At 68.0% G+C, this 109,509-nt stretch carries 110 protein-coding genes and 2 tRNA genes (1 of these 112 only partly in view); 58 read left to right on the top strand and 54 right to left on the bottom strand.

Annotated elements, in window-relative coordinates; all coding sequences use genetic code 11:
- Positions 1–236: 236 nt before the first annotated feature.
- The 9 genes from FL625_RS05860 (at position 237) to FL625_RS05900 (ending at position 10,274) form a co-directional block, all read left to right on the top strand.
- Complete coding sequence (locus FL625_RS05860) at positions 237–1,619, top strand: trypsin-like peptidase domain-containing protein (RefSeq protein ID WP_149587718.1); 1,383 nt, start codon at positions 237–239, stop codon at positions 1,617–1,619.
- Positions 1,620–1,649: 30 nt separating this feature from the next.
- Positions 1,650–2,960 carry a replication-associated recombination protein A gene (locus tag FL625_RS05865; protein WP_149587719.1) on the top strand — a complete coding sequence of 437 codons (1,311 nt, stop codon included), beginning with the start codon at positions 1,650–1,652 and terminating at the stop codon, positions 2,958–2,960.
- 299 nt (positions 2,961–3,259) lie between these two features.
- A complete protein-coding gene (gene crcB / locus FL625_RS05870; RefSeq protein ID WP_149587720.1) occupies positions 3,260–3,634 on the top strand; it encodes a fluoride efflux transporter CrcB in 375 nt (124 codons plus the stop codon).
- Positions 3,631–4,674 carry an RluA family pseudouridine synthase gene (locus FL625_RS05875; protein ID WP_149587721.1) on the top strand — a complete coding sequence of 348 codons (1,044 nt, stop codon included), beginning with the start codon at positions 3,631–3,633 and terminating at the stop codon, positions 4,672–4,674. The genes crcB and FL625_RS05875 overlap by 4 nt, the downstream gene beginning before the upstream one ends.
- Positions 4,671–5,378, top strand: coding sequence for an ATP12 family chaperone protein (locus tag FL625_RS05880; RefSeq protein WP_149587722.1), 708 nt, complete (start codon positions 4,671–4,673; stop codon positions 5,376–5,378). Before FL625_RS05875 ends, FL625_RS05880 begins: the two co-directional genes overlap by 4 nt.
- Before the next feature lie 234 nt (positions 5,379–5,612).
- Positions 5,613–6,629, top strand: a complete 1,017-nt coding sequence (locus FL625_RS05885) for an amino acid ABC transporter substrate-binding protein (protein ID WP_149587723.1) — start codon at positions 5,613–5,615, stop codon at positions 6,627–6,629.
- 131 nt (positions 6,630–6,760) lie between these two features.
- On the top strand, positions 6,761–8,038 hold the full coding sequence (locus FL625_RS05890; protein WP_149587724.1) for an amino acid ABC transporter permease: 1,278 nt from the start codon (positions 6,761–6,763) through the stop codon (positions 8,036–8,038).
- A 1-nt stretch (position 8,039) separates the two neighbouring features.
- Positions 8,040–9,497 carry an amino acid ABC transporter permease gene (locus tag FL625_RS05895; protein WP_149587725.1) on the top strand — a complete coding sequence of 486 codons (1,458 nt, stop codon included), beginning with the start codon at positions 8,040–8,042 and terminating at the stop codon, positions 9,495–9,497.
- A gap of 9 nt (positions 9,498–9,506) precedes the next feature.
- Complete coding sequence (locus FL625_RS05900) at positions 9,507–10,274, top strand: amino acid ABC transporter ATP-binding protein (RefSeq protein ID WP_149587726.1); 768 nt, start codon at positions 9,507–9,509, stop codon at positions 10,272–10,274.
- Positions 10,275–10,299: 25 nt separating this feature from the next.
- Here the strand turns inward: FL625_RS05900 and FL625_RS05905 are convergent, their stop codons facing one another.
- From FL625_RS05905 to FL625_RS05960, 12 genes are all read right to left on the bottom strand, one after another.
- A complete protein-coding gene (locus tag FL625_RS05905; RefSeq protein WP_149587727.1) occupies positions 10,300–12,114 on the bottom strand; it encodes a S9 family peptidase in 1,815 nt (604 codons plus the stop codon).
- Positions 12,111–13,082 (bottom strand): ABC transporter ATP-binding protein, encoded by a 972-nt coding sequence (locus FL625_RS05910; protein ID WP_149587728.1) that lies wholly within the window; start codon positions 13,080–13,082, stop codon positions 12,111–12,113. The genes FL625_RS05905 and FL625_RS05910 overlap by 4 nt, the downstream gene beginning before the upstream one ends.
- Positions 13,079–14,050, bottom strand: a complete 972-nt coding sequence (locus FL625_RS05915; RefSeq protein WP_235019332.1) for an ABC transporter ATP-binding protein — start codon at positions 14,048–14,050, stop codon at positions 13,079–13,081. Before FL625_RS05915 ends, FL625_RS05910 begins: the two co-directional genes overlap by 4 nt.
- A complete protein-coding gene (locus FL625_RS05920) occupies positions 14,040–14,912 on the bottom strand; it encodes an ABC transporter permease (RefSeq protein ID WP_149587730.1) in 873 nt (290 codons plus the stop codon). The genes FL625_RS05915 and FL625_RS05920 overlap by 11 nt, the downstream gene beginning before the upstream one ends.
- Positions 14,902–15,825, bottom strand: a complete 924-nt coding sequence (locus tag FL625_RS05925; protein WP_149587731.1) for an ABC transporter permease — start codon at positions 15,823–15,825, stop codon at positions 14,902–14,904. Before FL625_RS05925 ends, FL625_RS05920 begins: the two co-directional genes overlap by 11 nt.
- Positions 15,826–15,837: 12 nt before the next feature.
- On the bottom strand, positions 15,838–17,439 hold the full coding sequence (locus FL625_RS05930) for a peptide ABC transporter substrate-binding protein (RefSeq protein WP_149587732.1): 1,602 nt from the start codon (positions 17,437–17,439) through the stop codon (positions 15,838–15,840).
- A gap of 29 nt (positions 17,440–17,468) precedes the next feature.
- A complete protein-coding gene (locus tag FL625_RS05935; RefSeq protein ID WP_149587733.1) occupies positions 17,469–18,578 on the bottom strand; it encodes a succinylglutamate desuccinylase/aspartoacylase family protein in 1,110 nt (369 codons plus the stop codon).
- 79 nt (positions 18,579–18,657) lie between these two features.
- A complete protein-coding gene (locus tag FL625_RS05940) occupies positions 18,658–20,670 on the bottom strand; it encodes a CocE/NonD family hydrolase (RefSeq protein ID WP_149587734.1) in 2,013 nt (670 codons plus the stop codon).
- 194 nt (positions 20,671–20,864) lie between these two features.
- Positions 20,865–20,941: transfer RNA gene (locus tag FL625_RS05945), tRNA-Arg, on the bottom strand.
- A gap of 49 nt (positions 20,942–20,990) precedes the next feature.
- Complete coding sequence (locus FL625_RS05950) at positions 20,991–22,331, bottom strand: sensor histidine kinase (protein ID WP_149588030.1); 1,341 nt, start codon at positions 22,329–22,331, stop codon at positions 20,991–20,993.
- Positions 22,332–22,437: 106 nt separating this feature from the next.
- Positions 22,438–23,853: a dihydrolipoyl dehydrogenase family protein gene (locus FL625_RS05955; RefSeq protein WP_149587735.1), complete on the bottom strand. Its 1,416-nt coding sequence runs from the start codon at positions 23,851–23,853 to the stop codon at positions 22,438–22,440.
- The gene (locus FL625_RS05960) at positions 23,854–24,588 is read right to left on the bottom strand and encodes a TVP38/TMEM64 family protein (RefSeq protein ID WP_149587736.1); all 735 of its coding nucleotides are present in this window, start codon (positions 24,586–24,588) and stop codon (positions 23,854–23,856) included.
- Between the two features lie 236 nt (positions 24,589–24,824).
- Here FL625_RS05960 and rpmH point away from each other — a divergent pair, with 236 nt between their 5' ends.
- The 3 genes from rpmH to yidD are packed head-to-tail and all read left to right on the top strand — an operon-like array spanning position 24,825 to position 25,644.
- The gene (rpmH, locus tag FL625_RS05965; RefSeq protein ID WP_103259146.1) at positions 24,825–24,959 is read left to right on the top strand and encodes a 50S ribosomal protein L34; all 135 of its coding nucleotides are present in this window, start codon (positions 24,825–24,827) and stop codon (positions 24,957–24,959) included.
- A gap of 32 nt (positions 24,960–24,991) precedes the next feature.
- Complete coding sequence (gene rnpA, locus FL625_RS05970) at positions 24,992–25,399, top strand: ribonuclease P protein component (RefSeq protein ID WP_149587737.1); 408 nt, start codon at positions 24,992–24,994, stop codon at positions 25,397–25,399.
- Positions 25,396–25,644, top strand: a complete 249-nt coding sequence (gene yidD, locus FL625_RS05975) for a membrane protein insertion efficiency factor YidD (RefSeq protein WP_149587738.1) — start codon at positions 25,396–25,398, stop codon at positions 25,642–25,644. Before rnpA ends, yidD begins: the two co-directional genes overlap by 4 nt.
- A gap of 57 nt (positions 25,645–25,701) precedes the next feature.
- Here the strand turns inward: yidD and yihA are convergent, their stop codons facing one another.
- The 4 genes from yihA to FL625_RS05995 all read right to left on the bottom strand — a co-directional run bounded on the left by yihA (position 25,702) and on the right by FL625_RS05995 (position 29,343).
- On the bottom strand, positions 25,702–26,352 hold the full coding sequence (gene yihA / locus FL625_RS05980; protein WP_149587739.1) for a ribosome biogenesis GTP-binding protein YihA/YsxC: 651 nt from the start codon (positions 26,350–26,352) through the stop codon (positions 25,702–25,704).
- Positions 26,349–27,125 carry an MOSC domain-containing protein gene (locus FL625_RS05985; protein ID WP_149587740.1) on the bottom strand — a complete coding sequence of 259 codons (777 nt, stop codon included), beginning with the start codon at positions 27,123–27,125 and terminating at the stop codon, positions 26,349–26,351. Before FL625_RS05985 ends, yihA begins: the two co-directional genes overlap by 4 nt.
- Complete coding sequence (gene yidC, locus FL625_RS05990; RefSeq protein WP_149587741.1) at positions 27,122–28,966, bottom strand: membrane protein insertase YidC; 1,845 nt, start codon at positions 28,964–28,966, stop codon at positions 27,122–27,124. The genes FL625_RS05985 and yidC overlap by 4 nt, the downstream gene beginning before the upstream one ends.
- A 137-nt stretch (positions 28,967–29,103) precedes the next feature.
- Entirely contained in the window at positions 29,104–29,343 is a 240-nt protein-coding gene (locus FL625_RS05995; protein ID WP_149587742.1) for a DUF8831 family protein, read from the bottom strand.
- A gap of 129 nt (positions 29,344–29,472) precedes the next feature.
- On the opposite strand from FL625_RS05995, the gene FL625_RS06000 reads away from it, so the two are divergent.
- From FL625_RS06000 to FL625_RS06015, 4 genes are all read left to right on the top strand, one after another.
- Positions 29,473–30,201 carry a M48 family metallopeptidase gene (locus FL625_RS06000; RefSeq protein ID WP_149587743.1) on the top strand — a complete coding sequence of 243 codons (729 nt, stop codon included), beginning with the start codon at positions 29,473–29,475 and terminating at the stop codon, positions 30,199–30,201.
- 66 nt (positions 30,202–30,267) lie between these two features.
- Positions 30,268–30,516: a DUF6455 family protein gene (locus tag FL625_RS06005; protein ID WP_149588031.1), complete on the top strand. Its 249-nt coding sequence runs from the start codon at positions 30,268–30,270 to the stop codon at positions 30,514–30,516.
- 106 nt (positions 30,517–30,622) lie between these two features.
- The gene (locus FL625_RS06010; protein WP_149587744.1) at positions 30,623–31,006 is read left to right on the top strand and encodes a YigZ family protein; all 384 of its coding nucleotides are present in this window, start codon (positions 30,623–30,625) and stop codon (positions 31,004–31,006) included.
- Positions 31,007–31,035: 29 nt separating this feature from the next.
- Positions 31,036–31,398 carry a diacylglycerol kinase gene (locus FL625_RS06015; RefSeq protein ID WP_149587745.1) on the top strand — a complete coding sequence of 121 codons (363 nt, stop codon included), beginning with the start codon at positions 31,036–31,038 and terminating at the stop codon, positions 31,396–31,398.
- 289 nt (positions 31,399–31,687) lie between these two features.
- Here FL625_RS06015 and FL625_RS06020 read toward each other — a convergent pair whose 3' ends face one another.
- Both FL625_RS06020 and rimO read right to left on the bottom strand, forming a co-directional pair.
- On the bottom strand, positions 31,688–31,930 hold the full coding sequence (locus FL625_RS06020; protein WP_149587746.1) for a CDGSH iron-sulfur domain-containing protein: 243 nt from the start codon (positions 31,928–31,930) through the stop codon (positions 31,688–31,690).
- Between the two features lie 55 nt (positions 31,931–31,985).
- Entirely contained in the window at positions 31,986–33,374 is a 1,389-nt protein-coding gene (gene rimO, locus FL625_RS06025) for a 30S ribosomal protein S12 methylthiotransferase RimO (RefSeq protein WP_200833894.1), read from the bottom strand.
- Between the two features lie 152 nt (positions 33,375–33,526).
- Between rimO and FL625_RS06030 the strand changes: the two genes are divergently transcribed.
- Together FL625_RS06030 and FL625_RS06035 are read left to right on the top strand one after the other, a co-directional pair.
- Positions 33,527–35,536 (top strand): AsmA family protein, encoded by a 2,010-nt coding sequence (locus FL625_RS06030; RefSeq protein WP_149587748.1) that lies wholly within the window; start codon positions 33,527–33,529, stop codon positions 35,534–35,536.
- Positions 35,537–35,605: 69 nt separating this feature from the next.
- The gene (locus FL625_RS06035; protein WP_235019334.1) at positions 35,606–36,619 is read left to right on the top strand and encodes a type I glyceraldehyde-3-phosphate dehydrogenase; all 1,014 of its coding nucleotides are present in this window, start codon (positions 35,606–35,608) and stop codon (positions 36,617–36,619) included.
- A 173-nt stretch (positions 36,620–36,792) separates the two neighbouring features.
- On the opposite strand, the gene FL625_RS06040 is transcribed toward FL625_RS06035, so the two are convergent.
- Complete coding sequence (locus FL625_RS06040; RefSeq protein WP_149587749.1) at positions 36,793–37,365, bottom strand: GNAT family N-acetyltransferase; 573 nt, start codon at positions 37,363–37,365, stop codon at positions 36,793–36,795.
- Between the two features lie 144 nt (positions 37,366–37,509).
- Here FL625_RS06040 and FL625_RS06045 point away from each other — a divergent pair, with 144 nt between their 5' ends.
- On the top strand, positions 37,510–37,863 hold the full coding sequence (locus FL625_RS06045) for a cupin domain-containing protein (protein WP_149587750.1): 354 nt from the start codon (positions 37,510–37,512) through the stop codon (positions 37,861–37,863).
- Between the two features lie 2 nt (positions 37,864–37,865).
- Here FL625_RS06045 and FL625_RS06050 read toward each other — a convergent pair whose 3' ends face one another.
- From FL625_RS06050 to puuE, 5 genes are all read right to left on the bottom strand, one after another.
- Positions 37,866–38,642, bottom strand: coding sequence for a potassium channel family protein (locus FL625_RS06050; protein WP_149587751.1), 777 nt, complete (start codon positions 38,640–38,642; stop codon positions 37,866–37,868).
- Between the two features lie 98 nt (positions 38,643–38,740).
- Positions 38,741–40,228, bottom strand: coding sequence for a nucleobase:cation symporter-2 family protein (locus tag FL625_RS06055; protein ID WP_149587752.1), 1,488 nt, complete (start codon positions 40,226–40,228; stop codon positions 38,741–38,743).
- A gap of 85 nt (positions 40,229–40,313) precedes the next feature.
- Positions 40,314–40,790 (bottom strand): ureidoglycolate lyase, encoded by a 477-nt coding sequence (locus FL625_RS06060; RefSeq protein ID WP_149587753.1) that lies wholly within the window; start codon positions 40,788–40,790, stop codon positions 40,314–40,316.
- An 82-nt stretch (positions 40,791–40,872) separates the two neighbouring features.
- Positions 40,873–41,718 (bottom strand): bifunctional allantoicase/(S)-ureidoglycine aminohydrolase, encoded by an 846-nt coding sequence (locus tag FL625_RS06065; protein WP_149587754.1) that lies wholly within the window; start codon positions 41,716–41,718, stop codon positions 40,873–40,875.
- Positions 41,715–43,130 carry an allantoinase PuuE gene (gene puuE, locus FL625_RS06070; RefSeq protein ID WP_149587755.1) on the bottom strand — a complete coding sequence of 472 codons (1,416 nt, stop codon included), beginning with the start codon at positions 43,128–43,130 and terminating at the stop codon, positions 41,715–41,717. Before puuE ends, FL625_RS06065 begins: the two co-directional genes overlap by 4 nt.
- A gap of 142 nt (positions 43,131–43,272) precedes the next feature.
- On the opposite strand from puuE, the gene uraH reads away from it, so the two are divergent.
- Positions 43,273–43,626, top strand: coding sequence for a hydroxyisourate hydrolase (gene uraH, locus FL625_RS06075; protein ID WP_149587756.1), 354 nt, complete (start codon positions 43,273–43,275; stop codon positions 43,624–43,626).
- A 103-nt stretch (positions 43,627–43,729) separates the two neighbouring features.
- Complete coding sequence (locus FL625_RS06080) at positions 43,730–45,232, top strand: DUF2125 domain-containing protein (RefSeq protein WP_149587757.1); 1,503 nt, start codon at positions 43,730–43,732, stop codon at positions 45,230–45,232.
- 72 nt (positions 45,233–45,304) lie between these two features.
- Here FL625_RS06080 and FL625_RS06085 read toward each other — a convergent pair whose 3' ends face one another.
- Positions 45,305–46,219: a LysR family transcriptional regulator gene (locus FL625_RS06085; RefSeq protein ID WP_149587758.1), complete on the bottom strand. Its 915-nt coding sequence runs from the start codon at positions 46,217–46,219 to the stop codon at positions 45,305–45,307.
- Between the two features lie 95 nt (positions 46,220–46,314).
- Between FL625_RS06085 and FL625_RS06090 the strand changes: the two genes are divergently transcribed.
- Positions 46,315–47,547, top strand: a complete 1,233-nt coding sequence (locus FL625_RS06090) for a urate hydroxylase PuuD (RefSeq protein ID WP_149587759.1) — start codon at positions 46,315–46,317, stop codon at positions 47,545–47,547.
- 50 nt (positions 47,548–47,597) lie between these two features.
- Here FL625_RS06090 and FL625_RS06095 read toward each other — a convergent pair whose 3' ends face one another.
- Together FL625_RS06095 and FL625_RS06100 are read right to left on the bottom strand one after the other, a co-directional pair.
- Positions 47,598–47,990, bottom strand: coding sequence for a GFA family protein (locus FL625_RS06095; RefSeq protein ID WP_149587760.1), 393 nt, complete (start codon positions 47,988–47,990; stop codon positions 47,598–47,600).
- Between the two features lie 82 nt (positions 47,991–48,072).
- Positions 48,073–48,891, bottom strand: a complete 819-nt coding sequence (locus FL625_RS06100; protein ID WP_149587761.1) for a sulfotransferase family protein — start codon at positions 48,889–48,891, stop codon at positions 48,073–48,075.
- A gap of 145 nt (positions 48,892–49,036) precedes the next feature.
- Here FL625_RS06100 and FL625_RS06105 point away from each other — a divergent pair, with 145 nt between their 5' ends.
- From FL625_RS06105 to FL625_RS06115, 3 genes are all read left to right on the top strand, one after another.
- Complete coding sequence (locus tag FL625_RS06105) at positions 49,037–50,614, top strand: DUF5928 domain-containing protein (protein ID WP_149587762.1); 1,578 nt, start codon at positions 49,037–49,039, stop codon at positions 50,612–50,614.
- A gap of 5 nt (positions 50,615–50,619) precedes the next feature.
- Positions 50,620–50,991: an HIT domain-containing protein gene (locus tag FL625_RS06110; RefSeq protein WP_149587763.1), complete on the top strand. Its 372-nt coding sequence runs from the start codon at positions 50,620–50,622 to the stop codon at positions 50,989–50,991.
- A 67-nt stretch (positions 50,992–51,058) separates the two neighbouring features.
- The gene (locus FL625_RS06115; RefSeq protein ID WP_149587764.1) at positions 51,059–51,517 is read left to right on the top strand and encodes a DUF1203 domain-containing protein; all 459 of its coding nucleotides are present in this window, start codon (positions 51,059–51,061) and stop codon (positions 51,515–51,517) included.
- A 187-nt stretch (positions 51,518–51,704) separates the two neighbouring features.
- On the opposite strand, the gene polA is transcribed toward FL625_RS06115, so the two are convergent.
- The gene (gene polA, locus FL625_RS06120; protein ID WP_149587765.1) at positions 51,705–54,539 is read right to left on the bottom strand and encodes a DNA polymerase I; all 2,835 of its coding nucleotides are present in this window, start codon (positions 54,537–54,539) and stop codon (positions 51,705–51,707) included.
- A 277-nt stretch (positions 54,540–54,816) separates the two neighbouring features.
- Here polA and FL625_RS06125 point away from each other — a divergent pair, with 277 nt between their 5' ends.
- Positions 54,817–55,278 carry a GNAT family N-acetyltransferase gene (locus tag FL625_RS06125; RefSeq protein WP_149587766.1) on the top strand — a complete coding sequence of 154 codons (462 nt, stop codon included), beginning with the start codon at positions 54,817–54,819 and terminating at the stop codon, positions 55,276–55,278.
- 17 nt (positions 55,279–55,295) lie between these two features.
- On the opposite strand, the gene FL625_RS06130 is transcribed toward FL625_RS06125, so the two are convergent.
- The 4 genes from FL625_RS06130 to FL625_RS06145 form a co-directional block, all read right to left on the bottom strand.
- Positions 55,296–55,481 carry a zinc-finger domain-containing protein gene (locus FL625_RS06130; protein ID WP_149587767.1) on the bottom strand — a complete coding sequence of 62 codons (186 nt, stop codon included), beginning with the start codon at positions 55,479–55,481 and terminating at the stop codon, positions 55,296–55,298.
- A gap of 81 nt (positions 55,482–55,562) precedes the next feature.
- A complete protein-coding gene (locus FL625_RS06135) occupies positions 55,563–56,342 on the bottom strand; it encodes a hydroxypyruvate isomerase family protein (protein WP_149587768.1) in 780 nt (259 codons plus the stop codon).
- A 6-nt stretch (positions 56,343–56,348) separates the two neighbouring features.
- A complete protein-coding gene (locus FL625_RS06140) occupies positions 56,349–56,921 on the bottom strand; it encodes a DUF1285 domain-containing protein (RefSeq protein ID WP_149587769.1) in 573 nt (190 codons plus the stop codon).
- An 81-nt stretch (positions 56,922–57,002) separates the two neighbouring features.
- Positions 57,003–57,617: a GcrA family cell cycle regulator gene (locus FL625_RS06145; protein WP_149587770.1), complete on the bottom strand. Its 615-nt coding sequence runs from the start codon at positions 57,615–57,617 to the stop codon at positions 57,003–57,005.
- 221 nt (positions 57,618–57,838) lie between these two features.
- Between FL625_RS06145 and FL625_RS06150 the strand changes: the two genes are divergently transcribed.
- Complete coding sequence (locus FL625_RS06150) at positions 57,839–58,978, top strand: serine hydrolase domain-containing protein (protein WP_149587771.1); 1,140 nt, start codon at positions 57,839–57,841, stop codon at positions 58,976–58,978.
- Here FL625_RS06150 and FL625_RS06155 read toward each other — a convergent pair.
- Positions 58,975–59,910 (bottom strand): Hint domain-containing protein, encoded by a 936-nt coding sequence (locus tag FL625_RS06155; RefSeq protein WP_160147738.1) that lies wholly within the window; start codon positions 59,908–59,910, stop codon positions 58,975–58,977. The two genes, FL625_RS06150 and FL625_RS06155, sit on opposite strands and share 4 nt — an antisense overlap.
- A 347-nt stretch (positions 59,911–60,257) precedes the next feature.
- On the opposite strand from FL625_RS06155, the gene FL625_RS06160 reads away from it, so the two are divergent.
- From FL625_RS06160 to FL625_RS06170, 3 genes are all read left to right on the top strand, one after another.
- A complete protein-coding gene (locus tag FL625_RS06160; protein WP_149587773.1) occupies positions 60,258–61,448 on the top strand; it encodes an aspartate aminotransferase family protein in 1,191 nt (396 codons plus the stop codon).
- A gap of 79 nt (positions 61,449–61,527) precedes the next feature.
- Positions 61,528–62,454 (top strand): ornithine carbamoyltransferase, encoded by a 927-nt coding sequence (gene argF / locus FL625_RS06165; RefSeq protein ID WP_149587774.1) that lies wholly within the window; start codon positions 61,528–61,530, stop codon positions 62,452–62,454.
- A 113-nt stretch (positions 62,455–62,567) separates the two neighbouring features.
- The gene (locus FL625_RS06170) at positions 62,568–63,062 is read left to right on the top strand and encodes a DUF1993 domain-containing protein (RefSeq protein WP_149587775.1); all 495 of its coding nucleotides are present in this window, start codon (positions 62,568–62,570) and stop codon (positions 63,060–63,062) included.
- A 19-nt stretch (positions 63,063–63,081) separates the two neighbouring features.
- Here FL625_RS06170 and FL625_RS06175 read toward each other — a convergent pair whose 3' ends face one another.
- The 3 genes from FL625_RS06175 to hrpB form a co-directional block, all read right to left on the bottom strand.
- Positions 63,082–63,864, bottom strand: a complete 783-nt coding sequence (locus tag FL625_RS06175) for an endo alpha-1,4 polygalactosaminidase (protein WP_149587776.1) — start codon at positions 63,862–63,864, stop codon at positions 63,082–63,084.
- The gene (locus FL625_RS06180; RefSeq protein WP_149587777.1) at positions 63,861–65,063 is read right to left on the bottom strand and encodes an MFS transporter; all 1,203 of its coding nucleotides are present in this window, start codon (positions 65,061–65,063) and stop codon (positions 63,861–63,863) included. Before FL625_RS06180 ends, FL625_RS06175 begins: the two co-directional genes overlap by 4 nt.
- A gap of 190 nt (positions 65,064–65,253) precedes the next feature.
- Positions 65,254–67,713: an ATP-dependent helicase HrpB gene (gene hrpB, locus FL625_RS06185; protein ID WP_149587778.1), complete on the bottom strand. Its 2,460-nt coding sequence runs from the start codon at positions 67,711–67,713 to the stop codon at positions 65,254–65,256.
- A gap of 105 nt (positions 67,714–67,818) precedes the next feature.
- Between hrpB and meaB the strand changes: the two genes are divergently transcribed.
- From meaB to FL625_RS06200, 3 genes are all read left to right on the top strand, one after another.
- Positions 67,819–68,799, top strand: coding sequence for a methylmalonyl Co-A mutase-associated GTPase MeaB (gene meaB / locus FL625_RS06190; RefSeq protein ID WP_149587779.1), 981 nt, complete (start codon positions 67,819–67,821; stop codon positions 68,797–68,799).
- 175 nt (positions 68,800–68,974) lie between these two features.
- Complete coding sequence (gene rpmB, locus FL625_RS06195) at positions 68,975–69,262, top strand: 50S ribosomal protein L28 (protein WP_149587780.1); 288 nt, start codon at positions 68,975–68,977, stop codon at positions 69,260–69,262.
- Positions 69,263–69,398: 136 nt separating this feature from the next.
- Positions 69,399–69,671, top strand: a complete 273-nt coding sequence (locus FL625_RS06200) for a hypothetical protein (RefSeq protein ID WP_235019335.1) — start codon at positions 69,399–69,401, stop codon at positions 69,669–69,671.
- A gap of 48 nt (positions 69,672–69,719) precedes the next feature.
- Here the strand turns inward: FL625_RS06200 and FL625_RS06205 are convergent, their stop codons facing one another.
- Positions 69,720–70,028, bottom strand: coding sequence for a hypothetical protein (locus FL625_RS06205; RefSeq protein WP_149587781.1), 309 nt, complete (start codon positions 70,026–70,028; stop codon positions 69,720–69,722).
- Between the two features lie 301 nt (positions 70,029–70,329).
- On the opposite strand from FL625_RS06205, the gene lepA reads away from it, so the two are divergent.
- Both lepA and FL625_RS06215 read left to right on the top strand, forming a co-directional pair.
- Positions 70,330–72,129 carry a translation elongation factor 4 gene (gene lepA, locus FL625_RS06210; protein WP_149587782.1) on the top strand — a complete coding sequence of 600 codons (1,800 nt, stop codon included), beginning with the start codon at positions 70,330–70,332 and terminating at the stop codon, positions 72,127–72,129.
- The gene (locus tag FL625_RS06215) at positions 72,126–72,380 is read left to right on the top strand and encodes a hypothetical protein (protein ID WP_149587783.1); all 255 of its coding nucleotides are present in this window, start codon (positions 72,126–72,128) and stop codon (positions 72,378–72,380) included. The genes lepA and FL625_RS06215 overlap by 4 nt, the downstream gene beginning before the upstream one ends.
- A 2-nt stretch (positions 72,381–72,382) precedes the next feature.
- Here FL625_RS06215 and FL625_RS06220 read toward each other — a convergent pair whose 3' ends face one another.
- The 4 genes from FL625_RS06220 to FL625_RS06235 all read right to left on the bottom strand — a co-directional run bounded on the left by FL625_RS06220 (position 72,383) and on the right by FL625_RS06235 (position 73,879).
- Positions 72,383–72,730 (bottom strand): hypothetical protein, encoded by a 348-nt coding sequence (locus tag FL625_RS06220; RefSeq protein WP_149587784.1) that lies wholly within the window; start codon positions 72,728–72,730, stop codon positions 72,383–72,385.
- Between the two features lie 78 nt (positions 72,731–72,808).
- Entirely contained in the window at positions 72,809–73,072 is a 264-nt protein-coding gene (locus FL625_RS06225; RefSeq protein ID WP_149587785.1) for a type II toxin-antitoxin system RelE family toxin, read from the bottom strand.
- On the bottom strand, positions 73,069–73,344 hold the full coding sequence (locus FL625_RS06230) for a type II toxin-antitoxin system Phd/YefM family antitoxin (protein ID WP_149587786.1): 276 nt from the start codon (positions 73,342–73,344) through the stop codon (positions 73,069–73,071). The genes FL625_RS06225 and FL625_RS06230 overlap by 4 nt, the downstream gene beginning before the upstream one ends.
- Positions 73,345–73,402: 58 nt before the next feature.
- Positions 73,403–73,879 carry a BrnA antitoxin family protein gene (locus FL625_RS06235; protein ID WP_149587787.1) on the bottom strand — a complete coding sequence of 159 codons (477 nt, stop codon included), beginning with the start codon at positions 73,877–73,879 and terminating at the stop codon, positions 73,403–73,405.
- Between the two features lie 145 nt (positions 73,880–74,024).
- Here FL625_RS06235 and FL625_RS06240 point away from each other — a divergent pair, with 145 nt between their 5' ends.
- Together FL625_RS06240 and FL625_RS06245 are read left to right on the top strand one after the other, a co-directional pair.
- A complete protein-coding gene (locus FL625_RS06240) occupies positions 74,025–74,333 on the top strand; it encodes a hypothetical protein (protein WP_149587788.1) in 309 nt (102 codons plus the stop codon).
- Positions 74,334–74,384: 51 nt separating this feature from the next.
- A complete protein-coding gene (locus tag FL625_RS06245) occupies positions 74,385–75,353 on the top strand; it encodes a phosphoribosylaminoimidazolesuccinocarboxamide synthase (protein ID WP_149587789.1) in 969 nt (322 codons plus the stop codon).
- Here the strand turns inward: FL625_RS06245 and FL625_RS06250 are convergent.
- Positions 75,340–75,753: an Hsp20/alpha crystallin family protein gene (locus tag FL625_RS06250; RefSeq protein ID WP_149587790.1), complete on the bottom strand. Its 414-nt coding sequence runs from the start codon at positions 75,751–75,753 to the stop codon at positions 75,340–75,342. The two genes, FL625_RS06245 and FL625_RS06250, sit on opposite strands and share 14 nt — an antisense overlap.
- 186 nt (positions 75,754–75,939) lie before the next feature.
- Between FL625_RS06250 and FL625_RS06255 the strand changes: the two genes are divergently transcribed.
- Both FL625_RS06255 and dtd read left to right on the top strand, forming a co-directional pair.
- Positions 75,940–76,863, top strand: a complete 924-nt coding sequence (locus tag FL625_RS06255) for a carbohydrate kinase family protein (RefSeq protein WP_149587791.1) — start codon at positions 75,940–75,942, stop codon at positions 76,861–76,863.
- Complete coding sequence (gene dtd / locus FL625_RS06260) at positions 76,860–77,303, top strand: D-aminoacyl-tRNA deacylase (RefSeq protein WP_149587792.1); 444 nt, start codon at positions 76,860–76,862, stop codon at positions 77,301–77,303. Before FL625_RS06255 ends, dtd begins: the two co-directional genes overlap by 4 nt.
- Before the next feature lie 2 nt (positions 77,304–77,305).
- Here dtd and FL625_RS06265 read toward each other — a convergent pair whose 3' ends face one another.
- The 3 genes from FL625_RS06265 to FL625_RS06275 form a co-directional block, all read right to left on the bottom strand.
- Positions 77,306–77,830 carry a DUF1176 domain-containing protein gene (locus FL625_RS06265; RefSeq protein WP_149587793.1) on the bottom strand — a complete coding sequence of 175 codons (525 nt, stop codon included), beginning with the start codon at positions 77,828–77,830 and terminating at the stop codon, positions 77,306–77,308.
- 107 nt (positions 77,831–77,937) lie between these two features.
- On the bottom strand, positions 77,938–79,830 hold the full coding sequence (locus tag FL625_RS06270; RefSeq protein WP_149587794.1) for an acyl-CoA synthetase: 1,893 nt from the start codon (positions 79,828–79,830) through the stop codon (positions 77,938–77,940).
- Between the two features lie 110 nt (positions 79,831–79,940).
- Complete coding sequence (locus FL625_RS06275; protein ID WP_200833895.1) at positions 79,941–81,722, bottom strand: ABC transporter transmembrane domain-containing protein; 1,782 nt, start codon at positions 81,720–81,722, stop codon at positions 79,941–79,943.
- Positions 81,723–81,842: 120 nt separating this feature from the next.
- Here FL625_RS06275 and FL625_RS06280 point away from each other — a divergent pair, with 120 nt between their 5' ends.
- The 4 genes from FL625_RS06280 to FL625_RS06295 all read left to right on the top strand — a co-directional run bounded on the left by FL625_RS06280 (position 81,843) and on the right by FL625_RS06295 (position 85,900).
- On the top strand, positions 81,843–82,670 hold the full coding sequence (locus FL625_RS06280; RefSeq protein ID WP_149587795.1) for an alpha/beta fold hydrolase: 828 nt from the start codon (positions 81,843–81,845) through the stop codon (positions 82,668–82,670).
- Entirely contained in the window at positions 82,667–83,635 is a 969-nt protein-coding gene (locus FL625_RS06285; RefSeq protein WP_149587796.1) for a threonine ammonia-lyase, read from the top strand. Before FL625_RS06280 ends, FL625_RS06285 begins: the two co-directional genes overlap by 4 nt.
- Entirely contained in the window at positions 83,632–84,411 is a 780-nt protein-coding gene (locus FL625_RS06290) for an alpha/beta fold hydrolase (protein ID WP_149587797.1), read from the top strand. The genes FL625_RS06285 and FL625_RS06290 overlap by 4 nt, the downstream gene beginning before the upstream one ends.
- 250 nt (positions 84,412–84,661) lie before the next feature.
- Entirely contained in the window at positions 84,662–85,900 is a 1,239-nt protein-coding gene (locus tag FL625_RS06295; RefSeq protein WP_149587798.1) for a mandelate racemase/muconate lactonizing enzyme family protein, read from the top strand.
- 84 nt (positions 85,901–85,984) lie between these two features.
- On the opposite strand, the gene FL625_RS06300 is transcribed toward FL625_RS06295, so the two are convergent.
- Positions 85,985–86,061: transfer RNA gene (locus FL625_RS06300), tRNA-Arg, on the bottom strand.
- A gap of 31 nt (positions 86,062–86,092) precedes the next feature.
- A complete protein-coding gene (locus FL625_RS06305; protein ID WP_149587799.1) occupies positions 86,093–86,557 on the bottom strand; it encodes a GNAT family N-acetyltransferase in 465 nt (154 codons plus the stop codon).
- Positions 86,558–86,703: 146 nt separating this feature from the next.
- Between FL625_RS06305 and FL625_RS06310 the strand changes: the two genes are divergently transcribed.
- Positions 86,704–87,897: a copper resistance protein NlpE gene (locus FL625_RS06310; protein WP_149587800.1), complete on the top strand. Its 1,194-nt coding sequence runs from the start codon at positions 86,704–86,706 to the stop codon at positions 87,895–87,897.
- A 1-nt stretch (position 87,898) separates the two neighbouring features.
- On the opposite strand, the gene FL625_RS06315 is transcribed toward FL625_RS06310, so the two are convergent.
- Both FL625_RS06315 and FL625_RS06320 read right to left on the bottom strand, forming a co-directional pair.
- The gene (locus FL625_RS06315; protein WP_149587801.1) at positions 87,899–88,210 is read right to left on the bottom strand and encodes an ETC complex I subunit; all 312 of its coding nucleotides are present in this window, start codon (positions 88,208–88,210) and stop codon (positions 87,899–87,901) included.
- Positions 88,211–88,457: 247 nt separating this feature from the next.
- Positions 88,458–89,318, bottom strand: coding sequence for a class I SAM-dependent methyltransferase (locus FL625_RS06320; protein WP_235019336.1), 861 nt, complete (start codon positions 89,316–89,318; stop codon positions 88,458–88,460).
- 128 nt (positions 89,319–89,446) lie between these two features.
- Here FL625_RS06320 and uvrB point away from each other — a divergent pair, with 128 nt between their 5' ends.
- The 3 genes from uvrB to FL625_RS06335 all read left to right on the top strand — a co-directional run bounded on the left by uvrB (position 89,447) and on the right by FL625_RS06335 (position 93,894).
- Positions 89,447–91,630, top strand: coding sequence for an excinuclease ABC subunit UvrB (gene uvrB / locus FL625_RS06325; RefSeq protein WP_149587803.1), 2,184 nt, complete (start codon positions 89,447–89,449; stop codon positions 91,628–91,630).
- A 23-nt stretch (positions 91,631–91,653) separates the two neighbouring features.
- A complete protein-coding gene (locus FL625_RS06330; RefSeq protein WP_149587804.1) occupies positions 91,654–92,124 on the top strand; it encodes an OsmC family protein in 471 nt (156 codons plus the stop codon).
- Between the two features lie 156 nt (positions 92,125–92,280).
- Positions 92,281–93,894, top strand: a complete 1,614-nt coding sequence (locus FL625_RS06335; RefSeq protein ID WP_149587805.1) for a GMC family oxidoreductase — start codon at positions 92,281–92,283, stop codon at positions 93,892–93,894.
- Between the two features lie 100 nt (positions 93,895–93,994).
- On the opposite strand, the gene betC is transcribed toward FL625_RS06335, so the two are convergent.
- Together betC and bhcR are read right to left on the bottom strand one after the other, a co-directional pair.
- A complete protein-coding gene (betC, locus tag FL625_RS06340) occupies positions 93,995–95,497 on the bottom strand; it encodes a choline-sulfatase (protein WP_149587806.1) in 1,503 nt (500 codons plus the stop codon).
- Between the two features lie 88 nt (positions 95,498–95,585).
- Positions 95,586–96,398: an HTH-type transcriptional regulator BhcR gene (gene bhcR, locus FL625_RS06345; RefSeq protein ID WP_235019337.1), complete on the bottom strand. Its 813-nt coding sequence runs from the start codon at positions 96,396–96,398 to the stop codon at positions 95,586–95,588.
- Between the two features lie 149 nt (positions 96,399–96,547).
- Here bhcR and bhcA point away from each other — a divergent pair, with 149 nt between their 5' ends.
- The 5 genes from bhcA (at position 96,548) to FL625_RS06370 (ending at position 101,479) form a co-directional block, all read left to right on the top strand.
- Positions 96,548–97,738 (top strand): L-aspartate--glyoxylate aminotransferase BhcA, encoded by a 1,191-nt coding sequence (bhcA, locus tag FL625_RS06350; RefSeq protein ID WP_149587808.1) that lies wholly within the window; start codon positions 96,548–96,550, stop codon positions 97,736–97,738.
- Between the two features lie 81 nt (positions 97,739–97,819).
- Entirely contained in the window at positions 97,820–98,782 is a 963-nt protein-coding gene (bhcB, locus tag FL625_RS06355) for a beta-hydroxyaspartate dehydratase BhcB (RefSeq protein ID WP_435532699.1), read from the top strand.
- A gap of 5 nt (positions 98,783–98,787) precedes the next feature.
- Entirely contained in the window at positions 98,788–99,951 is a 1,164-nt protein-coding gene (gene bhcC / locus FL625_RS06360) for a 3-hydroxy-D-aspartate aldolase BhcC (protein WP_149587810.1), read from the top strand.
- A gap of 94 nt (positions 99,952–100,045) precedes the next feature.
- A complete protein-coding gene (bhcD, locus tag FL625_RS06365; protein ID WP_149587811.1) occupies positions 100,046–101,005 on the top strand; it encodes an iminosuccinate reductase BhcD in 960 nt (319 codons plus the stop codon).
- A 225-nt stretch (positions 101,006–101,230) separates the two neighbouring features.
- Positions 101,231–101,479: a DUF167 domain-containing protein gene (locus tag FL625_RS06370; RefSeq protein WP_149587812.1), complete on the top strand. Its 249-nt coding sequence runs from the start codon at positions 101,231–101,233 to the stop codon at positions 101,477–101,479.
- A gap of 96 nt (positions 101,480–101,575) precedes the next feature.
- On the opposite strand, the gene FL625_RS06375 is transcribed toward FL625_RS06370, so the two are convergent.
- From FL625_RS06375 to FL625_RS06385, 3 genes are all read right to left on the bottom strand, one after another.
- Positions 101,576–103,063 (bottom strand): GGDEF domain-containing phosphodiesterase, encoded by a 1,488-nt coding sequence (locus tag FL625_RS06375; RefSeq protein ID WP_149587813.1) that lies wholly within the window; start codon positions 103,061–103,063, stop codon positions 101,576–101,578.
- 76 nt (positions 103,064–103,139) lie between these two features.
- Entirely contained in the window at positions 103,140–104,003 is an 864-nt protein-coding gene (gene ttcA, locus FL625_RS06380) for a tRNA 2-thiocytidine(32) synthetase TtcA (RefSeq protein WP_149587814.1), read from the bottom strand.
- Positions 104,004–104,134: 131 nt separating this feature from the next.
- On the bottom strand, positions 104,135–104,866 hold the full coding sequence (locus FL625_RS06385) for an SDR family NAD(P)-dependent oxidoreductase (protein WP_149587815.1): 732 nt from the start codon (positions 104,864–104,866) through the stop codon (positions 104,135–104,137).
- Between the two features lie 104 nt (positions 104,867–104,970).
- On the opposite strand from FL625_RS06385, the gene argB reads away from it, so the two are divergent.
- From argB to FL625_RS06415, 6 genes are all read left to right on the top strand, one after another.
- Complete coding sequence (gene argB, locus FL625_RS06390) at positions 104,971–105,870, top strand: acetylglutamate kinase (RefSeq protein WP_149587816.1); 900 nt, start codon at positions 104,971–104,973, stop codon at positions 105,868–105,870.
- 154 nt (positions 105,871–106,024) lie between these two features.
- Positions 106,025–106,819, top strand: coding sequence for a sterol desaturase family protein (locus FL625_RS06395; protein WP_149587817.1), 795 nt, complete (start codon positions 106,025–106,027; stop codon positions 106,817–106,819).
- Complete coding sequence (locus FL625_RS06400; RefSeq protein WP_200833896.1) at positions 106,756–107,445, top strand: ferredoxin; 690 nt, start codon at positions 106,756–106,758, stop codon at positions 107,443–107,445. The genes FL625_RS06395 and FL625_RS06400 overlap by 64 nt, the downstream gene beginning before the upstream one ends.
- A complete protein-coding gene (locus FL625_RS06405) occupies positions 107,442–107,945 on the top strand; it encodes a SixA phosphatase family protein (protein WP_149587818.1) in 504 nt (167 codons plus the stop codon). The genes FL625_RS06400 and FL625_RS06405 overlap by 4 nt, the downstream gene beginning before the upstream one ends.
- 149 nt (positions 107,946–108,094) lie before the next feature.
- Complete coding sequence (locus tag FL625_RS06410) at positions 108,095–108,757, top strand: SDR family NAD(P)-dependent oxidoreductase (protein ID WP_149587819.1); 663 nt, start codon at positions 108,095–108,097, stop codon at positions 108,755–108,757.
- A protein-coding gene (locus tag FL625_RS06415) for a cryptochrome/photolyase family protein (protein ID WP_149587820.1) crosses the window boundary here: on the top strand, positions 108,751–109,509 show its beginning. 765 nt of this gene lie beyond the right edge of the window; 759 of the gene's 1,524 nt are visible here — the first part of the coding sequence; the start codon lies at positions 108,751–108,753; the stop codon falls past the right edge of the window. The genes FL625_RS06410 and FL625_RS06415 overlap by 7 nt, the downstream gene beginning before the upstream one ends.

A 109,509-nucleotide genomic window follows, 5' to 3' on the forward strand; every position in this document is an offset into this window, starting at 1 on the left:
CAATTGTCACCCGCCGGCTCTGGTTTCAGCTGGATGACTCTCGGGGGTCAGAGCAGGAGGGATGAAGGCGATGGGGCCGGTGCTGGTGATCGACGGCATCGACAACCGGGTGGTCGAGATGGATTTCTCGCGCATCCGGCACTGAACGAACCCGCGTGCGCGACCCGGAACGATCCGGGTTGCCTCGCTGCCCTGATGGTCCCACATAGGGAAGGCAATGTCGCCGGAGATCCCTGATGCGTCCTTTGCTGCTTCTTTTCTGCCTCTCTCTCGTCCCTGCGCCTGCAATGGTGGGCGCCGAAACGGTCGTGCCCAGCAGCGCCGGTGACATCGCGCTGTCCTTTGCCCCTGTCGTCCGCAAGACGGCACCGGCCGTGGTGAACATCTACGTCCGCCAGCAGGTGCGGGACCGGGCAAATCCCTTCGCCGGAGATCCGTTCTTCGACCAGTTCTTCCAGGACTTTGCCGGCCCCCAGCGGGTGCAGAACTCGCTGGGCTCGGGAGTGATCGTCTCTCCCGACGGGATCGTCGTTTCCAATCATCATGTCGTGGCAGAGGCGACCGACATCCGGGTCGTCCTCGCCGACCGGCAAGAGTTCGCCGCGCGGGTGCTGCTCGACGACCCGCAGGCGGACCTGGCCGTCCTGAAGGTCGAGACCGACACGCCGCTGCCCGCGCTGGAGTTCGGCGACAGCGACGCCTTGCAGGTCGGCGACCTGGTGCTGGCGATCGGCAATCCCTTTGGCGTGGGTCAGACGGTCAGTTCCGGGATCGTCTCGGGACTTGCGCGTTCGGCGCTGCAAGTGGGGGACGGAACCGGCTATTTCGTGCAGACCGATGCGCCGATCAATCCGGGTAACTCCGGGGGGGCGCTGGTGGATGTGGCGGGGCGGCTGGTCGGGATCAACACGGCGATCCTGACCAAGGGCGGCGGATCGAACGGGATCGGTTTTGCCATTCCCTCCAATCTGGTCGCGGCGGTGGTCGCCCAGGCCGAGGCCGGCGCGAGCCGGTTTCAGCGGCCCTGGGCCGGGATGATGGCGCAAGAGGTGGACGGATCCTTCGCCGAGGCCCTGGGCATGGATCGCCCGGTCGGGGTTTTGATCACGGCGCTGCATCCGCAAAGCCCCTTCGCCCTGGCCGGACTTGCCGAGGGCGACGTGGTGCTGGCCCTGGGTGACGCGGCGATCAACACGCCGCAGGAATTCCTGTATCGTCTCGCGGTTCTGGGGCCGGGGCCGCAAACCGTGAAGTTCATTCACGAGGGCACGGAAGCCGAGGCCGAGGTCGTCCTTGGACCGGCGCCGGACGTGCCGGATCGCCAGACGCTCACCGTGTCAGAAGACGTGATCCTGCGCGGCGCCACGCTGGCACGGGTCAATCCCGCAGTGATCGGCGAGTTGCGACCTCCCCTTTCCGCAAGCGGTGTCGCGGTGATGGAAGCCGCCGATCTGGCCTATGACATCGGCTTGCAGGCGGGCGACGTGCTGGTGGCGATCAATGGCATGGCCGTTGCCACCCCCGCAGAGGCGCTGGAGGCGGCACGCCAGCCGGCCCGGCTCTGGCAGATCGACCTGATCCGCCAGGGCCAGCCCTTCCGCCTGCGCTTCCGGCTTTAGTCCCGCAGCCTGCCCGGCTACACTGCGGCCATGGCCGATCTCTTCGACATGCCCTCTGCCCGGCCCGACAGCGGCCCACGCCCGCTGGCCGACCGGCTGCGGCCGAAGGCGCTGTCCGAGGTGATCGGGCAGGAGAAGATCCTGTCGCGCGATGGTCCCCTTGGGGCGATGCTGGCGGCGGGATCGCTGTCCTCGCTGGTCCTCTGGGGGCCGCCGGGCGTGGGCAAGACCACCATCGCGCGGCTTCTGGCCGACGAGACCGACCTGCATTTCGTGCAGATCAGCGCGATCTTCACCGGGGTGCCCGAACTGCGCAAGGTGTTCGAGGCGGCGAAGCTGCGGCGCCAGAACGGGAAGGGGACGCTTCTGTTCGTGGACGAGATCCACCGCTTCAACAAGGCGCAGCAGGACGGGTTCCTGCCGCACATGGAGGACGGAACGATCCTTCTGGTCGGCGCGACGACCGAGAACCCGAGTTTCGAACTGAACGCGGCCCTGCTGTCGCGCGCGCAGGTCATCGTGCTGGAGCGGCTGTCCCTGGCCGACCTTGAACGACTGGCGCAGCGGGCAGAGAAGGAACTGGGCCGGGCGCTGCCTCTGAAGGGCGAGGCGCGCGAGGCGCTTCTGGAGATGGCGGACGGGGATGGGCGGGCGCTTCTGAACCTCATCGAGCAGGTGGCGGCGTGGACCGTCGATGACAGCCTTACCCGAGAGCAGCTTTCCCAAAGGTTGATGCGTCGGGCGGCGAAGTACGACAAGGCGGGGGACGAGCATTACAACCTGATCTCCGCCCTGCACAAATCGGTGCGGGGCAGCGATCCCGACGCGGCGCTTTACTGGTTCGCGCGGATGCTGGAAGGGGGCGAGGATCCGAGGTTTCTGGCTCGCCGCATCACCCGGATGGCGGTCGAGGACATCGGCCTGGCCGACCCGCAGGCCGAGGCGGTCTGTCTGGACGGCTGGCAGACCTATGAACGCCTGGGCAGTCCCGAGGGGGAGCTGGCGCTGGCGCAGGCCGTGGTCTATCTTGCGCTCGCCCCGAAATCGAACGCCGTCTATAGCGCCTACAAGGCCGCCCGCGCCGCCGCGCGCGAGACCGGCAGCCTGATGCCGCCGAAGCATATCCTGAATGCCCCGACCCGGATGATGAAGGAGCAGGGCTATGGCGCGGGTTATGCCTACGATCACGACGCCGAGGACGGCTTTTCCGGGCAGAACTACTTCCCCGAGGGCATGAAGCGCCCGGTCTGGTACCTGCCCCCCGAACGCGGCTTCGAGCGCGAGCTGAAGAAGCGGGTGGAGTATTTCGCCAAGCTGCGCGCCAAGCGGCAGGAGGGGTGATCCCCGGTTAACGCAAGGTGGAGCGGCTGCGGGCGGCGGGGTCCGCAGGGGCGGGGCATCACGCGGGTAATCCCTTGAATCGCTGGGTTAATCCTTGCACCTTTCGAACAAGCCGATGGTCTGCTTTCTGTCTGGCATCCGTCTGGCATCCGTCCATACGCGCGTCGGTCGCAGATGCGGTTAACCATGGCCCGCGACCCGGTCGCGCGGGCGGCCTGATCGCGGGCATGGCCGCAAATGGGGGCCGTGTCCCCCTGCGCCGCATTGACATTCGCCTTGCCCGGACGCAAAGGACGGGCATGTTCCTGAACCTGATCCAGGTCGCCCTTGGCGGGGCCATCGGCGCAAGCATGCGCTATCTGACCAACGTCGGAGTGATGCGCTGGATCGGGCCGGGCTTTCCCTATGCGACCCTGATCGTCAACGTGGTCGGGTCCTTCCTGATGGGTGTCATCGTCGTGGTGCTGTCGCGCAAGGGCGGCACGCAGTATGCGCCCTTCCTGATGACCGGGATCCTGGGCGGTTTCACCACCTTCTCGGCCTTCTCGCTGGACACGCTGACCCTGTGGGAGCGGGGCGACCATGTGACGGCGGCGGTCTATGTCGGGCTGTCGGTCGTCCTGTCGCTGGCGGCGATCGTGGCGGGCCTTGCGATCGCGCGGGCGCTGGCATGAGCGTCCAGTTCCTGACCGTGACCGAGGACGAAGGCGAGCAGCGCCTGGACAAGTGGCTGCGCCGCCGCTTTCCGCACCTGACCCAGGGCGCGGTGGAAAAGCTGTGCCGGACGGGTCAGCTGCGGGTGGACAAGGGCCGCGTCAAGGCCTCGGACCGGGTTGCGCCGGGCATGGTCGTCCGGGTGCCGCCCCTGCCGGCGGAAGGCCCGCCGCCAGAGGCGCGGCCGGCCGGGATCAGCGCGGCGGATGCGAAGATGATCCAGGCGGCGGTGCTCTACAAGGACGAGCACCTGATCGTCCTCAACAAGCCCGCCGGCCTGCCCTCGCAGGGCGGGTCGGGGCAGGGCGAGCGGCATGTCGATGCTTTGGCGGAGGCGCTGAAGTTCGGCTACAAGGACAAGCCCAAGCTGGTGCACCGGCTGGACAAGGACACTTCGGGCGTGCTGCTGCTGGCGCGGACCGACCGGGTCGCCCGCGCCCTGTCCGAGGCGCTGCGGCACAGGGCCGCCCGCAAGATCTACTGGGCCGTCGTCGCCGGCGTGCCGCATCCGCGCCAGGGGTCGATCAAGTTCGCGCTGGAGAAGGCTCCGGGTCGGGGAAGGGGGGGCGAGGGCGAGAAGATGCTCTGCGTCCATCCCGCCAAGATGGCCGAGCACCCCGAGGCCAAGCGCGCCCATACGGACTATTTCACGCTGTGGTTCCTGGGCTCGCGCCTCAGCTGGATGGCGCTGGAGCCGGTGACGGGCCGCACCCACCAGCTGCGCGCGCACATGGCCGAGATCGGGCATCCGATCCTCGGCGACGGCAAGTATGGCGGCAGCCAGTCCGAGAACCTGGGCGACGGCTGGGGGGCGGGGACCGGGGGCGAGCTGTCGAAGAAGCTGCACCTGCATGCGCGCTCGCTGACGATCGAGCATCCGATCCTGAAGAAGCAGATGACCTTCACCGCGCCCCTTCCCGAGCACATGGCACGGACCTGGAAGCTCCTGGACTGGAAGGAAGACGACGTGCCCGCCGATCCCTTCGAGGTGATCCGGTGAGCGAATGGGCGCCGCGCCGGTTCTGGACCACGGCCAGCGCCGTCCCGGCCGAGGGCGGCTTTGCCGTGCAGCTGGACACCCGCCCGCTGCGCACGCCGCGCAAGGCGCTGCTGATCCTTCCGACCGCCGCCCTGGCCGAGGCGGTGGCGGCGGAATGGCAGGCGCAGGGCGACAGGGTCGATCCGGCCTCGATGCCCTTCACCCGCATGGCGAATTCGGCCATCGACACGGTGACCGCATCCTTTGACGAGATCGCGCGGATGGTCGGGGATTATGGCGGCAGCGACCTGTTGTGCTACCGCGCCGAGGGACCGGAGGCGCTGGCGAGGCGGCAGGCCGAGGCCTGGGACCCGCTGCTGGACTGGTGCGCCACGACCCTGGGCGCGCCGTTGCGGACCACGGCGGGCGTGGTCCATGTGGCGCAGCCGGAGACGAGCCTTGCCGCGCTGCGGGACCTCGTCGGCGGCATGACGGCCTTCCGGCTCGCGGCCTTCCACGACCTTGTCGCGCTGTCGGGGTCGCTGGTCCTGGCGCTGGCGCTGACCCGGGGCCGGCTGGGCGTGGACGAGGCCTGGCGGCTGTCGCGCATCGATGAGGACTGGCAGGTTTCGCAATGGGGCGAGGACGAGGAGGCGGCGGATGTTGCCCGGCGCAAGCATGCGGCTTTCCTGCTGGCGGACCGATTCTATGGATTGTGTGGGTAACAGGATTGCCCAAATCCTGTGCAAGGCCGGGTCGCAAGGCTGTTCGGCTGCTCTAACCCGACGAAAACAGGCATTTTTCCCGAATCCGCCAGAGGCCGCTTGACCAACAAAAGCGCTTTCGTCGAAACTGGCCGACAGCGGGGGCAGGACTGCGCCTGCACAAGAAACTGCGCGACAGGATCGCGCTGCATAATCGTGATCCGCGAAGGGTCACTTACTCAGGAAGAGGTAAGAATGAAAAAATCCGTATTCTTCGGCGCGTTCGCGGCCACCGCGCTCGTCTCGGGCATGGCGCTGGCCGGGACCCTCGACGACGTCAAGGCGCGGGGCGAGCTGATCTGCGGGTCCAACACCGGCCTGACGGGCTTTGGCGCCCCGGATGCCAGCGGCAACTGGACCGGCTTCGACGTCGACCTGTGCCGGGCCATCGCGGCCGTCGTCCTGGGTGACGCGACCAAGGTGAAGTTCCTGCCGACCACCGGCGAGACCCGCTTCACCGCGCTGCAGTCGGGCGAGGTGGACGTGCTGGTCCGCAACTCGACCTGGACCTATTCGCGCGACACCGAACTGGCGCTGGATTTCGTGGCGGTCAACTACTACGACGGCCAGGGCTTCATGGTGAAGAAGGACCTCGGCGTGTCCTCGGCCAAGGAGCTGGACGGCGCGACCGTCTGCATCCAGACCGGCACCACGACCGAGCTGAACCTGGCGGACTTCTTCAAGCAGAACAACATCAGCTACCAGCCGGTCACCGTGCAGGACGACTCGGAGGCGCAGCGCCAGTACCTGGCCGGGGCCTGCGACGCCTACACGACCGACGCCTCGGGCCTGGCCGCCAGCCGTGCGACCATGCCGGATGCCGAGAACCACATCATCCTGCCCGAGATCATCTCGAAGGAACCGCTGGGCCCGGTCGTCCGCCATGGCGACAGCCAGTGGGCTGACGTGGTGCGCTGGACCTACTATGCGCTGCTGATCGCCGAGGAAAAGGGCATCACCTCGGCCAACGTGAACGAAGTCGCCGCCTCTTCCACGGATGAGGAAGTCAAGCGCCTGCTCGGCGTTTCCGGGGACATGGGCGCGAAGCTGGGCATCGGCAATGACGCCTTCAAGAATGCCATTGCCGCCGTCGGAAACTATGGCGAGATCTTCGCCCGGAACATCGGCGAAGGCACCACGATCAACCTGGCCCGCGGCCTGAACGCGCTGTGGACCCAGGGCGGCCTGCAATACGCCCCGCCCTTCCGTTGATCCCGGATCCGGGGGCGCCGCAGGGCGCCCCCGCTTTCCATCTTGAACGAACAACCTGACTGACCAGGGGCACCGACCCCGCAGCCACCGGGAAAACCCGGGGCAGTCTTTCCGGGAAACAGGGGGAAACGATGGCTTTTGCCTCGGACGCGCCGAAAGATGGCTTTCGGCTCTCGATGCTCATCTACGATACGCGCTACCGGTCCTACACGATCCAGATCGTGGTGCTGGTGCTGTTCGCCATGGCGGTGGCCTGGCTCTTGAACAACACCGCTCAGAACCTGGCGGCGCGGGGGAAGGAGTTCAACTTCGACTTCCTCTGGCAACGCGCGGGCTATGACATCGGCCAGCAGCTGATCCCCTATTCTAACGACGACACCCATTTCCGCGCGCTTCTGGTCGGGCTGGTCAACACGCTGGTCGTCGCATTCTGGGGCTGCGTCTTCGCCACCATTCTGGGCGTCATCATCGGCGTGCTGCGGCTGTCGAACAACTGGCTGATCGGGCGGCTGATGACGGTCTATGTCGAGGTGTTCCGCAACGTACCCCTGCTGCTGTGGATCCTCTTGTCCTACGTCATCCTGTCCGAGACCACGCCCCAGCCACGCGATTTCCGCGTCACGGACGAGATGATCGCGGCGGGCGAGGAGCCAAAGGCCTCGATGATCCTGTTCGACACGGTGGCCGTGACGAACCGGGGAACCAACATCCCCGCGCCGCTGTTCGACCGCAGTCTCGGGTCGATCCAGATCGGCTTCCTGCCGGTCAGCCTGAACCTTCTCGCCTTCATCGCGGTCATCATCGCCTCGGTCTGGGCAAATCGCCGGTTGCTGGCCCATGCCAAGGCGGTGCAGGAGGCAACGGGAGACCGACCCGTCACCTGGTGGAAGTCGCTGCTGATCCTGTTCGGACCGGTCATCGCGCTGAAATTCGCCCTGGGCCTGCATCTGGAGATCCCGGAGCTGAAGGGTTTCAACTTCCAGGGCGGGATCCTGGTGGCGCACAGCTTCACAGCGCTTCTGATCGCGCTGTCTCTCTATACCGCGGCCTTCATCGCCGAGATCGTGCGGGCAGGCATCCTGGCGATCAGCCGGGGCCAGACCGAGGCCGCCTTCGCCCTCGGCCTGCGCCCGAACCGCACGATGAGCCTGATCATCCTGCCCCAGGCGCTGCGGGTCATCATCCCGCCGCTGATCAGCCAGTATCTGAACCTGACCAAGAACACCTCGCTGGGGATCGCGGTCAGCTACCTTGACCTGCGGGGCACGCTGGGCGGGATCACCCTGAACCAGACGGGGCGCGAGCTGGAGTGCATGCTCCTGATGATGCTGATCTACCTGTCGATCAGCCTGATCATCTCGGCGCTGATGAACCTCTACAACCGAACCGTCCAGCTGAAGGCGCGCTGAGATGAGCGAGACGCACGCCCAAACCGTCACTTACGTCCGCGACAGCATGCTGCCGCCGGCGCCGCCCCCGGTGGGCGAACGCGGCGCGGTGAAATGGCTGCGCGAGAACCTGTTCTCCTCGCCGCTGAACATCGCGCTGACCGTGCTTGGCGTCCTGATCGTCTGGTGGCTGGTCTCGGCCTCGCTGCCCTGGTGGCTGAATTCGGTCTGGAATGCCTCGTCCCTGGGCCAGTGCCGCGAGATCGTGGCGGCCAGCGCCGGAGAGGGCGCAACCGGCGCCTGCTGGGCCATGGTCCGCGAACGCTGGCACCAGTTCATCTTCGGCTTCTATCCGCCCTCGGAATGGTGGCGGCCGGTGCTGGCCTTCGGGCTCTTGTTCGCCGCCCTGGCCCCGGTGCTGTTCGCCGGGCAGAAGCGCAACCTGACGCTGATCCTGGGCGGGGTGCTGGCCTATCTTGTCGTCACGCTTTACCTCGCGGGGGCGCCGGGCGTGGCCTTTGCCCTGTCGCTGCTGCTGGTGGCGGGCCTTCTGGTCGTGGCGCAGGTGGCGCCGGGCAGGCTTCTGTGGTTCACGCTGATCTTCCCGGCCCTGTGCTTCTGGCTGCTGTGGGGCGGGTCGATCTGGTCGCCGATCGTGGCCATGGCGGGCTTCGGCGTGCTTTATGCCGTGTTCCGGTTCGGGTCGCCCTTCATCGGCCTGGCGCCTGCCGCCGGGGCCGGTGTCGTGGCGGCGGCGCTGTGGTGGCTCTACATCGACCATGCGATTGCCGACCGGCTGCAAGCCGCGCTGCCCTTTGCCATCGAGGCGGTCCGGTCCGACCTTTTCGGCGGCTTCCTTCTGGCCATCGTGATCGGGGTGACCGGCATCGCCTTCTCGCTGCCGATCGGCATCCTTCTGGCGCTGGGCCGCCAGTCGGACATGCTGATCGTCAAGACGCTGTCGGTGGGCTTCATCGAGTTCATCCGGGGCGTGCCGCTGATCACGCTTCTCTTCACCGCCTCGCTTCTGTTGCAGTACTTCCTGCCGCCGGGGACGAATTTCGACATCATCCTGCGCGTCATCATCCTGGTGACCTTCTTCGCCGCCGCCTACCTGGCCGAGGTGATCCGGGGCGGTCTCGCCGCCCTGCCGCGCGGCCAGTACGAGGCGGCCGATGCGCTGGGCCTCGACTACTGGCGGGCGCAAAGGCTCATCATCCTGCCGCAGGCGCTGAAGATCTCGATCCCCTCGATCGTCTCCACCTTCATCGGCCTGTTCAAGGACACCACGCTGGTCGCCTTCGTCGGCCTGATGGACCCGTTGAAGGGCGTGACGCAAATCGTCCGCGCCGACATCAACTGGAAGGGTATCTACTGGGAGCCCTACATCTTCGTCGGCGCCATCTTCTTCGTCATCTGCTTCGGCATGTCCCGGTACTCGATGTACCTGGAGCGCAAGCTGAAGACCGACCACCGGTAAGGACACATCATGGCTGAAGCTTCCAAAATGCAGATCTCGGACGAGGTCGCGATCCAGATCACCGGCATGAACAAGTGGTACGGCCAGTTCCACGTGTTGCGCGACATCAACATGACGGTGCAGCGCGGCGAGCGGATCGTGATCTGCGGGCCCTCGGGGTCGGGGAAATCCACGCTGATCCGCTGCATCAACCGGCTGGAGGAACACCAGCAGGGCCAGATCATCGTGGACGGGACGGAACTGACCAACGACCTGAAGAACATCGACAAGGTGCGGTCCGAGGTCGGCATGGTGTTCCAGCACTTCAACCTGTTCCCGCACCTCACGATCCTGGAAAACTGCACGCTTGCGCCGATCTGGGTCCGCAAGGTGCCGAAGAAGGAAGCCGAGGAAACGGCGATGCACTTCCTGCGCAAGGTCAAGATCCCGGAGCAGGCGAACAAGTATCCCGGCCAGCTGTCGGGCGGCCAGCAGCAGCGCGTGGCCATCGCGCGGTCGCTGTGCATGAAGCCGCGCATCATGCTGTTCGACGAGCCGACCTCGGCCCTTGACCCCGAGATGATCAAGGAGGTGCTGGACACGATGATCCAGCTGGCCGAGGAGGGCATGACCATGCTCTGCGTCACGCACGAGATGGGCTTTGCCCAGGCGGTGGCGAACCGGGTCATCTTCATGGACCAGGGCCAGATCGTCGAGCAGAACGAGCCGAAGGAGTTCTTCTCGAACCCCAAGAGCGACCGCACCAAGCTGTTCCTCAGCCAGATCCTCGGGCACTAGGTCCGGGCCCGCGGCAGGCGCGGGTTCAGCCGCCGGGCCGCATGCCGGCGCGGAAGGCGCGGTCGAGGAACCCGGCGCTCTGCCGCAGGTAGGTCTCGACGTTGCGGCGGCGGAACACGCCGTGGCCTTCGTCGGGGAAGAGGAGCACCTCGTGCGGGATGCCGGCGGCGGTCAGGTCGCGGATCGCGGCATGGGTGTTTTCCGGCCCGACGTTGGAATCCGCCAGCCCGTGCACGATCATCACATGCCCCCGGATCGAGGTGATGAACCGGCCCGGCGAGGCGTTGGCGTATTTCTCGGGGAACTCGTCCGGGGTGCCGCCCATCATCTCTTCGGAATAGGCGCGGCCGTGGGGCATCTCGGTCGCGTGGTAATCGATGTCCAGCCGGTACATCCCGCACATCGGGATCGCCGCCGTCACCAGATCGGCGTGGCGGGTGATGGCGAACCAGCTGGAAAAGCCGCCGTAGGAATTGCCCGCCACCGCGACCGGGCCGGGGAGGCCCGCGGCCAGCGCCGCCTCCAGCCCCGCGCGGATGTCGGCCTGTTCGCGCCCGCCCCAGCCGTCCTCCTTCACCGCCTCGCGGTGGGCATAGCCAAAGCCGGTCGAGCCGCGATAGTTGGGGTCGAGCACGGCATAGCCGCAGGCGACCCAGAACTGGACCTTCGGGTTGACCCAGTCCTCGGAATGCCAGGTGGGCCCGCCGTGGACATAGCCGATCAGGCCCCTGGGTCTTCCTTCCGGGCGGTAGAGCCAGCCCTGCATCGGCCGGCCATCGGGCGCGGTCCAGCGGAAGTCCTGCGGGGCGGCGTGGCGGCGGGCGGGTTCCGGCGGGGCGCGCCAGATGCTGCGGCAGGTGCCGTCCGCCGCCACGGCCACCAGCTCGTGCGGGGCGTCGGCGTCGTAGGCCTCGGCCAGCCAGCCGCCGCCGGGGAGCGCCGCATGGGGCAGAAGGCTGCGGCGGCCCGAGAGGTTCGGCAGGGGGCGGATGCCGGAGGGGCCGACCAGCGCGGCGCGGGTGCGGCTTTCGACATGGTGGATGCAGACGAAGTCCGCGCCGGTGCCGGCCAGAACCGAATGGGGAAATAGCCCGGGTTCCCCGGCCAGCCAGCCCAGCGCGCCGGTGGACAGCGTCAGGACGCCCAGCCGGTCGCGCCCCTCGTGGTCGCAGACAAAGCCGATGCGGTCGTCGTCCAGCCAGGCAGCCAGCACGTTGTTCTTCTCGCCGAGGTCGAGCACCTTCACGGCCTCGCCGCCCGCGACGGGCACGAGCCAGAGCTGGTACCCCCCCGGCGCGCGGTCGCTGCGGTGCCAGAGCAGCCGGCTGCCGTCGGGCGAAAGCTGGGGGCCGACGTAGAAATGCGGCGGGCTGTCGGCGCGGGCAAGGCAGGTGCGCCGGCCGGTCGCCAGATCCTGCCGCCAGAGCCAGGCGCCCTGGGTCACCTCACCCGTGGCATAGTCGAAATCGGCGAGGAAGAAGACCGAAGCGCCGTCCCGGGACAGCGCCCCGCCATAGACGTAATGCGTGTCCTGCGTGGGCGTGATCTGCTGCAGCGCGCCGGTCCTGCGGTCGAGGATCAGGAGGTGGTCATGCTCGTTCGCGTTCAGCGACTGGGCCAGGACCAGGCGGCTGCCGTCCGATGCCACGTCGCGGATGAGGAAATGGTCCTGCCCGTCCGTCAGCATCCGCGGCGGGGCCGAGCCGTCGAGGGGCGCACACCAGACATTCTCGGTCTCGGTCGGGCCGGCCATGCACCAGAAGGCCCAGGCGCCGTCCTCGCTGGCGTGGATGTTCGACAGTTGCGGAACGGAAGCCCAGAGGGCGGCAAGATCGGTCATGGATCCTCGATGAAGTGACAGGCGGCCAGGCGGCCGGGGGCGACCTCGCGCAGGTCGGGTCGGGTCGTGCGGCAGAGGTCGGCGGCGCGGGGGCAGCGGCTGGCGAAGACGCAGCCGGGCGGGGGCGAGAGGACCGAGGGCAGTTCGCCGGGGAGGGCGGTGCCGATCCGGCCCTTCTCGCGCCGCGGGTCGGGTTCGGGCACGGCCTGCATCAGCGCCCGGGAATAGGGGTGGAGCGGCCGGGCATAGAAGGCGTCGCGCGGGGCATGTTCCACGACGCGGCCGAGGCACATCACCATGATGTCGTGGCTGATGTGGCGCACCACGGCGAGGTTGTGCGAGATGAACACAAGGGCAAGGCCCATCCGGTCCTGGAGGTCCATCAACAGGTTGATGACCTGGGCCTGGATCGAGACATCCAGCGCCGAGACCGGTTCGTCGCAGACGATCAGTTTCGGTCGCCCGACCAGCGCCCGGGCGATGCCGACGCGCTGGGCCTGGCCGCCGGACAGTTCGTGCGGATAGCGGTCGGCAAAATCGGGCGAGAGGCCGACCTGTCCCAGCGCCTCGATGGCGCGGGCGCGGGCTTCGCGGCGCGACAGCTGCGGCTCGAAGGTCGCGAGCGGACGGCTGACGATGCGGGCCAGCGTCATCCGGGGGTCGAGCGCGGCGATGGGGTCCTGGAATATGATCTGCATCTCGGACCGCCGCCGCCGCAGGTCGGGGATCTGGCCCATGTCCTGCCCCTGCCAGAGGACCTGGCCCGCGCTGGGTTCGATCAGGCGCAGGAGCGCGCGGCCGAGTGTGGACTTGCCGCAGCCGGATTCGCCGACGACGCCGAGGGTCCGGCCCGCCGCGAGCGTGAAGGAGACATCGTGGACAATGGGCAGGAGGCGCGGGGCGGAGAACAGGCCCGGCCCGGGGATCCGGTAGCCCACGCCGAGGTTCCGGGCCTGCAACAGCGTCATGGCGCGGCTCCCGTCAGGTGGCAGGCGGCGCGGTGGCCGGGTGTCAGGTCGCGCAACGGCGGGCGGTCGGTCGAACAGACGGGAAGGCGGGCCTCGCAGCGGTCCACGAAGGGGCAGCCGGTGACGGTGCCGCCGGAGCGGGGGGTGCCGGGGATGGTGCCGAGCCGCGGGGTGAGCGCGGTTTCCAGCCGGGGCATCGCCGCGAGAAGGCCCCGCGTGTAGGGATGCGCGGGGGTGTCGAACAGGGTTTCCGCCGGGGCCTCCTCCATCACCCGCCCGCCGTAAAGCACCGCCACCCGGTCGCAGAGCCGGGCGACGACGCCGAGGTCGTGGGTGACAAGGATGATCGCCGTCCCCGTCTCGCGCCCAAGCTCGGCCATCAGGTCCAGCACCTGCGCCTGGATGGTCACGTCCAGCGCCGTCGTGGGTTCGTCGGCGAGGAGCAGCTTCGGCCGGGCGAGGAGCGCCATGGCGATCATCACCCGCTGGCGCATGCCGCCGGAAAACTCGTGCGGATAGCGCCGGGCGCGGGCGGCGGCGTCGGGGATGCGGACGCGGTCGAGCATCCGCACCGCCTCGGCCCGGGCCTCGGTTCTGGACAGGCCCTTGTGGACGATCAGCCCCTCGGCCAGCTGGTCGCCCACGCGCATGTAGGGGTTCAGGCTGGTCATCGGGTCCTGGAAGATCATCGACAGCCGGTCGCCCCGCACCCGGTCGAGCCGGTCGGGGGGCAGGGCCAGAAGGTCCTGGCCCTCGAACAGGACCTGGCCCGTGGCCCGCCCGTTCGCGGCCAGAAGGCCCATCATCGCGTAGAGGATCTGGCTTTTCCCCGAGCCGCTTTCGCCGACGATGCCCAGCACCTCGCCCGCCGCCAGGTCCAGCGAGACGCCGTCCACGGCCACGGCCTCGCCCTGGGGCAGGCGGAAGCGGACGCCGAGGTCCCTTATGGACAGAAGGCTACCTGTCATTGGGGTCGAAGGCATCGCGCAGGCCATCGGCGATGAAGTTGAGGCAGAGGAGGACAAGGGCCAGCAGACCTCCGGGCAAAAGGAGGAGCCGCAGGTCGCTGCCCATTGCCGCCGTTCCGGCCTGGATCAGGTTGCCCCAGCTGGCCTGCGGTTCCCTGATGCCGATGCCGAGGAAGGAGAGGAACGATTCCGACAGGATCACCTCGGGCACCAGAAGCGAGCCATAGACGATCACGGTCGAGACGCAGTTCGGCACGATGTGCTGCACCACGATGGCCGGGCCGGTCATGCCCCCGGCGCGGGCGGCCTGGACGAATTCCTTCTGCGCCAGCGACTGCGCCTGGGCCCGCACGATCACGGCGGGGGTCAGCCAGAGGGTGAAGACGATGGCGGCGAAGAGGGCGACATTGCCGCCGCCGAACAGAAGGCTGAGCAGTATCACCAGGATCACATAGGGAAAGCCGTAGAGCACCTCGACCAGCCGCATCATCACCCCGTCGGTGCGCCCCCCGGCATAGCCCGCGACCGCGCCGTAGAGGACGCCGATCACGCCCGCGACCAGCGCGCCGAGAAAGCCGATGGTCAGCGAGACCTGCCCCCCCTCCAGCACCCGGACCAGAAGGTCGCGGCCGAAGTCGTCGGTGCCGAAGAGATGCGGCCAGGTCAGCCGTGCCGGGGCCGAGATGTTGTCGAAATCCGCGTCCTCGCCGGTGAAGGGGAAGGCGTAGGGGCCAAGGAAGCAGAGCGCCACGATCAGCGCCAGCACCACGACCGAGGCCATGGCGAGCCGGTTGCGGCGAAACCGCCGCGCCTGAAGCCGCAGCGTCGAGACGCCGGGCGCGGGGGCGACATCAGCGCTCATTGCGGATCCTCGGGTCGAGGATCGCGCGGATCACGTCCGTCGCGATGTTGAGCAGGATCAGGATCGCGCCGTAGAGAAGCGTGATCCCCATGACCAGCGGATAGTCGCGGTTCAGCGCGGCATCGACGAAATGGCGCCCGATGCCGGGGACGGCGAAGATCGTCTCGATCAGGATCGAGCCGGTGATGATCGCCGCCGTCGCCGGGCCGAGATAGGCGATGACGGGCAGGAGCGTGCCGGTCAGCGTGTGGCGCCACAGCACGCGGCGCCAGCCGATGCCCTTGGCGCGGGCGGTGCGGACATGGTTCTCGCGCAGGGTCTCGATCATCGATGTGCGGGTCAGGCGGCTGATGTAGGCGATGTTCGGCAGGGCGAGCACGATCACCGGCAGGATCAGCGACCGCCAGCCCTCGCCGATCCCGCCCACCGGCAGCCAGTCGAGCCGCAGGGCGAAGGTCGCCTGCAGGACCGGGCCGATGACGAAGATCGGGATGGCGATGCCGATGACCCCGACCAGCCCGGCCAGATAGTCGGTGGCCGAGTTGCGCCGCAGCGCCCCGGCCAGCCCCAGGGCCACGCCCACCAGGGTGGCGATGACCACGGCCCAGAGGCCGATGGTCAGCGAATAGGGCAGGCCCGAGGCGATGAGGTCGTTCACCGAATAGTCGCGGTGCCGGGTCGAGGGGCCGAGGTCGAGCCGCAGCACCCCCCAGACGAAACGGCCGAACTGCATCCAGAGCGGTTCGTCCAGATGGAAGGCCGCCTCGATGTTGGCCTGCACCTCGGGGCTGATCTTGCGGTTGCGGGAAAACGGCCCGCCGGGGGCGAGACGCATGACGAAGAAGGTCAGCGTGACCAGCGCCGCCAGCGTCAGCCCCCCGTGCCACAGCCGTTTGCCCACAAAGCGCAGCATCGCCGGCCCGGACTACTCCAGCGCCATCCACTGGCTGTTGTGATAGCCCGCCGCCGAGGTGCCGAAGCCCCTGACGTTGGGCTTCACCAGATGCCGGTAGGGCTCGATCGCGATCGGGGCGAAGATGTAGTCGTCAAGCAGGATCTTCTCGGCCTTTGCGAGTTCGGGATAGCGCGTCGACTTGTCCGGCTGTTCCGCGGCGGCGTCCATGGCGGCGTCGTATTCGGGTTTGACCCAGTCATAGCCGGGTTCCGCCGAGGGGCGCATGTAGGACAGGAAGGTCTCGGGCCCCGCGAAGTCACCCACCAGGTTGTCGGCGAAGATCGTCCAGTCGTCGGTGTAGAAGAGGTCGAGCCAGGCCTTCCGCTCCATCGAGTTCACCGTGACATCGGCGCCGAGCACCTTCTTCCACATCAGAGCCGCCCCTTGCGCGCGGCGGATGTTCACCTCGGCCACGGTGGTGGCGATGGACAGTTTCAGCGGGTTGTCGGGGCCGTAGCCCGCCTTGGCGTAAAGCTCTTTCGCCAGCGCCTCGCGGTCGGCCTGGGTCATCGTGGCTTCGGCGATGGCGGGGCCGTCATAGTCGGGATCGAAGCCGCCGCCATAGCTGAAGGTCGGCGTCGCCCCGCCCTTGACGATGCGGTTTTCCAGCGTGTCGCGGTCGAGCGCGAGCGACAGCGCCCGGCGCAGGTCGATGTTTGCGAGGTCGGGGTTCGACAGGTTGAAACTGTAGTAGATCAGGAAGGTCGAGGGGAAGATCCGCACCTCGTCCGGCGTCTCGGCCTTGAGCCGCTCCAGATCGGCCAGGGGGATGTCGTAGGTGATGTCGATCTCGCCCGCCTGATAGCGTTTCAACTCGGTGCCCACGTCCTCGGTCACATGATACTTGACGAAGGGGATCTTCACATTGGCCGCATCCCAGTAGTTCGGATTTTTCTCAAGCAGGACATGGCTTTGCGGCACGACCTCGCGGATCACATAGGCGCCGTTCGAGACGACCTTCGCCGGGTCGATGAACACGCCCGCGCCACCCGCCTGAAAGCTGGGGGAATGGAGCGGCGCGAACTGGAAGGCGCCGACGAGGTCAAGGATATGCGGGGCGGGGGTCTCCATCTCGATGACCAGGGTGCGGTCGTCGGGCGCGGTGATGCCGAGGACGGACGGGTCGGTCGTCTCGCCATTGGCGAGCGCAGCCGCGCCCTTCACCTTGATCGTCGAGTAGAAGTAATAGCCCTTCTCCGACACCGTGGCGGGGTCCAGCGTCCGCAACACGCCGTTGACGAAGTCCTGCGCCACGAGCGGGTCGCCGTTCGACCATTTGAGCCCCTCGCGCAGGTGGAAGGTATAGGTCTTGCCGTCCGCGCTCGCCTCCCAGCGTTCGGCGGCGCCGGGGATGATCGCGCCGTCGGGGTCGAAGGTGACCAGGCCCTCGTAGGCGTCGGCGAGGATCCAGCCGGCGGCCGCGTCGAAGTTGACCTGCGGGTCGAGCGAGGACCATTCCGACCCGATGCCCCGGTCCAGCGTGTCGTCGGCCAGCGCCGGCCCCGCCGCCAGCGCCAGCGCCATGGCCGCGCCGGCAAGCCAGGCGCCCAGTCCCTTGCGAAGTCCCGTCATTTGCGCTCCTCCCTGGTGTCTGTGTTCGTTCAATCGGACAGAAGATCGCCCTGCCGCCGGATCTCGCGGCCCGCGACATGGCAGAGGCCCTGGCCCTTGAGGCAGCTGGTCCAAAGCTCCTGCCGGAACAGGATGCCGGTCGTGGGCGCGCGGATTTCCTCGCGGCGGCGGCGGGCGGCGTCGGTGACATGGCCCAGCACCTGGCCTTCGGTGACCCGGTCGCCGGGGCGGGTGATCCAGCTCACGATGCCGCCGATCGGCGCCATGAACTCCACCGCGCCGGCGAGCGGCAGTTCTTCCGCCGGGCCATGCGCGGGGGCGGGTCCGCCGGTCAGGACGCCCGCGCCGGCGAGGAAGGCCATGAGCCCCTTGGCGTCGCGGGCGGCAATATCGTCCGACACGTCGCCCTGGCCGCGGTATTCCAGCGTGGTCGAGAAGCAGGGCTGCGGCACCCGGTCGCCGAACCTGTCGCGCAGGGCGCGCCAGGGGGCGGTATGCGCCTCGTCGAAGGCATTGCCGCCCGAGACATCCTCGATCAGCGCCAGCACCGATCCCGTGCAGCGGCCGAGCAGATCGGCGATCTCGGGCCGGGCGGTCGAGGCGTAGAAATGCATCACCGCGTGGTGGTCGCAATGCAGGTCGAGCACGATGTCGGCGTCGTGCGAGGCCTGCATCAGGCGGATGCGCAGCTCGTCCACCTCGGTTTCGATCTTCGCCCCGGCAAGGGCGCTTGCGAAGGCGGCGCGGATCGTCGCGACATTGGCCTGCGGGTCGTCGCCAAGCCGCCCCTCCAGCGCATCGCCGGCGAGTGCCGCCAGATCGGGATAGCCGCGGTTGAAGTTGTGCGCGCCTTCGAGGTCGCGCCGGCCGACCGGCTTGTGCAAGAGCCACTCCGACAGGCCGATGGGATTGGCGAGCGGGACGACCACGACATGGCCCTTGAGGCGGCCCTCGGCCTCGGCCGCGTCCAGCATCGGCATGAGGTGGTAGAGCGCCAGCGGACCCGGCATCTCGTCGGCGTGCAGGCCGCCTTGCAGATAGACCTTGGGCCGGCTGCCCTCCTGTCCCCAGTGATGGCGGGTCAGGACCCGCGTGGTGCCTGGACTTGGCCCGGAGAGGGGCACGGTCTCGGTTCTCATGCACACCTCTGGTGGGGCGGGAGTATTTGATCAAAGCTTGCGCTGGCCGGCCCGGTCAAGTCAACGCTTTCCCGGGCGGTCAGATGTGGTCGCGCGGGATCGATTCGGACCATTCCCGGCGCGCGATTTCGGTCCCGTTTTCAAGGATCACGGTTTCCGCCCGGATGTGAAAATGCGTCTCATCGCAGGTCATGCGGCTGCGGCTTTCGTGGGTGAAGGTGCCATCCGCGCGGGTCTGAACCACGCGGTAGGCGGTTTCCATCGCGGCGCCGAGCGGGTCGCCCTCGGTGATGAGATAGCGGGCATGGCCCTCGCTGGCCTGCCGTATGCCGATGTCGGGAAACTCGTGGTCATAGCACCAGCGGGGAAAGTCTACCGTGATCCGCCCCGACAGGAGGTCGCGCGTCACCCGGCGGGGATGGGCGGGGGTGACGGGGTGGTGGATGACCGGACTTTGCGGCGCCATCTCGGGCGGGTCGAAGGGGCGCAGGGCCGCGTCCTCGGCCCGGGGCGGGCGGACGGGCAGGATCAGCCGTGTCGCGGCAAGGTCCACCGTCAGCGTCGCCAGCTGCGGCGAGGGCCAGGCGATGGGCCAGTAGACCGAGGACAGCGACAGCCCGATCCGGTGGCCGGCCGGAAAGGCATGGGCGATGTCGTCAAGCTCGACCACCACATCGACCGGCTGGCCTGGGACGAGCGCCTCGGGCCGGTCGTGGCCCCGGTGATGCGCGAGGTTCAGAAGGCCCAGCGTGACCCGCGTCGAGGCCCCGTCCGGCGCGATGTCGCAGAGCCTGACCGCGACCAGGGCCAGCGGCCGGTCCGAGGCGACGCGCAGCACGAGGCGGGCCGCGCCGAGGATCTCGACCGCTTCCGCCAGGGGGGCGGTCCGCCAGACCAGCGACCCGCCGTCATCCTCGCGCTGGTCGGTGGGCCAGTCGGCCTCGTCGCCGTAGCGGCCGATCTCGCCCGCTGCCGCCCCCACCCAGAGCGGGGAGCAGATGCGGGCCGCGCCTGCGCCCGGTCGGTCCTGCAACCGCCCTTCCGCAGGATACAGCGCCCAGTCCCGTATGCGCGGGCTGGGCCAGTGATCCTCGCCCACCCAGCGGCCGGGGCGGTGGGTGTAGCAGGTGCGCGGCGGCACCGAGTCCTGCATCCAGACCCGCAACGCGGGTTCATTCATGATCCCGCTGTCGCGGCCCTTCATCCAGTGGTCGCACCAGCGCAGCACCTCTTGCAGCCAGCCAATCGCCGGGCCGACCGTCACATCCATCGGGAAGGAATGGGCCCAGGGTCCGATCAGCCCGCGGCAGTGGTCCGGGCCGAGCCCTGCCAGAAGCCGCGGCACCGCCTCGGAATAGTTGTCGGCCCAGCCCGAGACCGCATAGACCGGCACCCGGATCGCGGAGTAGTCCTCGCAGACCGAACCGTGCCGCCAATAGGCGTCGCGGCGCTGGTGGCGCATCCAGGTCAGGCCCCAGGGACGGTTCGCCGCGATCCGCTGCCGCCAGAGGTCGCGCCAGGCGGGGCCGTGCAGGGCCGGGTCGGGCGGCAGGTCCATGCCCGCGACCATCGTCCCCGACCAGTCCATGTTGTCCTTCGACAGGCAACCGCCGATGTAGTGGACATCGGTCGCATAGCGGTCGTCGGTGAAGCCGACGGCGATCACGGTCTTCAAGGCCGGAGGCTGCCGCGCCGCGATCTGCAAGCCGTTGAAGCCGCCCCAGCTGATCCCGATCATCGCGACCTGCCCGTCGCACCAGTCCTGCGCCGCGATCCAGGCGATCACGTCGCAACCGTCGCGCAGCTCGACTTCGGAATATTCGTCCTCGAGAAGCCCCTCGCTTTCGCCGCAGCCGCGGATATCGACCCTGAGGCAGGCATAGCCGTGCCCGGCCAGATACAGGTGCAGCCCCTGGTCGCGCCCCCGGGTGCCGTCGTGCTTTCGATAGGGCAGGTATTCCAGGATCGCCGGATGCCGCCCCGTCGCCGGACGCCAGAGCTTGGCCGCAAGCCGCGTGCCGTCCGGTAGCGGGATCCAGAGGTTTTCCACCACCTCGACCGGATGCGGAAAGTCGGTGCGGATCCGTGCCAAATGCAATCCTTTCCCCGAAGAAGCGGAACCGCGGCCGCCGGACGGTCCGGGTCCGGGGCGTTACGCCTGAGCCATGCGTAGCAGGCAGCCATGTGTCAGGGCAACAGAAGGGTCTGATCTGTCCGGCAGCGACGCGGTGCGGCCCGGGCAAAAGAAAATGGCCCGGGCCTTTCAGCCTGAGCCATCCAAGAACGTGGCGGACCCGGAGCGATTCGAACGCCCGACCCTCAGATTCGTAGTCTGATGCTCTATCCAGCTGAGCTACGGGTCCGCAATGCCCGGCCATGTAGCCCCCTCGGCCAGGCAATGCAAGGGCCAAATCACGCGGAAATCTCGCTTGTCCCTTTCGGCAGGTGGATCGCGAACTCGGTGCCTTCCGCGTCAGCGCGAACCAGCTCCAGCCGGCCGCCGTGACCGCGCACCAGTTCGGCGGCGATCGCAAGGCCGAGGCCCGTGCCTCCCTTCCGAGCGCCGCCCTGGAAGGCCGAGAACAGATGCTCGCGTGCCTTGGCCGGCAGGCCAGGCCCGGTATCGCCGACCCGGATCCACCATTCCGATTCGTCCTCGCCCGCCGAGACCTCGATCGTTCCGGGCTGGCCCGTCGCCTCGATCGCCTGCCGGGCGTTGCGGATCAGGTTGGACAGGACGCGATAGAGCTGTTCGCCATCCGCGCGGATCATCATTCCGGGCGGGATGTCGATCAGGCAGGTGATGGGAGACTCGGCCCCCAGGCCCTCGCCCTCGACGACCTCGGCGGCGAGTTGCGCGAGGTTCAGGCGCCGCAGTTGCGGCGGCGGTTCCTCGGCCTTGCCGAAGGCCAGCGTCGCCTCGCAAAGCGAGACCGCGCGGCTGATCGAGCCGATCAGCTTGGGCGCCGACCGCGCCACGACCGGGTCGGCGCTGCCCTCGATCCGGTCTGCGAACAGCTGCGCCGTGGTCAGCACGTTGCGCAGGTCGTGGCTGATCTTGGCCACGGCACCGCCCAGTTGCGCCAGCCTCTCCTTTTGCCGCAGGGCGCCGGTCAGCTGGGTCTGCATCGACTGCAACGCCTCCTCGGCCATGCGCAGCTCCTCGACATCCGCATTGGGGGTGATCACGCGCCGCGCATCCTCGGGTGCCTCGGCATAATCGCGCATGTGCCGCACCACCCGGCGGATCGGCAGCACCAGCAGGCGGCGGACGGCAAGGAACAGGAGGAACGCGGTGACGACCGAGATGAGGGCCGACAGGATCAGGATCCGCAGCCCGTAGTCGATCATGGCGACCCGCAGAGGCCGCGTCTCCATCGTCACCTCGATCAGCGTGCCGGCCTCCTGCACCGGGTAGCCGATTACCCGGACGATGCGGTTTTCCGGGTCGAGCAGCGTGGCGAAGGCATCGCGGATCAGCTCCCAGGGTCCCGCCATTCGCAGGTCATACGAGGCATGGATCTCGTCCGGCACCGGCGAGGACAGGACCAGTTGCCGAACCTCGTCCCGGCGCAGGACGACGTTGTAGACCTCGGCGTTCTTCAGAAGCTCCGCCTCGAGGTCCGGCGAGACCGGAGCTTCGGCGGCAAGCTGGGTCAGGGCGGCGATCTGCGCCTGTTTCAGCCGGGTCAGCAGGAAGTCGGCCCGGAAACGCGCGATCGAGGGCACGAAGATCATCACCTCGGCCAGCATCACGAAGATGACGGTCAGGATCAGGAAGCGCCCGGACAGCGTGTTGAGAAAGCTCTTGCGTCTTTCGGCCACCCGAACCTTCCACCCGAACCTGCCTGGTCCGGCCTCACGGAACCCATCGCTGGATGAAGCCCACCACGCGCTTCAACCCCAGGTTCTCGAACAACTTCGGGCTAAAATAGGCGCCCGCCGCGCGTTTGGAAACCTCTCCCAGCGTCGGATAGGGCGCGATCATGCCGGCAATGGCGGACAATTTCAGCCGGGCCGAGATCGCCAGCGCCCAGAGCCCGATCAGCTCGCCCGCCTGCGGTCCGACGATGCCGGCGCCGACCGGGCGACCCTTGACCACCATGACCTTGAGCAGGCCAGTGGTCCTGCCCTCGGCCTGGGCGCGGTCGTTGTGTGCGAAGCTTGCGCGCAGGACGGTCAGCGCATCGCCATGCGCGGCGCGGGCCTCGGCCTCGGTCAGACCGACCTGCGCCAGTTCCGGGTCGGTGTAGGTCGCGCGCGGGATCGCCCGGGGATCGGCCCTGGCCGGCAGACCCAGAACCGCCTGCCGGATCACGATTCCGGCATGCCAGCCTGCGACATGGGTGAACTGCGGCCCCCCCGCCGCATCGCCCACGGCATAGACCCGCCGGTTGGTCGAGCGCAGCCGCGCGTCCACCGTCACGCCCCTGGGCGTGTAGGCGATGCCCGCCGCCTCGAGGTTCATGCCGTCCAGCGCCACCCGGCGCCCGACCGCCATGAGAAGATGCGTCCCCCGCAGCTGTTGCCCGTTGCCCAGCGTCACCTCGACGGCGCCCTCCTCGCCGGCCAGCCGCACCACCGGCTGACCCTCGACCAGCGCGATCCCCTCGTGCCGCAGGGCCTGAACGACCACGGCGGCCAGTTCGGGATCCTCGCGGCCCAGCACATGCGCGGCCTCGATCACCGTCACCTCGCAGCCCAGCCGCCGGTGCGCCTGCGCCATCTCGACCCCGATGGGGCCGCCGCCGACGATGACCAGATGCCCGGGCCTCTCGCGCAGGTCGAAGATCGTCTCGTTTGTCAGGTAGGGCACCGTGTCGATCCCCTGCACCTGCGGCACGAAGGGGCGCGAGCCGGTGGCGATGACGAAGCGCCGGGCGCGAATCGTCGCATCCCCGGCCTGCACCTCGCGCGGGCCGGTGAAACGGGCGAAGGCGCGAATGACGGTGCAGCCGAGGCCCTCGAAACGCTCCTGGCTGTCCACCGGGGCGATCGCTGCGATCACCGCGCGGACATGGTCCTTGACCGCGCCGAAGTCCACCGCCGGCGCGACCCCGGCGATGCCGCGGAAGCCCCGGCGCTGTGCCTCGGCCGCCTTGGCCGCGGCGATCAGCGCCTTCGATGGCACGCAGCCCGCGTTCAGGCAGTCGCCGCCCATCTCGCCCGCCTCGACCAGCACGACGCGCGCGCCCATCTGCACCGCGCCCGCCGCGACCGACAACCCGCCCGATCCGGCGCCGATCACGCAGATGTCGGTCTCGATCCGGCCCATTCAGCGCATCCTCCGGACGGCGCGCAACAGCATCGGCAGCGCGGCGAGGGCGGCAAGCCCCAGAAGCGGCAGCAGAACGGGCGGGGTGAAGAGGATGCCAAGGTCAGGCGCCTCGTCCCGGGCAAAGACCTCGCCCAGGCCAGCGCCGACCGAGGTGAAGACCAGCGCCCCCGGGATGATCCCGAGGAAGGTCGAGACGGCAAAGCGCCAGAGACTGGTGCCGACCAGCGCCGGGATCAGGTTCGCGAGGAAGAAGGGCACCAGCGGCACGAGGCGCATCAGGAACAGGACCGACCATTCGTTCTCGCGCAGGCCGGACTGCAACCGCGCTGCCCTGCCGCCAGCCCCTTCAAGCTTGCGCGACAGGGCCTCGCCGAAACCGGAGCGCGCCGCCAGGAAGATCAGGACCGCCCCGGTCCCGGCGCCCAGGACGTTGTAGAGCACGCCGGGGAACAGATCGAACAGGAAACCGCCGGTCAGCGTGGCGATGGTTCCGCCCGGCAGGCTGAGGCCGACTATGGCGACATAGGCCGCAAGGAAGACCAGCACCGACCACAGGTAATGCGCATCCCGATAGGCCAGCAGCTCATCGCGGTGACGCGCAAGCGCCTCGAAACTCAGATCGTCGCGCAGGACCACGGCACCGACCAGCGCCGCACCCAGGATCACCAGGATCGGCAGGCGGCGCAGCCAGGTCGAGGACGAAGGGGCGGGTGTCACGGGGGCTCCTTGCATGGGGCCTGACCATGGCCCAGCTTGGCGCGGCGCGACAGGGGGTTCACGCGGCCTTGATCCCGGTCGGCTCAAACCCGGCAGGGCTGCAACATTTCTTGCGGCCGGTCGTGGAAATGTTGCAGGAAATCCGCCCGGGCCACGTTGACTTGGGCCGCGACCGCCCGTAAATGACGGGCTTCAAGTTACCGGCCCTCGAATCCTAATGGTTTTCGGGTCACGTCTGATGGAGAGCCGCGATGAAGCGCACCTTTCAACCGTCGAACCTGGTTCGCAAGCGCCGCCACGGCTTCCGGGCGCGCATGGCCACCAAGAACGGCCGTCTGGTCCTGGCCGCCCGCCGCGCCAAGGGCCGTCACAAGCTGACCGCCTGATCGACCGCCCGCAAGGGCGTCAGGGTTTGCTCATGACACCGCCGGAGACCCAGGGCCAAGGCATCGCCGCCGCAGCGCCCGCAAGGTCTCCGGCGGTTTCGCTTTGCGTGATGGCCAAGCGCGCCGACTATCTGAAGGCGGCTGCGGCGCGGCGGCAGGGGACCGGCGGGTTCCTGCTCCAGGCGCGCGACCGGGCGGATGGCGACCCGGCGGTGCGGGTGGGGTTCACCGCCTCGAAGAAGATCGGCAATGCGGTGCTGCGCAACCGGGCCAAGCGGCGGCTGCGGGCCCTTGCGCGCGAGGTGCTGGCGCCCGAGGCCCGTCCGGGCTGGGACTATGTCCTGGTCGCCAGGCCCGAAGCCACGGTGACGCGCAGCTATGCCGACCTTTGTTCCGATCTGCGGCAGGCACTGACTGCCGTCCACCGGGGGCGGGCATGACCCCGCTTGCGCACCTTGTCGCGCTGCCAGTGCGGGCCTACCGGCTGGTCCTGTCGCCCTGGGTCGGCCATGGCTGCCGGTTCCAGCCGACCTGTTCGGCCTATGCGCTGGAGGCGCTGGAACGGCACGGGGCCGTGAAGGGCAGCTACCTTGCGGCCCACCGGATCTGCCGCTGTCACCCCTGGGGCGGGCATGGCTACGACCCGGTGCCGGGGGCCGATCCGGACCATGACGCGGGACGCTAGGTCCGGGCGCGAATCTTTTCGAAAAGATTTGCAGAATCCTTCGAAGGATTTTGGCCCCTATTCCATCGTCGCGATCAGGGCGCGCAGCGTCTCGATCCCTTCGCCCTTCTCGGAACTCGTCACCACGATCTCGGGGTAGGCCGCCGGGTGCTTGGCCAGCGCGCCCTTCACCTGCTCGATCACCGCCGCGCGTTCGCTGCGGTTGATCTTGTCCACCTTGGTCAGCACCGCCTGGAAGGTCACCGCGCTGCGGTCCAGAAGCGTCAGGATCTCTTCGTCCACCGCCTTGATCCCGTGCCGCGCGTCGATCAGCACGAAGGCCCGGCGCAGCGTGGGCCGGCCCGACAGATACTGCTTCAGAAGCGCCTGCCACTTGGCGACGATGGCCACGGGCGCCTCGGCGAAGCCATAGCCGGGCAGGTCCACCAGATAGCGCGACTCGCCCAGGGCGAAATAGTTGATCTCCTGCGTCCGCCCCGGCGTGTTCGAGGCGCGCGCCAGCGTCTTGCGGCCGGTCAGGGCGTTGATCAGGCTGGATTTCCCGACGTTCGAGCGCCCGGCGAAGCAGACCTCCAGCCGGTCGGCGGGGGGCAGGCCGGACATGGCGACCACGCCCTTGACGAAGGTGACGGGGCCGGCGAACAAGAGCCGGCCGGCCTCGCGCGCGGACTCCTCGGGTTCGGGGGTCAGGGTGAAGGTCATCGTCATGCGCGCACCTCGTCGCCAACCGTTACCCGGCCGCCTGCGATCACCCGCGCGAAGACCCCGAAATCGGTATGGCCATAGCCCGTTTCCAGCGCGCCCATCGTGTCGGCGTCCTGCACGCCCGTCTCGGGGTTTGCGCCGGTCGCCCGGCAGCGGCCGATTGGTTCCTCGATACGCAGGCGCGCCGCGCCGATCGCGATTTCCTGCCCGATCAGGTCCAGTTCGGCCCAGGGTGCCCAGCCCTCGACCCAGATGTTGCCGCGGAAGCGGTGCGGCGAGAGCGGCAGGCCCATCCTGGCGGACAGGTCGGCCAGCGAGGTGGTGGAATTGATCGAGACCAGCGGCTGGTCCTGATCGGTCAGCGCCTGGCCCGGCACCCGGATGACCCGGGCCGGTTCGGGCCGCGTCGCGGGCCAGAGCGGGCGGAGCCAGTCGATCAGCCGCGCGGCATCGGCGGGGTCGTCGGGGCGGAAGCTTTCGGTCGGGCGGCGGGGGTGGCTGAGGGTCACCTCTGCCCGGTCGGGATCCGAGGTGCAGGCGACCGCCATCAGATCGGCCGAGCCCCAGCCGCGCAGGAACTGGAGCTTCGGGGCCCAGGCGGGCGGTTCGGTCAGCCGGGCGGCGGCATGGGCCACGGCCCAGACCCGGTCGAAGGGAAAGGCCGCGCCCTCGGTCAGAACGGCCTCGGGCACGGTCTCGAAGCCTGCGGACTTGATCGGGTGGCGCACCAGGAGCGCGACGCGCCCTGCCGTTGTCCACCCGGCCGTCCCGGTCACTTCTTGCCCTTCTTCGGCTGCGGCGCCGGCGGGGTTGCTGCCTTTGCCTTCGCCTCGATCCGCGCTGCCCTGGCGGACCGGATGTTGCCGAAGATGTCCGGCCGTTTCCCGTGGCTCCACATGATCAGGTACTGCTGCACGAAGGTGATCGTGTTGTTGGTGATCCAGTAGATCACGAGGCCCGAGGCGAAGCCGCCCAGCATGAACATGAACACCCAGGGCATCCAGGCGAAGATCGAGGCCTGCACCGGATCGGTCGGCGCGGGGTTCAGCTTCTGCTGCAGCCACATGGTGATGCCGAGCAGAAGCGGCAGAACGCCGATGAAGATCAGGTGCAACAGCGACCCGGTCGGTGGCGCATCCCAGGGCAGAAGGCCGAAGAGGTTGAACAGCGAGGACGGATCGGGGGCCGACAGGTCCTTGAGCCAGCCGAAGAAGGGCGCATGGCGCAGTTCGATGGTGACGAAGATCACCTTGTAGAGCGCGAAGAAGATCGGGATCTGGATCAGGATCGGCAGACAGCCCGCCGCCGGGTTGACCTTCTTGTCCTTGTAAAGCTGCATCATCTCGCGTTGCAGCTTCTGCTTGTCCTCGCCCGCGCGCTCCTTCAGCGCTTCCATTTCGGGCTGAAGCTCCTTCATCCGCGCCATCGAGACATAGGACTTGTAGGCCAGGGGCAGCACGAGGAACTTCAGGAAGAAGGTCAGCGCGATGATCGCCCAGCCCATGTTGCCGATCTGCGCGTTCAGCCAGTGCAGGACGGCAAAGATCGGCTTCGTCAGGAAGTAGAACCAGCCCCAGTCGATCGAATCGAGGAAGCCCGCGATGCCGTCATTGCGTTCGTAGGCGCGGATCGTGGCCCATTCCTTCGCCCCGGCAAAGAAGCGCATCGAACTGGTCGCCGTCGCCCCCGCAGCCAGCGAGACGACCGGCTCGCGCACCTCGGCCTGGTAGATCCCGGCATCGGGGACGTATTTCAGCACCGACTTGAACGGACGGCCCTGTTCGGGGATCAGCGTCGTCATCCAGTAGTGGTCGGTGAAGCCGATCCAGCCATCGGTCGTGGCCTCGGTCACCATGGCCGGCAGGCCGCCCTCGCGCGGGTCGGGGTCCAGCTTGGTGATGTCGGAATAGTCGGTCTCGGTGCGGATCCCGTCCTCGCGCTGGATCGCGCCCTCGTGCACCACGAAGATGTTCTGCAGCTTGGGCAGGCCGTGCCGGGCGATGATGCCGTAGGGCTGCAGGGTGACGGCGGAACCCGAGGCGTTCTGCACCGTGTCGGTCACGGTGAACATGAAATTGTCATCCACCGCGATCTCGCGGCGGAAGGTCAGGCCCTTGCCGTTGTCCCAGCGCAAGACGACCGGCGCGGCCGAGGTCAGCGTGGCATTGCCCTCGACCGTCCAGATCGTGGTGGCGTCCGGAACCTCGCCGGCCTGGAGCCCGGTTCCCGGCAGCCAGCCGAAGACCGAATAATAGGCCAGATCCTCGCCCACCGGCGCCAGGAGCCGCACCGTCGGCGAGTTCGGCGACAGGTCCTCGCGGTAGGTCTTGAGCGACAGGTCGTCGATCCGGCCGCCGCGCAGCGACAGCGAGCCCGAGAGCTTGGTCGAGTCGATGGCGACGCGCGGCGCTTCGGGCGCGGGGGTTGTCTCGGTCTGCACGGTGGTGTCCGGGGCGGGCGTGGTCGGGGCCGCGACATCGCCCGTCACGCCGGCGGCGGTTTCGGTCGGTGCGGTCACCGGCGGCTCGGGCGGGGGGAACAGGACGAACCAGACGATCATGACCGCCGCGCTCAGAACCATCGCCAGGATCAGGTTCTTGTTGTTCTGCTCTTCCATCTGCCCGCCACCATGCCGATCTTCGGATCAGCGGTGCTTCAACGACAGGCCCGGGCAAAGGTCAAGCAGTTTCGCCCCGCAGGGCGGGCCGGGGCGATCACTTCTGGGCGTTTTCCGGGCTGGCAGGGCGGGGCGCCTCAGCCCTTGCGCTCCAGCCGGTAGCTGCCCTCGGGCAGGTTCAGCGCCGCGGCCAGATCGCGCAGCTGCGTCATCGACAGGGTGATGCGCAGCACTTCGTCGGTCTGCGGATCGGCCTGTTCGACCGTGACGCAATCCTCGAAGGCATTGATGACCACATCCTCCATCAGGGGCAGATCGCCGCCCTCGTCAACCAGGGTGATCACGGTGGCGTCGAATTCGTGCTCGATGGTGAACATAAGACAAGGCTAACCGGGGCGCGTCGCTTCGGCAACGGCAAAGGCAATGGCGTCATGACACCTCTGTGAGGCGGCCTTTCCCTTCCCCGGCGATTTGCCTACCCTGCGTGGACTTCGCCGAGGTTCCCGATGCGTCTCCTGAAGATCTGTGCGCTGCCGCTTGCCCTTGCCCTGGCGCTGGGCGGATGCGTCATGCCCGCACCGGGACCCGTGCCGTCTCCGGTCGTGGCTCCCGTGACGATCGTCCCGACCCAGCCGCCCCGCGCCGCGGCCGAAACCTTCCTGTCGGTCGTGGCCCGGGTCGAGCCGGTGGCCGAAAGCTACTGCCGCAGCCGTAGGGTCGCGCGGAACTGCGATTTCCGCATCGTGGTCGATGACCGGCCAGGACAGCCGCCGAATGCCTTCCAGACGCTCGACCGCACCGGCCGCCCGGTGATCGGCTTCACGCTCGCCCTGATCGCCGATGCCCGCAACGCCGACGAACTGGCCTTCGTCCTGGGGCACGAGGCTGCGCACCACATCGCCGGGCACATCCCCAAGCGCCAGGACCAGGCCATGTCCGGTGCGATCCTCGCCGGGGTCCTGGCCCAGGCCAGCGGCCTGTCACCCGACGAGATCCGGGCCGCGCAGAACATCGGGGCAGAGGTTGCCGCCCGCAGCTACAGCCGCGAGTTCGAGCTGGAAGCCGATGCCCTGGGCGCCGAGATCGCCCTGGTGGCCGGCTATGACCCGGTGCGCGGCTCGGGCTTCTTCGACCGACTGCCCGATCCGGGCGACAAGTTTCTCGGCAGCCACCCGCCGAATGCGCAGCGCAAGGCCCAGGTGGCCGCGACCGTCCGGCGCCTCCGGGGCTATTGATCTGCGTCAAGGCGACCAGCCCGCCGTCCCGGCAGCATGACCGTATTGCTTCAGGAGGGTCGGACGATGATCGGTTATCCCGAGGCCCCGAGGGCCTGGTGGCTTACCCGCGGGATGGCAAGGATCTCGGGCGTCAACCTGCCGCGCGCGGTCGTGGAGGGCTGGCTGCAACGCTCGGAACTGGAGGATCTCATCGCCCGCTGCGCAGCCTGCCGGCGGGGCGAAGAGTGCGAACACTGGCTCAGCGCCTCGGGCGCGGCGCGCAGGATGCCGGACTTCTGTCCGAACAAGGCGGAGATCGAGGCGTTGGGCTGAGCCTGGCCCTGCAGGCACTGGCTGCCCGGAGCCCTTTCCCGGTGCGGCCCCGGGGCGGCGGACATCCCCTCTGGCCCGCCGCCCTGACTTTCCCTAAGACGCCGGCATGATCGTGATCGAGGACCTCGTATGCGACCGCGGCTCGCGCTATGCCGCCTCGGCCGGCGCGGTGCGCAGCCGGGCCGAGATCGAAGCCTTTCTCGCCACGCTCCGCCTTCGCCGCAAGTTCGACAAGGCCACCCATCACAGCTGGGCCGCGATCCTGTCCGACGGCGGCCCGCTGAAGAACGACGACGGCGAGGCCGGGGCCGGGGCGGTGATCCTGAAGATGCTGGAACGCGAGGGCGTGCCGGATCGCATCGTGGTGGTGACGCGCTGGTATGGCGGCGTGAACCTCGGCGGCGACCGCTTTGCCCATATCGTCACCTGTACCCGCGCGGCGCTGGCGGCGCTGCGCTCGGGCCTCGACGCACCCCGGCCCCGCCGTTAGGCTTTCCCTCAGGGCAGGCGGAGGACGGGATGCGCGAGATGCTACAGGCCGAGGCCAGGCGGCTTGCAAACACGGTGATCTGGTCCTGGGAGGGCTTCCGCGCCGCCTGGGCCACGGAAAAGACCCTGCGGCAATGGACGCTCGCGAATGTCCTGTCCGCCGCTCTGGCCTTTGCGCTGGACCTGAGCCCGGGCGAGCGCGGCCTGATCCTGTCGCTGGGGCTTCTGGTCCTGGCGGCGGAACTGATCAACACCGCGATCGAGGAAGTGGTGGACATGATCGCGCCCGCGCCCGACCCGAGGGCGAAGAAGGCCAAGGATTGCGGCTCGGCTTGCGTGGCGCTGGCGGCCATCGCGGCGGGGGTGGCCTGGGTGGTGGTGCTGGTGGGGTAGCGGCGCCGTCGCTGCCGGCGCAGATGCGCGCGGTAAGGGGCCGGAGCGAGAATCCGCGCATGGAGCAGGTTCCACTCCTCGGCCTGGCCGAGACCCTGGAACCGGATCGGCAATCCCGGAGACCCGGCGCGGCGGCGACACGCCTCGATCCCGAACCGGCAGACGGGGCAGTCCTGATTGTAGAGGATACGGGTTTCCCCGGTTTCGGGCCGGGACTTGGCCCTGCGGGACGCATCTCCAGAGGTTGCGACGGCCGGTCACGCATCAGGGTCGGGCGACCGGCCGGAGGTCAGAGGGACTTGTGCGATCCGTCGCACATCGGGGCCCTGGCCGTCTGCTTGCAGCCGCAGAAGAACACCGTGCGCGAGGTATCGGCCGTCCATTTCACCGGCGACAGGCCGGTATCCTTGTGGCTGCCGTCGCAGAACGGCTGCTTTGCCGATCTGCCGCAGGCACACCAGAAATAGGACTTGCCTTCCTCGACCTCGACCTTGAAGGGGGTCGTGGCGGCGACAATCGGGCTGTTGGACATCCGGCGCTCCTGCAACATCTTCCTGCCCTGCAAGATGGGCCGGGCTTCCGGCCTGTCAACGGGGCTGGAGCCGACGGCCCCACAGGTCGTAGTCGCCGGCCTCGTCCACCTCGACCTCGACGATGTCGCCCGGAGCCAGACCCTCGAAGCCCTCGTCGATGAACAGGTTCCCGTCGATCTCGGGCGCGTCGGCCATGGTGCGGCAGGTGGCGCCCTCGTCGTCCACCTCGTCCACGATCACGGATAGCACTTTTCCAACCTTCGTGGCCAGTTTCGCCGCCGAAATGCCCTGGGCCTTTTCCATGAAGCGATCAAAGCGGTCCTGCTTGACCTCGGGGGGCACATGGTCGGGCAAGTCGTTCGACCGCGCCCCCTTGACGTTCTCGTACTGGAAGCAGCCGACGCGATCCAGCTGCGCCTCGTCCAGCCAGTCCAGCAGCGTCTGGAACTCTTCCTCGGTCTCGCCCGGGTAGCCCACGATGAAGCTGGACCGCAGCGTCAGGTCGGGGCAGATGGCGCGCCAGGCGGCGATCTCGTCCAGCGTCCGCGCCGCCGCCGCCGGGCGGGCCATGCGTTTCAGCGTCTCGGGGTGGGCATGCTGGAAGGGGATGTCGAGGTAGGGCAGCACCAGCCCCTCGGCCATCAGCGGGATCAGTTCGCGCACATGGGGGTAGGGATAGACGTAGTGAAGCCGCACCCAGGCGCCGAGCCTGCCCATCTCGCGCGCGAGGTCCGTGATATGCGCGCGCACCTCGCCGCCCTTCCACGGCGACAGGTCGTGCTTGCGGTCCACTCCGTAGGCCGAAGTGTCCTGGCTGATGACCAGAAGCTCCTTGACCCCCGCCTCGACCAGCCTTTCCGCCTCGCGCAGGACGGCATGGGCCGGGCGGCTGACCAGACGGCCGCGCATGTCGGGGATGATGCAGAAGCGGCACTTGTGATTGCAGCCTTCGGAAATCTTCAGATAGCTGTAATGCCGCGGCGTCAGCTTCACGCCCGAGGCCGGCAGGAGGTCGATGAACGGGTCCGGCGCGGGCGGCACGGCGCCGTGGACGGCATCCAGCACCGCCTCGTACTGGTGCGGGCCGGTCACGGCGAGAACCTTCGGATGCGCCCCGGTGATGTACTCGGGTTCCGCCCCCAGACAACCGGTCACGATCACGCGACCGTTTTCCTGCAGGGCCTCGCCGATCGCCTCCAGGCTTTCCGCCTTGGCGCTGTCGAGGAAACCGCAGGTGTTCACGATCACCGCATCCGCGCCCTTGTAGTCGGGGCTGATCGCATAGCCCTCGGCCCGCAGCCGCGTCAGGATGCGCTCGCTGTCCACCAGCGCCTTGGGGCAGCCGAGGCTGACCATGCCGATGGTCGGCTGGCCCTCGCGGCGGGTGTCGGGGACAAGCGCGCGGGCGAGGTCGGGGCGAAGGAGGGGCGGGTTCTGCGACATGGCCCGCCTATAGCGCGCCCTGAGGCCCGGGGAAAGCCCGGGGTCTGCCGGCATCTCTCGGCCATTTGATGCCAGTCCGGCCCCCCTGACTTGGCAAGCCGGCGCGCAAGGGCCTAAACTTCCGCAAAACAAGAAAATCCGAGGAGGTGGGCATGCGCTGGGTCATCCGTGTCGGGGTCAGTCTCGCCGTCCTGGTGCTGCTGGCGCTCGGTCTGCTGGCCATGGTCCCCTCGGAGCGGATCGCGCAGGCGGTGTCGTCCCAGTTCGAGGCGATGACCGGCCGCAAGTTGCAGATCGCGGGCGAGATCAGCCCCCGGCTCTGGCCGACTCTCGGGGTCACGGCCGGGGCGGTGAGCGTCGCCAACGCCGACTGGGCCGAGGGCGACCAGCCCCTGTTCCGGGCCGAAAGCCTGTCGATCGACGTGAACCTCGGCGCGCTGATGGGGGGCGAGGTGAAGATCCTCGGCCTCAAGGCCGAACGCCCCGAGATCAACCTGGAACGCGCAAAGGACGGACGGGCCAACTGGACATTCTCCGCCACTTCGGATGGCGGCGGCGTCGGGGCCGTGCCGCCCGCAGCGACCGGCTTCAGCCTCGACGACGGTGCGATCAGCGGGGGCATGATCCGCTATGACGACCGGCAGACCGGCCGCTCCATCGCACTGGACGAGGTGGATGCGCGGCTCAGGATCCCCGATTTCTCGGGTCCGTTCACCCTGACCGCCACGGCGCTGTCGGGGGGGCAGCAGGTGGCGCTGGACCTGACGGGCGAGGCGTTTTCGGCCTTTGCCATGGGGCGGGTCGTGCCGCTGAAGGCCAGCCTGTTTGCCGGGGGCAGCAAGCTGGGCTTCGAGGGGCGCGGCGGCTATGCCCCGCCGGCCGCGGAAGGCGCGCTGACGGCGGATCTCGCGGATCTGCCCGCGCTGGGCCGGCTGTTCGGATCGGACCTGTCGCGCCCCGGCCCCGGTCTCGGGCAGGATCGGCTTCAGGCCAGTGGGCAGCTGACGCTGGACGGCAGCGGCGCGGCCTTCCTGCGCGGGGCGACGCTGGTGGCGGACGGGAACGAGCTGAAGGGCGATCTCGACCTTCTGCCCGGCGAGGCGCGGCCGAAGCTGAAGGCGCAGCTGACCGCCGGGCCGATCGTGATCGGCACCGGATCGGGCGGCGACCAGGGCGGCGGCAGCGCCGGGGGCATGCAGGCCGAGGGCTGGCCGGACAGCCCGATCGACGTGAGCGCCCTGGGCGCGATGGATGCCGAGGTGGCGCTGTCCGCGCCTTCGGTCGATCTGGGCGTGCTGAAGGCGGGTCCGACCCGGCTGATGATCACCGTGGACCGCGCCCGCGCCGTGTTCGACATCCGCGAGATGCAGGCCTATGGCGGGCAGGTCTCGGGCGATTTCGTCGTGAACGGCCGCGGCGGCCTGTCGGTCGGCGGTCGGCTGAAGCTCGCGGGGATGCAGACCCAGCCCCTGTTCACCGACCTTGCCGGCTGGGACCGGCTGATCTCGACCGGCGATCTGGAGCTGGAGTTCCTAGGCGTCGGCAATTCGATCGACGCGATCATGAAAAGCCTGAAAGGCAAGGGCGCGCTCGAGCTCGGCCGTGGCGAGCTGCGCGGGCTGGACATTGCGGGCATGCTGCGGACGCTGGATGCGGGCTATGTCGGCGAGGGGCAGAAGACGATCTTCGACGGGCTGGCCGGCACCTTCGCGATGGAGGGTGGGGTGCTCTCGAACAGCGACCTTAAGCTGGTCGCGCCCTATCTGACCGCCTCCGGCTCCGGCCGCATCGGACTGGGCGAGCGGACGCTCGATTACCGGCTGCGGCCGACGGCGCTGGCGGCCGAGGACGGGACGGGCGGGGTCATGGTGCCCCTGCTCGTCACCGGACCTTGGGCCCAGCCGCGCTTCCGGCTGGATCTGGAATCGATCGCGCGCGAGAAGATGGAGGCCGAGGCCAGGGCCGCGGCCGAGCGGCTGGCGGCCGAGGCCAAGGCTGCGGAAGAAGCTGCCAAGGCAGAACTGGAGCGGCGGCTGCGAGAGGAACTCGGCGTCGAGGTCGCCCCGGATGAATCGCTCGAGGACGCGGCCAAGCGTGGGGCGACCAAGGCGCTGGAGGACGAGGCGCGCCGGGCGCTGGAAGAGATCCTCGGCGGCAACTGAACCCCGCCCGGCGCGGATTGTGCCGGGCACAAGTTTTGATCAAAACGCTGTTGAAGCCGCGCCCGACCCATGCTGAGACTGCACGGAACGCTGGGCGGAGGGGTGCGGATGCGGGTCTTCATCAACGGGTTCGGGCGGATCGGGCGGTCGGTTCTGCGGGCCTTCCTGCAGACCCCGGACCGCTGGTCGAGGCTGGAGATCGTCGGGATCAACGACATCGCCGCGCCGGAGATGTGCGCCTGGCTGTTCGAGTACGACTCGGTCTTCGGCCCCTGGCGCGGATCCGTCGCGCTGGAGGGCGGCGCGCTGGTGGTGGACGGGCGGGCAATTCCTCTCGGCCGGACGCCCGACCTGTCCACGTTGGACCTGTCGGGGGTGGACCTGGTGATGGAATGTACCGGCCGGGCCGAGGCGCGCGAGGTGGCCGAGCGGGGGCTGAGGGCTGGGGCGGGGCGGGTGCTGATCTCGGGGCCCTCGGCGGCGGCGGATGTGACGGTGGTGCTGGGGGCGAACGAGGGGGTACTGGCGGGGCAGCGGATCGTCTCGAACGCCTCCTGCACCACGAATGCGCTGGCGCCGCTCGCGCGGCTCATCCATGAACGCTGGGGGATCGTCACCGGGTCGATGACCACCGTCCACTGCTATACCGGCAGCCAGCCAACCGTGGATGCCCCGGCGGCCGATTATGCGCGCAGCCGGGCGGCGGCCCTGTCGATGGTGCCGACGACGACCTCGGCCGCACGGCTTCTGGACCGGGTGCTGCCCGACCTCGCCGGCCGGATCGTCGCGCAGGCGGTGCGGGTGCCGGTAGCCTCGGTCTCCTGCGTGGACTTCCACCTGGTGACGGAGACCCGCCCCTCGGTCGAAGAGGTGAACGCGGCCTTCCGCGCGGCTGGCGGGGTGATCGGGTCAACCGACCGGCCGCTGGTGTCCACCGACCTGCGGGCGCGGCCGGAGTCGGTGGTCATGGCCTGCCCGGAGACGAAGGTGACGCCGGGGGGCATGCTGCGGGTCTTCGGCTGGTATGACAACGAATGGGGCTTTTCCAACCGGATGCTGGACATGGCCCTGAAGATGGCGTGATCTGTCCACGGTGGACATTTCCGGATTCGGACGTGATTCCGGACACTTGGCCGTGGGTGTTAGGGATCTGGAAAGGATGTTCCGCGCCCCCTGCGGCCGCTCGTCGTGCGCCTTCGGCTTCTCCTCGCGCGGGACGGGGCCGACGAGGAGACGCAGTCGAACGAGGAGGCGGGTCAGAGGGATTTCGTGAACAGGATCCATTCGCGCGCATCGACCGCCCAGTCTTCCTTGACGACGGGGCGACGGGCCACCTCGGCAAAGCCCCTTGCGCGGTAGAGGCGCAGCGCGTCCAGGTGGGTGTCCTCGGCGATCAGGCTGATCGTGCTCCGGCCCGCCGCCCGCGTCACCGCCTCGGCCTTGGCGAGCAGGGCTGACCCCAGTCCCTTGCCGCGATGTTCGGGATAGGTCGCGAGCACGTTCAGATACCAGGAGCCGGGGGCCAGGTTCTCGAGCTCGATCAGGGGAACGAAGAGCGGCTGAGTGTCGGGAGCGATGGGCTCGGGTTCCAGCGCGGCGGGATAGCCTAGGAGACAGGCCGCGACTTCGCCCTCCACCTCGGCCAGCCAGGCGTTGCGGTAGGAGAAGTTCCCCGTCTCGCGCGCGGCGCGTTCCCGGCCAAGGGCCAGCGGGTCGCCGTCGGGGCCGACGGATTTCTTCCAGAAATGCAGCGGTAGGTCGTCGGCGGCCATGTTGATGAAGCGGACCAGATGGTCGGCGTCGGTGGCCCTGGCCTCGCGGATCAGCATGGCATCCCTCCTGTCGCTGCGCCCCCGGTGTGAAGCAGACCGCCGCCCGCGCCGCAAGGCGAAAACCGACAGGGAACCGGCGCATCCCGGCCTTGCGCGGCCCGGCACGCGGACCTACCAAGGGCCAGACGCAGGGAGCAACCGATGACCGACACCGTATTCCGCCTGCCCGCCCCCGGCCCCGAGCCGATGGTCACCGACCTGGAGGGCTGGGTAAAGACCGAAGGCACCCCGACGATGAAGACCTGGGTCCAGCACACCTCGGCCGATGGCAGCGTGATCAGCGGCACCTGGGAGGCGACGGTGGGCAGCTGGCACGCGACCTACAAGTTCTACGAATTCGTCCACCTGATCGAGGGGCAGATCACCATCACCCCGGACGGCGGCAAGCCCGTCACGCTGCGGCCCGGCGATGCCTTCGTTGTGGAGCCCACGTTCAAGGGAACCTGGAAGATCGAGGCCCCGGTGCGGAAGCATTTCTGCATCAAGCTGAAATAGGTTCAGTCCAGACCGTCGTCGGGGATGTTCAGCACCGTGCCGCAGGCCTTGCAGTGCACGGCGTCGTGGTCGTGCCGGCGCAGGCCGCAGACGGGGCAGGGGAAATGGGCCTTGGGCGGGCGCAGCACCACCTGCACAAGGCGCAGGAAGAGGCTGATGCCGACGATCATGATGGCGACCGACAGAAGCCGGCCTGTGGTGCCGACCAGGGTGATGTCGCCGAAGCCGGTGGTCGAGAGCGTGGTCACGGTGAAATACAGCGCATCGACATAGTTCGTGATCTTCTCGTTCACCCCGGACTGCGTCTGGTAGACCAGCGCGGTCATCGCGAAGAGGAAGATCGTCAGGTTCAGCGCGGCGCGGATCGTGGTCTCGCTGCGCCGGAAGCCGGGAATGTCGTCGCGCAGCTGGTCCAGCGTCTGCGGCGAGTGGAACACGCGATACAGCCGCAGCACGCGCAGGAAGGCCAGCCCCTCGCCCCAGACCGGGAACAGGAGCGACAGGATCACCAGGATGTCGGCCAGCCCCCAGAGGCTGAGGATCTCGCGCCGGGGGCGGCGGGCGATCCAGAGCCGGGCGAGGAGGTCGGCGAGGAACACGAGGCCAATCGCGATGTCGATGCCGGTATGCCAGGGACTGCGGGTGAAGAAGGACGAGGCGACGAGCCAGGTCACGGTCAGGAGGTCGAAGCCGAGGAGGAGATAGCGGAAGCGGTCGGCGGTGGCTCCGCTGCCTTCGTAAAGCGCGCGAAGGCGGGATTGGAGCGTCGGGCTTGGCATCGGGCGGGCGGTCCTTCGGGCTTTTGCCGGCCAGACTAGCGGCCCGCGCGCGGCCTGTCAGGGGGAAAGGGCCGGGGTGCGTGCCCCGGCCCGTTCGGTCAGTGGTCGGCCATCGCGGCGGCGGCCTTGATCTCGTCGGTGGCATCCTTCGTGCCGTTGAAGAAGGCGTTCAGGATGACCGCCGTCACCGAGGCGAGCAGGATGCCGCTTTCGATCAGCGGATGCAGGTCATGCGGCATCCACTGCTTGAAGTTGGGGGCCACGAGCGGGATCATCCCCATGCCGAGCGAGACCGCGACGATGAACAGGTTGTTGCGGTTGGTGGCGAAGTTCACCCCCGACAGGATGCGGATGCCGGTGGCGGCGACCATGCCGAACATGACGAGGCCGGCTCCGCCGAGGACCATGGTGGGGACGGATTCGACCAGCGCGCCCATCTTCGGCACGAGGCCGAGGACGATCAGGATGATCCCCCCCGCGACGCAGACGAAGCGCGAGCGCACGCCGGTCACGCCGACGAGGCCCACGTTCTGCGAGAAGGAGGTGTAGGGGAAGGTGTTGAAGATCCCTCCGATCAGCGTGCCGAGGCCATCCGTGCGCAGGCCCGCCGACAGCATGGGTTGCGTGACGGGCTTGCCGGTCATTTCTCCCAGCGCGAGGAACATGCCGGTGGATTCGATCATCACGACGATCATGACCAGGGTCATGGTGACGATCATCACCGGCTCGAAGGTCGGTATCCCGAAATGGAAGGGCGTGATCAGGCCGAACCAGGCGGCGTCGGCCACCTTGTCGAAGGTCATCTTGCCCAGGGCCACGGCGATGATGGCGCCGATGATGATGCCCAGCAGGACCGAGATGTTGCAGAGGAACCCCTTGGCGAAACGGGCGATCAGGAGGATCGAGATCAGCACCACGGCCGAGACGGCGACATTTCCCAAGGGCGCATAGGCCGGGTTCGGCAGCGTGGGCGCCGGGGCGAACTTGGCGGGCAGGTCCGCGACGCCGGTCACGGTTCCGGCGGCGGCGCCTTCCGTCACGGCCTTGAGCCAGTCGGCATGGGCGGGATCGACGATCATCGGGGCTGTCGGCCCGACGGGGTTCCCGAAGATCCAGTTGATGCCGATCCGCATGAGGCTCACGCCGATGACCAGGATGATCGTGCCGGTGACCACTGGCGGGAAGAAGCGGAGCATGCGGGAGACAAGGGGCGCGATCAGGATCGAGATCAGGCCGGCGGCAATGATCGCGCCGAAGATCGCGCGGGCGCCTTCGGGGCCGGGGTTCGCGTTGGCCATGGCGACCATCGGCCCCACGGCGGCGAAGGTCACGCCCATCATGACGGGCAGCTTGATCCCGAACCACTGGGTGGCACCAAGGCTCTGGATCAGGGTGACGAGGCCGCAGACGAAGAGGTCGGCCGAGATCAGGAAGGCCACGTCGGCGGGTTCGAGCTTGAGCGCGCGGCCGACGATGAGGGGCACTGCGACGGCGCCGGCATACATGACGAGGACATGCTGGAGGCCGAGGGTGAAGAGCTTCGGCGGCGGCAGCATCTCGTCCACGGGGTGGACCTGTGAGGTCATCTGCTTCGTTCCTTTCCCTTGGGGCGTTTATGTTCGCGCCGTCTTCGCACTGCCCCTTGGGTGCGATCCGGTTAGGCGGCCCCGTTCAGGGGGCCAGGACCGTCCAGGGTTGGCTGTAACGGTATTCTTCGAGGTTCGGCGTCGGGCCGATGCGGTCCACCACGGCAAAGAGGCCGGGAGCATGCAGCGGTGTCAGCACGCCGTGCCAGGTGCCCCGGTGCAGGTTGATGCCCTGCGCGCCATTCGTGAGGAAGGCGCGCGGTTCTGCCTGCGGATCGGGCGCGACGATGACGAGGAAAGGGTGTTCCGACATCGGAATGAAGGCCTGCGAGCCCTCGGGGTGGCGCTCGATCAGGTCGAAGCGGTAGGGCAGGGCGCGGGGCTCGGCCCGGAAGATCGAGATGCCGGCGCGACCTTCGGGCCCGAAGTCGAGGCGCGCGCGGTCGTGGTGGCGGCGGCACAGGCCCTGGTTGATCAGGCGGAAGTCGCCGGTGGCGTCCAGCACGTCGCCGAAGGGGGCGAAGGCTTCGGGCGTGAGCGGGGCGGGGGTGAGGGGTCTCATCCGCGGCTCCTCGTGCGGCTTCGCCTTCTCGTCGCGGGGGCGCGCCGCTGCGAGGAGTGCCGCAGGCATCGACGAGCCGCGGTCATCGCGCGGGGCCGAAAGCGCCGGGGCCGCGCAGTTTCGCGTGGCGGTTCACGTCCTTGTAGAGCAGATAGCGGAAGCGTCCCGGTCCGGCGGCGTAGCAGGCCTGCGGGCAGTAGGCGCGCAGCCACATGAAATCGCCGGCCTCGACCTCGACCCAGTCGCGGTTGAGCTTGTAGACCGCCTTGCCTTCGAGGACATAGAGCCCGTGTTCCATGACATGGGTTTCCTCGAAGGGGATGACCCCGCCGGGCTGGAAGGTCACGATGTTGACATGGGCGTCGTGGCGCAGGTCGTCGGGTTCGACGAAGCGGGTGGTGCCCCAGCGATCCTGCGTGTCGGGCATCCAGCGGATCGGCACGTCGCGTTCGTTGATGACGATCGGTTCGGGCAGGGGGATGCCGGGGGCGGGTTCGTAGAGCTTGCGCAGCCAGTGGAAGGTCGCCGGCCGCGTCCCCTCGGCGAGAAGCGTCCAGGGGGTGCCGGGCGGGACGTAGGCGTAGGAGCCTTGCTCCATCTCGTAGCCGGTGTCGCCGATGGTGAGCGTGGCCAGGCCGCCGGTGAAGAACAGCCAGTGTTGGGCGCCCGCCTCCGGATCCGGCGCGTCGGAGCCGCCGCCTGGGGCCACCTCCATCACATACTGGCTGAAGGTCTCGGCAAACCCCGACATGGGGCGCGCGATGAGCCAGAGGCGGGACTTCGTCCAGCCCGGCAGGCAGCTGGTGACGATGTCGGAGAAGCAGCCGCGGGGGATGAAGGCATAGGCCTCGGTGAAGACGGCGCGCTGGGTCATGAGCGCGGTCTGGGGGGGCAGGCCCCCGGTCGGGGCGTAGTAGGAGCCGGTCATGGCAGCTGGTCCTTCAGGCGAAGCTCGGCGATCCGTTCCACCTGGGCGCAGGCGGTGGCGAATTCGGTCGGCGTGTCGTTCCGGATGCGGGTTTCGAAGGCCGCGAGGATCGAGGCCTTGGTGTTGTCGCGGACGGCGATGATGAAGGGGAAGCCGTGCTTTGCGACATACTCTTCGTTCAGCCGCTGGAAGCGGCTTCGCTCATCGTCGGTGAGCGCGTCGAGGGCGGCGCTGGCCTGTTCGGCGGTGCTTTCGGGCGTGAGCCGTTTCGCGGCCGCCAGCTTTCCGGCGAGGTCGGGATGCGCGCGCAGGACGCCAAGGCGTTCCTCGGCAGAGGCCGAGCGGAAGATGCGGGCCAGCGCGTTGTGCAACCCCGCCGCGCTGTCATGCGCGGGACCGAGTTCCAGGTCGAAGGCGCGGTCGGCGATCCAGGGGGAATGTTCGAAAATGGAACCGAAGCGTTCCACGAACCGCTCGCGAGTCATCTGGCTTGGACGCTCGAACCGCTTGTGGGGATGGGTCTTTCGCCAATGCTCGGCAATGTCGATCCGGCGCGGGAACCAGACGCCCGTGTGGGATTTCGCATAGTCGAGGAACCGCTTCAGCCCGGCGATCTTGCCGGGGCGGCCGATCAGGCGGCAGTGCAGGCCGATCGAGAGCATCTTGGCCGCACCGGCCTCGCCCTCGGCATAGAGGGTGTCGAAGCTGTCCTTGAGATACTGGAAGAACTGCTCGCCCGTGATGTAGCCCGGCGCGGTGGCAAAGCGCATGTCGTTGGCTTCCAGCGTGTAGGGGATCACCAGCTGGTCGTGGTCGCCGAACTCGCGCCAGTAGGGCAGGTCGTCGTCGTAGGTGTCGGAGATCCAGGCGAGCCGCCGGGTTTCGGCGGTCAGCCGCACCGTGTTCATGCTGCATCGGCCGGTGTACCAGCCCTGCGGGGGGGCGCCCACCACTTCCTCGTGCAGACGGAAGCTTTCGGCGATCTGGGCGGCTTCCTCGGCCTCGGTCATGTCGCGGTGATCGACCCATTTCAAACCGTGCGAGGCGATCTCCCACCCCGCGGCCTTCATCGCGGCGACCTGTTCGGGGTTGCGGGCCAGCGCAGAGGTCACGCCATAGACGGTGACGGGGATGTCCATGCCGGTGAACAGGCGGTGCAGCCGCCAGAAGCCGGCGCGGGCGCCGTAGTCGTAGATGGACTCCATGTTCCAGTGCCGCTGGCCCGGCCAGGGCTGGGCGCCGGCGATGTCGGAGAGGAAGGCCTCGGACTGGGCGTCGCCGTGCAGCAGACAGTTCTCGCCGCCCTCTTCGTAGTTCAGCACGAGGGACACGGCGATCTTCGCCCCGCCCGGCCAGCGGGCATCGGGGGGATTGGGGCCATGGCCACGGAAATCTCGGGGGTAGCGGTTCACGGATGCTCTCCTTTCCGGCGAGACTAGCGCGATTGGCGGAAGATATTTTCAGGATTTCACGAAAGGTCATATGCCGGGACCGCCGGGTCGCAGCGGGGCGGGTTTCGTGCTTTGATGCGCCTGTGACCGAGGGAGAACGATCATGGGGCGACTTTCGACGCATGTGCTGGACACGGCAAAGGGCAGGCCGGCGGCCGGGGTCAGGATCATGCTGTACCGGATTTCCGGGCAGGGCCACCGGAAGGTGAAGGAGGTCGTGACCAATGCCGACGGGCGCACCGACGGGCCGATGCTGGAGGGCGCGGCGCTGGAGGCGGGGGTCTACGAGCTGGTCTTCTGCGCCGGCGACTATCTGCGGGCCAGCGGGCAGGCGGGCGAAGGCGTTCTTTTCCTTGATGAAATCCCGATCCGGTTCGGCGTGGCGGACGCCGAGCAGCATTACCACGTGCCGCTCCTGATCTCTCCCTTCGGCTATTCGACCTACCGCGGGTCCTAGGCGGCGGACCTCTTGCCCCGAAAAGGTCGTGAAAGCGTCACTTGCGGTTTGATCCCGTCCCGCATTATCTGGCGGCAGATTTTTTCGGCTTGAGGAGAACCGCATGTTTCGGATGAGAAGTTTTGCAGCAGCCCCTGTCATTGCCACCCTGCTTGGCGGCACTGCCCATGCTGCGCTGACCGCGGACCAGGTCTGGCAATCGTGGAAGGACGCCGGCGCCCTGGTCGGCCTGACGGTTTCCGCCGCAACCGAGAACAACTCGGGCGGCGTGCTGACGCTGAACGGCGTGACGATCGCGCCCGAGGGGATGAGCGGACTGACGATTTCGGACATCGTGCTGACCGAACAGTCGGACGGGTCGGTGACCATCGCCCCCGGCGCCGATATCGGCATGACGATGACCGGCGACACCGAGGGTTCGGTCAAGGTGACCCATGACGGGCTGACCCTGACCGCGCGCGAGGCAGACGGGGGGCTCGTCTACGACTATGCGGCGGCCAGGCTGGACGTGGCCTACGACAGCACCTATCCGGGCATGTCCTTCGACGGCAGCGAGGCGCCGAAGGTCACCGCCTCGGGCGATTTCGGGTTCACCAACCTGGCCGGCACCTATTCCGACACGCCCGGCACCAACCGGACCTTCGGATTGGCCATCAAGGCGGACGAGCTGGCCTACACCACCCAGTCGGACGATCCGGGGCTGGAGCTGAAGCAGACCTCGACCAGCACCACCCAGGACATCGACATGTCGCTGACCTTCGCGCTGCCCACGACCATCTCGCTTGCCGCGATGCAATCGCCGGCCGATTTCGGCACCGCGCTGAACGAGGGGTTGAGCGTCAGCCTTGCCATGACGCAAGGTGAATCGGCGGGGACGATGAAGCAGGAAAGCCCCTACATGCCGATGGACCTGACGATGAAGGCCGGCGGCGGCGAGGGGTCGGCGCTGTTCAACAAGGACACCTTCTCGGTCAAGTCCTCGGCCAGCGGTCTGGACATCGAATCCGCTCCGGGTGCGATGCCGGTGCCGGTCAAGGTGGTCTCGGGCCCGATGGAGTTCGCGATGACCTCGCCGGTGATCGCGAACGAGACGGCGGGCGACTATGGCCTGGTGCTGAAGCTCAGCCAGTTCAGCCTGAACGAGGAAGCCTGGGCGCTGTTCGACCCCAACGGTGCGCTGAAGCGCGACGCGGCGGATATCGCCATCGACATCTCGGGCAAGGCCAAGATGGACGTGCCGGCGATGATCGCCGCGGACGAGGCCGGCGGGCCTCCGGTCGTGCCGCAGCCGGAAAGCCTGAACATCACCGAACTGGGCTTGAAGGTGGCGGGGGCGGCGCTGGCGGCGACCGGGGCCTTCACCTTCGACAACTCGATGGGCATGCCGATGCCGCTGGGCGAGGCGAATGTCTCGGTCACCGGGGCGAACGCGCTGATCGACGGGCTGATCGCGACGGGCCTGATCACCGAAGAGGACGCGATGGGCGCGCGGATGATGATGGGCATGTTCATGGTGCCGGGCGCCAATCCCGACGAGATGACCTCGAAGATCGAGGCCAAGGAGGGGATGCAGATCCTGGTGAACGGCCAGCCGCTGCCGATGTAAGGCGGGGCTTTCGGATCATGGGGGCGGGGCTTCGGTCCCGCCCTTTTCCATTGGTGCGGCTCGCAGCGCACCCTACCCTGTGGCGCGGCGCAGGTCGTCGCGGATCTGCCCGGCCATGAAGTCGGTGAAGAGCTGCACCTTGGGGTCCTTGAGCCTTCGGTGCTGGCTGAGCGCGGACAGCTGGATCGGCAGCGGCGGGGTCTCGGTCGCGACGGGGACGAGGCGCCCCTCGCGCAGGTGCTCGGCCACCTCGAACACGGGTTTCAGCACGATCCCGCGCCCGTCCAGCGCCCAGCCGGTCAGCACGTCGCCGTCATCCGACTCGAATGGCCCGGTGATCTCGAACCGGCGCGGGCCTTCGGCGGTTTGCAGGGTCCACTGGAATTCCTTCGCGCCGGGATAGCGCAGGTTCAGGCAATCGTGCCGGTCGGCGACCAGCGCCGCGCCATCGGCCGGCATCCCGCGGCGGGCGACATAGGCGGGCGAAGCGCACAGCAGGCGCGGACAATCGGCGATGGTGCGGACCTTGAGCGTGGAATCCTCCAGAAGCCCGAGGTGAAAGGCCACGTCGATGCCTTCGGCCACCACGTCCACCCCCCGGTCCGACAGCCGCAGCCGCACGTCGATCTGGGGGTAGAGATCCTTGAAGACCGGCACTCTGGGCGCGATCAGCCGCCGGCCGATCCCCAGCGGTGCCGCGACGAAGATGGTGCCGCGCGGGTTCTGCGTCACGTCCATCACCGCCGCTTCGGCATCGTCGATCGCTTCCAGCACCCGCCGCGCGCCGTCATAGAAGATGCGGCCGTTCTCGGTCGGTTGCAGGCTGCGCGTGGTGCGGCTGAACAGGCGGACGCCGAGGTGCTTCTCCAGCTCCGATATCCGGGCCGAGGCGACGGCGGGGGAGGTGCGCTGATCGCGGGCAGCGGCCGACATGCTGCCCAGTTCATAGACGCGGACGAACATGCGGATGTTGTTGACGTAGGACATTCTTCGTCCCCGCTTGAAAGTGATCCGGGCTTTCGATGGATTAACAGAAAGGTCCCGCGAGGTATAGCGTCTCGCAAAACCGGGAGGGACGGGCGATGTATGACTGGGTCGTTCTGTGGGAATGGGTCGAGATCGCGGCCCGCTGGCTGCATGTGATCACGGCCATCGCCTGGATCGGGTCGAGCTTCTATTTCATCGCGCTGGACCTTGGCCTGCACCGCGACCGCAACCTGGCAAGCGGCGCGGATGGCGAGGAGTGGCAGGTCCATGGCGGAGGGTTCTACCATATCCAGAAATACCTGGTGGCGCCCGCGGCGATGCCCGATCACCTGGTCTGGTTCAAATGGGAAAGCTATGCGACCTGGCTGTCGGGTTTCGCCATGCTGGTTCTGGTCTATTACCTCGGGGCCGAGCTGTTCCTGATCGATCCCACGGTGATGGAGCTGTCGGTCTGGCAGGCCGTCGCCATCTCCATCGCCTCGCTGGCCTTCGGCTGGGTGGTCTACAACACCTTGTGCAAGGTCTTCGTCAACGCCGACCAGAACCTGTTGATGCTGGCGCTGTTCGCGGTGCTGGTGGGCATGGCCTGGTTCTACACCCAGGTCTTCAGCGGCCGGGCGGCGATGCTGCACTTGGGGGCCTTCACCGCCAGCATCATGACCGGGAACGTCTTCTTCATCATCATGCCCAATCAGCGCGTGGTGGTGGCCGACCTGAAGGCCGGCCGCAAGCCGGACCCGAAATACGGCAAGATCGCCAAGCAGCGGTCCACCCACAACAACTATCTGACCCTGCCGGTCATCTTCCTGATGCTGTCCAACCACTACCCGCTGGTCTTTGCCACCGAATACAACTGGATCATCGCGAGCCTCGTCTTCCTGATGGGGGTGACGATCCGGCACTGGTTCAACACCCGGCATGCAAGGAAGGGCAATCCGCACTGGACCTGGGGGGTGACGGCGATCCTGTTCCTGGTCATCGCCTGGCTGTCCACCGCGCCGATGCGCGCGGCCGAGGGCGAGGCGAAGCTGGAGGGCGCGGCGCTGGTCTATGCCTCAAGCCCCGGCTTCGAGGAGGTGGTGGGGATCGTGCAGGGCCGTTGCAGCATGTGCCACGCGGCCGAGCCGGGCTGGGAAGGGCTTCACTGGCCGCCGAAGGGGGTCGTGCTGGAGACCGAGTCCCAGATCGCGCACGAGGCCCGGCGGATCTACCTGCAGGCCGGCATCACCCACGCGATGCCGCCGGGCAACCTGAGCTACATGGAGCCCGAGGAACGGGCGGCGATCGTGGAGTGGTTCCGCAAGGCGGGGACGCAGGACCCGATCTGAGCGGCAAGACTCTTCGAAGAGTTTTGCAAGTTCCTTCGAGGGAATTTGCCTCAGCCCTCGGACCGCCCGGTGCTTTCCCGGTCCTTCGGATACTGCCGCAGGCCCGGAAATCCGGGCAGCCAGTCCTCGCGCCGGATGGTCCAAAGCTCGTAGGTCGGGCGGAACCGGGACGGTTCGTCCAGGCTGCCGAGGTTGATGCCGATCTCGTCACCGATATGGGCATAGACCTGCGAGCCGCAGGTCGGGCAGAAGCTGCGGTCGCGGTAGTGACGGGCCTCGCCGGTGATGGTCACGGCGGTTTCGGGGTAGATCGCGGAGGCGTGGAACAGGGCGCCGTGGCTCTTGCGGCAGTCCATACAATGGCACAGGCCGACGCGCCATGGCTGGCCCCTTGCGGCAAAGCGCAAGGCCCCGCAGAGGCAGCCGCCGGTGACCTGGTCCATCTTTCCCCCCCCGCTCGTCGTTCGACTTCGTCGCTCCTCGCTGTGCCCCGCCGACGAGAAGCCGAAGGCGCACGAGGAGGGTTCAGTCGCCCAGTTTCGCGTGCACCTCGTCCAGATCGACCGGACCCTTCGGCATCTTGTTGGCCGGGTTCTCGAAGTCATAGCGGAACAGCTGGAAGTCGCGCTTGTAGATCTCCCACATCAGGTGCATCGAGAGATCGTCGAAATAGGCCTCGACCGGATGGGCGCGTTTCGGACCGTGGCCTTCGCTTTCGTTGAAGCGGGGGATCTGCGCCAGGTCCACGGGGTGCCGCGTCTCGATGTTGTCCAGCACCACCTGCATCCCGGCGTTGAACGCCTCGGTGAAGAAGATGTGGTTGTAGCGTCCGCCGTTGACGATGAAGGTCGAGATGTGCCCCGACATGGCCGACCAGTGGATGTCGGGCTCCATCGGTTTCTTCCAGCGGATCGTGTCGCGCGCGAAAAGAAGGAACCGGCGGAAGCTGGCGATCTGGTCGAAGTCCTGCTTGCCGTCCTCGCCGCCCACCTCGATCCCGTATTTCTGGATCAGCAGCGGCACGAGATTGCCGCGGTAGCGCCGTCCATTGCGCTGGATGCCGCAGATCTTGTCGAAGAAGGACGACAGGATGCGCGTGTAGGGGTTCCTCACGCAGGTGAAGGCAAAGACCTTGCGCGCGCGCACCGTGCGTTCGATGATCGGCTGGCTGGCCTCCTGCGCCCATTTGTGCAGGCCGGTGGTGGAATCGTGGATGTCACCGTCGAAGAACCGGCCGTGGTCCGAGTAGTACATGATCTGCCCGATGGTCGAGCAGGCGCATTTGGGCACCACCCGGTAGACGACGCTTTCGCTTTCCGTCATCCATGTTCCGGGAAAACCCATGCCAATCGTCCTTCTTCAGCCAATCCTGCCCGCGCAATCACAAACCGCGATTGCGGCAATCAAGCAGACATATTCGGGCTTTTCAAGGAAGCACCGGGCAGTCTAACCAGTCAGGGCCGGCCTTTGCCGGGCATTCCCAGGACCCATGACGCAGATCGCCTTCATCCTTCTCTGCCACAAGGACCCCGACGGCGTCATCGCCCAGACCTTGCGGCTGACCGAGGTCGGGGATTGCGTCTCGATCCATTTCGACGCGCGGTCCTCGCAGGCCGACTATGCCCGCATCCGCACCGCGCTTGCGGGTAACCCGCGGGTCACCTTCGCCCGCCGCCGCATCCGCTGCGGCTGGGGGGAATGGAGCCTGGTGGCCGCCACGCTGGAAGCCGTGCGCGCCGCGTTGACCGACTTTCCGGGGGCCACGCATTTCTACATGCTGTCCGGCGACTGCATGCCGATCAAGACGGCGGAATTCGCGCATGCCTTCCTGGAACGCGAGGATGCCGACTACATCGAAAGCTTCGATTTCTTCGGATCGGACTGGATAAAGACCGGGATCAAGGAGGAACGGCTGATCTACCGCCACTGGTTCAACGAACGCCAGCGCAAGTGGTGGTTCTACAAGTCGCTGGAGCTGCAGCAGAAATTCGGCCTGTCGCGAAAGATCCCCGAGGACCTGCAGATGCGTATCGGCAGCCAGTGGTGGTGCCTGCGCCGCCGGACGGTCGAGGCGGTGCTGGATTTCCTGAAGCGCCGCCCGGACATCCCGCGCTTCTTCTCCACCACCTGGATCCCGGACGAGACCTTCTTCCAGACCCTCGTCGCCCACCTCGTGCCCGACCGCGAGATCTGCTCGCGCACGCTCACGTTCCTGATGTTCACCGACTACGGCATGCCGGTGACCTTCTACGACGACCATCACGACCTGCTGCTGGCGCAGGGCTATCTCTTCGCCCGCAAGATCAGTCCCGAGGCGAAGGCGCTGAAGGACCGGCTTGGGGCTCTGTATGCCGAGACCGGACGGCAGTTCGCGATCTCGGACGAGGGGCGGCGGCAGTTCGCCTATCTCACCTCGCGCGGGAGGGAGGGGCGGCGCTTCGCCCGGCGGTTCTGGGAGGTGGAGGCGAGCATCGGCCGCAACCGCACCCTGATGGTGGTGGCCTGCAAGAAATGGCACGTCGCCAAGCGGCTGGCCGACCGGGTGCAGGGGCTGACGGGGATCCCGGCGGTGCATTACCTGTTCAACGAACAGGCGACGCCCCTGCCGGACCTGGGCGGGATCGAGACCACGCTGGAAAAGCGCATGCGCCATCGCCGGGCGCTGGTCAGGATGCTGTTCGAGCACTGGCAGACCGACCAGCTGCTGCTCTGCGTCGATCCGGGCAGCATCGAGCTGATCGAGGACTTCGCCCATGACCGGGCGCAGATGCGGCTTCTGGAGATCGACTGCCAGTTCAGCGACGACTACCTGGTCGGCCATGCGCGCCGGGTGGGGCTGGCCGGACCCGAGACGCCGGTATCGGCGATGGACCAGTTGCTGCCGACCATCCGCTACGACGTGAAGTTCGAAAGCGAAAGGCTGCGCGATCTGGATCTGGCGGGTCACAGCCGGTTGCGTCAGACTGCCGGGGTGGCCGAGAATGCCGCGGTGCTGGCCGACTTCCTCGAGATCCCGGCCGAGACCGCGCGCGAGATTGCCGCGACCGATTATCTATTCGTGGATTGACCGACATGAGCTGGACCTATGACCCGACCAACATCTTCGCCCGCATCCTGCGCGGCGAGATCCCGAACAAGACGGTGATGGAGACGCCGCACACGCTGGTCTTTCACGACATCCATCCCCAGGCGCCGGTGCATGTGCTGGTGATCCCGAAGGGGGCCTATGTCAGCCTCGACCATTTCTCGGCCGAGGCGACCGAGGCCGAGATCGTCGATTTCCACCGCACGGTGGCCAAGGTCTGCGCGATCCTGGGGCTCACGGGCGAAGAAGGGTTCCGCGCGATCGCCAATGCCGGGGCGAACGGGCACCAGGAGGTGCCGCATTACCACCTGCATATCCTGGGCGGGCGGCCGCTGGGCCGGATGCTGGAGCGCGTCTGATCCCGCAGGATCCGGGTCGCCCGGCGGGGCGTCGCGGGGCATCTTCCGGCCAGACACGGAGGATGCGATGCGATTTCTTGCGATCCCGACCGACCAGGTGCGGCAGTTTCAGGCTGGCGGTGCGGATGCCAATGGCCAGGTGCCGGAACGGAAACGGTCGGAGGGGGACGGCAATCCCTGCCGGCATTGCCTGCGGATGATCCCGGAGGGGGCGGGGATGCTGGTCCTCGCCTACCGGCCCTTCCCGGCGCTGCAGCCCTATGCCGAGGTGGGGCCGATCTTCCTGTGCGCCGATCCCTGCGCGGCCGGGGGCGGGGCGGGGCTGCCGGAGATGCTGGCCGCGCCCGACTACATCCTGCGGGGCTACGGGAACGACGACCGGATCGTCTATGGCACCGGGGGCGTGGTTGCGACCGCGGCGATCCCGGCGCGGGCGGCGGAGCTTCTGGCGGACGCGCGGGTGGCCTATCTGCATGTCCGGTCGGCCCGGAACAATTGCTACCAGTGCCGGATCGAGCGCGCCTGACCTCGGGGTCCGGGCGGAGCGGCTGGCGCCGCAAGCCTGTGCTCTCGGCCGCGCGCAAGGCGCGCGACCGAGGCTGACGAGGGGCGCTGCCCCTCGAGCTCCCCGGAGTATTTGGGCAAAGGGCAAGCAGCAGGGGAAGTGACGCGGGGCGGCCTTGCGTCTGCGTGCTGTGCGGCCCGGGCGTGGTTCAATGCGCCTCGGCCCAGGTGCGACCGCGACCGGCCTCGACGGCGAGGTGGACCTTCAGGCTCACGGCGGGGTGGGCGGCGCCTTCCATCACCGCTTTCGCGGCGGCGGTGAGGCGGTCGGCGTCGGACTCGGCGACCTCGAACAGAAGCTCGTCGTGGACCTGGAGGAGCATCTTCGCGTCGATGTCCCGGATCGCGGACGGCATGCGGATCATCGCGCGGCGGATCACGTCTGCGGCGGTGCCCTGAATGGGGGCGTTGATCGCGGCGCGTTTGGCGAAGCCGGCGCCGGGGCCCTTGGCGTTGATTTCGGGAGTATGAATTTTCCGACCGAAAAGCGTCTGCACGAAGCCGTTTTCCTGCGCGAACTTTACAGTATCGGACATGTAGCCCTTGATCCCCGGGAACCGCTCGAAATAGCGGTCGATGAAGCCCTGCGCTTCGGCGCGCGGGATCCGGAGGTTGCGGGCGAGGCCGAAGCCGGAGATGCCGTAGATCACCCCGAAGTTGATCGCCTTGGCCTTGCGGCGGATGTCGGGGGTCATCTGGTCGAGCGGCACGTTGAACATCTCCGACGCGGTGAGGGCGTGGATGTCGATGCCCTCCTCGAAGGCGCGGCGGAGTTCGGGGATGTCGGCGATATGGGCGAGGATGCGCAGTTCGATCTGGGAATAGTCGAGGCTGACCAGGACCCGGCCTTCGGGGGCGACGAAAGCCTCGCGGATGCGGCGGCCTTCCTCGGTGCGGACGGGGATGTTCTGCAGGTTCGGGTCGGTGGAGGCAAGCCGCCCGGTGTTCGCCCCGGCGATGGAATAGGAGGTGTGGACCCGGTCCGTGTCGGGGTTGATCGCCGTCTGCAACGCGTCGGTGTAGGTCGATTTCAGCTTGGCGATCTGGCGCCAGTCGAGGATGCGGGCGGCCAGCCTTGCCCCCTGCGGGTGGCTGTCTTCCAGCGTGGTGATGTCTTCCAGGATGTCGGCGCCGGTGCCGTAGGCGCCGGTCTTGCCCTTTTCGCCGCCGGGCAGGCCGAGGCGGTCGAAGAGGATCTCGCCCAGCTGCTTGGGCGATCCGACGTTGAACTTCTCGCCTGCGATGTCCTGGATTTCCTCTTCCAGCTGGACGAGTTTCTGCGCGAAGACGTTGGACATGCCGCGCAGGACCTCGCGGTCCACCTTGATGCCTGCCATTTCCATGTCGGCCAGCACGGGGACGAGTGGGCGTTCGAGCGTTTCATAGACGGTGGTCACCTTCGCGCGATGCAGGCGCGGCTTGAAGCCCTGCCAGAGGCGCAGAGTCACGTCGGCGTCTTCGGCCGCGTATTTCACAGCATCCTCGATGGCCACGCGGTCGAAGGTGATCTGGCTTTTCCCCGACCCGAGGAGGGTCTTGATCGAGATCGGCTGGTAGCCGAGGTAACGGTCGGACAGCTCGTCCATGCCGTGGTTGTGCAGGCCCGCGTGCATCGCGTAGCTCATCAGGAGCGTGTCGTCCAAGGGGGCGATGCGGATGCCGTGGCGCGCGAAGATCTTCCAGTCGTATTTCATGTTCTGGCCGATCTTCAGGATCGCCGGGTCCTCGAGGAGCGGCTTAAGGGCGGCAAGCACCTCGGCCTTCGGCAGTTGGCCGGGGGCAAGGGCGGTGGCCCCGAAGAGATCGCCGCCGCCGGTGGTGTGGCCGACGGGGATGTAAGCCGCCTTCCCGGGCTCGACCGCAAGCGAGATGCCGACGAGGTCGGCCTGCATCTCGTCGAGGCTGGTGGTCTCGGTGTCGATGGCGACATGACCGATGTCGGCGATCCGGGCGATCCATCGGTCCAGGGCGGCGCGGTCTCGCACACATTCGTAGGCCGAAAGGTCGAAGGGGGGCTGCTCGTCGTGCGCCTGCGGCTTCTCCTCGCGGGGGGCGACCTGAAGCTGCGAGGTCTCGGGCAGGGCAGGGGGCGCGATGCCCAGCTTCTCGGCCACCCGTTTCGTGAGGGTGCGGAATTCCATCTTCGTCAGGAACTCCATGACCTTGTCCGGCTCGGGCAGGCGGATTTCCAGATCGTCCAGCGAGACGTCCAGCGGCGTGTCGTCCTTCAGCGTCACCAGCTCGCGGCTGATGCGGATCCTGTCGGCATTCTCGACCAGAGCCTCGCGGCGTTTGGGCTGCTTGATCTCGGAGGCCCGGGCCAGCAGCGTGTCGAGGTCGCCGTATTCGTTGATGAGGAGCGCGGCCGTCTTGAGGCCGATGCCCGGGGCACCGGGGACGTTGTCCACGCTGTCGCCGGCCAGCGACTGCACGTCGATCACCCTTTCCGGGGGCACGCCGAACTTTTCCATCACCTCTTCGGGACCGATGGTGCGGGATTTCATCGGGTCGAACATGTCCACGCCGGGGCGGATCAGCTGCATCAGGTCCTTGTCCGAAGAGATAATGGTGCAGCTGCCCCCCGCCTCGACCGCCCGTTTCGCCAGCGTGGCGATGATGTCGTCGGCCTCGTAGCCTTCGGTTTCGAGGCAGGCGACGTTGAAGGCGCGGGTCGCCTCGCGGGTCAGCGGGAACTGCGGGCGCAGGTCCTCGGGCAATTCGGGCCGGTTGGCCTTGTAGTCCGGGTAGATCGCGTTGCGGAAGGTCTCGGCCGAATGGTCGAAGACCACGGCAAGGTGCGTCGCCGCCTTGCCGTTCGAGGTGGCGCGCGAAAGCTCGTTCCACAGGATGTTGCAGAAGCCCGCCACCGCGCCGACCGGCAGGCCGTCGGATTTCCGCGTCAGCGGCGGCAGCGCGTGATAGGCGCGGAAGATGTAGGCCGAGCCGTCGATGAGGTGAAGGTGGTGGCCTTTGCCGAAACGCATGCGGGCTCTCCCTGTGGTCGGGGGATTATTGGCAGAAGGCGGGGCGAAGGGCCACCCGCTTTGGCGGCGGATGGGGCTTGACGGCGCGCCGGCGGCGGGTCATCGTCGCCGCATGCTGACCCTGACGCCCTGCCAGTCGTTTTATTGGACCGACGCCACATAGGCGGCCGGGCAGCGTTTCACCACCGAAGCAACCCCCTGACAGCCGCCCCGCGAGGGTCAGGCCGGAAGGTTGCACAGGTTCCCCTCGCCGGGCCCCCAGCGAAGGAAACCGAAGATGACGACGCCTCCCCTGACCCTACGACCCGCCCGGGCCGATGATCTGCCCGAGGTCCACCGCATGCTGATCGCGCTTGCCGCCCGGACGGGCCAGCGTGCGGCGATCACCCCGCCGGTTCTGGCGCGGATCGCGTTGGAAGGCCGCGCCGCCCGGCTTCTGGTCGCGCAGCGCGACGACAGCCCGCAGCGGCATCCGGTGGGCTTTGTGCTTCTGATGATCGGGCGCAACATGGTGGCCGGGGCCGACTGGGGCGTGGTCGAGCAGCTGTATGTCCAGGCGCCGGATCGCGGGTGCGGGATCGGCCGGGCGCTTCTGGCGGCGGCGCGTCAGGCGGCGGCCGAGGCGGGCTGCGCCGGGGTCACGGTCAGCTCGCGGCCCGAGACCGACGGCTCGGCGCTGGCCTGGCGGGCGCTGGGGCTGGACCTGGCCGACCCCGAGCCGCGCTTTGCGGCCGCGTGACGGTCAGTGGTCGACGCCTAGTGATCGTCGTGGGCGTGCTCGCGGTCGATGACATACCGCTTGTCGCAATAGCCACATTCGACCCAGCCGGTATCGCGCGGGATCGTCAGCCAGACGCGAGGGTGGCCCAGCGCGCCCTCGCCGCCGTCGCAGGCCACTTTCCAGGTGGTGACAACTTGGGTCTCGGGCGCTGGGGTCGGCATTGGCGGGATCCTCGTGCTGGCTCGGCGCCTTTTAGCGGGCGAGGGGCGGGCGGCACAAGGGGGCGCGGGCGGCTTTGCCGCCTATCCCCCGATCATAAGCGCGCCGCGCGATTTCAGCGCGGTCAGCCAGCCAAGCCCTTGCGCGGTGCCCTTCGCGGGGCGGTACTCGGCCGAGATCCAGCGGGTGCCGCCGTCCGCATCCACCGCATCGCAGAGGTCGGGCAGCGAGAAGCCGCCGCCCCCCGGTTCGTTGCGGCCGGGGAAGCCCGCGATCTGGATGTGGCTGATCCGGTGGCGGTGGTCCTGCCAGACGAGGCCGGCATCGCCGTGCAGGCGCGCGGCGTGCCAGATGTCGAACTGCAGGCCCACCCGCGGACTGCCGAGGTCGTCGATGATGCGGGCGGCATCGTCGTAGTCGTTCAGGAAATAGCCCGGCATGTCGTCGGGGTTCAGGGGTTCCAGCGTGAGGTGCAGGTCGGGCGCCTGCTCCAGCGCCCAGGTCAGGTTCTCGACATAGGTCTGCTCGGCCTGCGGCCCCTTGGCCACGCCCGCCATCACATGCAGCCGCGCCGCCTTCAGCCGGGTGGCATAGTCGGCCGCGCGCAGGAAGCTGTCGCGAAAGCGCAGCTCCATCCCCGGCACGGCGGCAAAGCCCCGGTCGCCGGAGGCCCAGTCTCCCGGCGGGGTGTTGATCAGTGCCACCGGCATGCCCGCCAGCGCGCGTTCCCATTCGGCCATCGGCTGGTCGTAGGGGAACAGCACCTCGACCCCGTCGAAGCCGCAGCGCGCCGCCCAGTCGGGGCGGTCGAGCATCGGGACTTCGGTGAAGAGATAGGTCAGGTTGGCGGCGAAACGGGGCATTTCGGTTCAGGGCAATTCCGACGAAGGGATGACCGGGAAGAACTGCCCCGAGGACCAGATTCCGAACCACTTATGCCCGTCGTGCGTCTCATGGCAACCCAGATCGACCAGCCGGTAGAAGGATTTCCGGTCGATCAGCGCCCAGAGATCGCTGCGGATCAGGATATAGGGCGAGGGCTCGCCCGTGTTCGGGTCGCGCTCGACCCGCAAGGGATGGTCGGGACCCAGCACCGCGACATCCTCGGTCTTCGTGGTGAAGGTCAGCACCTGGTCGCGGCCCGTGCCCCTGACCTCGAAGTCCTGCGCCAGGAGGGGGGCGTCATCGACGGTGATCCCGACCTTCTCGACCGGGGTGACGAGGTAGTAGCGGTCGCCCTCGCGCTTCAGGATCGAGGAAAAGAGCTTGACCAGGGGCGCCCGGCCGATGGGGGTGCCGAGGTAGAACCAGGTCCCGTCGCGGGCGATGCGCATGTCGATGTCGCCGCAGAAGGGCGGGTTCCACAGATGCACCGGGGGCGGGCCCTTGGCGTTGGCGGCCTTGGCGGCGGCGGCCAGGGCATCGGCGCTGGGTGTCGGCATAGGCGGGCACTCGGGCGGCTTCGGCATGGGGTGCAACCGTCAGCGGAAGGGCCGGGTTCCCCCGGCCCCGGAAGACGACGCCTAGCGGCGGCGGTCGCGCCGGGCGCTCATCGGCTGGAAGGCCACGCCGACATGCGCCTCGCAATAGGGCTTGCCGGGCAGCGAGGGCAGGCCGCAGAACCAGAAATCCTCGGTCGCCGGGTCGCCGATCGGCCATTTGCAGGTGCGCTCGGTCAGTTCCATCAGCGACAGCTTGCGCGCGCGCTTTTCCACCTCGCGCACCGAGGCCAGCGCCTCGGGGCTGATCTCGTTCTGACTGGGTTGCGGCGGCAGTGGCTGGCCGGCGGGGATGATGGCCTTGCGCACCGGCAGGGGGGTGACGTTCGACGCCGGGGCTGCCGCCGGAGCGGCCGTGGTGGCCGTGGGGGCGGCCGGGCGCGGCGTATCGGTCCGAGGGGCGGGGTCCGGGCGCGGGGCGGGATCGGGGCGCGCAGCCTGCGCGGCCGCCGGGGCCGGCGCCGGGGCGGCCTCCTCGTCCTCCTTGCCGCCCACCCGGTTCGACAGGCCCAGGCGATGCACCTTGCCGATCACCGCGTTGCGCGTGACACCGCCCAGTTCCTTGGCGATCTGGCTGGCCGACTGGCCCTCGTTCCACATGCGCTTCAGCGTCTCGACCCGCTCGTCCGTCCAGGACATCCTGTTCTCCGCCTGTCTGATTGCCGCGCCATTCTATCCGCCCCGGGGCAGGGGCCGCAAGGGCGGGGCGAAAGGACCCCGCGGTGAGGCCCCGCAGGCGTCATCCGGCCGTGACCTTGGCCCGCCACCATAATGCAGGACCCGTGCTGCGTCGATGCCGGTCCTCCTGACTTGTCGGGGGCAGGGCAGGGCCTAGGCTTGGGCCAATCAGGAGATATCCCATGCAGCTGCGCACCTGTCCCAATCCCGACCTTTCGGTCGGCCCCGACCCGCACCCGCGCTGGAACACCGCGCCGCACCGGCGGCAGGGGTTCCACGGCCTGCACCGGATCGCCCGCTACACGCTGGGCTTCCGTGCCGCCTCGGTCCTCGACCTTCGCCTGTCGGCCGACCTTTCCATCCCCGCGCGCGAGGATGTGCGGCGCCTGACCTCGAGCCCCTGGTTCTCGGCCCTGGCGGTGACCGAGGGCAACCGGCTGCTCTACGAGGCCTATGCCCCGGATTTCGGCCCCGACCGGCCGCATGCGATCATGTCGATTTCCAAGATGGCGGCGAACCTGATCCTGGGGCGGCTGTGGGAGGAGGGGCGGATCGCGCCGGACGAACCCCTGGGCGCGATCCTGCCCTGGCTTGGTGCCGGCTACCGCGACGCGACCGTGCAGCAGGCGCTGGACATGAACGTCCACAACGCCTTCAACGAGGATTACACCGACCCCCACACCACCGTGTTCCAGCACGAGGTGGCCATGGGCATGCGCCTGCCCGAGGGGCCCGAGCCCGCGATGGCCGATCTCCTGGCCGGGATCGGCCTGGCACCGGGCGCGCCGGATACGGTGAACCGCAGCGGGACGAGCCTTTACAAGAGCGCCAACACCGATGTCCTGATGCTGGCGGCCGAGGCGCGGGGCGGCCGGCCCCTGCGGGCCTGGCTGGCAGACATGGCCGATGCCGCGGGGGTGGAGGGTGTGCTGCACATGGGCACCGACCGCGCGGGCACGCCGATCTTTTCCGGCGGCATCTGCCTGACGGCGCGCGACCTATGCCGCTATGGCGCGCTCTTCGCGCGGCGGGGCAGGGGGGTGGACGGTGCGCCCTTCGGCTCGGCGGACTTCCTCGACCGGACGCTTCGGGGCGGCGTGCCGATGCCCGCCCCGCGTGGCCATCTGCGCTATTCCAGCCATACCAACACCGACGGCACCTGGATCGGCCATGGCGGCTATGGCGGACAGTATCTGGTGGCCAACCCCGCGACGGGCCGCGTGGCCTGCTACCTGTCGGTCCTGCAGGATGCGCATGGCTACGACCCGGACTGGTATCCGCCGGTCATCGCGATGCTGTCCGCGATCTGCGCGGGCGCCTAACCCTGCAACCGCAGGGCCCGCGCCTCGGCCCCCCGCAGGATGGGACAGGCCGCGCGGCGGCGGGCAAGCTCTGCCTCGGGCACCACCTCTGCCAGCGCCGCCCGCGCCTCCGGTTCCAGCGCCGCAAGCCCCTCCTCTCCGGGGTGAAAGCTTTCGCTCAGCGCGCCTTCGGCCAGGAGGATCTCGTGCCGGTCGCAGAGCAGCATCACATAATCCACGCCCTCTCCCGGCAGCCCGGACCGCGCCGCGGGCGGATCGACCAGGGCGCAGGCCGGGACCAGCACCCGATCCTCGCCGAAATAGACCTCGGCCCGCCAGTCGTCGATCAGCAGCCGCTGCGCCGGCGCGACGACCAGATCGCGCGCATTGCCCAGCGCGCCGGGGGCGATCACCACCGGCCGCAGACCCGGATGCGCCAGCATCTCGATCGCCGAGACCCACCGCCGCCCGACCCAGCGCAGGGGGCGTGAGCCGTTGGACAGCGTCGTCACCACCTCGCCCGCCACCAGCGAACCCGCCGCGCGCGGCCCGTCCGGCGTGTCGATCAACGTCCCGGCGGCAAACCCGGCCGACGCCTGCCCGGTCGTGGGCACGCCCTCCGGCAGATGTGCGCCGGGCAGCAGGGGCAAGGGCGATGCCACTGCCACCGGCTTGCCGCCAAAGCGCACGAGGAACAGCCCGGCCCGTCCGGCAACGGGATCGATCTGCACCCGCGTGCCAGAAGCCCAGTCGGTCCGGCCAAGCCGCGCCGGCCGCGCCAGGACCGGACCTTCGTGCCCCTCCGCCAGCGCCAGATCGACGGCCTCCGCCCCCTCGGCCAGGGCCGCGCCGCCCTCGGCCAGCCTTTGCGGCCAACCCCTTGCCCGTCCGCCGCCGGGCAACAGGATCCGGTCCAGCGCAAAGACGCCGACGGTGATCTGCCCCGCATTCATGCCTGTCCCGAACCCTTGGCGCCTTGCCGTTCCGCGGAGCCACCGGCCCCGGTTCCGCCGCAGTGTGCCTTGCCAGCCTTTACAGGTCATTTCCAGCGAAAAACCGTCGCAGGAAACCGGCGGCAGGCCGCGCACAGAAAACCGCTTTACGCACACGCCTGTTCCCGCTATGCCGCCGGCATGACCGCAGGACCTCGCCATATCGCCGCCTCGCGCCGACGCCGCCGCGTCTGACGCTCGTCCCGCCGTCCCCGGGGCGCGCCTACCCCCGCGCGCGCCTGCCCTTCCCCAAGTTGACTCGGCCTTCGCCCTCGGGCACCCATTGGCTTCCAGATGAGGACCGTCCCATGATCCCTGCCGTCCTGCCGACCTACAATCGCGCGCCGCTCGCCTTCGTGAAGGGCGAGGGCAGCTGGCTGATCGCCGAGGATGGACGGCGATACCTTGACCTCGGCTCGGGCATCGCGGTGAACGCGCTCGGCCACGCCCATCCCGCTCTGATCGAGACGCTGACCGGGCAGGCGCAGAAGCTCTGGCACGTCTCGAACGTCTACACGATCCCCGAACAGGAGCGGCTGGCCCGGCTGCTCACCGAACGCACCTTCGCCGACACCGTGTTCTTCACCAATTCGGGCACCGAGACGGCGGAACTGGCGATCAAGATGGCGCGCAAGTTCCATCACGACGCCGGCCACCCCGAAAGAGTGGAGATCGTGGCCTTCGAGGGCGCCTTCCACGGCCGCTCCACCGGCGCCATCGCCGCGGCGGGGTCCGAGAAGATGGTCAAGGGCTTCGGGCCGCTGATGCCGGGTTTCGTGCATCTGAAATGGCCCGCAAATGACGCCGACCACGACGCGATCCGCGCCGCGATCACGGAAAAGACCTGCGCCGTCATGATCGAGCCGATCCAGGGCGAGGGCGGCATCCGGGTTGTCCCCGACCAATGCCTGAAGGGCCTGCGCGACCTCTGCGATGCCACCGGCACGCTCCTCATCTTCGACGAGGTGCAATGCGGCATGGGCCGCACCGGCCGGCTCTTCGCGCATGAATGGGCGGGGGTGACCCCCGACATCATGATGGTTGCCAAGGGCATCGGCGGCGGCTTCCCGCTGGGGGCGGTGCTGGCCAAGGAACGGGCAGCCTCCGGCATGACGGCCGGCACGCATGGGTCCACCTACGGCGGCAACCCATTGGGCTGCGCGGTGGGGGCGAAGGTGGTCGAGATCGTCTCCGACCCCGCCTTCCTGTCCGAGGTCGCCCGCAAGGGCGCGCTTTTGCGCCAGGGGCTCGAAAGCCTCGTCGCCCGCCACCCGCAGGTGTTCGAGGCGGTGCGCGGCGAGGGCCTGATGCTCGGCCTCAGGTGCAAGCCCGCACCTGCCGAGGTGGTCAAGGCCGGCTACGAGGCCGGCATCCTGACCGTCGCTGCCGCCGACAACGTGCTGCGCCTCCTGCCGGCGCTGAACATCCCCGACGCCGACATTGCCGAGGCGCTCTCCCGCCTCGACCAGGCTGCCACGACGCTGGAAAAGGCCGCCTGATTTCATCTGTCCCCAAATATCCCACGGGGGTCCGGGGGTGTGAAACCCCCGGCGACCCGGGCTCAAGAAGCGAAACGAAATGAAGCACTTCCTCGACATCCACAAGACCGATCCCGCCGAGCTGCGGGCCATGATCGACAGCGCCCAGGCCATGAAGACCGCGCGGAACGGCCGCCCGAAGGGCGCCCCCGATGACACGCAGCCCCTGAAGGGCCGCATGGTCGCGCTGATCTTCGAGAAACCCTCGACCCGCACCCGCGTTTCCTTCGACGTTGGCGTGCGCCAGATGGGCGGCGAGACCATGGTGCTGTCGGGCAAGGAAATGCAGCTCGGCCATGGCGAGACCATCGCCGACACGGCGCGGGTCCTGTCGCGCTATGTCGATCTCATCATGATCCGCACCTTCGAGGAAGCGACGCTTCTGGAAATGGCCGAACACGCCACCGTCCCGGTCATCAACGGCCTGACGAACCGCACCCATCCCTGCCAGATCATGGCCGACGTGATGACCTACGAGGAACACCGCGGGCCCATCGCCGGCAAGAAGGTCGTCTGGTGCGGCGACGGCAACAACGTCTGCGCCTCGTTCCTGCACGCCGCCGGTCAGTTCGGCTTCGACTTCACCTTCACCGGCCCCGAAACGCTCGACCCCGAGGACAAGTTCGTCGCCTTCGCCCGCGAGAAGGGTTCGAAGGTCACCATCCAGCGCGACCCCTTCACCGCGGTCGAGGGCGCGGATCTGGTGGTCACCGACACCTGGGTCTCGATGCACGATCCCGAGAGCGCCAAGGAGCGTCGCCACAACCAGCTGCGCCCCTACCAGGTGAACGAACAGCTGATGTCCCGCGCCAAGCCCGACGCGCTGTTCATGCACTGCCTGCCCGCGCATCGCAACGACGAGGCGACGAGCGCCGTGATGGACGGCCCCCATTCGGTCATCTTCGACGAGGCCGAGAACCGCCTGCACGCCCAGAAGGCGATCATGCGCTGGTGCCTCGGCCTCTGAGGCCGCACCTGGCCGGGCGCGGCGGTCCGCACGGGTTTTCGCTGCCCGGCCCGGCGGTTGCGCTTGACAGCCGCCCATCGCCGCCGGACGCTTGGCGCGAAAGGAGACCCCCCATGCACCGCCGCTCCGTCGCCGTCTTCGACCGCTTTCTCTCTGCCCTTTCCGCCATCCTCGACAAGGCCGAGGCGCATTGCACCGCCCGCAGGATCGCACCCGAGGTCATCCTCGCCGCGCGGCTCTTCCCCGACATGTTCTCCTTCACCCGCCAGGTGCAACTGGCCTGCGACTTTGCCGCGCGCGGCACGGCGCGGCTGGCGGGGCAGGAGCCCAAGAGCTTCCCCGACACAGAGACCAGTTTTGCCGAACTGCGCGACCGCATCGCGGCGGCGCGGGGCTACATGGGCAGCTTCCAGCCCGCCGATTTCGCCCATGCCGAAACGCGCGAGATCCATTTCAGGACCGGGGGCCGCGACATGGTGCTGAAGGGCGACGAGTTCCTGTCCTTCTACACCCTGCCGCAGTTCTTCTTCCACGTCGCCACGGCCTACGACATCCTGCGGCACAACGGGGTGGAGCTCGGCAAGCGCGACTACATGGGCGCGCCCTGAATCCGGCCCTTCACCCGCCTCAGTGGCAAAAGGCAAGGACATGGCCCGGCGCTCCCGCCGGGGACAGCAGCCGGTCGCGCAGGATCAGGCTGCCCGGCCGGTCGGGGTCGGCGCAGGCCTCGGCGAAGCTGCCGCGCAGATCGTCGGCATATTCGATCCCCAGCACCTGATCGCGGCCATATACCCGGGTATAGGCCGCACATTCGTCCCAGCGGTGGCAACCCTCGGCCACGGCAAAGCGGAACCCGGCCCGTTCGCGGCCCAACCGGCCCAGCCCGGGCGTGTTCTTCTGCCCGGCCGGCAGGCCGTGCCGGGCGGCCTCGGCGACCAGAAGGCTGGCGAAGGCCAGCGCGTCCTGCCGCGACAGCCGGCCGCCCGACCGGGTGTAGCTGTCGAGATTGTCGAACTCCACCGCGTCGAAGCCTTTCTCGGCGCAGGTGCGGATCACCGGGGCGAGCCGCGCCAGATTGGCCTTGCGCGTCTCGGGTGAGCCGATGTCCAGCAGGAACTCGTCCGGCCAGGCCGGATCGGCCAGGGGCGCGCCAGCCCCGTCCTTCAGCAACAGCGCCTCGGGCCAGTCCGCCCCGGGCTGGGTCTGAAAGCCGTTCACATAGCAGATGTTGTATAGCCCCGGCGCCGGGCTGTCCGTCACGTCGCGCGCGACGACCGTGACGCCCCGGGGCGGCGGATAGGCCCCGCCCAGCTGGTAATCCGCCACCGCCCCCGCCGGCAGCGGCCCGTCCCCGGCGGCCAGCGGCCCCGCTGCACAGATCAGGGCGAGAAGACCCGCCCGCAGCCTCATGCCGGTTGCGCCTGCGTGGCGGACAGTGGCCGCGCTCCGTCCGCATCCGCCGCCCGCGCGGCCAGCAGGCCCACCACGACCAGAAGCAGCGACAGCCCCGCATAGGTCGGCCGGAATCCGGCATGTTCGGCCAGGAAGCCGATCGAGGATGGTGCGACCAGGATCCCGCAGTAGCCCACCATGGTCACGATCGAGATCGCGCTGGCCGAGGGCAGGCGCGGATGGTTGCCGGCGGCCGAGAACAGGATCGGCACCATGTTGGCGATCCCGAGGCCCGCGGCAAAGAAGCTGGCGATCACCATCCAGTCCGCCGTGGCCAGTGCCCCGCCCATCATCCCGGCCGCGCCCAGAAAGCCCGAGATCCGCAGCGTCCGGACCGCACCCAGCCGGTTTCGCACCGTGTCGCCCAGAAAGCGCATGACCGCCATCGCCCCGGCGAAGAAGGCAAAGCCCAGTCCCGAGACGAAGACCCCCGCCCCCAGTTCCTTCTGCAGGTAGATCGCCGCCCAGTCCAGCACCGCGCCTTCGGGCACCATGGCGAACAGCGCGAGGAACCCGAGCAGCCAGACATGGAAGTCCTTCGGGAAAAGCCGCGTCTTCGCCGCCGTCGCCGTCGCCACCGAGACGCCGGCAGGTGCCGGGGCAGAGGGCAGCAGGAAGGGCATCGCCGCCAGCACGATCCCGGCGACGATGGCGGCGGTCAGAAGCGACTGCGCCTCCGAGCCCCGATGCGCGATGACCCAGGCCCCGGCCGAGCCGCCAATGAAGCCGCCGAGGCTCCAGAACCCGTGGGACGAGGACATGATCGCCCGGTTGAGCCGCCGCTCGATCTCGACCGCCTGGGCGTTCATCGCCACGTCCATGCAGCCCGCCATGGCGCCGAACAGCGCCATGAACAGCGCCAGCAGCCAGAGGTTCGGGGAAAAGACCACCATCGGCAGGACCGGGATCAGCGCCAGCGAGAACCAGGACAGCACCCGCCGCCCGCCAAAGCGCCCGATCAGGCGCCCGGCGAACAGCATGGCCGTGACCGCCCCCAGCCCCAGCACCAGGATCAGGAGGCCCAGCACCGATTCAGTCACCCCGTGCCGAGGCATCAGGAGCGGGATTTGCGGCGCCCAGGCCCCCATGACGAAACCGTTCGCCAGGAACATGGCCGCCACCGCCCACCGCGCCCGCCGCGCCTGCCTGTCCTGCATGATCCGCCCCTTCAGTGTTAGCGCCTGTCATAATTGGGTCGCCAAAGCTGCGAAAGGGCCAGCAGATCAACTGATGTTGCAGGCCTGTAGCGCGAACTTCAGCCTTAGACCCGCAGCTTGCACTTTTCGCAAATACTCCACTGGTGGTCCGGAGGGTATGAAACCCTCCGTCCTCCGGGTGGTCAGGGGCTCAGGTCCCGCGCGGCTTGGCGCGCAGCGTCGGTTCGGCCTGGGTCGGATCCTCGGGCCAGGGATGGCGCGGATAGGCGCCGCGCATGTCCTTTCGGACATCGGCATAGGATGTGGCCCAGAAGCGCGGCAGGTCGGTCGTCACCTGCACCGGGCGCTGCGCAGGCGACAGCAGCGTGATGCGCAGCGGCATCCGCGTGGCGCCGACCAGGGGGTGCTGCGTCACGCCGAACATCTCCTGCAACCGCACCTCGATCGCCGGCACCTCGCCCTCGTAGTCGATCGGGATGCGCCGACCGAGCGGCGTCTCGAAATGGCCGGGCACCAGCCGGTCCATCTCGGCCAGCCGGTCCCAGCCCAGAAGACCCTGCAACGCCGGCACCAGGTCCAGCGCGCGGATCTCGGCCTCGGTCCGCACGCCCGCGAGATACGGCAAGAGCCAGTCCTCGGCCGTGGCGATCAGGTCGGCATCCTCCACCCCCGGCCAGCCCTCGCCCCGCGCCAGCCGCGCCCGCGCCCGCAGCCGCCGTGCGGCGGGGGACCAGGGCAGGCCCAGTTGCCGCACCCCCTCCAGCGCCGCCCGCGCCACCGCCTCGGGCGGGGCCTCCCAGGGCCGGTCGTCCAGCACCAGCGCGCCCAGCCGTTCCTGCCGGCGGGCCAGCACCCGGCCCTCGCGGCGCGACCATTCGCAGAGCTCGACCCAGGCGATGCGGTCGGCGTAAAGCCGGCGCACCTCGGCCTCCGAAATTGCAACCGCCTGCCGCACCTGCGCCTCCCGCGCATCGCCGTCGAGGTCGGTGGCCACGATCAGCCGCGCGCCGGACAGGGGCAGGCCGGGCGCCATCGCCGCGCCCTTGCCGCCCGACAGCACCCAGCGCGGCGCCTCGCCCTTGCGGCGCAGGCCGATCCGGTCGGGATAGGCCTGCGCCGCCATCTCGGCCAGGCTGTAACCCTCGGCGACGCCCCCCCTCCCCTCCCCACCAGGGGGAGGGGAGGGGGGCGGGGGGCCACCCTCGCCGCGCATCGCCGCCGCCAGCCGCCTGGCCTCGGCCCGGATGCGCTCGATCACCCCCCGGTCGGCCTCCGGCCCCGGCCGGGCAATGGCCTGCATCCGCAATGTCAGGTCGGGCGGCGCCCCGCGGAGGGGATCGCGCTCGGCCAGGAGCGCCGCCAGGGTGGCAGCATCCGGCCCCGCCACCGCCAGCATGTGTGCGAGCCGCGGATGCAGCGGCAGACCCGCAAGCCGCTTGCCGTGCGCAGTGATGTGCCCCTGCGAGTCGAGCGCGCCGAGAGCGGTCAGAAGGCTCCGCGCTTCTGCCAGCGGGCCGGCGGGCGGCGGGGTCAGGAAGGGCAGGTCGGCGCCGCCCCAGAGCGCGAGTTCCAGCGCCAGGCCAGCCAGATCGGCCACCTCGATCTCGGCCGGGGGGAAGGGAGCGAGACCGCCTTCCTCGCCCTTCGTCCACAGCCGGTAGCAGACACCTTCGGCAACCCGCCCCGCCCGGCCCCGACGCTGCTCGGCCTCGGCCTTGGTCACCCGTTCGGTCACCAGCCGCGATATGCCCGAGTTCGGGTCGAACCGCGCCCGCCGCGCCCGGCCTGCATCCACAACCACCCGGATGTCGGGCAGGGTCAGCGAGGTCTCGGCGATGGCGGTGGCCAGCACCACCTTGCGCCCCTCGGCCGGGGCCAGCGCCGCGCGCTGGGCGGCGAAGTCCATCGCCCCGAACAGGGGCCGCAATGCCACGCCGGGCAGGTCGCGCAACAACGCCTCGACCCGCCGGATCTCGCCCTCGCCGGGCAGGAAGACCAGCATCCCGCCCTCGGTCTCGGCCAGCGCCGCGCGCACCGCGCCCGCCACCACGGCCTCGAGCCTGAGGCTGGCATCCGGTGGGCGTGGCAGCCAGCGCGTCTCGACCGGGAAGGCCCGGCCCTCCGAGGTGACGACGGGCGCATCCCCCATCAGCGCCGCCACCGGCCCTGCGTCCAGCGTCGCCGACATGACCAGCAGCTTCAGATCGTCCCGCAGAGCGCCCCGCACCTCGAGGCAGAGCGCCAGGCCCAAGTCGGCATTCAGGCTGCGCTCGTGGAATTCGTCGAAGATCACCAGCCCGATGCCGGACAGCTCCGGGTCGGACTGGATCATCCGGGTCAGGATGCCCTCGGTCACCACCTCGATCCGTGTGGCGGCAGACACCTTCGCCTCGCCCCGGATCCGGTAGCCCACGGTCCGGCCCACGGGCTCGCCCAGCGTCTCGGCCATCCGTTCGGCGGCGGCCCGCGCGGCCAGACGGCGCGGTTCCAGCATCACGATCCGGCCCGCGACGATGCCACGGGCCAGCAAGTCCAGCGGCACAAGCGTCGTCTTGCCCGCGCCCGGCGGGGCCTGCAACACCGCGACCCCGCTACGGGCCAGGGCCTCGGCGAGCTCGGGCAAGACAGCAGAAACGGGCAGAGGTTCCATGCCCCGCTTATGCCGCGCCGCCCGCACCATCGGAAGCCCAAGAATCTTCGCCGAAAATTCCTGGGCCCCTCGCCAAGCCCGCGCCGATCCGGCAATAAGGCGGTCATGGATACGATGGACCGCGCCGCCCTGATCCGCGCCGGCGACCGCCGGGCGCTGGCCCGTGCGATCACGCTGGTCGAAAGCGCCCGCCCCGACCACCGCGCGCAGGCCCTGGCGCTGCTCGACGCCCTGCGCGAACCCCGGCGCCAGGCGTTGCGCATCGGGCTTTCCGGCACGCCGGGAGTCGGCAAGTCCACCTTCATCGAGACTTTCGGCCTGATGCTGACCGGCCAGGGGCTCCGCGTCGCCGTCCTCGCCGTGGATCCCTCCTCGGCGCGCTCGGGCGGCTCGATCCTCGGCGACAAGACGCGGATGGAACGCCTCTCGCGCGACCCCATGGCCTTCATCCGCCCCTCGCCCAGCCAGTCGCAACTGGGCGGCGTGGCCCGCCGCACGCGCGAGGCCGTGGCCCTGTGCGAGGCCGCGGGTTTCGACGTGGTGCTGATCGAGACGGTGGGCGTCGGCCAAAGTGAAACCGTCGTCGCGGAACTTTCCGACCTGTTCCTCCTCCTCCTCGCCCCGGCGGGCGGGGACGAGTTGCAGGGCGTGAAGCGCGGGATCATGGAGATGGCCGACCTGATCCTGGTGAACAAGGCCGACGGCGACCTGAAGCCCGCCGCGCTGCGCACCGTGGCGGACTATGCCGGTGCGCTGCAACTCCTCCGCCGCCGCCCGCAGGATCCGCCGGACTTCCCGAAGGCGCTGCCGGTTTCGGCGCTGGCCGACGAAGGTCTGGCGCAGGCCTGGCAGGACATGCAGGCGCTGGTTCTCTGGCGCAAGGAACACGGCCACTGGGACCGCACCCGCGCCGCGCAGGCCCGCCACTGGTTCGAGGAAGAGGTGCGCCAGGGCCTTCTCGCCGCGCTTTCGCGCGAGCCGCAGAAGGGCCTGATGGCCGGCCTCAGCGACCGGGTGGCCGAGGGCGCGCTCACCCCCGAGGCCGCGGCGGCCGAGATGCTGCACCTTCTCGGCCGCGCCCCCTGACCGTGCTACCCTTGCCCTTTTCCAAATACTCCCGCCGGAGGCAGCACGGCCGGTGACCCGTGCCCCGCTTCCTGCTTGACGCTGCCCCGGATTCCCCTTACACGCCCGCAATCGCTTTCGAGGGCAGGGGATTCCCCGCCTTCCCCCGCTTTTGACGAATCGAAGGAACATCGCAATGTCGCGCGTCTGCGAACTCACCGGCAAGGGGCCGATGACGGGCAATACCGTCTCCCACGCCAACAACAAGTCCCGCCGCCGGTTCCTGCCGAACCTGAACGAGGTCACGCTGATCTCGGACGTGCTGGGCCAGTCGTTCAAGTTCCGCGTCACCGCGGCCGCGCTGCGCTCGGTCGATCACCGGGGCGGGCTCGATGCCTATCTGGCCAAGGCCAGGGACGAGGAACTCTCGCCCGCCGCGCTGAAGATCAAGAAGGACATCGCGAAGGCCCAGGCCAGCGCCTGAGCCGGTTGGCTTTTCCAGAAAAGGCCCCGCCTTCGTCCTGAAGGCGGGGCCTTTTGGTCTGCGCTGAGGCGACCTTGCGCAGCGGCCCGGCGCTGCCCATGCTGCCAGGAGTGCGTGTTCCTCGCCTGTGGCTGACATGTCTGTCTGGTCGGATGCCATTGTAGCGGTCCCGCTTGCGGCTGCCCTCGGACAAGCGGCTCTGACGCAGGACTGCGACCCGAACTATGCCGGGGCCTGCGTGCCGGTTGCCCTGGACGTGGATTGCGCCGGAGGATCAGGCGATGGCCCGGCCTATGTCCCCGGACCGGTGCGGATCATCGGAGAGGATGTCTACGAACTCGACCGCGATGGCGACGGGGTCGCCTGCGAGCCGGAGAAGCAGAAAGGCAAGAAGCGGAAGAAGCAGTAGGCCACGACAGAGGATCGCGCAGTCCGGCGATCCTCTGTCTCTGCCGGTTCACCCGCCGCAGTAGGCTTCGGCGGTCTGGCCAAAGCTCTTGTAACGCTCCCAGAAGGCATCGTCGGACCGCGACTGGGAGATCCAGGTCGCATGAGCGGCCTCGGGGTCCTTGAAGAACTTCGCCGCCCGGCGCTGGTCGCCGCCCGACAGCGTCATGTCGGCAGCCTGCTGGATGCAGCCGCAGAGCGAGCGGTTGGCGCCACGGTCAGAGGCCATGCAGGCCCGCTCGATCGGGCCGGCAGCAACCGGGATGGACAGTGCCGGAAGAATGGCCGCGAAAACGGCCGCAAATGCGATGGATTTCATCTGTCTCTGCCTCTCTTGCCGGAGACCGGCCGGGCCAGGGCCCGGGCCGACGCCGATCATCTTGTGAGTTCGATAATGTCAAGTCCACGAGAAATTTTCAAGTCTTCACAGTGGGTTGCGACAAATGCGCGGATTTCCGCAACCCCTCGCGGGGGGCTGCGTCCCTGCCCACAAGATGCGGTGGTGCCGGCCCCGGCCGGCTCGTCGTCGCCTGCGGCGCTCCTCGCCCGCGACGCGCCCTCGATGCCGCCACGCAGGAGTCCCCTTTCGCGACCCCGCAGGTCAGGCTATACGCGCGCCCATGATCGAGCTCGACCGCATCCGCAACTTCTCCATCGTGGCGCATATCGACCACGGCAAATCCACGCTTGCCGACCGTCTGATCCAGATGACGGGCACGGTCGCCGAACGCGACATGAAGGCCCAGCTCTTGGACTCGATGGACATCGAGCGCGAACGCGGCATCACGATCAAGGCCAACACCGTCCGCATCGAATACCCGGCCAAGGACGGCAAGACCTATATCCTGAACCTGATCGACACCCCCGGCCATGTGGACTTCGCCTACGAGGTCTCCCGCTCCATGCGCGCGGTCGAGGGCTCGCTTCTGGTCGTGGACGCCTCGCAAGGGGTCGAGGCACAGACGCTCGCCAACGTCTATCAGGCACTGGACGCGGGCCACGAGATCGTCCCCGTCCTGAACAAGATCGACCTTCCGGCGGCCGAACCCGAGCGGGTCAAGCAGAACATCGAGGACGTGATCGGCCTCGACGCCTCCGACGCCATCCCGATTTCGGCCAAGACCGGCCTCGGCATCCCCGACGTGCTCGAAGCCATCGTCCACCGCCTGCCGCCCCCCAAGGGCGACCGCAACGCGCCCCTCAAGGCGATGCTGGTGGACAGCTGGTACGACGCCTACCTCGGCGTCGTCGTGATGATCCGCGTGGTTGACGGCGTGGTCAAGAAGGGCGACCGCATCAAGATGATGCAGACCGGCGCCGTCTACGGAATCGACAAGCTGGCCGTCCTGAAACCGCAGATGGTGGACATCGAGGAGCTTGGCCCCGGCGAGATCGGTGTCTTCACCGCCTCGATCAAGCAGGTCCGCGACACCCGCGTCGGCGACACCATCACCCACGAAAAGAAGCCCTGCGACCAGCCGCTTCCGGGCTTCAAACCCTCGGTCCCGGTCGTCTTCTGCGGCCTTTTCCCGGTGGACGCCAACGACTTCGAGGCCCTGCGCGACGCCATCGAGAAACTCGCCCTCAACGACGCGAGCTTCACCTACGAGATGGAGACCAGCGCGGCCCTCGGCTTCGGCTTCCGAATGGGCTTTCTCGGCCTTCTCCACCTCGAGGTCGTCCGCGACCGGCTTGAACGCGAATACGACCTCGACCTGATCACCACCGCGCCCTCGGTGGTCTTCAAGCTGCACATGAAGGACGGCGAGGTCCGCGACCTGCACAACCCCGCCGACATGCCCGACCTGACCTACGTCGATCATATCGAGGAGCCGCGGATCAAGGCCACGATCATGGTCCCCGACGAATACCTCGGCGACATCCTGAAACTCTGCCAGGACCGCCGCGGCATCCAGCTGAACCTCACCTATGCCGGCAACCGGGCGATGGTCGAATACGACCTGCCGCTCGCCGAAGTGGTCTTCGACTTCTACGACCGCCTGAAATCAGTGACCAAGGGCTACGCCAGCTTCGACTACCAGATCAGCGAATACCGCGAGGACAACCTGGTGAAGATGTCGATCCTGGTGAACGACGAACCCGTGGATGCCCTGTCGATGATGGTCCACCGCGACCGGGCCGAGGCGCGCGGCCGGTCGATGGTCGAGAAGCTGAAGGACCTGATCCCCCGCCACATGTTCAAGATCCCCGTCCAGGCGGCCATCGGCGGCCGGGTGATCGCCCGCGAGACGATTTCAGCGATGCGCAAGGACGTGACGGCGAAGTGCTACGGCGGCGACGCGACCCGGAAGAAGAAGTTGCTTGAGAAGCAAAAGGCGGGCAAGAAGAAGATGCGCCAGTTCGGGAAGGTGGAGATCCCGCAGGAGGCGTTCATTGCGGCGTTGAAGATGGATGGGTGAGGGTAACGGCATTGGAAATACTAGCAGCCTTAGGCGTCGCCGCCATTGCTTTTGCGGCATTCATGTTTGCCAAATTCATTGGTTTCAAGAAGCGCCTGATGCAGGCCTTTGGACGCCACGGTGTTCCCTACCATGTGGCAAATGATGCTTACTCAAGAGCAGCCGATTTCATCAACTCCATGAACGCCGATGGCCGTCCCGTTGACGAAATCGTTGTTGAAACAATGCGCCGCTATCCTGAACTCTTCTAATTCTAGAAGAATTCAAAGTATCGATTAAGTAGCATCACAGAGCAAGTTATTGCACCGATAGTCGCAATTCCCCTCGCCTGCCAAGCCGTTGCAAAGGTCTGGCGATTGACCAAGAATGGAGCAATGAGCCAATATCCAATCGCCAATGCCAGCGGTGGTATCCACCATGAGAACAAGAAGAAACTTACGATGAAGGCCGCCATACCTGCCAAGAAACCCAAGAACTCAAGTAAGACGACGCCGAAGCTCTTTTGAGCCTCATGCTGCAATAAAAATCCTCCGCGATGCGCAAGAAGCGTAAGTCGCGCATTTATTCCGCTTAGCGCCATGCCGATGAACAGGTAGATCAATTCAGTCTCCTCTTTGCGACCAAGCACATAGGGAAGGGTAGCTAGCATTGGGGTGGGAGCCAACCCATAGCTCGCCCCCTACCCGTAAACCCCTCCCCTCGGCGCCACGCGGACCACGACCACCACCAGCCGCCCGTCCTCGATCCGGTAGACGATCCGCCAGTCCCCCACCCGCACGCGCCAGTGGTCCTTGTGGCCAACCAGTTTCAAGCATCCATGCGGCCTCGGGTTGTCCGCCAGCGCAAGAATTTCTCGCTCCAAGACATTCCGCAGGCGCTTGTCCTTGACGGCCTTCAACTGTTTCTGCGCCGGGCGGTCAATCGTGACCGTATAGCGCGTCATTCAGCGGCATCTTCCAGGCGAAGCTGGGCAAAGAACTCCTCGGCGGAAATCGTGTCATTCGGGTCATAATCCGGATCGGCATAGATTGCCGCCACTTCCCGGGCCAGCTCCGCATCCTCCAGCCGCTCGTAGTATTCCATCGCCTCGACCGAGATCATGACGGCCACCGCCTTGCCATGCTTCTTGATCGTCACGTCCTCATGCCCATGTTGGACCTTGCCCAGAAGATCGGCTAGGTTCTCCCGCGCTTCCGACACTGTGACCTCGATCATCGCCACCCCCAATTTCGTACAAAACGTAATATACGTTACATCCGTACGAAAATCAACCTCACCGCACCCAAGGCCTTAACGCCTCCGGCTCCGGCGCGCCCTCCTCCGCATACCGCCGCTGCAACGCCTCCTGCAGCGCCACCCGGTCCGCCTCGACCGGCTTCCCCTCCTCCCCCTCGAACCCCGGCTTCGGCCCGTCATGGGCCCCCCGGTTCCGATAATGGGAAATCGTCTCCGCCCCCCGGATCACCCCCGCCAGCCGGGCGTGCATGTAGCTGCGCAGCACATCATTGATCCGCGGCCCGTAGTCCGGCCCCATCGACCGGAAGAACTTCAGCACATCCGTCTCCAGCCGCAGCGTCACCTTCTCCTTGCCGCTTGTCGGCCGACGCTGCGCGATCTCGTGCCACTCCGCCGGGATGCGGCCCGTCATCTCGATGGAGTTGTGCAGGTCCCATTCCAGGCGCCGCATCACGTCCATCATGTAGCTCATCTGCGCCCGCTGCCGGGGCGTCTGCTTCTTCAGGTCGGGCATGGCCAGGGCTCCTTTGCCCCCACCAAACCACCCAAAGGTTAACGCCTGGCGAGGCCACCGCCCCGCCCGACAGAAACCCGACGGATGCCAGACGGATGCCAGACGCTTAACCCCCCGTTAACCAACCTCTGCCATCCTTGCGGCCATGAAACACCGCATCCCCCTGATCCCGCTGATCTTTCTCGCCGCCTGCGGGGCCTCTCCGGCCCCCGAGTTCATGGGCGCGACTCGCACCGACGTCAAGGTTAACGGGCGGGACTATACCGTCTTCCAGAAGGGCGAGAGGGTGGAGGTCATCCGCCTCGGCTACGCCCGCCGCGGCGAGCATCAGGAAATCCGCGCCACGATGATCGAACTCATCCCCCGTGTGACAGGCTGCAAGCTGCGGGAAAGCACACTCCAAGGCGACAGCGGCGAGATGCGGGGGGCGCTCGACTGCCCCAGGCAGCCTTGACTCGCAGGGCAAAACCCCCAAGAAGCAGGCACCGCGAACCGGGGGCCTGCCATGCGCCAGATCGACCTTTCCCGCACCCTGCCGCAGGCGCGGATCCCTGAACTGCCGAACCCCTATTTCGGCAAGGTCCGCGATTGCTACGACCTGCCCGACGGCACGCGGCTTCTGATCTCGTCCGACCGGATTTCCGCGTTCGACCAGATACTTGCGGTGATCCCCTGGAAGGGCCAGGTGCTGACCCAGCTTGCCCGCTACTGGTTCGACCACACGGGCGACATCGCCGCGAACCACGTCCTCGGCTACCCCGACCCGAACGTCGTCCACTGCAAGCGCGTCACCATCCTGCCGGTCGAAATCGTGGTGCGCGGCTACCTTGCCGGCACGACCTCGACCTCGATCCTGACCCGGTACAAGGCCGGCGCCCGCACGATGTACGGCCACACCTTGCCCGACGGTCTGCGCGACAACGAGGCCCTGCCGCAGGCGATCATCACCCCCACCTCCAAGGCCTTCGACGGCGGCCATGACGAGCCGCTGACGGCGGCCGAGATCGTCGGCACCGGGCTGTTAACGCAAAAGCAATGGGATGAGGTTAGCCAGAAGGCGCTGGCCCTTTTTGCCCGCGGGCAGAGAATGGCCGCCGACCGGGGCCTGATCCTGGTCGATACGAAATACGAATTCGGCACCGACACGGAAGGCAACGTCCTTCTGGCCGATGAAATCCACACGCCCGATTCCAGCCGCTACTGGATCGCGGATGGCTATGAGGAGGCATTCGCGGCGGGCACCCGCCCGCCGAGTTTCGACAAGGACGTGATCCGCTCCTGGGTCGTCGCGCGCTGCGATCCCTACAAGGACCCGATCCCCGAGATCCCGGCCGAGATGATCGAACAGACCGCCCGGGTCTACATCGACGCCTACGAGCGGATCACCGGCCAGCCCTTCACCCCCGACGCGAGCGGGGAGACCCCGCTCGCCCGGGTCCGGGCCAACCTGGCGCGGTTCTTCAGCCCTTCGTGATCGGCACGCGCGCGGCGGCCTTCTTCTCGGGCTTCTTCGGCACGGTGACGGTCAGGACGCCGTCCTTCATCTCGGCCTTGACCGCGCCGGCATCGGCATCCGAGGGCAGGCGGAAGCTGCGGCTGAAGCTGCCGAACTGGCGCTCGGAGAAATACCAGGTATCGCCCTTCTCCTCGCGCTCGCTCTTCTTTTCGCCCTTGATCTGCAGCACGCCGTCCTCGACCGTGACGTGGATGTCGTCCTCGGCCACGCCGGGCAGTTCCACCGCGATGCGATAGGCCTCGCCGGACTGGCTGGCCTCGGCCGCCGGCGACAGCCAGTCGGCAAGCCGCGTGCCCATCATGCGGAAGGGTTCGTAGAGACTGGGCCAGAAACTGCCCGTTGACGATTTCTCGACCATGGGAACCTCCTGTTCCGGGTTGAACGGGGGCAGTCTGGCGGTGACTCCCGCCCCGCGCCATGATCCGGGTCAAGGCAGGCAGGCTCTGGCGCGTTAAACTTCGGGGGGGTATGTGCAGGCCGAAAGGGCGCGATGTTTGCGCTAACGAGGGCGGCGGCCTATGGTGCCGCAACTGCGGAGGGGACGATGATTCTGAGTTGCGGCGAAGCCCTGATCGACATGCTGCCCCGGACCTCGACGCTGGGCGAGGCCTGCTTTGCCCCCTATGCTGGCGGGGCCGTGTTCAACACCGCGATCGCGCTGGGGCGACTGGGGGCGCCATCGGCGTTTTTCTCGGGCGTTTCCAACGACATGCTGGGCGAGATCCTGGCGGATACCCTGACGGCCTCGAAGGTCGACACCCGCTATCTGGCGCGGTCCGACCGGCCCACTACGGTTGCCTTCGTCAAGCTGGTGAACGGCCAGGCGACCTATGCCTTCTACGACGAGGGCACGGCGGGCCGGATGCTCTCCGAGGCCGATCTGCCCGATCTGCCGGCCGAGGTCGGCACGCTGTTCCTGGGCGGGATCAGCCTGGTCAACGACCCCGCCGCCTCGACTTACGAGGCGTTGCAGGCGCGCGAGTGCGGTCGGCGGGTCACCATGGTCGATCCGAATATCCGCCCGGGCTTCATCGCCGGGAAGGAAGCCGCCTACCGCGCGCGGATCGGGCGGATGCTGGCGCGGGCCGACATCGTCAAGCTCTCGGACGAGGATCTGCACTGGCTGGAAGGACAGGGCGACCTGACCGCCCTGGCGCGGGGGGTCCTGGCCCGGGGCCCGAAGGTCGTCTTCATCACCGAAGGCGCCAAGGGGGCGCGGGCGGTGACGGCGACGCAGGATGTTTTCGTTGCCGCCCGGAAGGTTGCGGTCGTCGATACCGTCGGCGCAGGCGACACGTTCAACGCCGGCGTCCTGGCCGCGCTGCATCAGGCGGGGGCGCTGACCAAGGCCGGGATCGCCGCGCTGTCGGACGCCACCCTGACCGAGGCGCTCTCGCTCGGCACCCGCGCTGCGGCCGTCACCGTCAGCCGGGCCGGCGCGAACCCGCCCTGGGCGCACGAGCTGTGAGGGCGGTCCTGCAGCGGGTCAGCGAGGCGCGCGTCCATGTGGCGGGCGAGCTTGTCGGCGAGACCGGAAAGGGCTTTCTGATCCTCGTCTGCGCCATGGGCGGGGATACCGAGGCCGAGGCCGAGAAGCTGGCGGCCAAGGTCGCCAAGCTGCGGGTGTTCAAGGACGATCAGGGCAAGATGAACCTGTCGATCCGCGACATCGGCGGCGCGGCGCTGGTGGTCAGCCAGTTCACGCTGGCCGCCGACCTGCGCGGCAACCGCCCCGGCTTTTCGACCGCCGCTCCACCGGCCGAGGGCGAAAGGCTGTATCTCCATTTCAGCCGCTGCCTTCAAAGGCAAGGCGTTCCTGTCGCCAATGGCCGATTCGGGGCGGACATGGCGGTCAGCCTGGTCAATGACGGGCCGGTGACCATCTGGATGGACACCGACCAGGCCTGACCTCAGTTGAACGGATTGCCCGGCGTGGCCTGGGTGATCGCATTGCCGCACTCCACCAGCGCCGAGATGGAGGCGCTGGAACCGGCCAGCGAATAGTTCTGCACATCCGACCCGTCGGCCGAACGCAGATACAGCCGGTTTCCGCGCGCGACCTCGGTGATGAAGTTCACCCCGGCGTTGCTGTCCGGCAGGTTGAACAGGACCGAGTTCTTGAAAAGCTCGGCGCCGGTCAGGCTCCACGGTGCGCGGCGGTCGATCTGCACGCCAAGGTCGGCGGTCTGGCCCTCGCCGAATTCCCAGGAGGTCGAATAGAACTGCAACTGGACGGAACCGTTCGGAAAGGTCCAGATCGAGAAGCTCTCGCCCGGGGCTGTCACCTCGGCCACGCAACCGAAGCTGCCGTCATCCCAGCCGACTATCGAGACCTGCCAGTGCTTGTGCGAGAACAGGACCTCGCTTTCCTGTGCCTCGACACCCGCAACCGACGCGACGACCAGTGCCGCCGCCAAACCCATCCGTATCTTCATCTTCGCCGTCCCGTTGACTTGTCGTTTCCCCCTGTCTCGCGCCGTCGCGCGATTCAGGCAAATGAAACTTCGGGCCAGAGACGGGACAATCCGTTCCTGTTGCGGGATCAGGCCGCCCATTCCCAGGGGTTGGCGAACTGGCCCAGAACCGCAGAGACCGCCGCATCCTCGACCGGTGCGGATTTCTGCAACTGCGCCACAAGCCCGCGCTTCTTGTCCTCGACCACCGCGGCAACCCGCGCGGGCACTCCGGCTTCGGCCAGGGCCGCGTCGAAGGTGCGGGTGATCGCCAGCCGGCGCAGGTCGGGCTTGAAGACCTTTCCCACCGCAGTCTTGGGCAGTTCCGGCAGGATTTCCAGATATTTGGGAATGGCCGCCCTTTCGCTGATATGCTTTGCCGCATAGTCCATCAGGTCATCGACCGTAGCCGACTTGCCCTTCACCAGTTCGACATAGGCGCAGGGCAACTCTCCCGCGTGGGCATCGGGCTGGCCTATGGCGCCCACGAAACCCACTGCCTCGTGGCCCATCAGCGCCTCTTCGATGATCGCCGGGTCAATGTTGTGGCCGCCGCGAATGATCAGGTCCTTGGCCCGGCCGGTGATGAAGATGTAGCCGTCCGCGTCGATCCGACCGAGGTCGCCGGTGCGCAGGAAACGGCCATCGGCGAACAGCTCGCGGTTCTTGTCGGCCTCGGTGTAGGTCGAGCCCTCATAGACCCCGGGATTCGAGACGCAGATCTCGCCCACCTCGTCCACCGCGCATTCGCGAAAACCGATGGCGCCCTTCGAGGTCAGGATGCGGACCTGGGTGTAGGGGAAGGCCAACCCGACCGAGCCGATCTTCTTCACCCCGTCCGGCGGGTTGATCGAGACGAGGCAGGTGGCCTCGGTCAGGCCGTAACCTTCCACGATCTCGATGCCGGTTTCCTTCTTGAAGCGGTTGTAGAGTTCGACCGGCAGCGGAGAGGACCCCGAGAAGGCGTTCTTCAGGCTGGAGATGTCGGCATTGACCGGACGCTGCATCAGCGCCGCAAGCGCCGTGGGCACGGTGATGAGATAGGTCACCCGGTAGCGTTCGATCAGCCGCCAGAGGTTGTCGAATACGCCCTCGCCCCGATAGCCCTGCGGGGTCGGAAAGACCACATGCGCGCCCGAGCCGATCATCGACATCAGGATCGGATAGCAGGCGAAGACGTGGAAGAGCGGCAGCGGGCACATCACCACGTCGTCCGGCTTGAACAGGAGCGTGCTGCCCAGCCAGCCGTTGTAGATCATGCCGCTGGCCTTGTGCTGGGCCACCTTGGGCATGCCGGTGGTGCCGCCGGTGTGGAAATAGGCGGCGACGTGATCCTCGGTCCGGTCGGCGAAGGTCAGCTTGTCGGCCGGCATGCGCGCCAGTTCGGCGCGGAAATCCTTGATGTTCGCCGTGTGCTGCGGCGGGTTCTTCGGCCGGATCAAGGGCACGATGACCTTCTTCAGCCCCGAAAGGTAGGGCACGAGGTCCACCTCCAGCACGGTCTTGACCGAGGGCGCGAACTGGACCGCCTCGGAGACCTTCTGCGGCAGGTCGGTCTTGGGGAAGGCCTTCAGCGTGACGACGACCCTGGCATTCGTCTCGCGCAGGATGGCGCTGATCTTTTCCGGCTCGAGCAGCGGGTTGATCGGGTTCACGATGCCCGCGACCATTCCGCCCAGCAGGGTGATCACGGTCTCCATCGCATTGGGCAGGACGAAGGCGACCACGTCCTTTTCACCCACGCCAAGGCTGCGGAACAGGTTCGCAGCCTGCGTGACCTGCGCGTGCAATTCTGCCCAGGTCAGCGTGACCTTCTTCGTCTCGGGCCCGGAAAGCAGCTGATAGCTGACCGCCGGGCGGGCGCCGTGTCGGGCCTTGGCGCGGCCGAGATAGTCGTAGATCGACCGGGCCTGGCCACGATCGGCCCAGGGCATCTCTGCCTCGATCGCGCGCAGGTCCGCTGCGGTGGCGAATGACGTCATCGGTTCCTCCCCTTCCTGCCCGCTGTGACCGCAGGCTTCAGACGAACATGGGGGCGGGAAACTCGTTTGTGAAGCTGGTTTGTCCCGGTCACGCCTGTCGAGACGCGACGTCAGACCGATCCGTCGGTGAACTGGAGCCTGGCGAGACGGGCGTAGAGGCCATCCTCGGCGACCAGCTGGTCATGGGTTCCCTGTGCCACGATCCGCCCCTGGTCGAACACCACGATGCGGTCGGCGCGTTTCACCGTGGCCAGACGGTGCGCCACGACCAGCGTCGTGCGTCCCTCCGACAGCTTCTCGACCGCCGCCTGCACCAGCCGTTCGCTTTCGGCATCCAGTGCCGAGGTCGCCTCGTCCAGGAGCAGGATCGGCGCATCGCGCAGGATGGCCCGTGCAATCGCCACCCGCTGCTTCTGCCCGCCCGACAGCATGACGCCGCGCTCGCCCAGATAGCTGTCATAGCCCTGCGGCAGCGCGGTCAGGAAATCATGCGCGGCGGCGGCCTTCGCGGCGGCCTCCACCTCGGCATCCGAGGCGTCGAGGCGGCCAAAGCGGATGTTCTCTCGCGCAGAGGCGGCGAAGATCACCGGATCCTGCGGCACGAGCGCGATGGCCTGGCGGAAGTCGCCGCGCGCCATGTCGGGCAGGGCCACACCGTCCAGGGTGATCCGGCCGGATTGCGGATCGTAGAAGCGCATCAGGAGTTGCAGGATCGTCGTCTTGCCCGCGCCGGAGGGACCGACCAGCGCCACGGTTTCCCCCGGCTTAACATGCAGGCTGACCCCGTTCAGCGCCGAAGCCTCGGGCCGGGCCGGATAGCGGAAGGTCACGTCCTGAAAGCTGATCTCGCCGCGCACCGGGCGGGGCAGGGCGATTGGGCGGACCGGGTCCTGCACGGTATCCTCGGCCCCCAGCAGTTCCACCAGCCGCTCGGTCGCCCCGGCAGCCCGCTGGAGTTCTCCCCAGATCTCGGACAGGGCGCCCACGGCGCCGGCCACCATCACGGCATAGATCACGAACTGGATCAGGGCACCCACGGACATCGCATCGGCCCGCACGTCGCGCGCCCCGACCCAGAGGACGCCCACGATCCCGGCGAAGGTCAGGAAGATGACGATCACGGTCATCACCGCCCGTGTCCTGATCCGGGCCTTGGCCGCGGCAAAGCTCTTTTCGGTCACGTCGGCGAACTGGCTGCGTGTCGCGCCCTCATGGGTGAAGGCCTGCACGGTCTGCACCGAGAGCAGCGCCTCGGACGCCGCCCCCGAGGACGAGGCGATCCAGTCCTGGTTCTCGCGGGACAGCGCCCGCAGCCGACGGCCCAGCCCCACGATGGGCACGATGATCGCCGGAACGATCAGCAGGACCAGCCCGGTCAGCTTGGCCGAGGTCAGGAACATCAGCACCAGGCCACCCAGCAGGATCAGGACGTTGCGCAGGGCGACCGAGACCGAGGACCCGATGACCGACAGGATCAGCGTGGTGTCGGTCGTGATCCGGCTCAGGATCTCGCCGGTCAGGATGCGCTCGAAGAAGGCCGGGGACATGCCAAGCACGCGGTCGAACAGGGCGCGGCGGATGTCGGCCACCACCCGCTCGCCAAGGCGCGTGACGAGGTAGTAGCGAAAGCCGGTTCCGACGGCGAGCAGGGCGGCGATCCCCAGCGCGGCGGCGAAATACTGGTCCAAAAGGGCCGCGTTGGCATCATTGAACCCGTCGATCACCCGGCGAACCGCAAGCGGCAGGACAAGGCTGACCGATGCGGTCAGGACCAGCGCCAGCAGGGCCAGCGCGGCGAGCCCGCGATAGGGCCAGAGGAACGGCACCAGGCCGCGCAGCGCCCCCACCCGTTTCGACTTCGGCCGATCCTCCACCGATGATCTGTCCGCCATCCACCCGCCTCCGTTTTCGCGGACGGGTTTAGTCTGCCGCAGCCCAGGGGACAAGCACTCCTGCCCGCGACGAAGGGGTTGGGGCTTCCAAGCCGTCCCGCCTCGTGCCACCCTCGCGCCATGAGCAACACACAGCATTTCCGTGCCGAGGACGGTGCCCGGCTGGCCTACCGCGACGAAGGGGACGGCCTGCCGCTGCTTTGCCTGCCGGGCCTCACCCGCAGCATGGCCGATTTCGACTATGTCATGCCGCACCTGCCGCCGTTGCGGCTGATCCGCATGGACTACCGCGGTCGCGGCGCCAGCGACTGGACCGGAGCTGCAACCTACACCGTGGCGCAGGAGGCGCGGGATGCCCTGGCGCTTCTGGATCATCTGGGGGTAGGGAAGGCCGCGATCCTGGGCACCTCGCGCGGCGGGCTGATCGGCATGCTTCTTGGTGCAACGGCGCGCGATCGGGTGCGGGGGCTGTGCCTCAACGATGTCGGCCCCGAGATCGCCCGCGACGGGCTGACCCGCATCTTCGACTATGTCGGCCGCAATCCGGCCGGCAAGACCCACGAGGGCTTTGCCGAACTGCTCTCGCGCTCTCCCGGCTTTGCAGGTGTGCCGATGTCGCGCTGGCTGGCGGAGGCACGCAAACACGCCGTGGAAACCCCGCAGGGCCTGCGCATCCCCTACGATCCCACCCTGCGCGAGGCCTTCCTCGCCGCCTTCGAGGGTCCGCCGGTGGACCTCTGGCCGCTGTTCGACGCGCTGGCCGGACTGCCGCTTGCTCTGATCCGGGGCGCGAATTCCGACCTGCTGACACGGGAGACGGTCGCGGAGATGCGCGCCCGCCGTCCCGACATGGCCTATGCCGAGCTGCCTGGGCGCGCCCACATTCCCTTTCTCGACGAACCCGAGGCGGTCGATCTGATCCGCCGTTTCCTGGCGGGCCTCGCATGACCGACATTGCCCTGATCGAGACCGCCGCCGCCCGACTTGCCGGCCATGTGCGCCGCACGCCGCTGTTGCATGCCCCGCTTCTCGACCGGCTGGCGGGACGGCGGGTGCTGGTCAAGGCCGAATGTCTGCAACTGACCGGCAGCTTCAAGGCCCGCGGCGGCTGGTCGGCGATCTCGGCCCTGCCAGGGGAGGCGCGGGCGCGGGGCGTGATCGCCTATTCCTCGGGCAATCATGCGCAAGGCGTCGCCCATGCCGCCGCCCGGCATGGCTGCCCCTGCGTGATCCTGATGCCCTCCGACGCGCCGCAGGTGAAGATATCGAACACCAGGGCCTACGGTGCCGAGGTCGTGCTCTATGACCGCGCGACCCAGGACCGCGACGCGTTGGGCGCGGAGATCGCCGAGCGGCGCGGGCTGACCCTGATCCGACCCTACGACGACCCGCAGGTCATCGCCGGGCAGGGCACGGTGGGTCTCGAAATCGCCGAACAGGCCGCCGACGCCGAGGTGGAGCGCGCCGACGTGCTGGTCTGTTGCGGCGGTGGCGGGTTGACGGCCGGGGTGGCGCTGGCCCTGGCCGACCGGGCGCCGGGCCTGCGGGTGCGGACCTGCGAACCCGAGGGTTTCGACGACATGGCGCGCTCGCTGGCCTCGGGCCGGGCCGAGCGCAACGCGGCCAGCTCGGGCTCGATCTGCGACGCGATCCTTACGCCAGCGCCGGGGGCGCTGACCCTGCCGGTCCTGTCCCGGCTTGCCGGGCCGGGGCTGGCCGTCAGCGACGAACAGGCCCTGCAGGCGATGGTGCTGGCCTTCACCCACCTGCGCATCGTGCTGGAGCCCGGCGGCGCGGTCGCCCTGGCCGCGGCGCTTTTCGCCAAGGATCTACCCGCGACTGTGATTGCCGTCGCAACCGGCGGCAACGTCGATCCGGCCCTCTTCGCGCGGGCCCTGGACCGCTTTGCATGACCCTGGTCTGGCTTGCCGATCTGCGGCTGAATGCCGAACTGTCCGGTCCCTCAACCGCTCCGCCCGTGGTGCTGATCCACGGCCTCGGCCTGGACGCCAGGGTCTGGCAGGCGCTGATGCCTTCGCTTGTCGGGCACCCCGTCCTGCGGCTGGACCTGCGCGGTCACGGCGGCTCGGATACCCCGCACGCGCCTTATGCCATGGGCGCGCTCATCCGTGATGTCGAACGTCTGATCGACCATTTCGGACTGACCGGGACCGTGGTCCTGGGGGCCGGAGAAGGCGGGCTGATCGCCCAGGGTCTTGCCATCAAGCGGCTGGATCTGGTGCGGGGTCTTGTCCTGACCGGCTCGGCCACGCGCTTCGCCAACCCCTCGGTCTGGGAAACGCGCCTGGCGCGGCTGCGCGATGGCGGCCCTGACCTGGAGGCGGACTGCGCTGCCCTGCTCGGCCCGCGCTGGCGCCAGTCTCCCGTGCTGGCCGAGGTCCGCGCCATGCTGGAGACCACGCGCCCCGACGGCTGGACCGGCTTCGCCGCTGCCATCGCCACCGCCGATTTCTACAAGACCACCGCCACCCTGCGACTGCCGACCCTGGTCCTCGCCGGCGGCAACGACCGCAAGACCCCACCCGACCTGCAACGCGAACTGGCCGATCTCGTTCCGGGCGCGGGCTTCCACCTGATCCGCGGCGGCGGTCATCTGGCCATGCTGACCCACACAGCCGGGTTCTCCGAGCCTCTCCTCGGCTTTCTCGGTGCGATCGGCCATCGGTGATTTATACGTTTCCTGCATTCTTGGCGCTCATTGCCCCTTATCGTGCCACTGCTCTGCATTTTTCCAACATCAGGCGATGTTCTGCTGCCTCCGATACCTCCAATTCACCTCTGTCTTGTCCGCGTCACACCCTGTCGCTGCTGAAGGGTCACCTTGCCCCCGAACCTCCTAGCTTGCCCTTTGCGAAATACTCCACGGGGGTGCGGGGGTGTGAAACCCCCGCTTCCAGGCCAGCAAGAGGGCGCGGCACATGAAACTCAAGGACCTCGAGATCTTCGTCGTCGCCCCGCCCTTTCCGGGCTGGGGCGGCCGCTACTGGATCTTCCCGAAGCTCACCACGGACACCGGCATCACCGGCTACGGCGAATGCTACGCCTCGACTGTCGGACCGAAGGCGATGCGCGCCGTGATCGAGGATGTGTTCGAACGCCACATGGCCGGCGAGAGCCCGGAAAACATCGAGCTGATGTTCCGCCGCGCCTATTCCGCCGGCTTTACCCAGCGCCCGGATCCCACGGTGATGGGCGCTTTCGCGGGGTTGGAGATCGCCTGCTGGGACATCCTGGGCAAGGCCAGGAACCGTCCGGTCTGGGCTCTTCTTGGCGGGCGGATGAACGACCGGATCCGCAGCTATACCTATCTATATCCCGAGCCCGGAAAGGAATCGGCCGAGTTCTGGGTCAGCCCCGATGCCGCCGCGGAGGCGGCGCTGCGGTTCATGAATCTGGGCTTCACCGCGGTGAAGTTCGACCCGGCCGGCCCCTACACGATCCGCGGCGGGCATGAGCCGGCGATGTCCGACATCACCCGTTCGGTCGCCTTCTGCAAGGCGATCCGCGCGGCGGTGGGCGACCGGGTGGACCTGCTGTTCGGGACGCATGGCCAGTTCTCCACCCCCGGCGCGATCCGGCTGGGGCGGGAGCTGGAGCCCTACAACCCGCTCTGGTACGAAGAGCCGATCCCGCCCGACAACCTGCTGGAATTCGCCGAGGTGGCGAAATCGCTCCGTGTGCCGCTGGCGACCGGCGAGCGGCTGACCACCAAGGCGGAATTCGGCACGCTGTTGCGGGCGGGCGGGGTCAAGATCCTGCAGCCGGCGCTGGGCCGGGTCGGCGGGATCTGGGAGGCCAAGAAGATCGCCGCCATGGCCGAGATCTTCAATGCGCAGATGGCGCCGCACCTTTACGCCGGGCCGGTGGAATGGGCGGCGAACGTGCACCTGTCGGCCTCGATCCCGAACCTGCTGATCGCCGAGACGATCGAGACCGGCGGCGCCTTCCACCAGAAACTGATCCGCAACACGATCCGCTGGGAGGACGGCTACATCCTGCCGCCCGAGGCGCCTGGCCTCGGGATCGAGTTCGACGAGGACGTGGCCCGCGCCCATCCCTTCACCGGGACGGGGCTGCACCTGCAGATGCAGGAGGCGCCCTGCGACTATCGCCACGGCAACCGCTTCGAGGGCGGGGCGCCGAGCAGCAAGACCTGACGGCCGCCTTCGCGAGCACTTCGTGCACTCGTCGGGACCTGCCGCGAGGCGTGCCTGAAATGCGCGACGAGCGATTCCCGGAAATGGCGGGCCCAGAAGGACTCGAACCCTCAACCTCGGACTTAGAAGGTCCTTGCTCTATCCAGTTGAGCTATGGGCCCGCGCGACGCCCTTTTGGGCCAAGCCGCAGGGTCAGGCAAGCACCTTCGTCATGAAGATCGAGTTCGGGTCGTCCCAGTAGCCCTCGAAGGGCGGGCAGTCCTCGAACCCGGCGCGGGCATAGAGCGCGCGCGCGGCGGTGAATGTGGGCTGCACCCCGGTCTCGAGGCTCAGCCGACGGTAGCCGTCGGCCCGGGCGCTGGCGACGAGGTGGTCGAGCATCGCCTTCGACAGGCCGCGGCCCCGCGCCTCGGCCAGGACATGCATCGACTTGATCTCGGCATGGGTGGCGTCGATCCGCTTGTAGGCGCCCATGGCCAGCGCCACCCCGTCCTCGCGCAGGACGAAGAAGCGGATGCCCGGCGCGGCGAGGGCGCCCTTGTCCATCATGTGGATCGATTCGGGCGGCGTGTCGGCATGCATGTCGGCGGTATGGCGCTGGAACAGGAGCGCCAGGTCCGGCGTCAGCGGATCTTCCTCGGCAATGGTGATCGTCATCTTCGGTCCCTCCGCCGCCTTCCTGCCCGTGCTTGCCTCGACTGGCAAGCAGAACCCCGCCGCGGCGCGTCAGGTCTGGAAATTCCTGTTTCATGTTGCCGGTAGATTCAGCCAAGGTCTGTTCATTCGCCGATCGGAGATTGCCGATGCGCGCTGCCCTCGCCGCACTAGTCCTTCTGGCGTCGCCGCTTTCCGCCGAGACCCGCCAGCACGGCAACGTCATCCTCGATCTGCCCCAGGGCTGGAGCCCCGGCGGAACCTTGGACGGCGGGACCCTCGTCCTGACCTCGGGCTTGCCCGAAGACAGCTGTCCCGCCTGCCGAATCTATGTCACGCCCGGGGAGAGGGCCGGCGGTAGGGTTGACGACTGGATCGCCGGCCAGGTCCGCCGCTTCCTTTATCGCGACGAAGACCCGGCCGGAATCGAACGCCTGTCGGGCCCGTCGCTTGTCAACCTGAAGGGGCGTCCCGCAGCTGTCATGGGGCAGAAGATCGACGGCCGTCTGCAGGTGCTTTTCGCGGTGCAGCTGTTCGGCCGGATGGAGCTGATCGGCTTCGAGGCCGCAGCCGCCGATGCCGACCGCGCCGCCGCGGCGATGCGCGTGTTCGAGCGCGACGTGGTGCCGATGATGGAGCGTGCGCGCTTCGTTTCCGAAGGCGCCGCCCCGCTTCTGCCCGCTCCGCAGCCCGGCGCCCTTGAAGGCGTCTGGTGGGGCACCTCGACCTGGTGGAGCGTCGGCCTCGACGCGATGCTGAAGATGGAGATCGACCATCACTGGCTGACCTTCTGGCGCGACGGCACATTCTACCGCGGCACGCCTCCCCTCGGCACCGCCCCCTTCGACCCGCCGGAGCGATTGGCCGTCGGCGACATGGACTGGGGCAGCTACCGGCTGGACGGCGACCGGCTCACCCTGTCCTACGCCTCGGGAGAGACCGAGACCTACAGTGTCGCGGACGGGAGACTGACGCTTGGCGACCGTGTGCTGGACCGGGTCGAGCTTCTGGCCGACGGCACCAGGATCGACGGCACGGTTTCGACGCTGTTCGCCACCGGCTTCACGCCGGGCATCGGCATGTCGGGCGGCGGCATGACCGCCATGACGGACACCCGCTACCGGCGGGACGGGACCTGGACCTATGGTTCCTATGCCGGCGCCTCGGCCAGTTTCGACAACGGGAGCGGCTTCGCCACCGGCTCCGAGAGGTCGGAGGAAGGAAGGTACGAGGTCAGGAACGGATTGATCCTGCTTTACGGAAAGGACGGTCGCGTCCTGGCGTCGGACTACATCTTCAAGGCCGGCGGAACGATCTGGATCGGGTCCGAGACCCTGGAATGACCTAGTGCGTCCAGGCGCCCTTGCGGTCGGTCGCGAAGTTCTCGCCATAGCCGCGCGGGCGGATGTTGGCCTTGCGCGCTTTCGGCTCGATCACGTCGTAGTCAAGCCCGTGGTCCGTGGCATAGGCCTCGGCGGCCTCGCGCGTCTCGAAGCGCAGGCGGACCTGGGACTGGGTGTCGGTGGAAGAGGTCCAGCCCATCAGCGGGTCGATCTCGCGCTTCGAGGCGGGGGCGAATTCCAGCACCCAGGTGTGGGTCTTGGCGGTTCCCGACTGCATGGCGGTCTTGGCGGGCTGGTAGATGCGGGCGCGCATGGGCTGCTCCTTCGGATTTGACCCGTGTTATTCCGAAGCTTAGGGAAAAGCGCAAGCGCGAGATTGCCGGGAAAGGACTGCCGGTCGGCATCGACGAGTGTGGGTGGGGTGGGGTTCGAGGCCGACCGGCAGGGTCAGTTGCTGCTTGCCCCTTCACATTGGCCGATCCGCGCGGCGGAATCAACTGGAAGTTGTGCGCTGGGGAGGAATTTTCCTTCGGGCCGCTGGGGCAGGGGCTGGCGCCGCCTCAGGCCGGAGCGCGTTCCAGCCGGGCGATGTGATAGCGGTTGTAGGTCCGGAAGGCCTCGGACGTGCGCGCGGTTCCGGTCAGGCGCTGCATCAGGTTCTCGCGCCGCTTGCGCGACAGGAAGAGGCCGATCATCCGCCCGAGCGCCCAATGCGCCATCGGCCGCTTGCGGTGCAGTTCCTCGGACACCCGGGTCACGCCATGGCCGAGCACATGGAACAGCCGCTGTTCCAGGTCGATCGAGGGCGCGACGGCGTCGGTGATGTCCTCTTCGGCGGCCAGCACATAGCCCGTTTCGCGCACCGCCGCGTGGAAGGCCGCGATCTGGTGGCCGCCGCCGGGTTGGGGGCCGTGGACGGCGCGGCCGCGATAGGCCTCGGTGCGGAAGCAGTCGGCGATCAGCACCTGCCCGCCGGGGGCAAGTAGCCGGGCGCATTTCGGCAGGCTTTCGCCCAGCGGGATGTACTGGAAGCTTTCCGAAAAGAGGCAGAGGTCGAAGGGGCCGGTGCCCTGGAACGCCTCGAAGGTGCATTCGTGGACGGTCGCGCCCGGCGCGTTCGCGCGGCAGCGGGCGGCGAGAAAGGGCGAGGGCACCACGATCTCGACCGAATGGCCGAGTGCGAGGAGTTTCTTTGCCGTCTCGCCCGCGCCGCCGCCGATGTCGAGGATGCGGAGCCGTCCTTCGGGCAGGTAGCCGAAGAGCTTTGCAGTGTAATTGTCCTGTGCCGCGCGGAGGTTGCCCGCTGTCACCTCAAGGCCGGTCCACAGCCCGTAATGCAGGTTCTCGGCCCCGGTCAGCCAGCGGATGAAGGCGAGCCCCACGTCCAGCCCCACCGCGCGCGTGTCGATCTTGTCTGCCATCATGCACCTCTTGGTCCCCCGCTTACCGACTTGCCCCCGTCGGGGCAACCTTGCCCTGCGGATTGGCGCTTGAAGGTGAACAAAAACGGATCAACTCTGGCCTGTCCCGAGTCGCGAAGGCCCGCCCGATGCCGCACAACAATTCCAACGCCCTGACCGAACGCCCGGAGGTCCTGACCAAGCCCAAGCTCGAGGGCGGGCGGCGGTTCGTCATGCAGACGCCGTTCCAGCCGGCGGGCGACCAGCCGACCGCGATCGCCGAGCTGACCGCCGGTATCCTGAGCGGTGAACGGGACCAGGTGCTTCTGGGCGCGACCGGCACCGGCAAGACCTTCACCATGGCCAAGGTGATCGAGGCCACCCAGCGCCCGGCCATCATCCTCGCGCCCAACAAGACGCTGGCCGCGCAATTATACGGGGAATTCAAGGGCTTCTTCCCCGACAACGCGGTGGAATACTTCGTTTCCTACTACGACTACTACCAGCCCGAGGCCTATGTGCCGCGGACCGACACCTATATCGAGAAGGAAAGCCAGATCAACGAACAGATCGACCGGATGCGCCATTCGGCCACCCGGGCGCTTCTGGAACGCGACGATGTCATCATCGTCGCCTCGGTCAGCTGCATCTACGGCATCGGCTCGGTCGAGACCTATTCGGCGATGACGGTCGATCTGGTGGTTGGCCGGCTTTACGACCAGCGCAAGGTGATGGCCGATCTGGTGGCGCAGCAGTATCGCCGGCTGGACGGCGCCTTCCAGCGCGGCGCCTTCCGGGTGCGGGGCGACAGCCTGGAGGTCTGGCCGGCGCACCTTGAGGACCGCGCCTGGCGGTTTTCCTTCTTCGGCGAGGAGCTGGAGGCGATCACCGAGTTCGATCCGCTGACCGGGGCAAAGACCGACAGCTTCAAGCAGATCCGCATCTACGCCAACAGCCACTACGTCACCCCGCGCCCGACGTTGCAACAGGCGATCAAGGGGATCAGGGAGGAACTGTTCCACCGGCTCAAGCAGTTGCAGTCCGAGGGAAAACTGCTCGAGGCGCAGCGCCTGGAACAGCGCACCAACTTCGACCTCGAGATGCTGGAGGCGACGGGGTCCTGCGCGGGGATCGAGAACTATTCGCGCTATCTGACCGGGCGCGCGCCCGGTGAGCCGCCGCCGACCCTGTTCGAATTCATCCCCGACAATGCCATCGTCTTCGCCGACGAAAGCCACGTCAGCGTGCCGCAGATCGGCGGCATGTATCGCGGCGACTTCCGGCGCAAGTTCACGCTGGCCGAACACGGGTTCCGGCTGCCTTCCTGCATGGACAACCGCCCGCTCAAGTTCGAGGAATGGGACGCGATGCGCCCGCAATCGGTCTTCGTCTCGGCCACCCCCGCCGCCTGGGAGCTGGAACAGACCGGCGGTGTCTTCACCGAACAGGTGATCCGACCCACGGGCCTTCTGGACCCGGTGGTCGAAATCCGCCCCGTCGAGATGCAGGTGGACGACCTTCTGGACGAGATCCGGAAAGTGTCGGCAAAGGGCCTCAGGACGCTGGTCACGGTGCTGACCAAGCGCATGGCCGAGGACCTGACGGACTATCTGCACGAACAGGGCATCCGGGTGCGCTACATGCATTCCGACATCGACACGATCGAGCGCATCGAGATCCTGCGCGATCTGCGGCTGGGGGCCTTCGACGCGCTGGTAGGCATCAACCTGTTGCGAGAGGGGCTGGACATCCCGGAATGCGGGCTGGTGGCGATCCTCGATGCGGACAAGGAGGGGTTCCTGCGGTCCGAGACGAGCCTGATCCAGACCATCGGCCGCGCGGCGCGGAACGCCGAGGGCCGGGTCATCATGTATGCCGACCGGATCACCGGCAGCATGGAGCGGGCACTCGCCGAGACCAACCGGCGGCGCGAGAAGCAGATGGCCTACAACCTGGAACACGGCATCACGCCCGAGACGGTGAAGAAGAACGTCGAGGATGTGCTCGCGGGCCTCTGGCAGGGCGACACCGATCAGAGCCGGATCACGACGAAGGTGGACAAGCCCCTGGTCGGGTCCAATCTGGCGGCACATCTCGACGCGCTGCGCACCCAGATGCGCAAGGCCGCCGAGAACCTTGAGTTCGAGGAGGCCGCCCGCCTGCGCGACGAGATCAAGCGGCTGGAGGCGGTGGAGCTGGCCGTGGCCGACGATCCCTTCGCCCGGCAGGATGTGATCGAGGAGGCCGTCAGCGAGGCGGTGAAGCGGACCGGGCGCTCGACGGCCGGGCGGGCCGGGCAGCGCGGCGGCAAGCGGTCGCGCGGGCGCGGCTGAAGGGATCGACAGGGACAGGCAGCATGGCCAATCACGACTACACGACGCGCATCCTGTGGACCGGCAACCGGGGCGAGGGGACGGCGCATTACCGCGCCTACGACCGCACCTGGGACATCGCGGTGCCGGGCAAGGCGCCGGTCCACTGTTCCAACGACCCGCTTCTGGGCGGCGATCCGGCGAAGATGAACCCGGAGGACCTGCTGTTGTCGGCGCTCTCGGCCTGTCACATGCTGTGGTATCTCCATTATGCCAGCGACGCGGGGATCGTGGTGACCGGGTATTCCGACAGCCCGCTGGGGGTGGGCGAGGTCGGGCGCGGCGGCGCGGGGCGGTTCGTGAAGGTGACGCTGCGGCCGCATGTCGTGGTGACGCCGGGGACGGACCTTGCGGCGGCCGAGGCGATCCACCACCGGATCCACGAGGTCTGCTTCATCGCCCGGTCGGTGAACTTTCCGGTGGATTACGCGCCGACCTTCGAGGTCCAGGCGTAACGCTCGTCGCAGGCTGCGCCGCTCCTCGCCGGGCGGCCCGCGACGACACGCCGAAGGCGCGGGAGGAGCCGTCACGGGCGCGACATCCGATGTCGCAAACCGGACGGTTTGCGCCCATGGCCCCCGCTAGGGTCGCGCCGGGGTCTGGGGGCGCGAATGGACGAGACCGATTACATCATCGTGGGCGCGGGCTCGGCCGGTTGCGTCCTGGCCGATCGGCTGACCGCGAGTGGCCGCCACCGGGTCACGGTGCTGGAGGCAGGCGGGACGGACCGGCGGTTCTATGTCCAGCTGCCGCTCGGCTACGGCAAGCTGTTCTACGATCCGGCGGTGAACTGGCTTTACAAGACCGAACCCGACCCGGGGCTGAACGGGGCGCAGGACCACTGGCCGCGCGGCAGGATCCTGGGCGGGTCCTCCAGCATCAACGCGATGGTCTGGATCCGCGGGCATCGCGCGGATTACGAGGACTGGGGCCGCGCGGCGCCGGGCTGGGGCTGGGACGAATGTCTCGCCGCCTATCGCGCGCTGGAGGACAACGAGGCCGGCGCGGACGAGTTCCGCGGGACGGGGGGGCCGCTGTTCATCTCGGCCAACCGGACGGGGCTGCATCCGCTGGTGGCAAGCTATGTCGCGGCCTGCGGCGAGGCGGGGCTGGCGGAAAACCCGGATTTCAACGGCGCGCGGCAGGAAGGCGCGGGCATCTACCAGATGACGATCAAGGCGGCCCGGCGCAATTCGGCGGCGCGGGCCTTCCTGCGGCCGGCGATGAAGCGGCAGAACCTGCGCGTGCTGACCCGGGCGCTGGTGACGCGGGTGCTGATCGAGGGCGGCCGGGCAGTCGGGGTGGAGTATCGCCAGGGCGGCGCGACGCGGGTCTTGCGGGCGCGCGCCGAGGTGATCCTGGCCGGGGGCGCGATCAACTCGCCGCAGCTGTTGCAATTGTCCGGCATCGGGCCGGGGGCGCTGTTGCAGGGGCTGGGGATCCCGGTCGTCCGCGACAATCCGAATGTCGGCGACCATCTGAGCGACCACCAGGGGCTGAACTACACCTGGTCGATGAAGGTGCCGACCTACAACGACGAGCTGCGCCCCTGGTGGGGCAAGCTGCGCGCGGGGTTGCAGTATGTCCTGGGCGGGGGCGGGCCGCTGTCGAAGTCGATCAACCATGGCGGCGGCTTCTTCCGCACACGGCCCGACCTGGACCGGCCGAACATGCAGCTGTATTTCCAGGCCTTCTCGACCCTGATCCCGCGCGGGGGCGAGCGGCCGATCTTGACGCCGGACCCCTGGTCGGGCATGTCGATCGGCCTGTCGAACTGCCGGCCCACCAGCCGGGGCCATATCCGGCTGCGCAGTCCCCGGCCGGAGGAGCATCCGGTGATCACCGCGAATGCCTATTCGACGAACACCGATGTCGAGGAGATGCTGGCCGCGGTGAAATTCGTCCGCCGCATCGCCGCGCAGCCGGCCCTGGCGGCACTGATCAAGGAAGAGCTGCGCCCGGGGCCGGAGGTGGTGACCGACGAGGAGCTGATCGCCGATTTCCGCGCCCGGTCGGGGACGGTCTATCACCCGAGCTGCACCTGCCGGATGGGGCAGGACCCGGAAGCCTCGGTGGTGGATCCGGGGCTGCGGGTGCATGGGGTCGGCGCGCTGCGGGTGATCGATGCCTCGGCCTTCCCGAACATCATCGCGGGCAACACCAATGCGCCGTCGATCCTGATGGGGTGGATGGGGGCCGAAAAGGTGCTGGCCGACGCGCGTTAGGGCAAGGGGCCGTCCTTGCGGCATCGAGCCGCGCGGACGGCGGGCCTCCGGCGGGAGTATTTGGAAAAGGGCAAGGGGGGCGCTGGCTGCACCACCCGCCCTATTCGCCGCGGGGGAAGCGCTTCTGTTCCTCCAGCACGTTCAGGTCCATGTGGTTGCGCATGTAGCGTTCCGAGGCGGCGCGGAGCGGCTGGTAGTCCCAGGGGAAATAGGCGCCGTTGCGGAGCGCCTCGTAGACGACCCAGCGCCGGGCCTGGCTTTCGCGGACCTGGGCGTCATAGGCGGCAAGGTCCCAGCGGGCATCGGCAAGCTTGCGGAAATGCGCGAGGATTTCGGCCGCGCGGGGGTCGTCGGCGAGGTTCGTCGTCTCGCCCGGGTCGTTGGCCACGTCGAAAAGCATCTCGGGGTCGGCCGGGCAGCGGATGTATTTCCAGGCGCCCTCGCGCAGGGCGACGAGCGGCGTGATCGAGCCTTCGGCGGCATATTCCATCGCCACCGGGCCGCGCGGGGCGCCGTTCGCCACCGGGATCAGGTTGACGCCCTCGGTCCAGGGGGCGACCTCGTCCATCGAGATGCCGGCCAGCGCCGCGAGCGTGGGGGCGAGGTCGATGGAGGAGACCGGGGTGTCGATGCGGCCTGCCGGCATCCCGGGGGCGGCGATCATCAGGGGGACGCGGGCCGAGCCTTCGAAGAAATTCATCTTGAACCACAGGCCCTTCTCCCCAAGCATCTCGCCGTGGTCGGACAGGAAGAGGATATGGGCCTCTTGCCGCGTGGCTTCGAGCACCGCGAGGATCTCGCCGATCTTGTCGTCGATGTAGGAGATGTTGGCGAAATAGGCGCGGCGGGCGCGGCGGATGTGGTCCGGGGTGATCGTGAGCGCGCGCCAGTCGCAGGCGTCCATCAGGCGCTGGGAATGGGGGTCCATGTCCTCATAGGCCAGTGACGGGGGCGGTTCGCATTCGGGGGTGCCCTCGTAGAGGTCCCAGTACTTGCGGCGGGCGACGAAGGGGTCGTGCGGGTGGGTGAAGCTGACCGTCAGGCACCATGGCCGCGGATCGGCCCCGCGCGACAGGTCGTAGAGTTTCTGCACCGCCTGGAAAGCCACGTCGTCGTCGTATTCGTACTGGTTGGTGATCTCGGCCACCCCCGCGCCGGTGACGGAGCCGAGGTTGTGGTACCACCAGTCGATCCGCTCGCCCGGTTTGCGGTAGTCCGGGGTCCAGCCGAAGTCGGCGGGGTAGATGTCGGTGGTGAGCCGCTGTTCAAAGCCGTGCAACTGGTCGGGGCCGACGAAATGCATCTTGCCGCTGAGGGCCGTCTGATAGCCGGCGCGGCGCAGGTGGTGGGCGTAGGTCGGGATATCCGAGGCGAATTCGGCGGCGTTGTCGTAGACTCGGGTGCGGCTGGGCAGCTGACCCGACATGAAGCTGGCGCGGGCGGGCGCGCAGAGCGGCGAGGCGGTGTAGCAGTTGGCGAACCGGGTGGACCGCGCGGCAAGGCGTTTCAGGTTCGGGGCATGCAGGAAATCGGCCGGGCCGTCGGGAAACAGCGTCCCGTTCAGCTGATCGACCATGAAGATCAGAAGGTTGGGCTTGGTCATCGGGCGGTCCTTTCCGGCAGCTGAGCGCCTGTCTAGACCCTTGGGCTGGCCCGTCTGGTCCCCGACCGACCGCCCCATGTCGAAAGCGTCACGCGGGCCGGGTGCCGCCCGTCGCCTCGGTCACCTGATCGGCCGCAGCCCTGACCAGGGCGCCGATCCGGGTCGCGTCCGACAGGCCCATGCGGAAGGCGGGGCCCGAGACGGAGAGGCCCGCCACGGGTTCGCCATGCGCGTTGAAGATGGGTGCTGCGACGCAGCGCATGCCCTCGGCGCGTTCCTGGTCGTCGATGGAAAAGCCGCGCTCCCGCGTGCGGTTTAGGTCGCGGAGGAGGGCCGATTCGCTGGTGAGCGTCAGCGAGGTGAACTTTTCCAGGCCCTTGCGGGCGAGGATGCCGCGGGTCTTCTCCTCCGGGTACCAGGCGAGAAGCGCCTTGCCGATGCCCGAGGAATGCATCGGCGCGCGGGTGCCGGGGGGGAAGAAGGCGCGGATCGCCTCGTAGGTCTCGACCTGGGCGACGAAGAAGACCTCGTCCTTGACCTCGATCCCGAGGTTCGCGGTTTCCCCGGTTTCGCGCATGAGCGCATCCATCGGCTGCCGCGCGCGTTCGACGACCTTGGTCCGGCGCAGGAAGGCGGAGCCGACGCGGAAGGCGCCGGGGCCGATGTGCCAGAACTGGCCGGGTTCCTCGACCTCGACCATGCCGTGTCCTTGCAGGGTGACGAGGGCGCGGAAGACGGTGGCGATGGCCTCGCCCGTCTCCTCGGCGATTTCCGAGAGGGTGCGGCCCGGGTTCAGCGCGACGAAGGACAGGATGTCGAGGCCGCGGTCCAGGGCCTGCACGGTGTTCTGGTCCGTCTTGTCGTTGAACGCCTTCGGGCGGCCGCGGGGTTTCTGGGCCATCGGGGGCCTCCTTCGCATGAAAAAGCGCAAGTCTTTGACCGGGTTGAGGATTAGCATGCGATTGTGACAGTGAAAAATCTTTTCGAAAAAATTGTGCGGATTGGTCGCAGGGCGTAGCTTTTGTGGGCGATCTTTCAGGGAGTTGCCCGATGTCCATGCAGAACCCGGTTTTCATCCCCGGCCCGACCAACATCCCCGACTCGGTCCGCAAGGCCTGCGACATGGGCACCCTGGACCACCGCTCGCCGGCCTTCGCGCGACTGTTCAAGCCGGCGGTGGAGGGGGTGCGGCGGGTTCTGAACATGACGCAGGGCGAGGTCATCCTCATCCCCTCCACCGGCACGGGTGGCTGGGAGGCGGCGATCACCAACACGCTGTCGCCGGGCGATACGGTGCTGGCGGCCCGCTTCGGCATGTTCAGCCACCGCTGGATCGACCTCTGCCAGCGCCACAAGCTGGACGTCGAGATCATCGAGACCCCCTGGGGGCAGGGCGCGCCGCTGGCGGCCATCGAGAAGGCGCTGCGGGCCGACAAGGGGCATCACATCAAGGCGGTGCTGGCCACGCACAACGAGACCGCGACCGGGGTGAAGTCCGACATCGCGGGCATCCGGGCCGCGCTGGATGCGGCGGGGCACCCTGCGCTTCTGTTCGTGGACGGGGTGTCGTCCATCGCGTCGATGCCCTTCGACTTTGCCGGCTGGGGCGTCGATATCGCCGTGGCGGGCAGCCAGAAGGGCTTCATGCTGCCGGCGGGCCTGGCGATCCTGGGGGTCTCGCCGAAAGCGATTGCGGCGATGGAGACGGCGCGGCTGCCGCGAACCTTCTTCGATTTCAAGGACATGCTTACCTCTTACGCCAAGGGCGGCTATCCCTATACCCCGGCCGTCGGCCTGATCGCGGGCCTTGCCCATTCCATCGACCTGCTCGAGGCGGAAGGGCTGGACAACGTCTATGCCCGCCACCACCGCCTGGCCGAGGGCGTGCGCCGCGCGGTCCTGGCCTGGGGGATGACGCCCTATGCGGCCTCGCCCGAGCTGTATTCCGACACGGTGACGGCGGTGAAGGTGCCGGCGGGCTGCGACGGGACGGCGCTGGTGCAGCTTGCGGCGTCGAAATACGGCATGGCCTTCGGCGTGGGGCTGGGCGAGGTTGCGGGCAAGGTGTTCCGCATCGGCCATCTGGGGATGCTGACCGACGCGATGGTGCTGTCGGGCCTTTGCGTGGCCGAGATGTGCATGGCCGATCTTGGCTGGAAGGTCGAACTGGGCAGCGGCGTGGCCGCGGCGCAGGAGTACTATCGCGGGACGGTTCCGGCCCTGGCGATGGCGGCGGAGTGAAACGCAAATCCTTTCGAAAAGATTTGCAAAATCCTTCGAAGGATTTTGGGCCCCAACGGAAAGGGCAGGAAAATGAAAGACATGAACGGACTGATGGTCCCCACCTACGACGACATGCTGGCCGCGCATGACCGGATCCGGCCGCATATCCGACTGACCCCGGTGCGGACCTCGGACTACCTGAACGAACTGGCCGGCTGCGAGCTGTTCTTCAAATGCGAGAACTTCCAGGAGCCGGGCGCCTTCAAGGTGCGTGGGGCGACGAACGCGGTCTTCGGCCTTTCGGACGAGCAGGCGAGGAAGGGCGTGGCGACCCATTCCAGCGGCAACCATGCCTCGTGCCTGTCCTATGCGGCCATGCTGCGCGGCATCCCCTGCAACGTGGTCATGCCTCGCACCGCGCCGCAGGCGAAGAAGGACACCGTGCGCCGCTATGGCGGGGTCATCACCGAATGCGAACCCTCGACCTCCTCGCGCGAGGCGACCTTTGCCGAGGTCCAGGCCCGGACGGGCGGCGATTTCGTCCACCCCTACAACGACCCCCGCGTGATCGCGGGCCAGGGCACCTGCTCGCGCGAGTTCATGGAGCAGACCGGGGGTCTCGACATGGTGGTGGCGCCGATCGGCGGGGGCGGGATGATTTCCGGCACCTGCCTGACGCTGGCGACGCTGGCGCCCGAGACGAAGGTGATCGCGGCAGAACCGGAACAGGCCGACGACGCCTATCGCAGCTTCAAGGCCGGGCATATCATCGCCGACGACGCGCCGAAGACCATCGCCGACGGGCTTCTGGTGCCGCTGAAGGACCTGACCTGGCATTTCGTGCAGAGCCATGTCAGCGAGATCTACACCGCCTCGGAGCAGGAAATCATCGACGCGATGAAGCTGACGTGGAAGCACCTGCGCGTGGTGATGGAACCCTCGAGCGCGGTGCCCCTGGCGGTGGTCCTGAAGAACCGCGCGGCCTTCCGGGGCAAGCGGGTGGGCATCATCATCACCGGCGGCAACGTGGATCTGGACAAACTTCCCTGGATGAAAGGCTGAGAACCATGAACAAGCACACGGATTTTCAAGGGCTTGAGGTGGGTTACGACATCCCGGCCCTCCCGGGCATGGACGAGAAGGACATCCAGACGCCCTGCCTGATCCTCGACCTCGACGCGCTGGAGCGGAACATCGTCAAGATGGGCGACTATGCGAAGGCCCACGGGATGCGGCATCGGGTGCATGGCAAGATGCACAAGTCGGTGGACGTGGCCAAGCTGCAGGAGCGGCTGGGCGGCGCAGTGGGGGTCTGCTGCCAGAAGGTCAGCGAGGCCGAGGTCTTCGCCCGCGGCGGCATCAAGGACGTGCTGGTGTCGAACCAGGTGCGCGACCCGGCCAAGATCGACCGCCTCGCCCGCCTGCCGAAGCTGGGCGCGCGGACCATCGTCTGCGTGGACGACGTGGCGAACGTCTCGGACCTGTCGGCGGCGGCGGTGAAGCATGGCACCGAGATCGAGGTTTTCGTGGAAATCGACTGCGGCGCGGGCCGCTGCGGGGTCAAGACGCCCGAGGAGGTGGTGGCGATCGCCAAGGCCGTCGCGGCGGCGCCGGGGCTGAAGTTCACCGGAATCCAGGCCTACCAGGGCGCGATGCAGCACCTCGACCGCTACGAGGACCGCAAGGCCAAGCTGGATGCGGCGATTGCCCAGGTGAAGGCCTGCGTCGATGCGCTGGAGGCCGTCGGTCTGAAACCCGAGCTGGTGTCGGGCGGCGGTACCGGGTCCTACTATTTCGAAAGCAATTCAGGTGTTTACAACGAGCTTCAGTGCGGCAGCTATGCCTTCATGGACGCCGATTACGGCCGCATCCTCGACAAGGACGGCAACCGCATCGACCGGGGCGAATGGGAGAATGCGCTGTTCATCCTGACCTCGGTGATGAGCCATGTGAAGGCCGACAAGGCGATCTGCGACGCGGGGTTGAAGGCACAGTCGGTGGACAGCGGGCTGCCGGTGATCTTCGGGCGCGACGACGTGAAATACGTCAAGTGCAGCGACGAGCATGGGGTGATCGAGGATCCGCAGGGCGTGCTGAGGGTGGGCGACAAGCTGAAGCTGATCCCCGGTCACTGCGACCCGACCTGCAACGTGCACGACTGGTATGTCGGCGTGCGGAACGGCAAGGTCGAGGTTGTCTGGCCGGTCTCGGCGCGCGGCAAGGCCTACTGATCGACAGAGTCGCCACGTCCCGCCGGAGGCATCCGACCGGCGGGAGTATTTCCGATAAGAGCAAGTCAGGGTCCTGGGCCCTGGAAAGGCTGCCATGCTGATCGTTCCCGAGGCGCTGATCGCCTCGCTTGTCACCCCCGAGGACGCCTTCCGCGCGGTCGAGGCCTGTTTTGTGGCCATGGCGCGGGGCGAGGCCTACAACTTTCCCGTCGTGCGCGAGGCGCTGGGCGGGGGGCGGCAGTACGGGTTCAAGTCCGGGCTGGACCGGGCGGCGGGGCAGCTGGGCGTGAAGGCGGGTGGCTACTTCCCCGGAAATGCCGAAAAGGGGCTGATCAACCACCAGTCCTCGGTTTTCCTGTTCGATCCGGATACGGGGCGGCCCGTCGCGATGGTGGGCGGGAACCTTCTGACGGCGCTGCGGACGGCGGCGGCCTCGGCGATTGCCATCGACCGGCTGGCGCGGCCCGAGGCCGAGGTGCTCGGCATGGTCGGTGCCGGACATCAGGCGGGGTTCCAGTTGCGTGCGGCGGCCCGGGTGCGCCGGTTCCGGCGGGTGATCGCCTGGAACCCCCATCCCGAGATGCTGCCCCGGCTGGGAGCGGTGGCTGCCGAACTCGGGTTGCCGTTCGAAGCGGTCCCGCTGGAGCGGATGCGCGAGGCGGATGTGGTGATCACCATCACCTCTTCGCCGGCCGCAAGCCTGATGGCGGCCCATGTCAGCCCCGGGACTCATCTGTCCTGCATGGGCACCGACACCCGCGGCAAGCAGGAGGTCGAACCGGCCCTGGTTTCCGGCGCATCGGTGTTCACGGACGAGGTCGCGCAGTCGGTCACCATCGGAGAGGCGCAGCATGCGGTTACCGCTGGGCTGATCGATGCCGCTTCCATCACCCCTCTGGGCGATGTCCTGATCGGCGCGCATGCCGGGCGGCGGTCTGCAAGCGAGATCACCCTTTTCGACGGCACCGGGGTGGGTCTTCAGGATCTTGCGGTCGCGGCGGTGGCTGTGGATCGCGCGCGTGAACGGGGGCTCGGAGTCGATGTCGGCGTCTAAGGGCCCGGACCCGACCTGCTGCGGGCCTGCCATCGCCCTGCATCTGCGATCCGACCTTTCGCGCTGGCATTTCCGGGATCAACGACGCAGCGCGGTCCGCCTTCAGTCTGTCTGACCGGTACCCGGCGGCCCGATACCGGAAAAGCTGCCGCTACCTGATATCCCGTTTCCGCAAGCCAGACAGAGGCCTTGTGCCGCGCGAAAGGCTTGTGCATCTCTGGTGTCATGAACGACCTGTCCGACCTTGCCCGAGAGGGCGCGATTTTCCCCGTTCGCGTCACGCCGAACGCGCGCTGTCCCGGGGTTGAGCGCGTTGGCGACCGTATCGCTATCAGGGTGAGCGAGCCGCCCGAGGACGGTCGGGCGACCGAAGCGGCGCGTGTCTCTCTGGCACTGGCCCTGGGTGTTGCCAAATCAAGATTGAAACTGGTCCGGGGAGCCACAAGCAGGGAAAAGCTGTTCCGGCTGGACTGAGCCACGGCGCGGCAGTGGCCGGGCCCGGTGGATTCAGGATAGCGCGCTTTCTTTCGGCTCTGAAGTCGCCCGGGCATGCAACGACCTTTCCCCTGCCTATCTTGCTCCGACGCCGATGCACAGCGCGTGGGCCTGTCTTTCACGATAGGACACCAGCCAGGTGGCCAGCTCCTCGGCGGGCATCGGTCGGGCGATGACGAAGCCCTGCACATGGCCGCAGCCCAGCTGTGCCAGAAGCGCATGCTCAGCCGGGGTCTCGACACCTTCGGCCAGGGTCTCGAGGCCCAGGCGCTCGGCCAGCGACAGTATCGCGGTCACCAGGTTCTGCTGGTCACGGTTCTGATCGACCTCCTTGATGAAGCTGCGATCGATCTTCAGCCGGTTCAGCGCAAAGCGGCGGATGGCTGTGATCGAGGCATTGCCCGTTCCGAAATCGTCAAGATCGACGCCGCATCCCATTGCGGCGATCCTGCCGATGTTCGCGGCGACGACATCCTCGCCATCGCCCGAAACCACGGATTCGAGGACCTCGACCGTCAGGCGCGACGGCGACAGGCCGAAACTGTCCAGCATCCACGCGAGTCGGTCGGGCAACTGCGGATCGCGCAGTTCCTGCTGCGAAAAGTTGACCGCCACCGCGGGGATGCGCAATCCACGCCGGTCGAAGTCGGCCAGCATGGCAAGTGACTGCGTCAGCATGGTCTGGCCCAGAAGCTCCATCAGGTCGGAGCCTTCGATTGCGGGAAGAAATGCCGCGGGCGCAAGACAGCCTCGGTCCGGATGCTCCCAGCGTACCAGCGCCTCGACCCCGGTGACGTCACCGCTGTCGGTCGAGATCTGAGGCTGGAACCAGGCGCGCACTTCGCCCCGGTCGACTGCGGCCGAAAACCCGGCGCGCAAGGCGTCACGGTCGGACCGCGCTCGGGCCATCTCGGCCGTGAAACCGCGAATTGCGCCCGGGGTGCAAATCGCAGCCTCGTCCCCGGCGACCTGGGCCGCGTCCAGTAGCGCCCGCCCGCTGGGCTGCGTCAGTTGTGCCGAGTGGCAGAATCCGATCGAACAGATGACCTGCACCGGTCCGGACGCGAGCATGACCGGCTGCTGGACCACCAGTTGCATGCGGGCGGCGATGCGCACCATGATCTCGGCGTCCAGCCGTGGAGAGGCCGAAAGCGCCACCGCAAGACTGCCGTCCTCGAGCGTGTAGAGCAGGTCGCCCGGGCGGAGCGCCCCGCGCAGGCGCGCAACGGACGTGGCGAGGACCTCGCTTTGCCGGCTGCGTCCGAGCCGGTCGCGGAGATGCGCCGCATCGTCGAACTGGATCACCAGACAGCCAGTCGCACCGCCGCGGACGGCAATCTCCGCAAGCGTCGCATCCAGCCGGGCGATCACCTGGTCGGACACGGATGCGGACGAGCCGGGCGGAATCGGACGCCGGACCGCCAGCATGGCCAGGGGACACAGGGCCGCCATCGTGGCCAGCCCAGCTTCGCCACCCAGCCAGAACACCGCCAGCGCAAGGAGGGGCGACAGTGCAAGGGCCTGCCAGGTCTGAATCGCCGGCCGCAGCGGTGCCAAGAACATGCCAATCGCCCCCGTTCAGGCGGGCACGATGCCCGCGGATCGAGGTCAGGCTAGGCGGATGTTCATGATGAGTTCCTTAACGCTGCCCCGGAAGTTGCGTCGAATTTTCCAGATCGGCAGAGGCGGCCAGGGCGGCGAAATCGAACAGGCCGGGGTCGGCCAGATGCGAGGGACGCACGTTCATCAAGGCCCGGAACATGATCTGACGGCGGCCTGGCGTCCTGGTTTCCCAGTCGTCGAGCAATTTCTTCACCTGTGCGCGCTGCAACCCTTCCTGGCTGCCGCAGAGGTCGCACGGGATGATCGGATAGCCCATCGCCGCAGCGAACCTGCCGCAATCTTCCTCCGCGACGAAGGCGAGCGGACGAGCGACGTATAGGTCGCCGTCCTCGTTCAGCAGGCGGGGGGGCATGGAGGCAAGGCGGCCGCCATGGAAGAGGTTCATGAAGAAGGTCTCCAGGATATCGTCGCGGTGGTGGCCGAGCACGACCGTCGAACAGCCCTCTTCCCGCGCGATGCGATACAGGTTGCCGCGCCGCAGCCGCGAGCAGAGCGAACACATCGTGCCGCCGGGCTTGATCTTGTCGATGACGACCGAATAGGTGTCCTGGTATTCGATCCGGTGCGGCACGCCCATCCGGGTCAGGAATTCGGGCAGGACGGTGGCCGGAAAACCGGGCTGGCCCTGGTCGAGGTTGCAGGCGAGGAGGTCCACCGGCAGCAGCCCGCGCCATTTCAGCTCGTGCAGGATGGCGAGCAGCGTGTAGCTGTCCTTGCCGCCAGACAGGCACACGAGCCAGCGGTCGCCCGCCCGCGCCATGCCGTAGGTCTCGATCGCCTCGCGCACCTGTTGCACCAGGCGCTTGCGCAGCTTGCGGAACTCCAGGCTTTTCGGGGCGCCGTGGAACAGCGGGTGGATGTCGTCGGTGTCGTCGAGCATGAGCAGACCTTTCGGATGCGCCCTTATGCCAGAGCGGTGCCCGGGGTGCAAAGACCCGCTCATCACTTCCTTCGGTCGCTCTTCGCCGGCGGCCTTGCGAAGAGCGACCGAAGGAAGCGATGAGCCGCCGTTCAGACGTGTTGCGCGCCGTTTACCTCGATCTCGGCGCCGGATATGTAGCTGGCCTGATCCGAGCAGAGGAACCAGATCACGTCTGCCACCTCCTTCGGCTGGCCAAGCCGCTGCAGCGGCAACTTCTCGACGATCTTCTCGGTGCCGGGCGACAGGATCGAGGTCTCAACCTCTCCCGGAGCAATGGCGTTGACGCGCACGCCCAGGGGGCCGAAATCATGCGCCATTTCCCGGGTCAGGGCGGCCAGAGCAGCCTTGGAGGTGGCATAGGCAGCCCCCGCGAAGGGATGCACCCTGCTGCCGGCGATGGATGTGACATTGACGATGCTGCCCTTGGCGGCGGTCAGTTCGTCCTTCAGCCCGCGGGCGAGGATCACGCTGGCGAAGAAGTTGACGTGGAACACATGGCCCCAGGTCCGAAGGTCGGTGTCGAGCGTGTTGAGCCGCGCCCCACCCGGTCCTTTGGGACTGATTCCGGCATTGTTCACAAGGGCATGGACCTTGCCGCCGACCTTGGCCCTGATCGTCTCGATGGCGGCGATGGTCTTGTTCGGGTCGGCGAGGTCGATCTCGATATGGTTGGCCTCGCCCCCTGGCCAGGGGCAGCGCGGGTCGAAGGGCTGGCGCGAGCAGGTCAGCACCCGCCAGCCTTCGGCCGAAAACCGCTTGACGGTGGCATGGCCGATCCCGCGGCTTGCGCCGGTCAGGACGAGGGTCTTCTGGTCGGACATCTGCGGTCTCCTTCGGGGCCACAGGCTACGCTTGCCGATGGGGAACGCAAGGCTTGGCAGGGGGGCCGAAAAGGCTTATGCGGCGCGAAAGCATGGAGGCCCAGATGAAGCAGCAGACCCTGACCGCCGAGAACGCCAAGGCCACCGCGAAGATGCTGTCCGAGGCGCTGCCCTATCTCCAGCGGTTCGAGGGTGCGGTGGTGGTGGTGAAGTTCGGCGGCAACGCCATGGGCGACGACGCGGCGATGGCCGAGTTCGCCCGCGACATCGTGCTGATGAAGCAGGTGGGTGTGCATCCCGTCGTGGTCCATGGCGGCGGGCCGATGATCAACGAAATGCTTGACAAGCTTGGGATAAAATCCGAGTTCGTGCGCGGCAAGCGGGTGACGGACAAGGCCACGGTGCAGGTGGTCGAGATGATCCTGTCGGGCCTTGTCAACAAGCGGATCGTGCAGGCGATCATGGATGCCGGCGGCCGCGCGGTGGGGATTTCCGGCAAGGACGATGACCTGATGGTCTGCGAGGCCGACGACCCGGAACTGGGCTTCGTCGGCCGCCCGGTCGAGATGAACGTGCAGGTGCTGCGCGATCTTTACAACGCCGGGATCATCCCGGTCGTGGCGCCGGTGGCGACGGGGATGAAGGACAACGAGACCTTCAACGTCAACGGCGACACGGCGGCGGGCGCCATCGCCGGGGCGCTGAAGGCGGATCGGCTGCTGCTCTTGACCGATGTGCCGGGGGTGAAGAACGCGGCGGGCGAGGTGATGACCCAGATCACGCCCGATGAGATCCGCCAGATGATCCGCGACGGGGTGATCTCGGGCGGCATGATCCCCAAGACAGAGACCGCTCTCATGGCCATCGAGCAGGGGACGCGGGCGGTGACGATCCTGGACGGCAAGGTGCCGAATGCCTGCCTGCTGGAACTGTTCACCGACCATGGCGCGGGAAGCCAGATCCGTTCGACCGAGCCGCGGGTGAAGCCGCATGTCCGGCGCTGAGGGCGTGCGGTGAGTTAACCCGCTGAACTGGCCGAAAATCTTCCGTCTGCTTCGCGTCGGCTTTCCGTCTGGCATCCGTCGGGCATCGCGTCGCGCTGCCCGTCCCGGCTTGCCCTGTTAACCTGACCGCGCGAATCGGGTCCTGGGAGGGACAATGGAGCAGGAGCTGCTCTGGCGCGGGGGGATCTTTCTGGGTGTCCTGGCCCGGATGGCGGCGCTGGAGGCCTGGCTGCCGCGCCGCGTCCGCAGCCTTGACCGCAGCCGGCGCTGGCCGACGAACCTGGGCCTGACGGTCTTGAACACGCTGGCGTTGCGGGGGCTGGCCATCGCCCTGCCGCTTCTGGCGATCGGGGCGGCGCTGGATGCCGAGGCGCAGGGCTGGGGTCTCTTCAACCGGCTGGACTGGCCCGCATCGGTCGAGCTGGTCCTGGCCGTCCTGATCCTCGACCTCGCGATCTGGGCGCAGCACCTGGTGACGCACAAGGTGCCGCTGTTCTGGCGGTTCCACCGGGTCCATCATGCCGACCGCGACATGGACGTGACCACGGGTTTCCGCTTTCACCCGGTGGAGATCCTGGCCTCGATGGGGTTGAAGATCGGGCTGGTCTATCTGCTGGGGCCTGCGGCGCTGGCGGTGCTGGTCTTCGAGATCATGCTCAGCGCCACGGCGCTGTTCAGCCATTCCAACCTGGCGCTGCCGGCGCCGGTGGACCGGGTGCTGCGGCTGGTCCTGGTGACGCCCGACATGCACCGGGTGCATCATTCGGTGCACCGGGCCGAGCATGACAGCAATTACGGCTTCTGCCTGTCGCTTTGGGACCGGATTTTCCGCACCTATGTGCCAGAACCGAAGGCGGGACATGACGGGATGACGGTGGGGCTGCAATGGCAGGACGACAGACCGGCGCGGCTGGGGTGGCTTCTGGCGCTGCCCTTCTTCCGGCGCTGACCGCGCGGATCGAGGCAGAGCGGCTGGAGGTCCTGGGCGGCTTTGCCGTGGAGCCGGAAGAGGAAGGTTTTCCGGCGGGGACGCGGACGCTTCTCTTGCTGGGGCCGAGGGAGCCGGGGTTCTGGGCGCATCTGACGGCGCAGCCGGAATGGGGCGGGCCCGATCCGGTGGACCGCTGGTCGCGCCGCGTGATCGGGCGGATCGCCTGCGACCTCGGGGCCAAGGCGCTGTTTCCCTTCGGCGGGCCGCCCTGGCATCCGTTCTACCGCTGGGCCTTGCGGACGGGGCGGGTCTGGGACAGCCCGGTGCGGCTTCTGGTCCATGCCGGGCAGGGGCTGATGGTCAGCTTTCGCGGCGCGCTGGCCCTGCGCGAGGCGGTGGATGTGCCGCCCGCGGTGGCAAAGCCGTGCGAGACCTGTGCGGCGCCCTGTCTGTCTGCCTGTCCGGCAGGGGCGCTGACCGGGGAGGGGTATGATGTGCCGGGGTGCCATGCCTGGCTCGACCGGGCCGAGGGGGCGGAATGCATGGCGGGCGGCTGCCTCGTGCGCCGCGCTTGCCCGGTGTCGCAAAGCTATGCAAGACTGCCGGAACAGTCGGCCTATCACATGGGGCAGTTCCACCGATGAAGCGGTTGATCCTGACGCGGCACGCGAAATCGTCGTGGGACGATCCGATGACCCCCGACCACGACCGCCCGCTGAACGAGCGCGGCAAGGCGGCGGCGGCGGACCTGGGGCAATGGCTCGCCAGCCGCGACTATGTGCCTGGCGAGGTCTTGTGTTCCGACGCCTTGCGCACACGAAAGACGTTCTCCGGTATCGCCCCGGCCCTGCCGGCAACGACGGTGCTGGAACTGAAACCCGCGCTCTACCATGCCGGGCCGGATGTGATGATGGCGGTCCTGCGCCATGCCAAGGCCGACGTGGTGATGATGATCGGCCACAATCCCGGCATCGCCGAGTTCGCCGCGCGCCTTGTCGCGCATCCGCCCGCGAACCCGGAATTCCACCGCTATCCCACCGGGGCGACGCTGGTCGCCGATTTCGACGTGGAGGACTGGGCCAAGGTCGCCTTCGGCACCGGCGTCGTGGTGGATTTCGTCGTCCCGCGCGAGATCGTGGTCTGAGCGTCTGACCCTGGGCGAGGCGGCCGCCTCGGGGGCCATCGAGGCCCCGCTCGGCGGCGGGCCTCTGGCGGGAGTATTTGGGAAAAGGGCAAGCCATGGTCGGGCAGGGACCGGGCACTATCTTTCGCCTCGGTTTTTCGGAGGCGGGCATGCGGGCTTTGGTGGTGGGGGCTTCGGGCGGGATCGGCGGGGCGCTGGTGGCGGCGCTGCGGGCGCGGGGGGGGGAGGTCACGGCGCTGTCGAGGTCGGGCGAAGGAGTGGATGTGACGAATGAGGCCTCCGTGGCGGCGGCGCTGGGTGCGCTGGAGCCGGGGTTCGATCTGGTGGTGGTGGCGACGGGGACGCTGGTCATCGGCGGGGTCGGGCCGGAAAAGACCCTGCGGGCGGTGACGGCGGAGGGGCTGGCAGCGCAGTTCGCGGTCAATGCCATCGGGCCGGCGCTGGTGATGAAGCATACGCTGCGGCTGTTGCCGAGGGACCGGGTGTCCCGGCTGGCGGTGCTCTCGGCGCGGGTGGGATCGATCGGGGACAACCATCTGGGCGGCTGGTACGGCTATCGGGCGGCGAAGGCGGCGCTGAACCAGCTGGTGCGGACGGCGGCGGTGGAGGCGAAGCGGACGCATCCCCTGTCGGTCTTCGTGGCCCTGCATCCGGGGACGGTGGAGACGGGCCTCGCGCCTGCCCTGCGGGCCGGGCATCCGTCGGTTCCGGCGGAGGTGGCGGCGGGGAACCTGCTGGCGGTGCTGGAGGGGCTTGGGCCGGAGGATTCGGGAGGCTTCTACGACTGGAAGGGCGAGGTCGTGCCGTGGTGAGGCTGGGCCTGGTGCTGGGGGACCAGTTGAGCCCCCATGTCGCGGCGCTGAAGGCGGCCGACAAGGCGCGGGATGTCGTCGTGATGGCCGAGGTCATGGGCGAGGGGACCAGCGTCCCGCACCATCCGCAGAAGATCGCGCTGATCCTGTCCGCAATGCGAAAATTCGCGGCGGGTTTGGAGCGCGAGGGGTGGCGGGTCGCCTATTCGCGGCTTGATGATCCTGGAAACAGTCAGACCATTTCTGGTGAACTGTTGCGCAGAGCGGCAGAGTTTGGCGCATCGGAGGTGCTGGCGACGAAGCCGGGGGAATGGCGGGTGTTGCGGGACCTGGGGGACCTGCCGCTGCCGGTGACGGTGCTGGAGGACGACCGGTTCCTCTGTTCCGAGGCGGAGTTCGCGGCCTGGGCCGGGGGCCGCAAGCAGCTGCGGATGGAGTGGTTCTACCGCGAGATGCGGCGGAAGACGGGCCTGCTGATGGAGGGGGACCAGCCGGCCGGGGGCCAGTGGAATTTCGACCACGACAACCGGAAGCCGGCGAAATTGGACCTTTTGCGGCCGCGGCCCCGGGATTTCGCGCCGGATGCGGTGGTGGAGGAGGTGCTGGGGCTGGTGGAGGCGCGGTTTGCCCATTTCGGGCGGCTGCGGCCGTTTCGCTGGGCGACGGATCGGGCGGGGGCCCTGGCGGCCCTGGCCGAGTTCGTGGCGGAGCGGTTGCCCCGGTTCGGCGAGGAGCAGGATGCGATGCTGGAG

The organism is Tabrizicola flagellatus, from assembly GCF_008271465.1.
Lineage (GTDB): Bacteria > Pseudomonadota > Alphaproteobacteria > Rhodobacterales > Rhodobacteraceae > Tabrizicola > Tabrizicola flagellata.

Bases quoted from the DNA above. Each gene is read 5' to 3' on its own strand.
- FL625_RS05935 (WP_149587733.1), bottom strand. From the start codon at position 18,578: ATGAGAACCGAGACCGTGCCCCTCTCCGGGCCAAGTCCAGGCACCACG.
- FL625_RS06250 (WP_149587790.1), bottom strand. From the start codon at position 75,753: ATGGTCGAGAAATCGTCAACGGGCAGTTTCTGGCCCAGTCTCTACGAA.
- FL625_RS05950 (WP_149588030.1), bottom strand. From the start codon at position 22,331: ATGCTGGCCGAGGTGATGATCTTCGTGCCCTCGATCGCGCGTTTCCGG.
- FL625_RS06040 (WP_149587749.1), bottom strand. From the start codon at position 37,365: ATGCTGATCCGCGAGGCCAGGGCCACCGACGCCGACCATCTGGTCCGC.
- bhcB (WP_435532699.1), top strand. From the start codon at position 97,820: ATGAACGGACTGATGGTCCCCACCTACGACGACATGCTGGCCGCGCAT.
- FL625_RS05860 (WP_149587718.1), top strand. From the start codon at position 237: ATGCGTCCTTTGCTGCTTCTTTTCTGCCTCTCTCTCGTCCCTGCGCCT.
- FL625_RS06180 (WP_149587777.1), bottom strand. From the start codon at position 65,063: ATGCAGGACAGGCAGGCGCGGCGGGCGCGGTGGGCGGTGGCGGCCATG.
- FL625_RS05910 (WP_149587728.1), bottom strand. From the start codon at position 13,082: ATGACGCTGTTGCAGGCCCGGAACCTCGGCGTGGGCTACCGGATCCCC.
- FL625_RS06105 (WP_149587762.1), top strand. From the start codon at position 49,037: ATGACGCAGATCGCCTTCATCCTTCTCTGCCACAAGGACCCCGACGGC.
- FL625_RS06090 (WP_149587759.1), top strand. From the start codon at position 46,315: ATGTATGACTGGGTCGTTCTGTGGGAATGGGTCGAGATCGCGGCCCGC.
- FL625_RS06275 (WP_200833895.1), bottom strand. From the start codon at position 81,722: ATGGCGGACAGATCATCGGTGGAGGATCGGCCGAAGTCGAAACGGGTG.
- FL625_RS05920 (WP_149587730.1), bottom strand. From the start codon at position 14,912: ATGAGCGCTGATGTCGCCCCCGCGCCCGGCGTCTCGACGCTGCGGCTT.
- FL625_RS06140 (WP_149587769.1), bottom strand. From the start codon at position 56,921: ATGCCGACACCCAGCGCCGATGCCCTGGCCGCCGCCGCCAAGGCCGCC.
- FL625_RS06410 (WP_149587819.1), top strand. From the start codon at position 108,095: ATGCGGGCTTTGGTGGTGGGGGCTTCGGGCGGGATCGGCGGGGCGCTG.
- FL625_RS06395 (WP_149587817.1), top strand. From the start codon at position 106,025: ATGGAGCAGGAGCTGCTCTGGCGCGGGGGGATCTTTCTGGGTGTCCTG.
- FL625_RS06055 (WP_149587752.1), bottom strand. From the start codon at position 40,228: ATGACCTCACAGGTCCACCCCGTGGACGAGATGCTGCCGCCGCCGAAG.
- FL625_RS06225 (WP_149587785.1), bottom strand. From the start codon at position 73,072: ATGACGCGCTATACGGTCACGATTGACCGCCCGGCGCAGAAACAGTTG.
- yidC (WP_149587741.1), bottom strand. From the start codon at position 28,966: ATGGAAGAGCAGAACAACAAGAACCTGATCCTGGCGATGGTTCTGAGC.
- FL625_RS06130 (WP_149587767.1), bottom strand. From the start codon at position 55,481: ATGCCGACCCCAGCGCCCGAGACCCAAGTTGTCACCACCTGGAAAGTG.
- FL625_RS06010 (WP_149587744.1), top strand. From the start codon at position 30,623: ATGATCGTGATCGAGGACCTCGTATGCGACCGCGGCTCGCGCTATGCC.
- FL625_RS06255 (WP_149587791.1), top strand. From the start codon at position 75,940: ATGATTCTGAGTTGCGGCGAAGCCCTGATCGACATGCTGCCCCGGACC.
- FL625_RS05955 (WP_149587735.1), bottom strand. From the start codon at position 23,853: ATGGGCCGGATCGAGACCGACATCTGCGTGATCGGCGCCGGATCGGGC.
- crcB (WP_149587720.1), top strand. From the start codon at position 3,260: ATGTTCCTGAACCTGATCCAGGTCGCCCTTGGCGGGGCCATCGGCGCA.
- FL625_RS06115 (WP_149587764.1), top strand. From the start codon at position 51,059: ATGCGATTTCTTGCGATCCCGACCGACCAGGTGCGGCAGTTTCAGGCT.
- FL625_RS06160 (WP_149587773.1), top strand. From the start codon at position 60,258: ATGATCCCTGCCGTCCTGCCGACCTACAATCGCGCGCCGCTCGCCTTC.
- FL625_RS06270 (WP_149587794.1), bottom strand. From the start codon at position 79,830: ATGACGTCATTCGCCACCGCAGCGGACCTGCGCGCGATCGAGGCAGAG.
- FL625_RS06375 (WP_149587813.1), bottom strand. From the start codon at position 103,063: ATGTTCTTGGCACCGCTGCGGCCGGCGATTCAGACCTGGCAGGCCCTT.
- FL625_RS06305 (WP_149587799.1), bottom strand. From the start codon at position 86,557: ATGACGATCACCATTGCCGAGGAAGATCCGCTGACGCCGGACCTGGCG.
- FL625_RS06235 (WP_149587787.1), bottom strand. From the start codon at position 73,879: ATGCCCGACCTGAAGAAGCAGACGCCCCGGCAGCGGGCGCAGATGAGC.
- FL625_RS06125 (WP_149587766.1), top strand. From the start codon at position 54,817: ATGACGACGCCTCCCCTGACCCTACGACCCGCCCGGGCCGATGATCTG.
- FL625_RS06045 (WP_149587750.1), top strand. From the start codon at position 37,510: ATGACCGACACCGTATTCCGCCTGCCCGCCCCCGGCCCCGAGCCGATG.
- betC (WP_149587806.1), bottom strand. From the start codon at position 95,497: ATGACCAAGCCCAACCTTCTGATCTTCATGGTCGATCAGCTGAACGGG.
- FL625_RS06110 (WP_149587763.1), top strand. From the start codon at position 50,620: ATGAGCTGGACCTATGACCCGACCAACATCTTCGCCCGCATCCTGCGC.
- FL625_RS05915 (WP_235019332.1), bottom strand. From the start codon at position 14,050: ATGACAGGTAGCCTTCTGTCCATAAGGGACCTCGGCGTCCGCTTCCGC.
- rpmB (WP_149587780.1), top strand. From the start codon at position 68,975: ATGTCGCGCGTCTGCGAACTCACCGGCAAGGGGCCGATGACGGGCAAT.
- FL625_RS06035 (WP_235019334.1), top strand. From the start codon at position 35,606: ATGCTGAGACTGCACGGAACGCTGGGCGGAGGGGTGCGGATGCGGGTC.
- FL625_RS06290 (WP_149587797.1), top strand. From the start codon at position 83,632: ATGACCCTGGTCTGGCTTGCCGATCTGCGGCTGAATGCCGAACTGTCC.
- FL625_RS06400 (WP_200833896.1), top strand. From the start codon at position 106,756: ATGGCAGGACGACAGACCGGCGCGGCTGGGGTGGCTTCTGGCGCTGCC.
- FL625_RS05930 (WP_149587732.1), bottom strand. From the start codon at position 17,439: ATGACGGGACTTCGCAAGGGACTGGGCGCCTGGCTTGCCGGCGCGGCC.
- FL625_RS06175 (WP_149587776.1), bottom strand. From the start codon at position 63,864: ATGAGGCTGCGGGCGGGTCTTCTCGCCCTGATCTGTGCAGCGGGGCCG.
- FL625_RS06095 (WP_149587760.1), bottom strand. From the start codon at position 47,990: ATGGACCAGGTCACCGGCGGCTGCCTCTGCGGGGCCTTGCGCTTTGCC.
- FL625_RS06135 (WP_149587768.1), bottom strand. From the start codon at position 56,342: ATGCCCCGTTTCGCCGCCAACCTGACCTATCTCTTCACCGAAGTCCCG.
- FL625_RS06405 (WP_149587818.1), top strand. From the start codon at position 107,442: ATGAAGCGGTTGATCCTGACGCGGCACGCGAAATCGTCGTGGGACGAT.
- FL625_RS06150 (WP_149587771.1), top strand. From the start codon at position 57,839: ATGCAGCTGCGCACCTGTCCCAATCCCGACCTTTCGGTCGGCCCCGAC.
- FL625_RS06315 (WP_149587801.1), bottom strand. From the start codon at position 88,210: ATGCGCGCCCGCATCTACCAGCCCGCCAAGACCGCCATGCAGTCGGGA.
- FL625_RS05895 (WP_149587725.1), top strand. From the start codon at position 8,040: ATGAGCGAGACGCACGCCCAAACCGTCACTTACGTCCGCGACAGCATG.
- FL625_RS06335 (WP_149587805.1), top strand. From the start codon at position 92,281: ATGGACGAGACCGATTACATCATCGTGGGCGCGGGCTCGGCCGGTTGC.
- FL625_RS06205 (WP_149587781.1), bottom strand. From the start codon at position 70,028: ATGAAATCCATCGCATTTGCGGCCGTTTTCGCGGCCATTCTTCCGGCA.
- FL625_RS06005 (WP_149588031.1), top strand. From the start codon at position 30,268: ATGATCGGTTATCCCGAGGCCCCGAGGGCCTGGTGGCTTACCCGCGGG.
- FL625_RS06015 (WP_149587745.1), top strand. From the start codon at position 31,036: ATGCGCGAGATGCTACAGGCCGAGGCCAGGCGGCTTGCAAACACGGTG.
- FL625_RS06145 (WP_149587770.1), bottom strand. From the start codon at position 57,617: ATGTCCTGGACGGACGAGCGGGTCGAGACGCTGAAGCGCATGTGGAAC.
- rnpA (WP_149587737.1), top strand. From the start codon at position 24,992: ATGACACCGCCGGAGACCCAGGGCCAAGGCATCGCCGCCGCAGCGCCC.
- FL625_RS06240 (WP_149587788.1), top strand. From the start codon at position 74,025: ATGAAACACCGCATCCCCCTGATCCCGCTGATCTTTCTCGCCGCCTGC.
- FL625_RS06310 (WP_149587800.1), top strand. From the start codon at position 86,704: ATGCGCGCTGCCCTCGCCGCACTAGTCCTTCTGGCGTCGCCGCTTTCC.
- bhcD (WP_149587811.1), top strand. From the start codon at position 100,046: ATGCTGATCGTTCCCGAGGCGCTGATCGCCTCGCTTGTCACCCCCGAG.
- FL625_RS06245 (WP_149587789.1), top strand. From the start codon at position 74,385: ATGCGCCAGATCGACCTTTCCCGCACCCTGCCGCAGGCGCGGATCCCT.
- uraH (WP_149587756.1), top strand. From the start codon at position 43,273: ATGGGGCGACTTTCGACGCATGTGCTGGACACGGCAAAGGGCAGGCCG.
- lepA (WP_149587782.1), top strand. From the start codon at position 70,330: ATGATCGAGCTCGACCGCATCCGCAACTTCTCCATCGTGGCGCATATC.
- FL625_RS06230 (WP_149587786.1), bottom strand. From the start codon at position 73,344: ATGATCGAGGTCACAGTGTCGGAAGCGCGGGAGAACCTAGCCGATCTT.
- yihA (WP_149587739.1), bottom strand. From the start codon at position 26,352: ATGACGATGACCTTCACCCTGACCCCCGAACCCGAGGAGTCCGCGCGC.
- FL625_RS05995 (WP_149587742.1), bottom strand. From the start codon at position 29,343: ATGTTCACCATCGAGCACGAATTCGACGCCACCGTGATCACCCTGGTT.
- FL625_RS05905 (WP_149587727.1), bottom strand. From the start codon at position 12,114: ATGACCGATCTTGCCGCCCTCTGGGCTTCCGTTCCGCAACTGTCGAAC.
- FL625_RS06200 (WP_235019335.1), top strand. From the start codon at position 69,399: ATGTCTGTCTGGTCGGATGCCATTGTAGCGGTCCCGCTTGCGGCTGCC.
- FL625_RS06295 (WP_149587798.1), top strand. From the start codon at position 84,662: ATGAAACTCAAGGACCTCGAGATCTTCGTCGTCGCCCCGCCCTTTCCG.
- FL625_RS06265 (WP_149587793.1), bottom strand. From the start codon at position 77,830: ATGAAGATACGGATGGGTTTGGCGGCGGCACTGGTCGTCGCGTCGGTT.
- meaB (WP_149587779.1), top strand. From the start codon at position 67,819: ATGGATACGATGGACCGCGCCGCCCTGATCCGCGCCGGCGACCGCCGG.
- FL625_RS05885 (WP_149587723.1), top strand. From the start codon at position 5,613: ATGAAAAAATCCGTATTCTTCGGCGCGTTCGCGGCCACCGCGCTCGTC.
- bhcC (WP_149587810.1), top strand. From the start codon at position 98,788: ATGAACAAGCACACGGATTTTCAAGGGCTTGAGGTGGGTTACGACATC.
- FL625_RS05865 (WP_149587719.1), top strand. From the start codon at position 1,650: ATGGCCGATCTCTTCGACATGCCCTCTGCCCGGCCCGACAGCGGCCCA.
- FL625_RS06000 (WP_149587743.1), top strand. From the start codon at position 29,473: ATGCGTCTCCTGAAGATCTGTGCGCTGCCGCTTGCCCTTGCCCTGGCG.
- bhcA (WP_149587808.1), top strand. From the start codon at position 96,548: ATGTCCATGCAGAACCCGGTTTTCATCCCCGGCCCGACCAACATCCCC.
- hrpB (WP_149587778.1), bottom strand. From the start codon at position 67,713: ATGGAACCTCTGCCCGTTTCTGCTGTCTTGCCCGAGCTCGCCGAGGCC.
- ttcA (WP_149587814.1), bottom strand. From the start codon at position 104,003: ATGCTCGACGACACCGACGACATCCACCCGCTGTTCCACGGCGCCCCG.
- FL625_RS05900 (WP_149587726.1), top strand. From the start codon at position 9,507: ATGGCTGAAGCTTCCAAAATGCAGATCTCGGACGAGGTCGCGATCCAG.
- bhcR (WP_235019337.1), bottom strand. From the start codon at position 96,398: ATGGCCCAGAAACCCCGCGGCCGCCCGAAGGCGTTCAACGACAAGACG.
- FL625_RS06320 (WP_235019336.1), bottom strand. From the start codon at position 89,318: ATGGCAGACAAGATCGACACGCGCGCGGTGGGGCTGGACGTGGGGCTC.
- FL625_RS06100 (WP_149587761.1), bottom strand. From the start codon at position 48,891: ATGGGTTTTCCCGGAACATGGATGACGGAAAGCGAAAGCGTCGTCTAC.
- FL625_RS06080 (WP_149587757.1), top strand. From the start codon at position 43,730: ATGTTTCGGATGAGAAGTTTTGCAGCAGCCCCTGTCATTGCCACCCTG.
- FL625_RS06065 (WP_149587754.1), bottom strand. From the start codon at position 41,718: ATGACCGGCTCCTACTACGCCCCGACCGGGGGCCTGCCCCCCCAGACC.
- FL625_RS06385 (WP_149587815.1), bottom strand. From the start codon at position 104,866: ATGTCCGACCAGAAGACCCTCGTCCTGACCGGCGCAAGCCGCGGGATC.
- rimO (WP_200833894.1), bottom strand. From the start codon at position 33,374: ATGTCGCAGAACCCGCCCCTCCTTCGCCCCGACCTCGCCCGCGCGCTT.
- FL625_RS05875 (WP_149587721.1), top strand. From the start codon at position 3,631: ATGAGCGTCCAGTTCCTGACCGTGACCGAGGACGAAGGCGAGCAGCGC.
- FL625_RS05890 (WP_149587724.1), top strand. From the start codon at position 6,761: ATGGCTTTTGCCTCGGACGCGCCGAAAGATGGCTTTCGGCTCTCGATG.
- polA (WP_149587765.1), bottom strand. From the start codon at position 54,539: ATGCGTTTCGGCAAAGGCCACCACCTTCACCTCATCGACGGCTCGGCC.
- argF (WP_149587774.1), top strand. From the start codon at position 61,528: ATGAAGCACTTCCTCGACATCCACAAGACCGATCCCGCCGAGCTGCGG.
- FL625_RS05960 (WP_149587736.1), bottom strand. From the start codon at position 24,588: ATGCAAGGAGCCCCCGTGACACCCGCCCCTTCGTCCTCGACCTGGCTG.
- FL625_RS06285 (WP_149587796.1), top strand. From the start codon at position 82,667: ATGACCGACATTGCCCTGATCGAGACCGCCGCCGCCCGACTTGCCGGC.
- FL625_RS06155 (WP_160147738.1), bottom strand. From the start codon at position 59,910: ATGAATGCGGGGCAGATCACCGTCGGCGTCTTTGCGCTGGACCGGATC.
- FL625_RS06030 (WP_149587748.1), top strand. From the start codon at position 33,527: ATGCGCTGGGTCATCCGTGTCGGGGTCAGTCTCGCCGTCCTGGTGCTG.
- FL625_RS06170 (WP_149587775.1), top strand. From the start codon at position 62,568: ATGCACCGCCGCTCCGTCGCCGTCTTCGACCGCTTTCTCTCTGCCCTT.
- FL625_RS06020 (WP_149587746.1), bottom strand. From the start codon at position 31,930: ATGTCCAACAGCCCGATTGTCGCCGCCACGACCCCCTTCAAGGTCGAG.
- FL625_RS06280 (WP_149587795.1), top strand. From the start codon at position 81,843: ATGAGCAACACACAGCATTTCCGTGCCGAGGACGGTGCCCGGCTGGCC.
- FL625_RS06370 (WP_149587812.1), top strand. From the start codon at position 101,231: ATGAACGACCTGTCCGACCTTGCCCGAGAGGGCGCGATTTTCCCCGTT.
- uvrB (WP_149587803.1), top strand. From the start codon at position 89,447: ATGCCGCACAACAATTCCAACGCCCTGACCGAACGCCCGGAGGTCCTG.
- FL625_RS05925 (WP_149587731.1), bottom strand. From the start codon at position 15,825: ATGCTGCGCTTTGTGGGCAAACGGCTGTGGCACGGGGGGCTGACGCTG.
- FL625_RS06330 (WP_149587804.1), top strand. From the start codon at position 91,654: ATGGCCAATCACGACTACACGACGCGCATCCTGTGGACCGGCAACCGG.
- FL625_RS06085 (WP_149587758.1), bottom strand. From the start codon at position 46,219: ATGTCCTACGTCAACAACATCCGCATGTTCGTCCGCGTCTATGAACTG.
- argB (WP_149587816.1), top strand. From the start codon at position 104,971: ATGAAGCAGCAGACCCTGACCGCCGAGAACGCCAAGGCCACCGCGAAG.
- rpmH (WP_103259146.1), top strand. From the start codon at position 24,825: ATGAAGCGCACCTTTCAACCGTCGAACCTGGTTCGCAAGCGCCGCCAC.
- yidD (WP_149587738.1), top strand. From the start codon at position 25,396: ATGACCCCGCTTGCGCACCTTGTCGCGCTGCCAGTGCGGGCCTACCGG.
- FL625_RS06060 (WP_149587753.1), bottom strand. From the start codon at position 40,790: ATGAGACCCCTCACCCCCGCCCCGCTCACGCCCGAAGCCTTCGCCCCC.
- FL625_RS06050 (WP_149587751.1), bottom strand. From the start codon at position 38,642: ATGCCAAGCCCGACGCTCCAATCCCGCCTTCGCGCGCTTTACGAAGGC.